The 97,748-nt window shown below is 35.8% G+C and carries 88 protein-coding genes, 1 tRNA gene and 3 pseudogenes; 52 read left to right on the forward strand and 40 right to left on the reverse strand.

The genetic code is table 11. The annotated features are described in order from the left end of the window. From J3U36_RS09625 to J3U36_RS09640, 4 genes and pseudogenes are all read right to left on the reverse strand, one after another. Positions 1-1,579: pseudogene (locus J3U36_RS09625) on the reverse strand (hypothetical protein); the annotation flags it as partial. 241 nt (positions 1,580-1,820) lie between these two features. After that, positions 1,821-2,366 (reverse strand): hypothetical protein, encoded by a 546-nt coding sequence (locus tag J3U36_RS09630; RefSeq protein ID WP_267379091.1) that lies wholly within the window; start codon positions 2,364-2,366, stop codon positions 1,821-1,823. A 365-nt stretch (positions 2,367-2,731) separates the two neighbouring features. Further along, positions 2,732-3,802, reverse strand: a complete 1,071-nt coding sequence (mltC, locus tag J3U36_RS09635) for a membrane-bound lytic murein transglycosylase MltC (protein WP_267351928.1) — start codon at positions 3,800-3,802, stop codon at positions 2,732-2,734. Between the two features lie 8 nt (positions 3,803-3,810). Next, positions 3,811-4,080: an oxidative damage protection protein gene (locus J3U36_RS09640; RefSeq protein WP_065559651.1), complete on the reverse strand. Its 270-nt coding sequence runs from the start codon at positions 4,078-4,080 to the stop codon at positions 3,811-3,813. 208 nt (positions 4,081-4,288) lie between these two features. On the opposite strand from J3U36_RS09640, the gene J3U36_RS09645 reads away from it, so the two are divergent. The 3 genes from J3U36_RS09645 to J3U36_RS09655 all read left to right on the forward strand — a co-directional run bounded on the left by J3U36_RS09645 (position 4,289) and on the right by J3U36_RS09655 (position 7,179). Then, complete coding sequence (locus J3U36_RS09645; protein ID WP_267379088.1) at positions 4,289-5,500, forward strand: aspartate aminotransferase family protein; 1,212 nt, start codon at positions 4,289-4,291, stop codon at positions 5,498-5,500. A gap of 68 nt (positions 5,501-5,568) precedes the next feature. Continuing rightward, positions 5,569-6,180, forward strand: coding sequence for a ribosome biogenesis GTP-binding protein YihA/YsxC (yihA, locus tag J3U36_RS09650; RefSeq protein WP_065559653.1), 612 nt, complete (start codon positions 5,569-5,571; stop codon positions 6,178-6,180). A 12-nt stretch (positions 6,181-6,192) separates the two neighbouring features. Continuing rightward, entirely contained in the window at positions 6,193-7,179 is a 987-nt protein-coding gene (locus J3U36_RS09655; RefSeq protein ID WP_267379085.1) for a serine/threonine protein kinase, read from the forward strand. A 24-nt stretch (positions 7,180-7,203) separates the two neighbouring features. Here the strand turns inward: J3U36_RS09655 and J3U36_RS09660 are convergent, their stop codons facing one another. Beyond that, positions 7,204-7,503 carry a GIY-YIG nuclease family protein gene (locus tag J3U36_RS09660; protein WP_267379082.1) on the reverse strand — a complete coding sequence of 100 codons (300 nt, stop codon included), beginning with the start codon at positions 7,501-7,503 and terminating at the stop codon, positions 7,204-7,206. A gap of 188 nt (positions 7,504-7,691) precedes the next feature. Here J3U36_RS09660 and J3U36_RS09665 point away from each other — a divergent pair, with 188 nt between their 5' ends. The 7 genes from J3U36_RS09665 to rpmE all read left to right on the forward strand — a co-directional run bounded on the left by J3U36_RS09665 (position 7,692) and on the right by rpmE (position 13,788). Next, a complete protein-coding gene (locus J3U36_RS09665) occupies positions 7,692-8,396 on the forward strand; it encodes a lipopolysaccharide core heptose(II) kinase RfaY (protein WP_267351935.1) in 705 nt (234 codons plus the stop codon). A gap of 182 nt (positions 8,397-8,578) precedes the next feature. Next, positions 8,579-9,163, forward strand: a complete 585-nt coding sequence (locus J3U36_RS09670) for a hypothetical protein (protein ID WP_267351936.1) — start codon at positions 8,579-8,581, stop codon at positions 9,161-9,163. A 730-nt stretch (positions 9,164-9,893) separates the two neighbouring features. Then, entirely contained in the window at positions 9,894-10,355 is a 462-nt protein-coding gene (locus J3U36_RS09675; RefSeq protein WP_267351938.1) for a DUF721 domain-containing protein, read from the forward strand. A gap of 61 nt (positions 10,356-10,416) precedes the next feature. Further along, the gene (locus tag J3U36_RS09680; RefSeq protein ID WP_065559659.1) at positions 10,417-10,818 is read left to right on the forward strand and encodes a ZapG family protein; all 402 of its coding nucleotides are present in this window, start codon (positions 10,417-10,419) and stop codon (positions 10,816-10,818) included. Positions 10,819-10,890: 72 nt separating this feature from the next. Further along, positions 10,891-12,264 (forward strand): Do family serine endopeptidase, encoded by a 1,374-nt coding sequence (locus tag J3U36_RS09685; RefSeq protein WP_324101220.1) that lies wholly within the window; start codon positions 10,891-10,893, stop codon positions 12,262-12,264. 112 nt (positions 12,265-12,376) lie between these two features. Next, complete coding sequence (degS, locus tag J3U36_RS09690) at positions 12,377-13,429, forward strand: outer membrane-stress sensor serine endopeptidase DegS (RefSeq protein WP_267351941.1); 1,053 nt, start codon at positions 12,377-12,379, stop codon at positions 13,427-13,429. Between the two features lie 143 nt (positions 13,430-13,572). Beyond that, complete coding sequence (rpmE, locus tag J3U36_RS09695) at positions 13,573-13,788, forward strand: 50S ribosomal protein L31 (RefSeq protein ID WP_065559662.1); 216 nt, start codon at positions 13,573-13,575, stop codon at positions 13,786-13,788. A 106-nt stretch (positions 13,789-13,894) separates the two neighbouring features. On the opposite strand, the gene metJ is transcribed toward rpmE, so the two are convergent. Further along, positions 13,895-14,212 carry a met regulon transcriptional regulator MetJ gene (gene metJ, locus J3U36_RS09700; protein WP_065559663.1) on the reverse strand — a complete coding sequence of 106 codons (318 nt, stop codon included), beginning with the start codon at positions 14,210-14,212 and terminating at the stop codon, positions 13,895-13,897. A 174-nt stretch (positions 14,213-14,386) separates the two neighbouring features. On the opposite strand from metJ, the gene metB reads away from it, so the two are divergent. After that, positions 14,387-15,571, forward strand: a complete 1,185-nt coding sequence (gene metB, locus J3U36_RS09705; RefSeq protein ID WP_267379078.1) for a cystathionine gamma-synthase — start codon at positions 14,387-14,389, stop codon at positions 15,569-15,571. A 107-nt stretch (positions 15,572-15,678) separates the two neighbouring features. Here metB and citX read toward each other — a convergent pair whose 3' ends face one another. From citX to J3U36_RS09740, 7 genes and pseudogenes are all read right to left on the reverse strand, one after another. Continuing rightward, positions 15,679-16,215: a citrate lyase holo-[acyl-carrier protein] synthase gene (citX, locus tag J3U36_RS09710; RefSeq protein WP_267379076.1), complete on the reverse strand. Its 537-nt coding sequence runs from the start codon at positions 16,213-16,215 to the stop codon at positions 15,679-15,681. A gap of 70 nt (positions 16,216-16,285) precedes the next feature. After that, a complete protein-coding gene (gene citF / locus J3U36_RS09715) occupies positions 16,286-17,815 on the reverse strand; it encodes a citrate lyase subunit alpha (RefSeq protein ID WP_267379073.1) in 1,530 nt (509 codons plus the stop codon). Positions 17,816-17,827: 12 nt separating this feature from the next. After that, positions 17,828-18,715: a citrate (pro-3S)-lyase subunit beta gene (gene citE, locus J3U36_RS09720; RefSeq protein WP_065559667.1), complete on the reverse strand. Its 888-nt coding sequence runs from the start codon at positions 18,713-18,715 to the stop codon at positions 17,828-17,830. Then, entirely contained in the window at positions 18,712-19,002 is a 291-nt protein-coding gene (gene citD, locus J3U36_RS09725) for a citrate lyase acyl carrier protein (protein ID WP_267379070.1), read from the reverse strand. Before citD ends, citE begins: the two co-directional genes overlap by 4 nt. Further along, on the reverse strand, positions 19,003-20,058 hold the full coding sequence (gene citC / locus J3U36_RS09730) for a [citrate (pro-3S)-lyase] ligase (RefSeq protein WP_220215745.1): 1,056 nt from the start codon (positions 20,056-20,058) through the stop codon (positions 19,003-19,005). A gap of 8 nt (positions 20,059-20,066) precedes the next feature. Next, a complete protein-coding gene (locus J3U36_RS09735; RefSeq protein WP_267379067.1) occupies positions 20,067-20,909 on the reverse strand; it encodes a fumarylacetoacetate hydrolase family protein in 843 nt (280 codons plus the stop codon). Positions 20,910-21,003: 94 nt separating this feature from the next. Beyond that, positions 21,004-22,296: pseudogene (locus J3U36_RS09740) on the reverse strand (2-hydroxycarboxylate transporter family protein); the annotation flags it as partial. A gap of 279 nt (positions 22,297-22,575) precedes the next feature. On the opposite strand from J3U36_RS09740, the gene J3U36_RS09745 reads away from it, so the two are divergent. The 7 genes from J3U36_RS09745 to J3U36_RS09775 all read left to right on the forward strand — a co-directional run bounded on the left by J3U36_RS09745 (position 22,576) and on the right by J3U36_RS09775 (position 28,866). Then, positions 22,576-24,165, forward strand: a complete 1,590-nt coding sequence (locus tag J3U36_RS09745) for an ATP-binding protein (protein ID WP_267379065.1) — start codon at positions 22,576-22,578, stop codon at positions 24,163-24,165. A gap of 18 nt (positions 24,166-24,183) precedes the next feature. Beyond that, a complete protein-coding gene (locus J3U36_RS09750; protein ID WP_065559672.1) occupies positions 24,184-24,885 on the forward strand; it encodes a response regulator in 702 nt (233 codons plus the stop codon). A gap of 173 nt (positions 24,886-25,058) precedes the next feature. Continuing rightward, positions 25,059-26,030 (forward strand): glutathione S-transferase family protein, encoded by a 972-nt coding sequence (locus J3U36_RS09755; RefSeq protein ID WP_267379062.1) that lies wholly within the window; start codon positions 25,059-25,061, stop codon positions 26,028-26,030. A gap of 17 nt (positions 26,031-26,047) precedes the next feature. Next, positions 26,048-26,788: an amino acid ABC transporter permease gene (locus J3U36_RS09760; RefSeq protein ID WP_267379059.1), complete on the forward strand. Its 741-nt coding sequence runs from the start codon at positions 26,048-26,050 to the stop codon at positions 26,786-26,788. Continuing rightward, entirely contained in the window at positions 26,785-27,543 is a 759-nt protein-coding gene (locus tag J3U36_RS09765; RefSeq protein ID WP_267379056.1) for an amino acid ABC transporter ATP-binding protein, read from the forward strand. The genes J3U36_RS09760 and J3U36_RS09765 overlap by 4 nt, the downstream gene beginning before the upstream one ends. 18 nt (positions 27,544-27,561) lie before the next feature. After that, positions 27,562-27,987 (forward strand): GNAT family N-acetyltransferase, encoded by a 426-nt coding sequence (locus tag J3U36_RS09770; RefSeq protein WP_267379054.1) that lies wholly within the window; start codon positions 27,562-27,564, stop codon positions 27,985-27,987. A gap of 42 nt (positions 27,988-28,029) precedes the next feature. Next, on the forward strand, positions 28,030-28,866 hold the full coding sequence (locus J3U36_RS09775; protein WP_267379051.1) for a transporter substrate-binding domain-containing protein: 837 nt from the start codon (positions 28,030-28,032) through the stop codon (positions 28,864-28,866). Positions 28,867-29,135: 269 nt separating this feature from the next. Here the strand turns inward: J3U36_RS09775 and J3U36_RS09780 are convergent, their stop codons facing one another. After that, the gene (locus J3U36_RS09780) at positions 29,136-29,876 is read right to left on the reverse strand and encodes a carbonic anhydrase (protein WP_267379049.1); all 741 of its coding nucleotides are present in this window, start codon (positions 29,874-29,876) and stop codon (positions 29,136-29,138) included. A 337-nt stretch (positions 29,877-30,213) separates the two neighbouring features. Between J3U36_RS09780 and J3U36_RS09785 the strand changes: the two genes are divergently transcribed. From J3U36_RS09785 to J3U36_RS09840, 12 genes are all read left to right on the forward strand, one after another. Further along, entirely contained in the window at positions 30,214-32,640 is a 2,427-nt protein-coding gene (locus J3U36_RS09785; protein WP_267379046.1) for an excinuclease ABC subunit UvrA, read from the forward strand. Positions 32,641-32,780: 140 nt separating this feature from the next. After that, positions 32,781-33,668: a serine hydrolase domain-containing protein gene (locus tag J3U36_RS09790; protein WP_267385900.1), complete on the forward strand. Its 888-nt coding sequence runs from the start codon at positions 32,781-32,783 to the stop codon at positions 33,666-33,668. A 241-nt stretch (positions 33,669-33,909) separates the two neighbouring features. After that, the gene (locus J3U36_RS09795; protein WP_267379040.1) at positions 33,910-35,292 is read left to right on the forward strand and encodes an MATE family efflux transporter; all 1,383 of its coding nucleotides are present in this window, start codon (positions 33,910-33,912) and stop codon (positions 35,290-35,292) included. Positions 35,293-35,524: 232 nt separating this feature from the next. Beyond that, complete coding sequence (locus tag J3U36_RS09800) at positions 35,525-35,827, forward strand: hypothetical protein (protein ID WP_267332122.1); 303 nt, start codon at positions 35,525-35,527, stop codon at positions 35,825-35,827. Between the two features lie 90 nt (positions 35,828-35,917). Further along, entirely contained in the window at positions 35,918-36,508 is a 591-nt protein-coding gene (locus tag J3U36_RS09805; RefSeq protein WP_267379037.1) for a hypothetical protein, read from the forward strand. Positions 36,509-36,559: 51 nt separating this feature from the next. Next, positions 36,560-37,234 carry a hypothetical protein gene (locus J3U36_RS09810; protein ID WP_065563791.1) on the forward strand — a complete coding sequence of 225 codons (675 nt, stop codon included), beginning with the start codon at positions 36,560-36,562 and terminating at the stop codon, positions 37,232-37,234. A gap of 76 nt (positions 37,235-37,310) precedes the next feature. Then, positions 37,311-37,895, forward strand: coding sequence for a hypothetical protein (locus tag J3U36_RS09815; protein WP_141673979.1), 585 nt, complete (start codon positions 37,311-37,313; stop codon positions 37,893-37,895). A 367-nt stretch (positions 37,896-38,262) separates the two neighbouring features. Beyond that, positions 38,263-39,291, forward strand: coding sequence for a hypothetical protein (locus tag J3U36_RS09820; RefSeq protein WP_267332121.1), 1,029 nt, complete (start codon positions 38,263-38,265; stop codon positions 39,289-39,291). Positions 39,292-39,297: 6 nt separating this feature from the next. Then, the gene (locus tag J3U36_RS09825) at positions 39,298-40,329 is read left to right on the forward strand and encodes a hypothetical protein (RefSeq protein WP_267332120.1); all 1,032 of its coding nucleotides are present in this window, start codon (positions 39,298-39,300) and stop codon (positions 40,327-40,329) included. Positions 40,330-40,438: 109 nt separating this feature from the next. Beyond that, the gene (locus tag J3U36_RS09830) at positions 40,439-41,683 is read left to right on the forward strand and encodes a M23 family metallopeptidase (protein ID WP_267379031.1); all 1,245 of its coding nucleotides are present in this window, start codon (positions 40,439-40,441) and stop codon (positions 41,681-41,683) included. Continuing rightward, complete coding sequence (locus tag J3U36_RS09835; RefSeq protein ID WP_267379028.1) at positions 41,680-42,603, forward strand: hypothetical protein; 924 nt, start codon at positions 41,680-41,682, stop codon at positions 42,601-42,603. The genes J3U36_RS09830 and J3U36_RS09835 overlap by 4 nt, the downstream gene beginning before the upstream one ends. A gap of 273 nt (positions 42,604-42,876) precedes the next feature. After that, on the forward strand, positions 42,877-43,233 hold the full coding sequence (locus J3U36_RS09840; protein WP_267379026.1) for a hypothetical protein: 357 nt from the start codon (positions 42,877-42,879) through the stop codon (positions 43,231-43,233). Between the two features lie 126 nt (positions 43,234-43,359). On the opposite strand, the gene J3U36_RS09845 is transcribed toward J3U36_RS09840, so the two are convergent. The 4 genes from J3U36_RS09845 to J3U36_RS09860 form a co-directional block, all read right to left on the reverse strand. After that, complete coding sequence (locus tag J3U36_RS09845; RefSeq protein WP_267379024.1) at positions 43,360-43,554, reverse strand: AlpA family transcriptional regulator; 195 nt, start codon at positions 43,552-43,554, stop codon at positions 43,360-43,362. Between the two features lie 60 nt (positions 43,555-43,614). Beyond that, complete coding sequence (locus J3U36_RS09850) at positions 43,615-44,397, reverse strand: tyrosine-type recombinase/integrase (protein ID WP_267379022.1); 783 nt, start codon at positions 44,395-44,397, stop codon at positions 43,615-43,617. A 20-nt stretch (positions 44,398-44,417) separates the two neighbouring features. Beyond that, positions 44,418-44,942, reverse strand: a complete 525-nt coding sequence (locus tag J3U36_RS09855; protein ID WP_267379019.1) for a tyrosine-type recombinase/integrase — start codon at positions 44,940-44,942, stop codon at positions 44,418-44,420. 178 nt (positions 44,943-45,120) lie between these two features. Beyond that, a tRNA-Asn gene (locus J3U36_RS09860) sits at positions 45,121-45,196 on the reverse strand. 148 nt (positions 45,197-45,344) lie between these two features. Here J3U36_RS09860 and J3U36_RS09865 point away from each other — a divergent pair. Next, on the forward strand, positions 45,345-45,920 hold the full coding sequence (locus J3U36_RS09865) for a TIGR00730 family Rossman fold protein (RefSeq protein WP_267380121.1): 576 nt from the start codon (positions 45,345-45,347) through the stop codon (positions 45,918-45,920). 52 nt (positions 45,921-45,972) lie between these two features. On the opposite strand, the gene fruA is transcribed toward J3U36_RS09865, so the two are convergent. The 11 genes from fruA to glnA form a co-directional block, all read right to left on the reverse strand. Continuing rightward, entirely contained in the window at positions 45,973-47,670 is a 1,698-nt protein-coding gene (fruA, locus tag J3U36_RS09870) for a PTS fructose transporter subunit IIBC (RefSeq protein WP_267380122.1), read from the reverse strand. 8 nt (positions 47,671-47,678) lie between these two features. Next, complete coding sequence (gene fruK, locus J3U36_RS09875; RefSeq protein WP_267380123.1) at positions 47,679-48,614, reverse strand: 1-phosphofructokinase; 936 nt, start codon at positions 48,612-48,614, stop codon at positions 47,679-47,681. Continuing rightward, the gene (gene fruB / locus J3U36_RS09880; protein ID WP_267380124.1) at positions 48,614-49,816 is read right to left on the reverse strand and encodes a fused PTS fructose transporter subunit IIA/HPr protein; all 1,203 of its coding nucleotides are present in this window, start codon (positions 49,814-49,816) and stop codon (positions 48,614-48,616) included. Before fruB ends, fruK begins: the two co-directional genes overlap by 1 nt. A gap of 389 nt (positions 49,817-50,205) precedes the next feature. Continuing rightward, a complete protein-coding gene (gene cra, locus J3U36_RS09885) occupies positions 50,206-51,234 on the reverse strand; it encodes a catabolite repressor/activator (protein WP_267380125.1) in 1,029 nt (342 codons plus the stop codon). Positions 51,235-51,362: 128 nt separating this feature from the next. Continuing rightward, the gene (locus tag J3U36_RS09890; RefSeq protein WP_267380126.1) at positions 51,363-52,118 is read right to left on the reverse strand and encodes an ABC transporter ATP-binding protein; all 756 of its coding nucleotides are present in this window, start codon (positions 52,116-52,118) and stop codon (positions 51,363-51,365) included. Then, positions 52,115-53,086 carry an iron chelate uptake ABC transporter family permease subunit gene (locus J3U36_RS09895; RefSeq protein WP_267385901.1) on the reverse strand — a complete coding sequence of 324 codons (972 nt, stop codon included), beginning with the start codon at positions 53,084-53,086 and terminating at the stop codon, positions 52,115-52,117. Before J3U36_RS09895 ends, J3U36_RS09890 begins: the two co-directional genes overlap by 4 nt. Further along, a complete protein-coding gene (locus tag J3U36_RS09900; protein WP_267380128.1) occupies positions 53,076-54,035 on the reverse strand; it encodes an ABC transporter permease in 960 nt (319 codons plus the stop codon). The genes J3U36_RS09895 and J3U36_RS09900 overlap by 11 nt, the downstream gene beginning before the upstream one ends. 5 nt (positions 54,036-54,040) lie before the next feature. Next, positions 54,041-55,015: a siderophore ABC transporter substrate-binding protein gene (locus tag J3U36_RS09905; protein ID WP_267380129.1), complete on the reverse strand. Its 975-nt coding sequence runs from the start codon at positions 55,013-55,015 to the stop codon at positions 54,041-54,043. Between the two features lie 179 nt (positions 55,016-55,194). Next, a complete protein-coding gene (glnG, locus tag J3U36_RS09910) occupies positions 55,195-56,661 on the reverse strand; it encodes a nitrogen regulation protein NR(I) (RefSeq protein WP_267380130.1) in 1,467 nt (488 codons plus the stop codon). Positions 56,662-56,672: 11 nt separating this feature from the next. Beyond that, a complete protein-coding gene (gene glnL, locus J3U36_RS09915; protein ID WP_267380131.1) occupies positions 56,673-57,722 on the reverse strand; it encodes a nitrogen regulation protein NR(II) in 1,050 nt (349 codons plus the stop codon). Positions 57,723-57,793: 71 nt separating this feature from the next. Next, complete coding sequence (glnA, locus tag J3U36_RS09920) at positions 57,794-59,203, reverse strand: glutamate--ammonia ligase (protein ID WP_267360734.1); 1,410 nt, start codon at positions 59,201-59,203, stop codon at positions 57,794-57,796. Positions 59,204-59,595: 392 nt separating this feature from the next. Between glnA and J3U36_RS09925 the strand changes: the two genes are divergently transcribed. Genes J3U36_RS09925 through gpsA form a run of 3 tightly spaced genes read left to right on the forward strand, consistent with a single transcriptional unit; the run spans position 59,596 to position 61,601 of the window. Then, the gene (locus J3U36_RS09925) at positions 59,596-60,036 is read left to right on the forward strand and encodes a rhodanese-like domain-containing protein (protein ID WP_416379842.1); all 441 of its coding nucleotides are present in this window, start codon (positions 59,596-59,598) and stop codon (positions 60,034-60,036) included. A gap of 26 nt (positions 60,037-60,062) precedes the next feature. Then, entirely contained in the window at positions 60,063-60,545 is a 483-nt protein-coding gene (gene secB, locus J3U36_RS09930; RefSeq protein WP_065559694.1) for a protein-export chaperone SecB, read from the forward strand. A 39-nt stretch (positions 60,546-60,584) separates the two neighbouring features. Next, positions 60,585-61,601 (forward strand): NAD(P)H-dependent glycerol-3-phosphate dehydrogenase, encoded by a 1,017-nt coding sequence (gpsA, locus tag J3U36_RS09935; protein WP_370632180.1) that lies wholly within the window; start codon positions 60,585-60,587, stop codon positions 61,599-61,601. 86 nt (positions 61,602-61,687) lie between these two features. Here gpsA and J3U36_RS09940 read toward each other — a convergent pair whose 3' ends face one another. Then, a complete protein-coding gene (locus J3U36_RS09940; RefSeq protein WP_267380133.1) occupies positions 61,688-62,662 on the reverse strand; it encodes a hypothetical protein in 975 nt (324 codons plus the stop codon). A 200-nt stretch (positions 62,663-62,862) separates the two neighbouring features. On the opposite strand from J3U36_RS09940, the gene aas reads away from it, so the two are divergent. From aas to J3U36_RS10005, 13 genes are all read left to right on the forward strand, one after another. Beyond that, positions 62,863-65,004, forward strand: coding sequence for a bifunctional acyl-ACP--phospholipid O-acyltransferase/long-chain-fatty-acid--ACP ligase (gene aas / locus J3U36_RS09945; protein WP_267380134.1), 2,142 nt, complete (start codon positions 62,863-62,865; stop codon positions 65,002-65,004). A 14-nt stretch (positions 65,005-65,018) separates the two neighbouring features. Continuing rightward, positions 65,019-66,227 (forward strand): lysophospholipid transporter LplT, encoded by a 1,209-nt coding sequence (lplT, locus tag J3U36_RS09950; RefSeq protein WP_267380135.1) that lies wholly within the window; start codon positions 65,019-65,021, stop codon positions 66,225-66,227. Beyond that, positions 66,193-67,098 carry an N-acetylmuramic acid 6-phosphate etherase gene (gene murQ / locus J3U36_RS09955; RefSeq protein ID WP_267380136.1) on the forward strand — a complete coding sequence of 302 codons (906 nt, stop codon included), beginning with the start codon at positions 66,193-66,195 and terminating at the stop codon, positions 67,096-67,098. The genes lplT and murQ overlap by 35 nt, the downstream gene beginning before the upstream one ends. 284 nt (positions 67,099-67,382) lie before the next feature. Beyond that, on the forward strand, positions 67,383-68,921 hold the full coding sequence (locus J3U36_RS09960) for a carboxylesterase family protein (RefSeq protein ID WP_267380137.1): 1,539 nt from the start codon (positions 67,383-67,385) through the stop codon (positions 68,919-68,921). A 572-nt stretch (positions 68,922-69,493) separates the two neighbouring features. Beyond that, positions 69,494-70,468, forward strand: a complete 975-nt coding sequence (locus tag J3U36_RS09965; RefSeq protein ID WP_220215867.1) for a mannose/fructose/sorbose PTS transporter subunit IIA — start codon at positions 69,494-69,496, stop codon at positions 70,466-70,468. Positions 70,469-70,490: 22 nt separating this feature from the next. Further along, on the forward strand, positions 70,491-71,291 hold the full coding sequence (locus tag J3U36_RS09970; protein WP_065559702.1) for a PTS mannose/fructose/sorbose transporter subunit IIC: 801 nt from the start codon (positions 70,491-70,493) through the stop codon (positions 71,289-71,291). A 17-nt stretch (positions 71,292-71,308) separates the two neighbouring features. After that, positions 71,309-72,220 (forward strand): PTS system mannose/fructose/sorbose family transporter subunit IID, encoded by a 912-nt coding sequence (locus J3U36_RS09975; protein ID WP_267380138.1) that lies wholly within the window; start codon positions 71,309-71,311, stop codon positions 72,218-72,220. A gap of 163 nt (positions 72,221-72,383) precedes the next feature. Beyond that, positions 72,384-72,758, forward strand: coding sequence for a DUF956 family protein (locus J3U36_RS09980; protein ID WP_267380140.1), 375 nt, complete (start codon positions 72,384-72,386; stop codon positions 72,756-72,758). Between the two features lie 238 nt (positions 72,759-72,996). Continuing rightward, positions 72,997-73,245 (forward strand): 30S ribosomal protein S16, encoded by a 249-nt coding sequence (gene rpsP, locus J3U36_RS09985; protein ID WP_065559705.1) that lies wholly within the window; start codon positions 72,997-72,999, stop codon positions 73,243-73,245. Positions 73,246-73,270: 25 nt separating this feature from the next. Next, entirely contained in the window at positions 73,271-73,798 is a 528-nt protein-coding gene (rimM, locus tag J3U36_RS09990; protein WP_267380141.1) for a ribosome maturation factor RimM, read from the forward strand. 16 nt (positions 73,799-73,814) lie between these two features. Next, on the forward strand, positions 73,815-74,567 hold the full coding sequence (trmD, locus tag J3U36_RS09995) for a tRNA (guanosine(37)-N1)-methyltransferase TrmD (protein WP_220215872.1): 753 nt from the start codon (positions 73,815-73,817) through the stop codon (positions 74,565-74,567). A 31-nt stretch (positions 74,568-74,598) separates the two neighbouring features. Continuing rightward, positions 74,599-74,949: a 50S ribosomal protein L19 gene (rplS, locus tag J3U36_RS10000; protein ID WP_034900792.1), complete on the forward strand. Its 351-nt coding sequence runs from the start codon at positions 74,599-74,601 to the stop codon at positions 74,947-74,949. Positions 74,950-75,103: 154 nt separating this feature from the next. Further along, positions 75,104-75,712 carry a MarC family protein gene (locus J3U36_RS10005; protein WP_267360749.1) on the forward strand — a complete coding sequence of 203 codons (609 nt, stop codon included), beginning with the start codon at positions 75,104-75,106 and terminating at the stop codon, positions 75,710-75,712. Between the two features lie 112 nt (positions 75,713-75,824). On the opposite strand, the gene J3U36_RS10010 is transcribed toward J3U36_RS10005, so the two are convergent. Genes J3U36_RS10010 through lysA form a run of 4 tightly spaced genes read right to left on the reverse strand, consistent with a single transcriptional unit; the run spans position 75,825 to position 81,276 of the window. Further along, complete coding sequence (locus tag J3U36_RS10010) at positions 75,825-77,234, reverse strand: amino acid permease (RefSeq protein ID WP_220215874.1); 1,410 nt, start codon at positions 77,232-77,234, stop codon at positions 75,825-75,827. A 53-nt stretch (positions 77,235-77,287) separates the two neighbouring features. Further along, positions 77,288-78,394, reverse strand: coding sequence for an alanine/ornithine racemase family PLP-dependent enzyme (locus tag J3U36_RS10015; protein WP_267380142.1), 1,107 nt, complete (start codon positions 78,392-78,394; stop codon positions 77,288-77,290). Between the two features lie 18 nt (positions 78,395-78,412). Next, positions 78,413-79,825 carry an APC family permease gene (locus tag J3U36_RS10020; RefSeq protein ID WP_065559712.1) on the reverse strand — a complete coding sequence of 471 codons (1,413 nt, stop codon included), beginning with the start codon at positions 79,823-79,825 and terminating at the stop codon, positions 78,413-78,415. A gap of 53 nt (positions 79,826-79,878) precedes the next feature. After that, complete coding sequence (gene lysA, locus J3U36_RS10025) at positions 79,879-81,276, reverse strand: diaminopimelate decarboxylase (RefSeq protein WP_065559713.1); 1,398 nt, start codon at positions 81,274-81,276, stop codon at positions 79,879-79,881. Positions 81,277-81,534: 258 nt separating this feature from the next. On the opposite strand from lysA, the gene J3U36_RS10030 reads away from it, so the two are divergent. Then, complete coding sequence (locus J3U36_RS10030) at positions 81,535-82,971, forward strand: sigma-54 interaction domain-containing protein (RefSeq protein ID WP_416379843.1); 1,437 nt, start codon at positions 81,535-81,537, stop codon at positions 82,969-82,971. On the opposite strand, the gene J3U36_RS10035 is transcribed toward J3U36_RS10030, so the two are convergent. Further along, complete coding sequence (locus J3U36_RS10035; protein WP_267380145.1) at positions 82,968-84,173, reverse strand: NAD(P)/FAD-dependent oxidoreductase; 1,206 nt, start codon at positions 84,171-84,173, stop codon at positions 82,968-82,970. The two genes, J3U36_RS10030 and J3U36_RS10035, sit on opposite strands and share 4 nt — an antisense overlap. 368 nt (positions 84,174-84,541) lie before the next feature. Here J3U36_RS10035 and gltB point away from each other — a divergent pair, with 368 nt between their 5' ends. Continuing rightward, the gene (gene gltB, locus J3U36_RS10040; RefSeq protein ID WP_267380146.1) at positions 84,542-88,999 is read left to right on the forward strand and encodes a glutamate synthase large subunit; all 4,458 of its coding nucleotides are present in this window, start codon (positions 84,542-84,544) and stop codon (positions 88,997-88,999) included. 13 nt (positions 89,000-89,012) lie between these two features. Then, positions 89,013-90,425 (forward strand): FAD-dependent oxidoreductase, encoded by a 1,413-nt coding sequence (locus tag J3U36_RS10045; RefSeq protein ID WP_267380147.1) that lies wholly within the window; start codon positions 89,013-89,015, stop codon positions 90,423-90,425. Positions 90,426-90,660: 235 nt separating this feature from the next. Here J3U36_RS10045 and J3U36_RS10050 read toward each other — a convergent pair whose 3' ends face one another. Together J3U36_RS10050 and mazG are read right to left on the reverse strand one after the other, a co-directional pair. Then, positions 90,661-91,098 (reverse strand): hypothetical protein, encoded by a 438-nt coding sequence (locus J3U36_RS10050; RefSeq protein WP_065559718.1) that lies wholly within the window; start codon positions 91,096-91,098, stop codon positions 90,661-90,663. Beyond that, the gene (mazG, locus tag J3U36_RS10055) at positions 91,091-91,888 is read right to left on the reverse strand and encodes a nucleoside triphosphate pyrophosphohydrolase (protein WP_267380149.1); all 798 of its coding nucleotides are present in this window, start codon (positions 91,886-91,888) and stop codon (positions 91,091-91,093) included. The genes J3U36_RS10050 and mazG overlap by 8 nt, the downstream gene beginning before the upstream one ends. 228 nt (positions 91,889-92,116) lie before the next feature. Here mazG and J3U36_RS10060 point away from each other — a divergent pair, with 228 nt between their 5' ends. Beyond that, the gene (locus J3U36_RS10060) at positions 92,117-94,129 is read left to right on the forward strand and encodes an OPT family oligopeptide transporter (RefSeq protein WP_267380150.1); all 2,013 of its coding nucleotides are present in this window, start codon (positions 92,117-92,119) and stop codon (positions 94,127-94,129) included. Between the two features lie 277 nt (positions 94,130-94,406). Next, entirely contained in the window at positions 94,407-96,329 is a 1,923-nt protein-coding gene (locus J3U36_RS10065; protein ID WP_267380151.1) for an ABC transporter ATP-binding protein, read from the forward strand. 179 nt (positions 96,330-96,508) lie between these two features. On the opposite strand, the gene nusG is transcribed toward J3U36_RS10065, so the two are convergent. From nusG to J3U36_RS10080, 3 genes and pseudogenes are all read right to left on the reverse strand, one after another. Beyond that, positions 96,509-97,054: a transcription termination/antitermination protein NusG gene (gene nusG / locus J3U36_RS10070; RefSeq protein ID WP_065559722.1), complete on the reverse strand. Its 546-nt coding sequence runs from the start codon at positions 97,052-97,054 to the stop codon at positions 96,509-96,511. Between the two features lies 1 nt (position 97,055). Next, complete coding sequence (gene secE, locus J3U36_RS10075) at positions 97,056-97,457, reverse strand: preprotein translocase subunit SecE (protein WP_065559723.1); 402 nt, start codon at positions 97,455-97,457, stop codon at positions 97,056-97,058. Between the two features lie 136 nt (positions 97,458-97,593). Beyond that, positions 97,594-97,748: pseudogene (locus tag J3U36_RS10080) on the reverse strand (elongation factor Tu); the annotation flags it as partial.

The following is a 97,748-nucleotide window of genomic DNA, read 5'->3' on the forward strand; positions in this document are numbered from 1 at the left end:
CCGTCATCGGCAGTGGCCTGGTTAAAAGTACCCGACCCTGAAACTGATTGACTTCATAGTCCACACCTTCCGTCAACGTCCCGGTACTCAGTACCCGACCCGTATTACGGTCACGTACCTCCATCGACAGCTTTAAACTCCCTTCAGTAATACGCTGATGTTTTAAAAAATACAAACTACCACCGGTCGAGGCTAACTCAACATGACTGCCCCGTGTTTCACCGTTCGATAAAAACACCGTCCCGTACGTGCGGGTATCACCATATCCGGTCACACCTTCACTTTCATGAGATAATTGTGCACCGTATAAACTGCGGTTAAAGTTAGCAAACTCATTGCCGGTAATCTGCGTGTTATAGTTACCCCATAACCCGTAACTTTTCCCTTTCTCTATTTTGAGATAAAACTTCCCTTCCGTATCCACATCCCGCTCAGTGGTCGAACCATCCCCATGAGTAGGGTAGTAAGCTTGCGGGTCGATTTCACGGATAAAACGGGTCGGGTCTTTTTCACCTAAATGACCGAACGCATTTTTCAGCCGGGTTTCCGTTGTGTCTAAATGGGCGGTAATGCGATAATCACCTTTGTTCGCTTTTAAGTAAAAAGCAACCCGTCCATCCCAGCTCCCTTTGCCGCTGTAGTGATGACTGTCTGCCTCTTCCAGTATGGATTGTCCGTCGCCACTGACATTGTTTTGCGCATACGTCACATCCACTATGCCCACATAGAAAAGGTCATCTTCCTGCTCCACCACCAGCTTTTCCTGCTGTGTGTGGGTCTGACCCTGCTCATCCTGCCAGCTTAAATCAAACTGATAATCACCCGGGGATAAAATTATCTCGCGCATGGCTCGACCATTGTCATCCACCACTAAGCGCTCACCATTGAGCATCACTGCTTTTTTATCTTCCAGTCCCGCCATTTGAATGACCACTTTACGGTCTTGTGCACTGGTGACGATGCCCTGATGGTTTATTCGGCTTTCACCAAAGCCCGGTATGGTGCTGTCTGATTTTAATTGGCCAAATAATAAATTCGACGAGGTAGATTGAAGGTTAGATTTGCTATAGGAAATAAAATCACTGTCGGTTTGTGCACTGCCATAACCTAATGTCTTAAAAAATGTCGCATAAACGTTATCTTTCAAACCGTCATAACTGGTGGTGGTTAAAATCGCTTTATACTCGCTGTCAATCGATAATGGCTCACCATTATCCGTATCGCCATTCCATAATACCGCTTCATAAGGGCTGATATCACTAAAACGTAACGTCTTTAAGGGATATTGGTTATCTAAATCAGATTGTCGGTAAATGGTGATTTGATATTCCGCAATTTTGGTTGGATAGTTGGTATAAACATAAAGCCCCATTGGTGTTGTAAATAATCCTTGTGAAGTTAACTTCACTTTAGGATTAAAGATACTTAAATTAAGCTTTTCTTTTGCATTAAACTCATCCCGGATAATGTTCAATTTGGGCACGTTATCCGTACCGGCATAAACACCATTTGAGCCGAGTAAAAAAGCAACACTTATCCCCAAACAAAGCGGATGTCGGGTCCAGTTATGTTTTTTCATCTAATTTATTTCCTTTCTTTTAATAGCTATTATTTTTATTTATTGTTAGTTCAGTTAAATGTCTTTTATTAACATCTATACCGATTATCGTTTTAAGTTAACATTTAATTAATAATTAATGATTTAAATAACATTTTAGTTTGAGACTTTTTGAGCTGACATAACATATTGATCGAATAAAACGATCAATAAATAATAAATTTTTGTCTTAAACTATCAAGATATCATCAAGTTAATATCTTTATGTGTATTTTTTATACGCTCTATCTTTTCGTTGAAATAAATTAGTTAGCAAATTGCTATCTTGCACAACACATTGACCTAAAATCTGAAAGGATGCCGCATTAACATTGTTTTTGAAAAGTCCGTATTGAGCAGCCGAGATTACACTGTATTTATTGTCTATTGATAATAGTTCTTTTATAACAGTAACAGTCTTTTCAAATAGCGCTGTAACAAAATGGCTATGACTGAAAAACAATGTTTCTAATTGACGGTGATTATCTAAATTAGGTTGCTGATATATCTCATTGTGAGATCCGACATTTTTAACCGGATAATTTGTATCTTTATAAAATCCCAAAGAAGCAAGAAATAACTTTTGTAAGGAGAGTCCAGAATGGTAGATGCCTGAGTTCAATTTTTCTGTTGTATTTAATTCATCATCAATAGATCTAAGCATGATTAAATTAGTCATTGTTTTAGCGAAAGCAAAAATTGATCCAAGCAAAATCAACAAACCTATTACCAGATCAGAAAAAATACGGAACCGTTTACATTTATTCATGAATTAGAATTTCCTTTCATTTTATTGCAACTCTGTTATTAAATTTAGGTTGATGACCTTAAACGATATAAAGAAAAGATAAAATTTACTAAAAATTTAATAGCTAAAACTTTACTATTATTTTCACTTATTCTAAGTTTAGGTTGAAACCGCATCAACTCCTTATTTGCTAAGAGTTGTAAGCGGTTAAACAGCAAATAAAACAGATTATTATCAATTTCAATTACCTTCACGGTAAGCTTTTTTTAAGAAGTGAAATTTAAAATTAACAAATCGGGATTAATTAAATAACTATTGTTTCTTTAATAAAGACCATCATAATATAAATAAATCAATATAATATGATGGCACGACTATTTTATATCCTACCTATTGTCTAATATACTACTGACTTTGATAAGATAGTTGCGAGACTCTTGTGAAACATGGGAAGTAACCAATTTTCGATATACTTGCTGTGGGGTCATAGAATTGATAATGTTAATCGCTTCGTTACGATCACTAGAGAAGGTACGAAGTACACTACCTGCACCACCATTATAAGATGTTATCATTGCGTATCTCAAAGAAATAGGATTATTAATCCCTGCTAGATATTTTGTTTTTAATAGTGATAAATAAGCGGTACCCATATCAACATTATTTTTAGGATCGAGTAAAAATTGCCTGCTAGGTTCCCCTGATTTTCCCCTTAATGAAAAAATATCGCGTCCAGCAGTATGTTGTTGAACTTGCATTAATCCAAGTGCATCACTACGGCTCACAGCATAGGGGTTAAATGCCGATTCAACTTCCATAATCGCTAAAATTAATCGTTCATCTATAAGGTAACGATTTGATGCTTCAATCACTAACGGTAAAAATTTTCTGGCGCGCTGATTGATATGATTAGGAACAAGTTTAATTTCAACATAAGTAATTTGATGAGAACCCGATGTGCGAACTTGCATATTATGAGCAAGAACATAGTCAGCAAAGTTATTGGCTCTACCACTCCAACGAATAGGTTGCATTTCTTGGTCAAGCACCTGATTATACAAAAAAGGCTCTTGTGACTGATCCTGCCCCATTTTACCATGACGAATAATATCATCTGGTTCTGGCATTAGTAGCGTTGAAACAATAGCATCTTTTAAACTGATTATGGGCATATCAGACAATGTTTCTATCGTAATCACCCCAGAAACAAAGTTAATATGAACTCGCGTTTCTAAATTATCCTCATATTGAACATAATCTTTAGGTCCCGCAATAAGCACCTCTTTGGGCCCCCATATTTGTTCAATATTATTAGCATATTGGCTGATTAAAATATTAAATGCATTGGTATCTTTAACATAATAATCTTCATTATCGAAATTTGCATTTTTACTAGGACAACCCGCTAAAAAACTTGCAGTAACAAATAATGTAATAATTTTTATGTTATTTTTCATGTGATTTCTCAATTTTGTGGTTTATAGCCATCAATAATGATATCTTCACCATCAAATAAAAATTTAACCATTTCATCTTCAATTTTTTTTCGATGTTCAGGATTCATCATATTGAGTTTATTTTCGTTGATTAACATGGTTTGTTTTTTAAGCCATTCTTGCCAAGCTAGTTTTGAAATTTCGTTATATATACGCTTGCCAAGCTCTCCCGGATATAGCTGAAAATCCAAACCTTCCGATTCTTCTTGTAAATAATGGCAAAATATAATGCGGCTCATATTAATCTTTTTCCAAATACAATTAAAAATAGTGTCCAATTATAACTGAAAACAATTATGTAAAAGAAGAAAATTATTCGGTCGCTATCCTGCGCAAAACTTTCAAACTGAATTTTAATTCAAATTAAATGAATAATTATTTACTTTACTAAACCTCTATTTGGCATAAAATAGATTGCAACATGTCAATATAGGTAAGGATGTAACAATGCAACATAACGTTTCTCGAGAATTGTTTGATAAAGTTATTTTACCCGTTTATTCACCCGCACAATTTATCCCCGTTAAAGGTGAAGGTAGCCGGATTTGGGATCAAAATGGCGTAGAGTACATCGATTTTGCTGGTGGCATTGCAGTCAACGCTTTAGGGCATTGCCACCCAAGATTAATCAAAGCATTACAAGAACAAAGTCAAAAATTGTGGCATGTCAGCAATGTGTTTACTAATGAACCGGCATTAATGCTTGCTCAAAAACTGATTGACCATACTTTTGCTGATCGCGTATTTTTTGCCAATTCAGGGGCGGAAGCCAATGAAGCAGCGTTCAAACTTGCTCGCTATTATGCCACAAAAAAGTTTCATCCTTATAAAACTAAAATTATTTCTTTTTACCAATCTTTTCATGGACGCACTTTTTTCACGGTTTCTGTTGGAGGTCAAGCAAAATATTCCGATGGATTTGGCCCTAAGCCAGCTGATATCGTTCATGTTCCGTTTAATGATCTTAATGCTGTTAAAGCGGTCATGGATGATCATACTTGTGCGGTCGTCCTTGAACCGGTACAAGGGGAAGGCGGCTTAGCATCGGCTACACCTGAATTTTTGAATGGTGTTAGGTTGCTTTGTGATGAATATAATGCCTTGCTAATATTTGATGAAGTTCAATGTGGCATGGGACGAACAGGCAGTTTATACACCTATCAACAATACAATGTGATACCGGATATTTTAACCTCCGCTAAAGCATTGGGTGGCGGATTCCCGATTAGTGCAATGTTAACCACCGATCAAGTATCCTCTGTGATGCATGTTGGTGTACATGGTACCACTTATGGTGGTAATCCTCTTGCTTGTGCAGTAGGCTGTGAAGCGTTTGATATTATCAATTCACCAGACGTGCTTTCAGGGATCGAAAAGCGTCGAGCAATATTTATTGCTAAACTGGAAGAAATTAATGACAAATTCAATGTGTTTAGAGAATATCGAGGAAAAGGGTTACTTATTGGCGCTGAATTACAACCTGAGTTTCATGACAAAGCTCGCGATTTTTTGAACGTCGCAACAGAATATAAAGTAATGATTTTAAATGCCGGTTCAAATGTATTACGTTTTACACCTTCACTGATTATATCAGAAGATGAAATCCAAGAAGGGATGAACCGATTTGCAAAAGCCGTTGAAAAAGTTGTCAATGCATAAGTTTTTCTATACAGTAACAGCATTTTAATCGATTAAATGCTGTCTACGCATTTATAGGATACTTATTTATGTACGATATTCGACCATTAAATTATGCAAAAACTAAATTTATATTAAGTGCACCAGATATTTCACATTTGCCCTTTGACGGTGGTGTAGAAGTCGCATTTGCCGGTCGCTCAAATGCAGGAAAATCGAGTGCGCTTAATACGCTGACTAACCAAAAAGGGTTGGCCAGAACCAGTAAAACACCGGGGCGGACTCAGCTTATTAATCTTTTTGAAGTCGAGCCTAATTGTCGGTTGGTTGACTTGCCAGGATATGGTTATGCGCAAGTGCCAGAAACAATCAAGCGAAAATGGCAGAAGTCATTAGGGGAATACCTACAAAAACGTGAAAGCCTTAAAGGTTTAGTGATATTAATGGATATAAGACATCCTTTAAAAGATTTAGATCAACAGATGATTGAATGGGCGGTATCGGTGAACATTCCCGTCATGTTGTTATTGACCAAAGCAGATAAGCTGGCGTCTGGAGCGCTCAAAAAACAAGTTAATATGGTCAAAGAAGCCATCTTACCTTTTCAAGGTGATATTACAGTATCCCCTTTCTCATCACCAAAACGTATTGGTCTTGAACCATTAAAATGGCAATTAAACGAATGGTTTAACCAACAATAAAAGAGAAAATTAATGAATCATCCTGCTTTTTCATTCCAGACGCTATCCCCTGAATTTATTCTTGATTGTTTGTTGTCTCTCGGGATACGTGTTGATTCGGGTTTAATAGCATTAAATAGCTATGAAAATCGTGTCTACCAATTTATGGATGAAGAGCGAATACGTTATGTTGTTAAGTTTTACCGTCCACATCGCTGGAATCGAGAGCAAATTCTTGAGGAGCATCAATTTACCCAAGCATTATTTGATGCTGAAATCCCTGTTGTTACGCCTATAATAGTCAATAACAACACTCTGCATGAATATCAAGGTTATTTGTTCTCGCTTTTTCCAAGTATAGGCGGCAGACAATACGAATCTGATAACATTGAACAAATGGAGTCAGTCTCACTGTTATTAGGACGAATGCATCAAATTGGCGCTCAAAAAAACTTTATACACCGACCGACAATCGGTCTTGAGGAGTACCTTTATCAGCCTCAAGAGGTACTTTTATCTTGTCAGTTTATTCCTAAAAATATTCATTCAGTGCTTAGAACAAACCTGACACACCTAATTAAAGCCGTTGAACAACATTGGCACAATGATTGGCAATGCATCCGTTTACATGGTGATTGTCATATTGGTAATATATTATGGCGAGACCAAGCCATACTTGTCGATTTTGATGATGCACGTAATGGCCCTGCAATTCAAGATTTATGGATGTTACTAAATGGTAATCGTCAAGAACAACGTCTACAACTTGATACGTTAATAGAAATGTATCAAGAGTTTAACGATTTTGATAGTCAACAAATTAAATTAATTGAGCCATTAAGAGCAATGAGAATGGTTCATTATCTGGCTTGGATTATTACACGTTGGCAAGACCCGGCTTTTACTGCTGCTTTTCCTTGGATCACAGATGTTGATTTTTGGTATCAACAACTCAAGGAATTTGAACAGCAAACTAAAGCAATTTACTCACCACCTTTAGCATTGATGTCGGCATTTTGAATTATAAACTCATCTAAAAATAAATTATTTAGCAATGAATCTTGCCAATAATTCCGTTAAGTTAGGAGATTGTGCAATGAGTTTTTCTTTATGAGTCTTAGAAAGTTGTTTGATACGATACTCAAGCTTTAAAGCTGTGGATTTATCCCCAACATAAACTTGATAGACAAGCGTAAGATCTTGATGACCTTTCAAATATTTAGCTCCTTGACCAGTTTGATGTTGATGTAAACGTCGACTTATATCTGTAGTAATACCGGTATAGAATGTTTGATTAGCCGTTTTAATAATATAGAGAAACCAAACTGATGACTTATTTAGCATAGTAAACAATAGCAGTTAACGTATTTATCAATAATTTTCAATTATAAGAAAACATTTTAATCAGCGCAAAATTTTGATGATTATAATTAGGTTATGTAAACGTTATAATTATCATCGTTTCATTTACTTTAAGATAGATAGTGTTTAAGATAAACCAATTGTGTTGTTGTATGTTGGAGCCAAGTAATTTGAATAACTTTGCAAATATAATTGAAACTGAACGTGGTGATATGAAGTTCGCTTACGTCCAAAATGATGAAATTGACTATCTTGAACTGTTTGATCACTTTCTGGCAGAGGAAGGTCACCATGAATTACTGGATCCTAGTGATCGTATTGAAAGATATACTTATTTAATTAATCATAATCAAAGCAAATTTATTTTTAAAATTGATGGTGGCGTTGAAAATCGTTTGGAACGTCGACTGATTGCCAAAATAACCGGTGATTTTTATTTCAATTTAATCCATAAATTAGCTAAAATTTCGCAGGATAAATGCGACATAGCTTATGAGCTTTATTTAGTCGCATTCGATAAAAAAACTAAACGCCACTATATGATTTTTAATTTTATCGAAGGTCGTTCATTAACAAGGGACGAAATGAAATTACATGGCGAACAAGTCAAAAATTGTATCGAAAAACTTCATCATTATAATTTAGTCTCTAACGATGTGCATGGCGGTAATTTCATTTTAACGCCAGATGGCAAAATTAAAGCCATCGACTTAACAAATTCAGGGTTTATTTGGCTAACCAAAGCTAACGATGCCATAGAACTGCAAGAACGATTTAATATTAAGATTAAAGTTCCGGCTATGGCTATGGCAATTAAAAAATTCACCCATGGATTTAAACGATTATCACGAAAAATTCGTGGTAAAAAGGTTTAATATTATCTTAATGATGTGAGGTAATTATTTACCTCACTCGCATAACCTCTAAAATTGTTATTAATTTCCACATTTTTAACATTGGTTCTTTTCATTCAATTTTAAATATCAATTTATGGTTAATGTTTATCAATATGAGTAAACTAATCAATAAACCATTTAACACCTATGAGGAGCTAGCCATGAAAGCGTTTATAATTTTATTCACTCTTGTTGCTGTGCTAACGGGCTGTACATCGCCCAAAATGGCGTCGATTTATCAAACCCAAGGCGTCGAAATATCACAAAACGCATCGGGCGATGATATTCTCAATAAATATAGCAAAACAATACCAACCCAAAATCTTCATTCTTCCTTGTCGCTGTGTATTGCACAAGAACTCAATAATGGACCAGTTGTGCTAACAAACGAAAGTTATTTTGGATCACCTTGGTGGTATTCATACAACATCCCTAATCAACAATCGATCACAATAAATGGGGGTCAAACGATTAAGCTAGTTGAAGGAAATCATGTTGTTGCCAATGCCATAACCGACTATCATTATAACGCTAAATATTTTGTCAGTTATACTTTAACGGCTACTCACCATCAAAACAATATTCATTATCTATTTAGCAACATTAAACAGGCTCAACAATATACGGGTTCGACAGTAAATGATGGTTTTGAAAACGTTAAAACTTTACAACGATCACATCCTGACTTAGTTATCGATGCACTAAATAAAGAAATCAATAAAATTCAATCATGTTTATTAAAATAATAACACGTTTTATTTGAATTAAATTTTTCTAAACTTATTAAGTATTAAACCAAAATCACCGTATTTAATATTTTAGTGTCATTGAACAGAAATCATTAATATACGGTTTGAAATACAGGTTTTAGATCAGGACATAATTTAAAGCGAATATTTTAACAAACACAATTAAGATGCAAAAAACCAAAACAGTGACATAATACGATAACCCAATCGCTTCATACTATTTATACTTTTTCTGTTTAATTAAATTTTTTTAAGTTTTGTTATTAATTTTTATAATCGGCAATGATAATCTTATTTAAATTACAATCCACGTCATTTATTTACAATTTTCAACAATTTTTTATGTTTTAATTTGAAATATATCAAATTAAATTAGCGACATAAGTAATCTGTATCAATTATTTCTTTTAGTCATTTACTGCTTGGATATCTTTGTTAAAATAATAGTTATAAATGATGATTTCCTTTTTTATAAAACGATAATTATGCTATTACTTGAAATAAACGTTTTTAAACGGTGCTATTCCTTTAAAGTATCGACTTCAAAAACAAGTTGTTTATTTTCAGTATACTAGATTAACAATTTGAAAAAGATTTTTTAACTATCTGTAAATGTTTTTTTTTAGTAAGATATTTTTTATTAGATGCGCTAAATTATTTTAGTCATATATTGCGTATGTTTTTTAAACAGAGCAAAAGATCATAATGGAGAGCATGAGGTTAGCCTATGCGTGATAATGAACCACAAATACTTTCGTCAATTTTGACGCAAGATTCTTCTTTATTGCATATTCAAGAAAGAATATATGCGTTAAAGAAATTAGCTAATGTTGTATTTGATCTACTGCCTCCTCCGTTAAATGTTCAATGTCGGGTATCTAATTTTAGGCAAGGTATTCTCATTCTTGAAGTCAGTTCAGCGAGTTGGCTTACTCGGCTAAAATATGAACAAAGCAATTTATTAACCGGTATTCGCAAAAACCTATTGCCATCTTTAGCATCAATTCAATATCGTATTAATCCTGATATTGCTGCACCTTCATCCCAAAGGGTTAATCATTCGTCAAATGATGCTACAATGAACAGTACCATGACACAAATTAGTGCAACTTATTTATATGCATTAGCAGAAAATGCACCAAATAAACTAAAAAAACAATTGATTAAACTTGCTAACCATGCAAAATGATAACGAGCAAGTTTATATTAATTTTATATAATCAGACTATATAAAGTACAAGGAGTAATTTATGGAAAAAGACATCATCATTTATATTTTAATTGGATTAGTGATAGGCTTGATTGTTGGCGCTATTTTAATGAATGTGGTTAGTCCTAAAGCTCGTCAATATGCAAATACCAAACGAGAGCTTGATAAAGCACAAGAAGAGTTGAAAACTCAAAAACAAATGATTGCTCAACATTTTTCCCACAGTGCTGAAATCTTAGATAATATGGCTAAAGAGTTTAGACGTCTTTATCAACATATGGCAGAAAATTCGCAACAGATTATTGGTAGCGAAAATATGCCTAATCTTAGTCTTGATGAAAATAATTCTGACAGTAGCCCAAAACTAGTTTTAGAAAAGCAACCTAAAGATTATTCTGATAATCCTTCAAATTTATTTAAAACGGATGATCAACGGTCTTAATACGAATTCACTAGTAAACGCTAGTACAAGTTTCTATTATTTTTAAATTATTCGAAAAGCGAGAGTTGTAAAATGAACAATTCAGTAAAAAAACAAAAAAAACTATTAAGTGTTATTGCTTTAAGTATAAGTATAAGTTTATCGATGTTTTCAAATGCTTATGCTGCTTTTCCATCGATACCTACCGATAATAATACTGAAAAACCGAGTTTGGCTCCAATGCTAGAAACAGTATTACCGTCTGTTGTTAGCATTAAAGTTGAAGGTGTTGCTCAGATGCAAAATAACATGCCAGAGGAATTTAGACGTTTCTTTGGTTATCCTGACAGTCAATCGAGAGCGTTTACTGGTCAAGGTTCTGGTGTCATTATTGATGCTGAAAAAGGCTACGTAGTAACCAATAATCATGTTATTGAAAATGCAGATAAAATCATTATTTCTTTAAATGATGGTCATGAGTATCAAGCCAAATTAATTGGTAAAGATCAACAAAGTGATATTGCATTACTGCAAATTCAAGATGGTAAAAAATTAACCGCACTGAAACTCGCTGATTCGGATAAATTACGTGTTGGTGATTATGTTGTGGCAATTGGTAATCCTTTTGGAATTGGTCAAACGGTTACTTCGGGTATTATTTCCGCGCTTGCTCGTAGTGGACTTAGTATGAATGGTTTTGAGAATTTTATTCAAACAGATGCGTCAATTAATCGAGGCAATTCTGGTGGAGCCTTGGTCAATTTAAATGGTGAATTAGTTGGAATTAATACCGCCATTATTGCACCTAGTGGTGGAAATGTAGGTATCGGTTTTGCGATTCCAAGTAATATGGTGAAAAATTTAACTTCGCAATTAATTGAATTTGGCGAAGTCAAACGGGGTGTATTAGGTATAAAAGGGAATGAATTAACTTCTGATATTGCAAAGGCGTTTGATCTCGAAATTCAAAAAGGCGCATTTGTTAGTGAAGTTATCGATGACTCGGCCGCAAAGGAAGCCGGTATTAAATCTGGCGATGTGATTGTGTCAATGGATGGAAAACCCGTTGATAGTTTTGCCGAATTACGAGCTAAAATTGCTACCGCTGGTGTTGGACGAACTGTTGAATTAGGTTTAATTCGTGACGGCAAAAATCTAACCGTTAGTGTAAAATTAAAAAATAGCGACGAATCGACGACCGAAGCAAAATCTTTACACGCTTCCCTTGACGGCGCTATATTAACTAATGGTGAAATTAAAGGACAAAAAGGTGTAATTATTGAGAGCATTGCTAAAAATTCACCTGCATCAAGTTTAAGCCTGCAAGAAGGCGACCTTATCACGGGTGTAAATAAAACACGTGTCAACAATATTGCGGATCTTCGCAAAATTATTGACAGCAAACCATCTGCAATTGCGCTAAATATTGTTCGGGGTGATAGCCGTTTATATTTAATTTTACGCTAATTCCTGAATAAATTTTTTTTCGTCGATGCTTTTGTATCGACGAAAATCATTAATTTCAACATCTAGTCAGATGTGCTAAAATCTTCTTATCACCCTTTACAATCAAATCATTATGCTTAAGAAAATTTTATGGCCTATATTGATTGGTACTGTTTTAGCGATAGTGCTATTGATTATATTTCCGACCTTGCGCAATGGAACACAATCAAACTTTTCAAGATCAATCTTTGATAACGAACCCATAAGTTATTCTGATGCTGTCAAAATTGCTGCACCCGCGGTTGTGAATATCTACAGCCGTTCAGTGAATGCAATGTCTCAACAATCGACAGATAACCCAATTACACCACTAGGTTCTGGGGTAATTATGAGTAAGCAGGGTTACATTATTACTAATTATCATGTTGTTGATGGTGCAGAACAAATTATCGTTGCTTTACAAGACGGACGAATTTTTGAAGCGCTAACTGTTGGTTCTGATAAACTGGTTGATATTGCAGTTCTTAAAATTGAAGCTACCAATATACCAACAATTCACATCAATCCTAACCGAGAACCAAAGATTGGAGACGTTGTTTTAGCTATTGGTAATCCATATAATATTGGGCAAACCATTACGCAAGGTATTATCAGTGCAACAGGACGTGATGGTTTAAGTCCTTATCGTCGACAAAACTTTATTCAAACTGATGCATCAATTAACCATGGTAATTCTGGAGGGGCACTCGTCAATACTAAAGGTGAATTAGTCGGAATTAACACCCTAACCTTTGCTAAAAATTTAGGAAATGAAGTACCCGAAGGTATCGGTTTTGCCATTCCAACGGCCTTAGCGGTAAAGATAATGAATAAATTGATTCAAGATGGCAAAATAATACGCGGTTATATTGGTATTGATGGATTAGAATTTACGCCTACTCGAAATCCAAGCGATATGCCGGTTGTTTTAGGTATTTTGGTTACTAATGCCGAAGGCCCCTCTTTACAAGCTGGGGTACAAACAGATGATATTTTAATTATGGTTGATAACAAGCCTGTAAAATCCATTATTCAAACAATGGATCAAATAGCCGAGTTGAAACCAGGCACAACCGTCCCCATAGTAGTATTGCGAAACGGTGAAAAGGTTGAGTTACAAGTAACTATTGGTCAGTTACCTGTTTAAACAAGGCTTTTATTGCTTGATTACCAGCAGTTTAAAGCGTATAATTCGCAACCTTAATCATGTTTTTTAACACTCGTATGGTGTATAGACTTTGCTTTCACAGCCGTTTATATAGCGATACGAACCAACTTTAGAGGTTTATTATGAAAGAAGGTATTCACCCAGAATATAAAGCAATTACAGCAACGTGTTCTTGCGGTAATGTTATCAAAACTCATTCAACTATTGGTCATGATATTCATCTTGACGTATGTGGTGAGTGTCACCCATTCTATACTGGTAAACAACGTGATGTTGCAACTGGTGGACGTGTGGATAAATTCAAACAACGTTTTTCAATGGTTGGCGGTAAAAAATAGTTTTTGTTGTAACGATTTTTTCGTTATTATCATAAAAAAAGGCGCTTTATGCGCCTTTTTTATATCCCTTCTCTAATGATACTGAACGATGATAACCATTTAATTTTTATTCATCAATCAGATCAGGATCAATACCTAAATCCCTCATCATTTTTTGAGCTTGCTGTGGAATACCATCTTCTCGATCCTTTTGTAAGTCTTCATCACATGGTAAAGGCTGCCCTGTATAAGCATGCAAAAAAGCTTCACAAAGAAGTTCACTATTGGTTGCATGACGCAAATTATTCACTTGTCGACGAGTACGTTCATCAGTCAATATCTTTAAGACTTTTAACGGAATTGAAACAGTAATTTTTTTTACTTGCTCACTTTTTTTACCGTGCTCTGCATAAGGGCTGATATAGTCGCCATTCCATTTCATCATTTTTCCACCAAATTACATCACAAATAATGTGGATAATTTTAACGTTTTTTTTGTTTTACTGCAATCTACACACCAAGATACTTAGACGTCTAGACATGTTGACGTCTTTATTAATTGTGTTATTCTTATACAACTGATATCTAAGAATAAATCAAGAGGTTTAGGAAGGTTATTATGGCTAATCAATCTAACAATCAAAGCCAATGTGCTAATTTAAATCAAGGGACGATTGCTGTCCGGGGTGGCTTAAATACTGATGATCAATACGGTAGTGTCGTTCCAGTGATTACACCTTCAACATGTTACCGCTATGAAGAGTTTGCAAAACCCAGAGAATTTGATTATGGTCGAAAATCAAATCCTAGCCGACGATTAGTTGAACAAACCGTCGCAAAATTGGAAGGTGGAGCCGATGCTATATTAACGAATTGTGGAATGTCAGCCATTCATTTAGTTAGCGTTGCATTATTATCCCCTAATGATTTAGTGGTTGCGCCTCATGATTGCTATGGTGGCAGTTATCGGTTATTTAACAGTTTAAGTGAACGAGGTCATTTTAAAGCAAAATTTGTTGATCAGTCCGATCCTGTTGCATTGAAAGAAGCGTTAAATCTGCGTCCTAAATTAGTCTTAATTGAATCACCAAGTAATCCTCTTTTGCGTGTTGTCGATATTCAAGCGATCACTCGCCAAGCACATGAAGTGGGTGCAATTGTACTTGTAGATAATACTTTTATGACACCTATTCTACAAAAGCCATTAGAACTTGGAGCCGATATTGTCACCCATTCTTGTACCAAATTTTTAAATGGTCATTCCGATTTATTGGCTGGTATTTTAGTCTTCAAAGATCAAAAATTAGCAACAGATGTCTTATGGTGGGCAAACAACATTGGAACGTTAACATCATCGTTTGATAGCTACTTATTATTGCGTGGATTACGTACTTTAGCTGCTCGAGTCAAACTACAACAAGACAATGCTAAACAGGTAGTTGAGTTTTTAGTGAATCATCCTAAAATTGCTAAAGTTTTCCATCCATCTTTACCGTCTAATCTTGGTCACGATATTGCTAAAAAACAGCAAAAAGGATTTGGCTCTCTTTTAAGTTTTGAATTGGTCGGCAATGCTGATGTTATGCCTAAATTTTTAAAAGCGCTGAATATATTTACCTTGGCACAATCATTAGGTGGAGTTGAAAGCTTAGTCTGTCACCCTGCAACGATGACCCATTCAGGAATTAGTGCCGAAGCTCGTAAGACGGCTGGCATTTCCGATCAACTATTACGCATTTCAGTTGGATTAGAAGATATCGATGATTTAATCGGTGATTTAGAACAAGCATTAGCGACTATTTAGCTTTAATTATTCAATTAAATTATGGGTTGATGATTTCCACTATTATAATCTTTTTCATCAATCCTTTTAAGATTTAATTAATTGATTTTGATAATGAATTTTAAATCTTATTTGCCGTAATGGATAATTTTATTTTGAATTGCGGTAAATATCTCATCAAGTGAGTGTCGTTTAGCTCGTCCGCAAATTTTTGCTACTTCATCACACACTAGACATTGCCTTGGATGTTGTTCAAATTGAGCTCGAGAAAGGCTCTGTTGGGTAGTGGGATCAATAACATCAATATCCCATAATCGTCCTAAAGGATGATTATCTTCAATATCAATACAAAATTGTTTTAACTTTGCTGTTTGGCAAGCTACCGAAATAATCGCTTCAAACCCTGTGATTTGATGATAATGCTGTTCATTCACGATAGTAATATTGTTTGTACTCAAACAGTGATGTAATGCTTGGATCGCTTGATTAAATAGATAATGTGCTCCACTACTATTTTTAATAGCCCCTGGAATAACCAAACAAAGTGAGATGATTGGTTGTTGATAGTGTGTGATTGCAAAAAGTTGATTGGCAACTCGTTTTTCTTTCGCAAGTAACATCTGTTCAAGCGTGATTGGTGTACCATCATCAAATTTTACTATCATTGTGGTCTTGTCTGCTATTTAGATAAAAGAAGGCAATAGCATGTCATCATGTCATGCTATTGCAAGTTAGTTAGTCTTTAACTTCGCGTACTACATCAATCACCGAACCATCTCGGTAATGAACAATACCAACAATTTTATCCTTAAATTCAATTGGTTTTGGTTCACCAGTCAATGACACCGCACGTTGGTAAAGCTCTTCAATGCTCATTACCGGTAAGTTTGCTGCTTTTAAACGTTCAGCGATTTCTGGACGATTAGGGTTAACAGCAATACCATGATCAGTTACAAGCACATCAACGCTCTCACCTGGTGTTACAACGGTTGTCACTTTCTTAATCACAGTTGGAATACGGCTACGAATTAATGGCGCAACAATAATGGTTAAGTTTGCACCGGCCGCGGTATCACAGTGACCGCCAGACGCACCCCGCATAACACCATCCGATCCTGTTAATACATTAACGTTATAATCAAGATCGATTTCTAATGCACTAAGGATAACAATATCTAACTCATCCACACTCGCCCCTTTCGATGCAGGGTTTGCATAGACATTGGTTGAAACTTCGATATGATCTCGGTTTTTACCTAAAGATTGTCCTGCGGTACCATCAAAACTTTGCGTATCAAGTAAACGTTTAACTAACCCTTTTTCATGTAAATCAACAATACTTGCTGTAATACCACCTAATGCAAATGAGGCAGTAATATTTTTAGCTCGCATACGATTTTCTAAGAATCGGGTGGCTGCCGTTGAAGACGCACCTGAACCGGTTTGAATTGAGAAACCGTCTTTAAAATAGCCAGAATACTCAATGACATCCGCAGCATAGCGAGCAATCATTAGCTCACGTGGATTGCTGGTAATTCGCGCTGCACCGACACTGATTTTAGTCGGATCACCAACTTCATCGACTTTAACAATATAATCGACTTGATCCTGACGAATACTTGCCGGATGATTTGGATAACCAACGATATCTTCAGTCAACAAGACTACTTTTTTCGCAAATTGCGCATCAACCATCGCATAACCCAATGCACCACATTGAGATTTACCCGATACACCATTGGCATTACCTTGCTCATCCGCTGTTGAAACAGCTAAAAATGCGATATCAATGTTAATTTCACCACTTTGAATAAGTTTTACTCGTCCACCGTGAGAGTGAATATGAACAGGATTATCCATTAATCCATGTGAAATAGCATCAGCCAATTTACCTCGTAAACCAGAGGTATAAATTTTGGTAATCACACCTGCTTCAATATGTGGAATCAAGGCAGAGTTACAACTTAACAATGAGCTTGATGCTAACGTTAAGTTTTTAATACCAAGTCTGCTGATCGTTTCAACAACTTTGTTAATGACCTTATCACCTTCACGAAAAGCATGGTGGAAAGAGATCGTCATTCCATCACGTAATTCACATTTATGAATTGCTTGTTCGATAGAATCACATAATTTACGTGTGTATTTTGACTCATCTTTTAAATAAGGCGTTGTTGCATTAGCATCAACAAACGGTGCAATATTTTTTAGATCGGGATGCTGTTTTAGCAAATCATCAATTTTTTTGTCTATAGAAGTCGTCATTTTTTAATCCTATCAAATTTCTTTACGTACACCAGAATATTTGGCTAGCTCAATAATTTTTTGAGCACGTGCAATAATCGGTGCATCAATCATTTTGCCATTTAATGAAACCACACCAAGCCCTTTTCTTTCACCTTCTTCAGCAGCTTCAACCACTTTTTGTGCGTTTTCAACTTCTGCAGCTGTTGGCGCATAAGCATTATGTAGTAATTCAATTTGTCTTGGATTAATCAGTGATTTACCGTTATAACCTAATTTTTTGATTAAGCTAACTTCTTTCAAGAAGCCTTCATCATCATTAACGTTAGAATAAACCACGTCAAATGCATCAATACCCGCCACTCGCGCTGCATGTAAAACAGCACAACGTGCATAAAATAGTTCGGTACCGTCTCCACGTTCAGTTTGCATATCAACTAAATAATCGAACGCAGCTAACGCTATACCAATTAAACGTGGTGAAGATTTTGCAATTGAAACAGCATTTACTACACCTAGCGCAGATTCTATAGCTGCCATTAATTTAGTACTACCAACCTCACGACCACACTCTTTTTCAATTCGTTCAACATGAGCTTCAAGTTCATGGATATCTTCAGCACTATTTGTCATCGGTAGACGTACAACGTCAACACCTGCTCTCACAACAGCTTCAAGATCTTTTAAGCCAAATGGAGTATTGAGCGCATTGATTCGAACAACAGTTTCAATTCCATGTTCTTTATAAACCGGAAGACGTAATGTTTGTGCAACCAATAAACGAGCAGAATCTTTTTCTTTTAATGATACTGCATCTTCAAGATCGAACATGATTGAATCAGGCTTATAGACAAACGAAGTGGATAACATCGCTGCATTCGCACCCGGCAGAAATAACATACTTCGACGCAATTTTTTCATAGTAATTTACTCCAATCTAAGTTCTCTTCTTCTGCACCACGCAATACTGCACATTGTACTCGAGCTTTAATCGCACAATCTAAAGCGCCTTTATCATCAATAATAATTAAACCGTCAGTCACATTAAGACTTGTTAAGGTTTGCTCAACAACGGCGCGTATTTGATCGCCAAATTGCTTATTAACATCACTATTAATAACAATTTCAATTCCTGTATTAGGAATGACTTTCACTAACAAATCGCTTGATTCGAGAGTGCCAGCCATGGCTTCTTTCTTGATTTTCATTTAGTTACCTTTTGAACGAATTAAATTTTTGACTGAATCTAAATTAGCCTCTAGATAGTTCCATGTTGTTTCAGGAACTAATCGTTTTACCTCTTCATATTGCTCATCAGCCAGTAATTTTCTAACCAACGAAGCGGATATGATATCTTCCCCTTCAAGAATACGTTGAATTTCAACTAACGTCACAACTGGGAAAGGACTAACGTCTTTATCCTGTAACCAATAACGCATTGAAGTATTATAAGCATTAGTTATTTGACTGTAGGGCTCGGTTCCAACAAAACGATAGGTAATATTCAGTGCTGGGGCAATATAATTACGGAAAATTAATAAATCGATCCCCATGTAAGCGTAATCAATTTTATCATTATCCTTTAAAAAATAAGTAGGAAATGTTGCTCTAGATATAATATAGGCAGAACTGGCATGTACCGTGACATTTTTTAAGTGTTTCGATCCCTCTTTCACCAGTTGTAAACGTACATCAAATGGGAACAGTGAAACATTTTCATTGACGACAAAAACATGAAGCCAATCACATTGACTGGCAGCATACTGTAAAAGATGTTGGTGACCTTTTGTAAATGGATTAGCATTCATCACTACACTGCCAATCTTGTTCCCTTCTTTACGGTGTTCACTTAAATATTTACAGTATTGCTTAATTCCAACGGGGGTATTTTCCATTAATACGACAAGATTATTTACCTCGACGATAGGATAAAATCCACACCCTTTGAAAAAGTCGATATTTTCAGGTTTAGTATATAAAAAGAGATGAAAATGCCCCTGCTCATTAGCATATTTGATAACATTATCCAACAAAGTCAAATTAAGCTGATTTCCACGATAATCCGGGTCAATCGCAACACATTTAATAATATTGTCATCAATGCCAGCACAAGCCACCATTTTACCGTCCATGTAAGCAACGATAAATATATGGACTTGAGGGTCTAAGTTTAGATCCGATAGCGTTAACAAACGAATAATTTGTTCTCGTTCAGTTAATGATTTTGAGATATCTACCACTGAAAAATCGACTAAACTATACATAATATCACCTATTTTTCTGCTACCACATAGTTCGTTAAACGACCAATTCCAGAGATTTCAACTTCAATTTTGTCACCATCTTTCATAAATACTGGAGGATTGCGTTTTTTACCTACACCACCCGGTGAACCAGTAAGAATAACATCGCCAGGAGATAAACGGGTAAAAGTACTGATATAAGAAATAAGTTCAGGCACAGTATGAACTAAGTTCTTGACATAATCGTGTTGCATTTCCTGATCGTTTAAATAGGTCGTTAAAGATAATACGGTAGGATCAGGAATCTCATCAGTCGTGGTTAAACAAGGGCCAAATGCACCTGTACTTGGCCAGTTTTTACCTGCCGTAAACCAAGTATATTGCCAATCGCGGATTGAACCGTCCATATAACAGCTGTAACCTGCTACATGTGATAATGCATCTTCTTGCTTAATACGAAAACCACCTTTACCAATGATAATGGCAAGTTCACCTTCATAATCTAGTTCATTCGTAATAGCTGGTTTGAGAATATTTGTTTTATGCCCTGTTTGTGAATCAGGGAAACGAACAAATAATGTTGGTGCCGAACTGGTTTCATTAAATTCTGCTCTTTTTTCAGCATAGTTCATGCCAACACATAAAATTTTATTTGGATTCGGTATAACCGGTAAATAAGTGATATCTTGCTCATTAATGTCACTTGGAGCATTAACATAGGTTTTCGCTAGCGACAAGCCTTCTTCATCAGCAAGTAATGATTTCAAATCAGCATATTTATCACCAAATTTTTGTTTTAAATCAACAATACCATGATTAGTGAGAAGACCAAAACTTGCTCTACCAGAGACAAGATAACTGACAAGCTTCATGAGTACTCCTTAAAAGCTGTTTGTATTAATTATTACTATAAAATAAAAACAAACAACCCTAGTCTAGGCTAAGGTTGTTGTTAAAAAAATTTAACTATACTAAGAAATTGCCGAGAATAAGTAACGATACCGATACATTAATCGCACCACCAATACGGGTTGCAATTTGTGCAAATGGCATTAACTCCATTCGTTCCGCTGCGGTTAATATTGCAACGTCACCTGTTCCGCCTTGACCACTTTGACAACATGAAATAACAGCCGCATCTACTGGATACATACCTAATTTTTTCGCTACAAAGAAGCCTGTTGTTACTAAGCTAACCACGGTACAAACAATAACTGCTAAGTTAGTTAACGTAAATGCAGAAACAATTTTATCCCATGGAGTGATTGCCACACCTACCGCAAATAAAATTGGATAAGTGACAGACGTTTGGAAGAATTTGTAAACGACTTGTGAACCACTCAATACTTTTGGTGAAACACCTGATATTAATTTAACAAATACAGCTGCAAATAACATTCCTACTGGCGCTGGAATACCTGTCACTTTATGACCAATCATACCAACCATATAAAGGATAGCGGCTAATAATACACCTGAAGCAAATGTTGTCACATCGATAACAGAATCTGCTTTAGTTGCTTTTTTATCTGTAATTTCGTCTTCTTCTGACGCTGGTAATAATCGTCCATTACCCGTTAAATGTGGATAAGCTTTACCAATACGGTTAAGGACACCACCACAAATAATACCCGTTAATCCACCTAACATAACGATCGGTAATACACGACCTAGGGCTTCACCTTGTTCCATACCTAAAATTGCAGCATAGCCAATTGAAAGTGGAATTGCACCTTCACCAACACCACCAGCCATGATAGGTAATACCAAGAAGAAGAATGTTTCAAACGGTGTTAAACCTAGTAGATAACCGACACCGACACCAACAAGCATCCCGACAATCTCACCACATACCATCGGTCCAAAGATTTTTAAGAAACCTTGAATAAGTGTTTTCTTATCCATGTTCATAATACTACCAACGATGATACAACAAATGTATAAATAAAGAATATGCGTATCTTTATAGAACTTAGTTGTTGCTTCAACAACTGGCGTAGGAAGAATTCCATAATAAACTAAAGCAGATGGAATGAAGGTTGCACAGATTGCTGCTGCACCCATTTTACCAACGATCGGTAAACGTTTACCAATTTCACCACACAAAAAGCCAAAAAATGCACAAGTGACAACCATAACAACGATTTCACTCGGTAACTTACCTGTTACTAACACTTCGGTGAAAATAAGAATACCAGCAATAATAAATAATGGAAGTGGAATTACACCAATTTTATAATTGTCCATGAGTCGCCACCAATTATAAGGCCACCCTTTTAAATTTTGCTCAACGGGCTTACTCGTTGATTCTTTTTGATTATGCGTTTTTCCAATTGAATTGAAATCCACCATATGTATTTTTTCTCCAAAATGATTTGATTTGTTCGAATTAATTGGCGCGTATAGTGACAAAATATGAATCTCATTTTTGTGATATAAATCATATTTTAACTGTGGTTTTTATGGTTTTAATGGCTCAAAGTTTTTTTATGCTGTGTTACACTCACCTCTACTTTAATTTGAAAAGTAAATGTAAAAATGCGAAAGAAAGTACAATTATCATTTACTACGAAATTATTTTTATCTCTTTTGATCTTTTCATTGATTATTTTAGCTCTATTACAAAGTTATATTTGGAATGCGACAGAAACAAATTTATACCGAAGTTTAGGTGAAAAAGCGCAAATTCAAGCAAGAGAATTAGCAGTAATACCCAGTTTAATAAAATATGTTAGAGAAAAAGATACTAATAAAATAGCTGAATTAGTAATTGATATTTTTCAACAAAGTGACGCAAGTTATATTGTTATTGGTGATGAAAATGCCCATCGTCTTTTTCATACTGCCAATAATGCCCTATTTTCACCCATGATTGGTGACGATAATCAGCAAGTACTCAATGGCAATAGCAGTGTTACCATTAGTAAAGGTTCACTTGGGTTAGCATTAAGAGGCAAAGCACCAATAATTGATCAAGGTAAAATTGTTGGCATTGTTTCAATTGGTTATATGATTGATGATATTTATGCACTACATATCAAACAAGTAATCCCTTTTATCTTTTTTTGTTCATTACTATTTTTAGCATTGTTTATCTTTTCTTATTGTTTTTCTAAGGCAATCAAAAGACAAATGTTTAATTTGGAGCCGAAAGAAATTGCATTACTGGTAAAAAGTCAAAAATCAATTATGGAATCCATTTTTGAGGGTGTCATTGCCATTGATCTTGAATACAAAATTATGAATATCAATCAATCAGCAAGATCGATGTTAAAAATTAAAGTCAAAGATAACGAATTGATTCATCATACCTTATGGGATTTTATTGAATCAACAGAATTTATATGTGGAAATGATAACAAGATCCGAGATATACATGATCATATTTGTTATTTTAATAATATTATTGTCATTGCTAATCGAATTCGAATTATGGTTGATAATAAGATTAAAGGTTGGGTTATTACGTTCCGTAATTACAATGATATTAACTTATTAAGCATGCAATTAACTCAGGTAAATCAATATGTGGATAATTTGCGCACATTAAGACACGAGCATCTTAATTGGATGGCAACACTATCTGGCTTAATTTATATGAAGCGTTACCAAGAAGCAGAATCTTTTATTGCGTTGCACTCTGCCGATAATCAAGCTAGCTTAGATTTTATAACTGAACATTTTAAAGTACCTGCTGTATGTGGTCTGTTAATAGGTAAATATTCTAAATCACATGAAATTGGTTTAAAACTGATGTTTGATCCTGCATGCCAGTTAAATACATTGCCCGATTCAATTACCGAAACAGAATTTATGTCTATTTTAGGTAATTTACTTGATAACGCATTCAATGCTAGTTTGAAAAACGATCGTGGCAATAAAACAATCTATTTATATCTTAGTGATGCAACCGATGAAATTGTTTTAGAAATTAGTGATCAAGGTTGTGGTATAGATGAGAAAATTCGTGATTCAATTTTTAAACCCGGCGTCACATCACAAAATACTAAAGAACATGGGATTGGTTTGCATCTCGTTTTGACTTACATTAAAAAAGCTAATGGCTATATTACATTTGAAGATAATGAACCTTACGGTGCAATTTTTTCCGTTTTCATACCCAAATAACATGAGGGATAAGAAAGTATGAATCAATCAAAAGATGATATAATTAAAGCACTTATAGTTGAAGATGAGCCAATTTTAGCTGAGCTAAATGCTGATTTTATTCAACGTGATACCAAAGTAAACGTTATCGGTATTGCCTCCAATTTAGCTGAAGCAAAAATAATGATCGATAAATTAAAACCAACTTTAATTTTATTAGACAACTATTTACCAGATGGAAAAGGTATCGATCTTTTTGAATATATCATTAATAATCATCTAGATTGTTATGTTATCTTCATTACTGCAGCCAGTGATATGGATACGTGTAGCAAAGCAATACGCTTGGGTGCATTTGATTATTTAATAAAACCACTGTCCTATCAACGTTTAAAACATTCGTTAGAGCGCTTTGAGCTGTTCTTATATCGGCAAAGCCTACAAAAGCATGTCAATCAACGAAGAATTGATGAACTTTTTAATTTGCAAACGAAAGATTTTGTCGGCATTAATCGTCATTCAAAAGGTATCGAAGAAATCACTCTACAAAAAGTTAAAGATCTATTTATGAAAACAGACAAACCGTTAACGGTAGATGATATAGTCGAAAATGCCCAAATCAGTAAAACGACCGCCAGACGATATTTAGAACACTGTGTTCAAACAAAATTATTAACCGTTGAACTTAACCATGGAAAAATCGGGCGTCCTGAAAGACTGTATAAACGATTAGGTAAATAGTTCCAATTACCAAACACGAGTTAAGTACCACTAAAACCAGCTATCCATATAATTGATAATTATATAAATATGCTTATTTATTATTTTATCCTCTAAATATTTGATGCTAGATTGAATTTATCCAATCCTGAAACAGGATTGATTCTGCCGTATCAAATAAGAGGAGTAAGCATATGTCTATAGCGATAGGAAAGGTAGTCACTACCGAAAATAATGAAATTAACCAAGATGGCGCTTTTGTTCGTCAATCTAATCGATTTGATACTCCCTTCGGCAACGAGCCAGACATGCTGCAGGTTGAATCAGGTCGTTATCGTTTAATTTGGGCGGCAATTTGTCCTTGGGCACACCGCCAGATGATAGCGATTAAGTTATTGGGGTTAGAGCATGTGATCAGTGTTGGTAAAGTATCACCCGTTCGTACCAGCCATGGTTGGGAGTTTTCGCTTGATCCCAAGGGTGTCGATCCGGTGCTCGGTATTCGATACTTACCTGAAATTTATGCCTCGACAGATCCCAATTACCATGGTCGAGCAACCGTACCAACCATAGTGGATGTAAAAACCGGCAAAGTGGTTAACAATGACTATTTTAATTTAACCTACTACTGGGAAACCGTTTTTAAACCCTTTCATAAATCAGGTGCGCCTGATCTGTATCCTCTACATTTACGTAAGGAAATTGATGAACTTAACCATGTGATTTTTCATGAAGTGAATAATGGCGTTTATAAGGCAGGGTTTGCACGCTCACAAAAAGCTTACGAAGAAGCTTATCATCTTGTATTCAATCAATTAGATAAACTGGAGCAACGTTTAGACAAATCACGCTATCTATTTGGTGATAATATTACTGATTCCGATATTCGTCTGTATGTTACATTAGCACGCTTTGATGTTGCCTATTATTCTGCATTCAAAACTAACCGTAATCGAATTATTGATTACCCTAATTTATGGGCTTATGCCAGAGATCTGTATCAAATCCCGGCTTTTGGTGAAACCACCGATTTTGAAGCAATAAAAAAGGGCTATTTTTTGAGTAATAATTCGCATAATCCTTATGATATTTTGCCTTTAGGCCCTGATGTTAGCAATTGGCATACTCCCCATAATCGAGATAAACGGTTTAGTACAAGTCACTAATTATTGGGATAATACGAATGCCAAATATAGTAGATATTGGATTGATTTTCAGCCAAATTCCGACATTACTTGCTTATTTGCCGGTCACATTGTTTATTACCTTTTTTTCGATGTTACTGGGGGTAATGTTAGGACTCATCATCGCTATCATTAAAATGAACAAGATACCTGTTTTTTCTCAGATGGCGATGATATTTGTTTCATTTATTAGAGGAACGCCATTGATAGTGCAACTCTATTTAAGCTTCTATGGTATTCCTATTATATTACGTTATATCAATTATTATTATCATACCGATTTTAATATTAACAGTGTTTCGCCAATGCTGTTTGTTTTGATTGCGTTTTCTTTTAATGAAGCGGCATATAATTCAGAAACAATACGTGCCGCCTTGCAATCGGTAAATAAAGGACAAATTGAAGCAGCCCAATCTCTTGGTATGACCTATAGCCAGTTATTACGTCGAATCATCATTCCTGAAGCCTTTATTGTCGCCTTACCCAACCTTGGTAACGCACTAATAGGCTTACTTAAGGGAACCTCCCTCGCCTTCGTTTGTTCTGTAACTGAAATGACGGGCAGAGGTAAAACCTTAGCTGGACATAGTTATCGCTATTTTGAAGTCTATATTTCATTGGCACTCATCTACTGGGCATTAACCATTATTATTGAATTAATCGTTAGATATTTGGAAAATCGCCTTACGATATCTGACACGGTGAATACACCAAGTTATCGCCGAGGGAAGCTATTATGATAAATGTGCAAAATTTAACTTTATCTTTTCAAGATAATTCAATACTTAATAATCTTAATTTTTATATTAAACCTCATGATATTGTGGCAATTATCGGTGCGTCAGGAGCAGGCAAATCAACATTGCTACGATGCTTAAATTTATTAGAAAGACCACAATTCGGTAAAATTACTATTGACGATATTGAGTTGGATGTCAGCCGTGTAAAGCGATCGCAATTAGTCAGATTTCGCCAACAAACTGCAATGGTATTTCAACAATTTAATTTATTCCAACAAAAAAATGCATTAGAAAATGTAATGGAAGGATTAGTTGTTGTAAAAAAATATCCCAAAGATAAAGCACAACAAATAGCTTATGACAAATTAGTTGAAGTTGGACTGGGTGAACGAATCTATCATTACCCTAAACAGCTATCGGGTGGACAACAGCAACGAGTAGCCATTGCCAGAGCGTTAGCCATGGATCCTAAAGTATTATTACTTGATGAACCCACTTCCGCCTTAGATCCTGAATTAGTCGGAGAAGTGTTAGCTACGATAAAATTAGCAGCAAAGTCGGGTATAACTATGCTCCTCGTCTCTCACGAAATGAGTTTTGTACACGAAATCGCAACTCGAGTCTTTTTCTTGGATAAAGGGCAAATAATAGAAGACGGCACACCAAAACAAGTTTTTACCAATCCAACTCAGCAAAGAACCCGTGATTTTTTAACGCGCTATTACAATACCATGCAAATGGATTATGAAATCTAATGAATAAAAGAGGTCGTAATGAGTATTGTTTTACAACAACATTGTCAAAATATTAACTGGCAAGATGTCGCTGACTTACTTGCCTTTTATGGACTCAGTTCGCTTGATGCCAAAACCCAAGAACAAGTCTTTAAACAGAGTTATGGCGTCGTTTTTTTACTGGAAAAAAAACGAGTAGTGGGTGTGGGACGCACATTATCAGATGGTATTTGTCAGGCAGCCATTTATAACATTGCGCTGGCAAACCATTTACATGGTCAGCAATTTGGACGGTTAATTGTGGAAAAACTGGTAGAACAGGTCAAACACTGCAATATCATTCTTTATACTCATCCCCAAACCATCGAATTTTATAAAAATATGGGGTTCGATTTAATGAAAACGGGAATGGCTCGTTATCAGGTCGATCATCGAACAGAAATGAAAAATATGGGTTTTATCTAAAACTGTTTTAGCTTTATTCCGTAAAAAAAGGAGAGTAGCATTATGAATATCCCCACAAATTATTTTATTTCAGCTTTAAGCGTACTAACTTTAACTGTTTTATTATCTGGCTGTGATAACGCAAAAAAAAACTCACCAACAACCCAAAAGGAAAAAATTACTATTGCTACCTCTGGCGCACCTAGCCCTTTTACGACAGTAAATGATAAAGGAGAATTAATTGGCTACGATATTGAGGTGGTCAAAGCGGTATTTGCCCAATTACCACAATATGAAATCAACTTTGAAGTTACCGAGTTTCCTTCGGTTTTAGCAGGACTTGATTCTCAACGTTATCAAGTCGGAGCCAATAATTATGCGATGAATGAAAAACGTAAAGAAAAATATTTTTATTCTTCGCCAATTTTCATGAACCAATATGTGATAGCAGTAGCTGAAAATAATGACAATATTAACCGTTTTAGTGATTTAAAAGGCAAATCGACTGAAGTTTCACCGGGGCTTAATTATGCTACAGCCTTAGAGTTATACAATGAACAACATCCCGATAACCCCGTCAACATTATTTACAGTGAAGCAGACTTACTGCCAGTGTTACAGCATGTTGAAACAGGACAATATGATTTTCAGTTAATTGATAAAGTCATGTTGTCGCAATATATCAGCGAACATAACTTGAAACTCAAAAGTATCGATTTAAGCAACGAAGATGCTGAACGTATTGCTTCCCCCTATAGTTACTTATTGATCAGCAAAGGAAAGAAAGGTGAACAATTAACCAAAGATATCAATCAAGGCATCCAAAAGATCATCAATAATGGAAAATTATCAGAAATTAGTATTCATTATTTTGGTGCTGATTATTCACCCAAACAGTGAACTAACATAATCAAAATAACCAATTGGTTTATAGCTAAAACATGGGGTTAAATAGCGTTGCCTACCATAATGAAATAGATATATAAAGCACTTATTCACAATGCTTTAAAATGCTGAATATTATGGGGAAGGCTTAGTATGGATTTATACTCAAATGGTATCAAGGTCTTTACTTTTACAAGTATCTTTAAGCTATAAAATGTAAGACTAGAAGATTTTCTTATTGATAATTAATGGCTCTTGGAAAGATGATTCCAGAGCCAAACTAATTAATCAACAATGATTCGTCCATTTAACGGTTGAATTGGTCGGTTATTATCATGCTGCATAATTGAATGAAATTTTTCGATTTGTGCTTTTGATGCATAACTTTCATGTTTTAACACAATCCACCTTACCCCTTCTGTACAAGGCGGCGTAGTCAGTGAACCACTAAAGCGGTAGTAGTCCAATACATTGGGTAATAACGCTTTTATATTAATGGCATTATCTAATATCAGGCTTTTATTCACCGCTGTTGGCATTTGATGCCATGCTTTTTCTAATTCTAGATTAGTTTTTCCTTCATTGAACATTAAGGCCATTACCGCTAAATCGCCATTTTGATTTTTATAAACAAAATGCGCCTCCATCGGATAATGCTTACCGTTAATTTCATTTTCGCTAGGCGTATGAAAGTGGAATTGCTGCAATGTAAAAACTTCATCATCCAACGTTAAACTATTTTCACCCGATACATTGATTTGTATAGTATGACCATTATTAATCATTTCTTGCTTAGAAGAATTGAAAATAAGACTAAGCTCAGGATGATTTGTTTTAAACGCATGTTCAATATTGATTGGTGATTGATTCTTGCCATTTTCACAAGTTGAATATTCCGGTGAAAGCTTTCCCCAGTTTTCAGGCTTTTCTTGCCCATCATATCCCCAATGAGTGGTATGTTCATTTGCAAAACAGGGGAAGCTAAATGTTGCAATTAAAGCAACAATCCTAATGTTCAATTTCATAACTTATCAACTTAATAATGTAATTTGTGACGAAATTATAGACTTATTAAACTAGTCTGACTATCTAATATTAGTTAATTAAACAATTATCACAAAAAACCTCATTAAGGCCTCTTAAAAAAATTTGAACTGTTTTTTAAACAAACAATATAGTTAACCAAATATCGGTACAATTCCAGCTTATGCACAAAATTACAATTTTGTCAATAAATTTTAAAAAATATATATATTTCATTTCACTAATAAAAAATAATGCTCTATATTTCCTCAATAGTTTGATCTTAACGATAAATAAATAAGCTGGAATTTCTTAATTAAAAAGACAAGGTTTGATTAGATGAAAAGTATAAAAATAACAGGAGCTCGCATTCACAATCTTAAAGACGTTGATATTACTATTCCCAAAAACAAATTAACCGTTGCTACCGGTATAAGTGGATCAGGAAAGTCTAGTCTGATGTTTGATATTGTGTTTGAAGAAGGACGTAAAGGGTATCTTCAATCATTAGGAATCTTTCCGGGACTTGAAAATGAGAGAAAATTTGCAAGCATAGAGGGTATCGGCCCGACAATTGCAGTTAAACAAAGCGTTGTACGTCAGAATAACCCAAGATCAACAGTCGGTTCTAAAACAAACATATTCAACCTTCTTGCCCTACTGTATTCAAGTGAAGGGCAGGTTAAATGTTCAGAGTGCAACGAAACTATTGGACAAGATAAGGTCTGCGCTAAGTGTGGACATGAGGAAGAGCGCCTTGAATTAGGCTATTTTTCCTATAATAACCCTAACGGAATGTGTATGAAATGCGCTGGCAGAGGCGCATATTATCACGTTAATATGGAAAAGCTTATTGCAAATAAAAATCCCACCGTTCGAGAGTTATTTAATTTTATCGGGGTCACCCCCGGTATACTTCGCGTCTTGGAAAGGAATTTCAAAGACTATATGGATCAGCCTTATTTAGAAATACCGGATGAAATAAAAGAAGAAGTGGTAAACGGGCATTATGTCAGCAATAACAGTGCAAATCAAAGCTTCTGCTTATCAAGAATTTTGCAAGCTAAACACAAAAGAGGCGAATATTTAAATGGTCTGTACGAAATAACCCTCTGCTCAGAATGTCATGGATATCGCATTGGTGAAGAAGCTCGCAACATATTAATTAATGATAAACATATTGGTCAAGTCGGCAAAATGACTTTAGACGAGGCTAAAACGTTTTTTGAATCGGCATTAGAACTAAACGAAATAACGCAATTTGGGAAAAATCTTCTTAAAGATATTTTGGGTAAAACAAACTCATTAATTGCTTCTCGTTTAGGGCATTTATCACTTTATAGAGAAATGTCCTCACTAAGTGGCGGAGAAATACAACGACTCTTCCTTAATTCGCATTTGGAATCGAAACTGGAGTCACTTATCTATATTCTTGATGAACCCACAGTGGGTCTACATGAATCAGAAAAAATTGAACTTTTACAATCCATAAAAGCGCTTAAAGATTTGGGCAACACGGTTATTGTCGTGGAACATGACAGAAGTACGATAGAAATAGCTGAACATATCATTGATATTGGCCCAAAAGCGGGGATTGAAGGCGGAGAAGTTATTTATGAAGGTGATTATGCTGGTCTGTTAAAATGCGATAAATCATTGACAGGACAATATCTTTCCGGTAAAGCAAAAATGCCGGTAAGGATGTTAAAACAAAATATCGATGATTCTGCTATTCCCCGTTTAGTCATTCGACACGCCAAAACCAACAATTTAAAAGATATTTCAGTCGCATTTCCATTAGGCATTCTTATTGGGGTTTCGGGCGTTTCCGGAAGTGGTAAAAGCTCCTTGATATCGAGCACGCTAACGCCCCTGTTAAAAAGTTATTTTCGCTTAGACGCCAATAAGAACAATACCAATGGAGAAGAAGTAGATTTTGAAGATGAATCACTATTAATCGAAACAATAGCCGAAAGGCTTGATGGTGCAGAAAATATTTCTGGCTTTGCTGAAGTATCGCAGGCACCAATAGGAAGAAATATAAATTCGAATCCTGTTACTTTTACCAAAATATGGGACAAGATACGCAGGTTATTTGCAGAACAACCCGAAGCAAAACGGTTAAATTTAACGGCTGGACACTTTTCCTTCAATTCCGAGGGCGCTTGCCGAGAGTGTAATGGTAGTGGACGTAAAGCTATTTTTCCTGAGGGTAGCTTAAAAATGTACGCAACGTGCGAAAAATGTAAAGGTAAAAGATATAACAACGAAGTTTTAACTGTCACGTATAAAGGGAAAAATATTTCAGAAATTCTTGATATGCAGATTTCTGAAGCGATAGCCCTATTTAGTGATAATGATTTCATCGTTCGTCCGTTACAGATAATGGAACGGATTGGTATGGGATATATAAAGCTTGGGCAACCCACTTCAACAATGAGCGGAGGGGAAACCCAAAGACTAAAACTCGCGAAGGAATTAGGACGGCAACGAAAAGGTCATATCTTGTATATCATGGATGAACCCACTACCGGTTTAAGTCTTTATGATACAGCTCAGCTGATAAAACTGTTGGATGAATTAATCAAAAGCGGAAACTCTGTGATTGTTATTGAACATAATCATGAAGTTCTTGAATCGTGCGATTGGATCGTGGAGCTTGGCCCTGAAGGAGGATTAAAAGGCGGTGAAATCATTGCCGAAGGAACGCCTAAAGACTTGGTAAAAAATCCAAAATCACTAATCGGAAAATACCTTACGATTTGAAAAGTGGATACTTGATTATGGCTAATATAAAAGAATTGAAAACCATTGATGCAGAATCAGTGAACATGAATCCAGATAAATTGAGAGAGCTGGATGTCGCCTTGAATTTTCAACTAGGCATTATTAAAGGAATCGCTATTTTGAGAAAAGGCGGCATTGTGTTTGAAAAATATTTCAAAGGTTACCATGCTGAAAATACTCATCATCTCACTTCAGTAACACAAAGCGTTACTTCCGCTTTAGTGGGAATAGCCATTGATAAAGGATATATAAAAAGCGTCGATCAACCAATACTGGATTTCTTTCCAGAAGCGGAATCCAAAGCCAGTGATATGTTAAAGCGACATCTGACAATCAAGCACTTACTTACCATGACTGCACCCTATTCTTGGAAAAAGAGTGAGCCATTAGATAGGTTGAGAAGGCAAAAGAATTGGACGATGTTTATGCTTGAAATGTTGGGACAAAAAGGTCAGCTTGGGGAGTTTCAATTCAATATGTCTAATGCCCACCTTCTTTCAGCGATTATTACGCGGAGTACGGGGCTATCAACCCGAGAATTTGCCAATAAATCATTATTTAGTTATTTAGGGGTGAAAGAGATGGTTGACCAGCAGATGAAATCCTTTTCTAAAGAAGAGGTCTATGGTGAAAATATTACCGGTTGGATAAAAGATCCTCAAAATATCAATACTGGAGGCTGGGGACTGTCTTTAACTCTGCGTGATATGCTTCGTTTGGGATATTTGTATTTGAATAAAGGCCATTGCAATGACAAGCCAATCATTTCAGAAAACTGGATAAATGAATCGCTAAAACAGCATACGGAAGATTGTGGCTATATGTGGTGGCTTAGAGAAGATAAGGGGATTAACACTTTTCTTGCGGCAGGCATAGGCGGAACTTATCTCTATTGTGTTCCCGAAAAGGATCTGATAGTGGCAATCGTATCGAAAGTCGACAAGATGATAATCGACAGGTGGGAACTCATGGCGGATTATATCATTCCATCGATAACAGACAGTTAATTTTAAGTCGTTAACAAAATTTTGTTTCTGCAATTCATTCCACCAAAAGGCAAGAAGGTTTTACCGCCATGAACTGTCTAACAAAACGTTTTAGGTTGGGATAGGTGCTGTTCGGGCAGGTGCTATAAAGTGAAAAATATAATAGATATTTTGCTCTCGATAACATGTCGATTAGACGCTTTTTTGCGCTAGAGAAAAATAACATCACTATTTATTAAAAAATAAACTTAAAGAGAAATCTATGTCAAATTTTCAAGAAAAATTGCAAAAAGGCATGTTTGAAGGTCCAATCATGCCAATAATTATAAAAATAGGGATTCCCATTCTTATTGGTCACTTATTAAATTATGCTTACTTAATAATCAATACCTATTTTATTTCATTGATCAATCCGACTTCTTCAGCCCCGTTGTCGGGAACCGGTCTTTTATTTCCATTATTTTTTGTCTTTGAAGCTATCGCCTCAGGTTTAGCCGTTGGACTCAGTACCACAACGGGGCGATTGATCGGTGAAAAACGATTTAATCATTATCAAAATCTGGGTGTTACAGGTGTCGTCATAGCTTTACTGCTAACCGTGCCATTTATGATTATGTGTTATGCTTTTGGCCCACAAATTATTGATTTATTATCAGGTGATAAATTAAGCTTAGAAGCAACAGTTTATAGTCTACAGTTTTTATATTCATTAGCCCCAGGTTTACTGTTCATAATATTATTACAGGTTTATGGCGGTATTCTTATTGGCGAAGGCCTGACATATGTTACTGCAATATCATTTATGATTATGGTAACGCTCAATATCGTACTTGATCCGATATTGATATTTGTACTCGATATGGGGGTGGCTGGTGCAGGTTTAGCTACAACAATATCGTTATTTATGGCTTTTATTTATTTAATCCGCTTTATACACAAAGGAAAATCAAGAATTCCGTTAACATTTAACTTTGCTCACTTTAACGGAAAAATTGCCAGAGAAATCATTCGGATTGGATTGCCTCAGTTTTTAATGACAGCCTCAACTTATATCATTATCGTTGCATATAACAAAATGATCACCAATACCTTTGATGAAAATGCAATGAATGCATGGACATTGGTTGGGAGAATTGATCAGATTTTAGTTATTCCGATGATTGCTATTGCTGGTGCAATGACGGTATTTATTTCGCAAAATTATGGACGTAATCAACTTGATCGGATTAAAGAAGCTTTTAATCTAAGCTTAAGGGCAATAATGATACTATGTAGCATCATTGCAGCAGTGTATGTATTACTTTCTCCTTGGTTATTTTCAATATTTACTTCAATACCAGAAGTGATTGATCTTGCCACAAAACAAGTGCTAATCGTATCATTTACCTTTTGCTTTATGGCAATATCATGGATGATCGCATCATTCTTTCAAGCGACAGGAAAACCCCTACCTGCGGTAATTATCCTTTATGTTAGGATGATCATGATTTTTTCTATAGGACTATATTTAGTCTTTGTTCAAAAAATGGGAATGAATGGCATTTTTATCTCTATGGCACTCGGAAACCTACTTTCATGTTTATTGTCATTTTTGTGGGTAAAGAAAAGTCTGAAATCATTAAAATTCAAGTCGATATTGGAATAAGTTGTTCTCGTCTATTGCTACGCTGTTATCACAAACAATATTAAGCAAATAAGCTAAGTACAAAAGTTAATCAAGTAGAAAAAAGACATATTGTAAAAAATAATTGGGTAGATATTGAATATCATTATATTATTGGAAGAAAAGAATAGGGAAAAAGTAATATTTATGAAGGATATCCCCGAATTAAAGTCGAAATTCAATCAGTTCAATAAGATTATAAATGGATGACAATATGAAATTATTAAAGATCTTAATAATACTATTACTATTAATTAAAGGTTTTACCCAAATTCTTATTTGCAACGATGATCCTACTGTCTTTTTGGCGCTAAAATTGAATCCTCTTTCTGAAAATTATAATTATATTAATTATTTAAGTCACAATAGTTATTATGTTTTGTTTTCTGATGAAAATGAAATGATAGGACAAAATATCATTGATATGATTTATAAGATTCCTTTAATTCTTTATATTTCAGTTTTACTTATACTGTTTTTTTTAAAACGTAAAAATACAAAAGAGAAAACCCTATGAAGCAATTTTTACCACATATTACTTTTTGGGGTTTAAATTTTTTTGCTTTTCCTGTCAGTCGACTTAATAGTAAAAGGAAACAATTTTAAAATGAGAATATTATTACTGATTCTATTGTCTTTGGCTAACATAGCGTGTAGTCAAAAAATTGAGAGTCAACAAGCTGATGATCATGTCACTCCCATTGAATATGATTACGTAGTTACTGAGGTTTTTTTAGAGTCTCCTTCTTCTTCTACTCCTAAGGTTTCTCCTAAGATAGATTTGCAGTCTGATACGCATTTATCTGGTCAATCAGGCTATGCCTATAAACTAAAAATCAGCGATCAAGAAGAATTAATCTTCTTAAATTATATTAAAGATTACAAACTTTATTCAGAACCAAGACTAAGTAGAAATGGTGTTATATCTAAAATCGAAGGATATGAAGGATACGATGACGTATATGCAGGTATTTATTCAATTGATTTTAAAATATCTGAAAATAAACATTATGTTGAAATGGATACTATTAGCAAAGGTTATGTTGGAACATCAGAGGAACTAAACGGAAACTATCAATGTATCATTATCGATATCAAAAACTCAAAAGTTATTAGGTCAGGGGTAGATATGTGTGACGGCGAGTGGAAAGATAATCAATGGATAAGTCAAGGAAAAGTTGAATTTGATGGCAAATGAAGTTTAAGTTCGAAAGAAAGATAAACAACTAAAAAACATGGGAATTTTAAAATGAGAATATTATTACTGATTCTATTGTCTTTGGTTAACATAGCATGTAGTCAAAAAATAGAAAATCAATCAGCAGTGACTCAAACAACCCCACATTTTGATGCTACGGTTTATCAACTTATTGACCTTTTTAATAAAAAGAATTTTAAAGAAATTAACCAATATATTGATAAAGATATAGGTCTTTTCATTGTATATAATGCGAGTACCAGTCCCACAATGAGAAGAATTGAACAATTTAAATCGAATAATAAAATAACTGAAAATACAATACCATCTTGGGTAGACGATGAATTGCTAGGGTTTTCAATATCTGGCAATCCTAAAATACAATATGAACAATATCCTACATTTGATCCATGTAGTGAAAAAGTCACTAAACTAGGTCTGTATGCCAATTCAAAAGAAAAAAATATTGAGGCTTTAAAAATAGCGCTTGATTATTATCATTGGGAACTAAAACACTATCAATTTGAAAAAAATCCTGTTTGGGAGGAATATCAAGCCATTGCCGATAAAATAGCCCCTAAAACAGTTAAAGTTGTCTATATAGAAAACTTTCCAGGTATAATACCGAATCATGAAAAAAATATTTTTATATTTTATCTAACCCGATTAGATAATAAATGGTATTTAACCATTCTAGATTTTTATACTATGGATTGCAGTGCATAAAATGCGTGGTAATAAAAAAATATATCGGCAAAAATTAGACTAAATTCCTATAATACCAAAGATGAAGATGATGAAAATGAAAATAAACCGCACTAAAATTAAAAACTATTTGATTAGTTTATTTTTAGCAATTTTTTTACCATTCAGTTGTAATGCCTACGAAAATCAATATATAGATACAAAATTTGTCTATGAAGAATATGATCGAAATAATGATTATTTTAAATCAAAAGAGTTAGACAAGCTTTTTAATCTTAATAATGAAGACTATTTGCTTCCAGATACTTTTGGTCTTGATACAGAGTTTTATTATGTTCGACCCATTGAAATTAAAGATAATCATAAAAATTATTATATTCTCTTATATGATAAAAATGACATTTTAAGAGATGTGCTCCCCGTTGCTAATAAATATGTATATTCTATTGATGTTCGATTAGAAAATAATAAAAATGGAATTTGTTTGGGGACATTTGATGAAGAAAATGTTTTTTTTGAGATTGAAAAAATTTATGAAGTCACTAAGGAAATAAAATTAAAACCTTTACCAATTGAGACCAAAATATTGGACTGCCCTATACCTGCTGATTATAATACTGAGGATAATATAGGTATGGAAGATTACTTCAAATATGGCGTATTAGGCAATAGAAAATTATAGTTTTAAAAAAGAATTAGTTTTAAATAGTTTTATAGAAAATCAACATAAAAATCCTGAATAATGATATACCAATTTATTGCGACTAAATGATATATAATTATTCAGGATTTTTTTACTATGGATTGCCGTGCATAATATGCGTGATAATAAAAAAATATTCTGGCAAAAATTGTTAATATTCATAGTAAGTTATCAATTAAAAATCCACCTAAAATAAAGCGGAAATAAATTCACTATTATCTGAAATTAGGTATATACTCTCCATAAATTCTGAAAACCGCACTCATATACTGCACCCGTTATTCTATACAAGCGTTTTTTAAAGTACGGGGGAAACATTGTAAAAAATAAACAAGGAATATTGGCAATGAGATTGATAATAGCATGTATAACCCTCTTATTTATGAGTAATCAAATAGCGAATAGCCAACCGATTAATAAAAATAAAAAAGACGATCTTATTACCCAAATTATGCAAGCTCCACTTGCCAGCCCGCCAATTGGTGATAAACATGTTTTATATCCTTTTGCCACACATTGGCAAGATGCAGAAACAGAAAATGAACGTTCGGGGAGTGAAAAAGCTTTTGATGAATTGGCCAGAAATTTATATAAGCAGTCCCAATCAGAACAATCCTATAAGATTACTTTAACCCAAGAAAATTTAAAGCAGATTGTTCAGGATTCCTATGATATCCCATTTAATATCAACGATATTTTAAACCAGAAGATTACAGTTCATGTGGAAAAAATAGCCGGCTTTCCTCAGTTTGATCTGTTTCTACTCACCACCGAGAACCTTGAGTTAGAATGCAACCATTGCGAGTATGGAAATCATCTTGTTTTTCAATCCATTATATCTATCAGCTCTCATCAAATTGTGGATAGATTAGTAGCCACTTACGAATATGGAAATGATCTGAGTAGAGGCTATCGATTTTTCTATTATGATAATGGGAAAATAATTATTAGGAGATTTGGCAGTAATGAGACAGACAGTGCTGCTAAAGAAAAAAGAACATATCAACTCACCCCCCAAGGCAAATTCATCCGTTATTATGATACTAATGGTTCTTTTCAAAATACAGATCTTAATGTTACAGAGGAAGGTTTAGTTCAAAACCATACTCGCGAGGGGGTATGGATAGAGATAACAGGCAGTAAATATGCGCCTCTAGATATCGGTTATATTTATCTCGAATCGGAATATAAAAATGGTTTACTTGATGGTGTCCGGAAATGTTATCAATTAGACTATCAAAAGAAATTAGATGGTTCTAAGGATCTATCTTCTGCTAAAAAAGGCAAACTTTTGTACACAGAAACCTATAAAGACGGTGAGCTTGTGAATCGGGTGTTTATAGATGATGAAGTGGCTAAAATTAAAAAGAGGTAATATAGTATGAAAACGATAGTTATACCCTTTATCATCATCTTCTTGATGATAGGTTGTAATCAAATGGCGAATAGCCAACCGATTAATAAAAATAAAAAAGACGATCTTATTACCCAAATTATGCAAGCTCCGCTTGCCAGCCCGCCAATTGGTGATAAACATGTTTTATATCCCTTTGCAACACATTGGCAACATGCAGAAACAGAAAGTGAACGTTCGGGGAATGAAAAGGCTTTTGATGAATTAGCCAGGAATTTATATAAGCAGTCCCAATCAGAACAATCCTATAAGATTACTTTAACCCAAGAAAATTTAAAGCAGATTGTTCAGGATTCCTATGATATCCCATTTAATATCAACGATATTTTAAACCAGAAGATTACAGTTCATGTGGAAAAAATAGCCGGCTTTCCTCAGTTTGATCTGTTTCTACTCACCACCGAGAACCTTGAGTTAGAATGCAACCATTGCGAGTATGGAAGACACCTTATTTTTCAATCCATTATCTCTATCAGCTCTGATCAAATTGTGGATAAATTAGCAGCCACTTACGAATATGGAAATGATCTGGGTAGAAGCTATCGATTTTTCTATTATGATAATGGGAAAATAATTATTAGGGATTTTGGTAGTGATGAGACAGACAGTGCTGCTAATGAAAAAAGAACATACCAACTGACACCCCAAGGCAAATTCATCCGCTATTATGATACTAATGGTTCTTTTCAAAATACAGATCTTAATGATACAGAGGAAGGTTTAGTTCAAAACCATACTCGCGAGGGGGTATGGATAGAGATAACAGGCAGTAAATATGCGCCTTTAGGTATCGGTTATATTTATCTCGAATCGGAATACAAAAATGGCCTGCCTGTTGGTATTTGGAAATGTCATCAATTAGAACAACAATATAATGAACTGTATGAACCCATTTTATCCACTCGCAAAAAAGGCAAACTTTTGTACACAGAAACCTATAAAGACGGTGAGCTTATCGAACGCAAATTTGTGGATAAAGAAATTGATGAATTGAAGTAACGATAATATATTAAACAAACAATTATTATGCTTATCACCCTCATAAATATGAACGGTGGTAAGTAAACAATAAATAAAAAAATAAACATAACAACTTAAACATCCTATAATGGAAAACGAAAGCCTTCCGACAGAAAATATAAAATCCTCTAACGATCAATCCGAAATAGTGGATTCTTATTCAGCCAATCCTAACCAAATTGTTTATGATTTGCTACATCAATCTGATTTTGATATTAATGTAACGGATGCCTATTTTGCAAAAAAAGTAAATGCTCCGAATAAACCAAATGAATATACCTATTTAAAATTAAATCAAGCCTGTTTGGGTGACAAAATTTATCTTGTAGTTAAATGTTACGGTAAGCCCCCTAAAGGATCTTTGGTTATTAGCATTCGTGAACTTGAAAAAAAAGGTAATGAGCAAAACTTATATCCACAAAAATCTATTCCCTTTTTAGTGAATGGAGTTGAAAAAACCGAACTACAATTTACCATTGATGAGAAAATTGAGTATATCCAAGAGATTGAAATTCGTCCTAAAGATGATAAAGAGTATCAGGAATTACAAAACAAATTAAATAATCTTGAAAATAAAAGTACCCGTTTAACCATAAGAACAGAAATAAAAAATACCAACGCAACTAAGGTAAATTTTAAAGGTATTCTTACAGGTGAATTCGATACGGTTAAGGGTTCAAGATATTATGATTTTTTAATCGGTGAAAATGAAAGTTTTCAAATTACCCCCATTATATGGCATGATCCAATCGATAACCCTCAAAGAACATATTATAATTCCTCAGGTGTTCATAAGGAACAAAATGGAGCATTTGGTATGGTACGAAAATACGCTGATGGTTCAGATAAAGCTCATCAAGGATTAGATATTTTTGCTAATATAAATACACCATGTAAAGCATGTTTAGATGGTGAAATAGTGAGTTATTCAAATGAAGGTCAAAAAGGTTATGGTAATGTTCTTGTTTTAAAAGTTAAAGGAAAAGATTTAAGAGCGTCTAAAAGAGACTATCAACTAGAATTTACTAAAGAAATAGAATCTGGACCAGAATTTGATATTAATGCTGATTATATTTATTTAAGATATGCTCATTTAAACTCTGCTGTATTAACATCTGGTGAAGTAAAAAGTGGAAGTATCATAGCTTATTCTGGAGATACAGGAAATGCAGAAGGTGTAATAAATCCTTATTTACATTTTGAAATCGCAAAAAAACCTTTGGGTAATGGTAAGGGTTTAATAAATAGATATAATCCTGCTTTTTTCGTAAGATTAAAAACTATAAATGAAGAAGAACAAACTAAAGTAAAAAAGGAAAGACAAAGAAAATGAATAAATTAATTATATTTCTTTATATTTTATTATTATTTGGGTGTAAAGGAAATTCTACATCCAACCAAATATCTAAAATAAATAATGACAAGCAAAAATATAGTCAGACAACTAGAATTGATTTTAATCAATTCAAAGTGTTAGATTCTGATGAGTCCGGAAATTTATTTAAAAGTAAAAAATATAGGTTTACCTACAGTGATACAAGCGAAACCTTTAACCTGTTTACAAATAACAAAAAGATAGGGGTGATCGATTATGCTCCCCTAAAATATGACGGTCCTGGTTTCAAGATCTATCAATATTCATCTTCACAACAATCTCCTTATATAGTTTTTGTCATTGAAGCAACAGCAGATATAGGTACTGAATGGTATAAGGTTATCATAATTAAAAATGAGAAAATCATATCAGATTTTTTAATTAATGAACCAAGAAGTGACTCAAATAGATATTTATTAAAAGAATTTATGTCTATTTCATTTCAAAAAGATACATTTACCTTTAAGTTAAAGAAAAAATTAATAGTAAGTTATTCATATATACCTCAAGATTATCAGCAAGATAAAAATTACATTTATATAGATAAAGATATTAGCTTGATACAATTATCACCAACTATATCCATTGATAGTACTCCATGTCAAAAACCTATAACAGAGTATTTTCCAAATGGAAAATTAAAATTATCAGGTTGCCAAGGGATTTTTAATGGAACAGGAATCCAAGTTGGGTTATGGAAAAAATACGATGAAAAAGGCGAATTGATCGAAACGACGTATTACCACCCCGACGAGTTCGGTAAAGACTACAAAATCATTACTCAATATGAAAAAAATAAAATAATATCTAAAAAAATATACAACTTTAATGATTTGTACGAAGTCGAGTTAAAAGAACTTTCAACTATACCTAAATAATAATTCAATGCATGGATATTAGTCCAATCAATAGGTTAATCTTAATATAAAATGATAAAAAAATAACAATGTAGATTGGAAATAATGAATAAATTTTTAATACTTTTAATTAGGTTTCGTAACTTCTCCAAAAGAACTAATGGAAGTTATTTATTCCGTTTCCATATCCCCGAAGGCTCTGACGAGTTAGAAGTCATAAGATAGGTTAGTGATGAAAAAATTTTTAAACTAATTAATGTTACTATTAAAACTAAAACATAAAAATAAATTGTTATGAAAGATATATTTAGCTACACTTATTCCCATGAAGTACAGCTTATTATATTAGACACGATTAAAATAATTTCAACTTTAGATATGAATTACTTTGAAGTTTATAAAAACAATACAGACAATGTAGAATCATATTACTACAATGAACTTAATTTAGAAAAAAAGAAATTTTTTTACAGCATGATAGATTTTACCATAAATGGAGTAACTTTAGTTCCAAAAGGGGGCTATCTGATGCTAACAGACGAAAATAAACTTTGTCCACTAGCAGATCTAACCCCTGAGTATATTATGGAACTTGCTTATGATCATTTTTCCCCCTTCCAAATTTTAAATATAGATCTTTATCTTAACTAATTTTTTGATTGAATAAATAAGTTAAAAAGGAAATTTTAAAAATTCCCTTTTTGTTTAATAAATTAATAATGCGAACATTTTAATTATTAATAGCGTCACCATAAAATGGTAACATTTTTTTTATAACTAATTATTACTGTTACGTGTTGAAATGCGTGATTCAATCCATTCATCTATTTCACTTTCAATCCATCCAACAGCAATAGATGTAAGCTTAACATTCTTAGGAAATCTGTTTTCTGCCATTTCTTTATAAATTGAAGCACGGCACATGCCTGTTTTATGTATAACGTCTGCCAGTCTAAGTATCCTTTTGTTCATATTTTCCCTCAGTTAATGATTGTTTAACTATACAATGAAATACGTGAAAGAATGTATAAATTAAAGAGTAAGGTTCATTGAGTAAGAAATTGCACTCGTATTGCTTGTCTTGCTAAAGTTTGATGTAAAGTTAACTATAGTTTTATGATTTGTAGTTTTTTGCTTATTAAACTGTAAGACTTTACCTATTTTAGCAAATCGTACAAACTCAGCCCAACAATTTAACATTTCGGTCCTTTGCTCTAGGTATAGCGACCTGTTATACGCCCTACGAACTGTATTTTTATCAATATGTGAAAGTGCTATTTCAATGATTTCTTTATCAAAATTTTGCTCATTTAAATACGTTGATGCAACGGATCGTAAGCCATGAGAAATCAATTTACCACTATATCCCATACGTTTAATAGCTACATTAGCTGTTTGAGAACTCATATGTTTATTAAGGTGCTTCTTAACCTGTGAATTAAAAACATATTTTCTATTTCCATTAATTTTTTTCATCTCCAACAATATATCTATTGCTCGTTGACTTAGCGGTACAAGGTGTTCTCGATTTTTTTTAATTTTTTTTTCTGGAACTGTCCAAATACGCTTAACAAAGTCAATTTCGCTCCACTCCACTTGTACGGCTTCAATAGGACGAGCTAGGGTGAGTAGTTGAAACTCAATAAGCAATTTAGTACAAGGTTTAATTTGTGCTTTTGAAAGTGCTTTCATAAACTCAGGTAATTCTTCTGGACGAATAGATAACAGATGTTTTGTTTGTTGCGATTCAAAAATCATATGTACTTTATTTAACTTATTTATATCCATATATCCAACATTTATGGAATAGTTCATGATTTCATTAATCCGTTGTATTAATCTGTGTAATGTTTCGAATTTTTTTTCTGCTCCAACGGTTTTAACAGCTCAATAACCATGATTGGCGTGATCTCTTGAATCGGTACATTTCCAATAAACGGGACAATATGCTTTTCTAAGGATTGCCTTTTTTTCAATAGTGTTCTTGGTTTTAGTTTTTTACAATAACTGCTGTTATACCACTCGTTCATCACATATTTAAAAGTGGTACGTTGTTTATCAAGTTGTTTTTGTTGCTCCGAATTTCTATAAATTTGAGGATCTATTTTTTGCTTAAGGAGTTTGATATATTCATCTCTCTTTGAACGTGCTTCATCTAAGCTTACCGATGGATAGCTACCTAGTGACATCGAGTTTTCTCGATTCGTGATTGGGGATGTATATTTAAAAGCCCAGTTTTTAATGTTGTTTTTTCGAACAATAAGAACTAAACCATTTCCGTCTCTTAGATACAAATTTTTATCCTTTGCTCGGCTATATTTGATTTGATTATCAGTCAATCTTTTTATTATTTTTGGCATAAATTTCTTTCCCTTTGGGAAAAAATGAGCATTTTTGTTTACCCTCATTTGAACCCGAAAAAATATTAAATTGATAGAAAAATTGATAGATGTATATGGATAAGCGGTATACTAAAAAATATAAAATATTGATTTATAATCAAATAGAGACGTATAGATACGAGATGAAGTGGAAAGTTGGCTCCTCCAACTGGACTTGAACCAGTGACATACGGATTAACAGTCCGCCGTTCTACCGACTGAACTATGGAGGAACACTCGACGGTCAGAATATTAACGATCTATAACGATTATGTCAATCGTTAAAACACGAAATAAAACTAACTGCTCAGTGAGTAAACAAATAATACATCGCCTATGCTAAAATAAAGGGCTACGGTAAGAATAGCTAGAGTATGATTTATGAAAAAAAATATTTGTGTATTTTGTGGTGCCAGTGAAGGCAATCGTTTGGAATATCGAACAGCTGCCGAGCAACTCGGTAAAATTATAGCAAAACAAAATCGGCGATTAATTTATGGCGGAGGTAATAAAGGGCTGATGGGAATGATTGCTAATGCTGTTTTAGCTCATGGCGGTGAAGTCATCGGCATCATCCCTGAACGTTTAGTTAAAGCTGAAACTGCTCACCATGGCATTACCCGATTAGAAGTGGTTGACAATATGCATCAACGTAAAGCAAGGCTTGCAGAACTGGCTGACGGTTTTATCGCTATGCCAGGCGGTACCGGCACATTAGAAGAGTTTTTTGAGGTTTGGACTGGTATGCAAATTGGTTATCATGAAAAACCGGTGGCATTATTTGATATTGCAAACTTTTGGCAACCTATGTTGAGTTTTTTAAAGCATGCTGTGCAAGAAGGGTTTATTCGGGAAAATTTTTATAACACATTAATTGTTAGTGATAACGCCGAATTTGTGTTGAAACAAATGGACGATTTCGTTCCGAAAGATTTACAACGCTGGGTAAAAAAATAAGTGAATATAAGAAAAAAACGCCATCATCAGATGGCGTTTTAATTTATGCTTATTAAGCTGTCGTCGCTACAGCTTCTTTTTCTGGCGCTTTAATAGCTGCATAAGCAAGCCCTGCAATAACCGATCCAACAACAATGGATAACAGATAACCACCCACAGGTTTAACGACACCTGGAATGGCTAGAGCAAATAATCCACCGTGTGGTGTCATTAATGTTGAACCAAATGCTAATGCCATACCACCAGTAATTGCGCCACCTAGAATACAACATGGAATAACACGTAACGGATCACGCGCAGCGAAAGGAATTGCCCCTTCAGAGATAAAGCATAAGCCTAATACTAATGACGCCTTACCACTTTCTTGCTCAGCTTTAGCAAACTTTTTGCGAGCGATTAGCGTTGCAATACCCATTGCCAATGGAGGTACCATACCACCAGCCATCACAGCAGCCATTGGTGCATAAACATGCGCAGAAATTAATCCCGTACCAAAAGCATAAGCAACTTTATTAATTGGTCCGCCCATATCTGTACACATCATACCGCCTAACACTGCACCTAAAATAACCGCATTAGCCGTGCCCATTGAATTTAACCAGTCTGTTACCTCACCCATTAACCAAGCAATAGGTGTACCAACAATAAACTGCATGACAAGCCCTGTCGCTAATGTTGCCAATAGTGGCACAATTAAAATGGGTTTTAAGGCTTCCATACTTTTTGGTAGGGGAAGGTATTTAGCGATTAATAATGCAAAATATCCAGCAAAGTAACCAATGATAATACCACCTAAAAATCCTGCACCTGTTGAGACCGCAAGCAATCCTCCGACCAGGCCAGGCGCAAGCCCTGGTCTATCCGCAATTGAATAAGCAATATAGCCCGCTAGTAATGGCACCATAAGCGAAAATGCCAAGCCTCCAATTTGCGCTAAATGTGGTTCGCCAACTAATTTTTGTACACCGTCAATGTTTTCAAATGAACCCAAAGCAAAGGAAAGTGCGATGATTAATCCACCAGCAACCACCATAGGTAACATATAAGAAACACCAGTTAGAAGATGTTTATAAAAACTTTTCTTCTCATTGCTTGATTTAGCCGATACTGAAGTTGATGAAGGTTGATAAACCGTTGCCTCTTCGAATGCTTTATCAAACTCTTGCGCAGTCTTTTTGAGCGCTGGGCCGGTTTTAGTTCGATATAATTTTTTACCCGCAAATTTACTTAAATCCACATCGATATCACAAGCGGCAATCACAATGTCTGCTGAGGCGACTTCTTCTGGCGTGAGTTCGTTACCAACCCCAACTGATCCACGCGTTTCAACTTTACACCACCAACCACGTTTTTTAGCTTCTTCTTCAATCGCTTCGGCAGCCATAAAAGTATGTGCCACTCCAGTTGGACACGCTGTTACTGCAACAATACGTTTTACAGCCGTATTAGTGGTAGGAGCTGAAACACGTTGAGCTGATTGTTCAAAAACAACCGCTTTACTTTGTGCTTCTGTTAGAATTTGTTTTGGGTTGGCGAATAACGCATTAATATCTTCTACCACATAAACTTTTTTACCGATAACGGATTTATCACTAATTTCACCAGTCCCGATAGCAATAATCGCATCAGCAGAATCTGAATTATCGGTTACGTTAAAATTCAACGAATTGGCAGCCAATGCGAGTTCCGCTCTGGCTAAACGTCCATTTACAGGACCTATATTACTACCTTCAACAATATAAATATTCATGCTAACTCCTAACCAGCATTTATTTCAATTTTGCCTAGCATATCAGTTACAGCTTGGCGATCCGAAATCCCCACACCCGCTTGTCCAACAGACAAAGCAGCAACACTTGATGCAAATACCAGGGTATCTTTAATCGATTGATTTGTTATTAATCCATACATGATTCCAGCAACCATTGAGTCACCAGCACCGACCGTACTCACTACTTGACATTTTGGTGGTTTAGCCAACCATGCTTCATGTTGAGTCACCCACAAAGCGCCTTTACTTCCTAGTGAAATCACAACATTTTCAACGCCACCTTTTACTAATTCCATCGCCGCTGTTTTAATTTCATCTAATGTCGTTAATTTACGTCCGACCCACATTTCAAGCTCTTTATCATTTGGTTTGATTAACCATGGCTTAGCTTTCAATCCAGCGACTAACGCATCTCGGCTACTGTCAAACACCACTTTTGGGCAGATCTGTTTAACTCGCTCCATCCATTGTGTAAATTTATCAAGTGATACGCCGGCAGGTAAACTGCCACTTATCGCGACCATATCGATATCTTTTAACCATTCAAGAGAACTTGTCACAAAACGTTGCCAATCATGCTCAGTAATTGTAAAACCTGAAAAGTTTAGATCCGTCACTTCGCTATTTTCTTCAGTCAATTTGACATTAATACGTGTACGACCTTCGACAGTTTGGAATTTGTCGACTACATTTAATGAATGAAATAATAGATTAAAACCATCTCGGTTTTCTTGACCTAAAAAACCACCAACAGTTAATTTTATATCTAGATCAGACAATACTTTAGCAACATTAATCCCTTTGCCTGCGGCAAGTAAAGCATTCGTTTGAACTAAATTTACATCACCCAACTCGACTTTTGGACAAAATCCTAATAAATCATAAGCAGGATTTAAGGTGATTGTTGCAACACGATAATTCATTATTCTGTTCCCTCACCAAGTCCGCTTTCAATTGCTTTACCGATAGCATCAAGTGCTTGCTCAGCATCATCACCGACCGCAGTAAATTGCAAACGGCTGCCTTTTTTGGCTCCAAGTGCAACGATTTTCATTAAGCTGGTAGCACTTACTGGCTCCCCTTTTCCATCAAGATTCGCAACAGTTACTTTGCTATTAAACTCTTTAACCAATTTAACTAATACTGAAGATGGACGAGTATGTAAACCATTTTCGTTAGGCACGATAAATTCACGAGTTAAAGCTTGGCTTGAATCCGATGCTAATAGCGCTGCTGAGTTAGCTTGTTCAGTTTGAGAATTATCGATAGTTGAAGGCAAGTCATCTGTCATCAGTAAATTGATTAATTTATCCGCGCTTGCCGATAACATTAAATCTAACTTTTCATAAAATGCTAAACGTGCAATACGATCAATAACCTCAGACATTGAATTATCAACAACCGACATCGTGATAAGTAATTTTACCGGTTTATTATCTTCATTTACGTTGCTTATTGTACGACTAATCACAATCGCATTTTTTAGATTGCCTTCTTTGCTATCGTTCAACCAAACCCCACTACCTAGATAAGTTGGTTTATTATCCAGCACATGAGTGATAAAAGCCGTATTTACAGCATTTTGTTGTTTTAAGCGTGATGCATTTAACGCTTGTAAAGTGGCTAAACTATCAGCATTGATATCCAATAAAAGTGATGATTCATTCATTGAAAATTGGCTGTCTTCTTGTTCTGTTTTTCCGGTTAAAATAGCAAGTGCTTCATCTGCTGTTTTAATATTTTTGATTCGTTCCTCAACACCGTCAGCACCTAAAACATGCGTCAATTGACGAAGTAACTCTAAATGCTCGTCAGAACTAGCGGCGATACCAATAGCGACATAAGCTTTTTCACCATCATCACCCCATTCAACACCTTCAGGAAAACAAAAAACTTGAACACCCGTCTTTTTAACTAAATGACGAGTGGTGGTAGTGCCATGTGGAATAGCAAGGCCAATACCCAGATAAGTGGCAGCTTGCGCTTCACGTTCAAGCATTCCATTTACATATCCTTCTTCGACAAAACCGGCACTAGTTAATGCTGCCGCTACTTTTTTTATCGCTTCTGTTTTATTAGTAGCGTGTTCATTTAAATGTATATCTTCTTTAACTAAATGAAACATAGAATAAATACCTCTGGGTTAAAAATATTGGGTCGACTAAAATGACTCATCTATAAATCCATTTAATGATTTTTATTGAATCGTTTCAGCAATAATGAATAAATTAAAATTATTTATCCAATAAATTATAACTATCAATAACAAATATGTGATCGAGATCTAATTTTTTGATCTTAATTTATTTATTATAAATGCAAAATAGATTTTAGACATTTTTTGTTATTTAGTTACATCATTTTGCTACCTTTAGTGTAAGGTATTTTTCATTAATTTCTAAGTCAAGTATTTCAGCCTTCATAAAACGTTAAACATGTCCAAGCAATAATATTATAGCGTTTTTAATAATACATCATGCAACAACCTAGCCAGTGACAAGCTTCCAAGTTTTTTTATTTTTCGTATTTACTCATACGTTGACGGCTCAAACTGCCACGGTAAATTAATTGTCTTGGGATCATAGTAGTACCTGATTGATAACTTTGCTGATTCAAACAATTTTGGAGTAATGTGATAGTCAACTCCACTATTTCTTTATGATCCTGAGAAAGTGAAATCACTTTACAGGGCAAAAAATCGAGTAATTCATTATCGCCAAACGTTGCAATAGTTAATGATTCAGGTAAATGACCAAATTTTCTTAATATGGCATCAATTGTACCTTGAAGAAGTGAAAATGAAGTTGCAAAAATACCATTTGGTAATTCATGATTGTTTAACCAATGACTAAAAGCCGTATCAGCATCTTGTCGGCTATAATTATTAGCATATAAAAAATCAACATCGTTACAATTTTTTAATGTTACTGCGTTAAACCCTTCAAGACGATGCTGACTTACCGATAAATTAGGTAGAGCACCAATATAAATGACTTTGCCTTGAACAAAATGATTAAATGTTTGGGCAAGTGCTTTCGCATCTTGTTTATCTGCACCAACAATATTTCTAAATTTTTTACTCGATAATGTTCTGTCTAATGCAAATAGAGGAATCTTAAAATTTTCCCAATCATCATAAAACGCATAGTCTGAATCCGTAACAAAAGACGATGACAGAATTAAAGCGTCCACCCTTCTTTGTTTTAAATGTGCAATGCATTCTTTTTCAATTTCTGGATTATCGTCAGAACAGGATAAAAGTAGTTGGTATCCTTCTTTTCTGACGAGTTGCTCTAAATAACTGGCAATGCGGGTATAACTACTGTTTTCTAAATCAGGGATAATAATACCAATAGTTCTTGTTTTACCTGCTCGAAGTCCTGCAGCAACAGCATTAGGCTGATATTTGTGCTTTTTAACAATTGCCATCACTTTAGCAATAGTTTGATCACTTACTCGATATTTTTTCGCTTTTCCGTTTATTACGTAGCTTGCAGTCGTTCTTGACACACCAGCTAAAAGTGCAATTTCCTCTAACTTCATCACTGTTATCTCGGCAAATGGCGTGTCTTTTTTTTAGCATGGAAAGAAGGAATTAGCAAATATTAATTTACTTTAACTTGTTTATTATTTGCAATATTTTACGCTTAAATAACATACGACAATCTACATTAATAATATACAGCGATATGTTGTCCTTGGATGGTTTCAATGCTAACCGGCGTATCAAAAATATCTTCTAAAATAGCTGAATTCATAATCTGTGTTGGAGTTCCTTGATAGACCAGTTCCCCATTTTTCATCGCTAAAATATAGTCCGAATAGACTGATGCAAAATTGATATCGTGAATAACAATGACAATGGTTTTACCAAGTTCATTCGCAGCACGTCGTAACTGTTTCATCATCGAAACTGCATGCTTCATATCCAAATTATTTAACGGTTCATCAAGTAACACATATTCAGTATCTTGACAAAGCACCATCGCGACATATGCTCGTTGTCGCTGTCCGCCAGATAACTCATCTAAAAAACGATCTTTAAACTCAGTTAAATTTAAAAAATCCAATGCTCGATGAATATGCTGATAATCATCAGGATTTAAACGCCCTTTTGTATGAGGATAACGCCCGAATCCGACCAGTTCAAATACGGTAAGCCTACTGGTAAAGCGATTTTCTTGTCTTAATACCGAAAGATGAGTAGCTAATTTATCACTCGGCGTTTCAAACACATCCATGTCTTGAATTTTAACGTTTCCTTCATCAGCGTTCAAAAGTCGACTTATAATCGAAAGTAAAGTTGATTTTCCAGCGCCATTAGGTCCAATGATTGCCGTTACTCCTCCTTGTGGAATAGTGGCGGTAACATTTTTTAAAACCGAAAGGGTTTGATATTTTTTATTAATATTATCAATTTGTATCACATCGGTACCTTTTTCAATAATAAGAAGATAAACAAACAACCACCAATAAACTCTATGACGACCGTAATGGCGCCAACCATATTCAAAACATGCTCTAAAAACATTTGACCACCCACCAGAAAAATCACGCCAAGTAAAAAGGCCGTGGGAAGTAAAAATCGATGTTGGCTTGAGCGACTTATGCTATAAGCTAAATTTGCTATCATTAGACCAAAGAAGGTAAACGGCCCAACCAATGCGGTTGAAATTGCAACTAATATCGAGACTAAAAGTAAAATAATGGTCACGCTTTGATGATAATTAACGCCAAGATTAATAGCGTTATCACGTCCTAAAGCCAAAACATCAAATTGAAAACGCATTCTCCATAAAAATAGTCCGATACATATTGCAATAATGAATGAAAAAATAATTAAGATGGGATCAGCCCGAGTGAACGTAGCAAAAATTCGACTTTGCAAAACAGCAAATTCAGTTGGTGTCATTAACCGTTGTAATAAGTTTGCAAAACTGCGGAAAAGTGTGCCCAGAATAATCCCAATTAATAATACTAAATGAAGATTTTGCTTAAATTTTGTGAATAAACCTTTATATAACAATAGAGAAAATAAGATCAGTAAAAGCGATTCAACGATAAATTTGCCCATAATACCGATGTAAGGAATACCTTGCACATCGATAAAGAAAATGACAATTGTTTGAATTAAGACAAATAAAGATTCAAACCCCATTATCGACGGCGTTAATATGCGATTATGGGTCACGGTTTGAAAAAGGAGTGTGGATGTTGCAGCCGAAAAAGCAACTAATATCATCGTCAATACTATCCACATACGATGAGTCAAAATATACCTAATATTCCCTTTTAGATTAAAGGTCATAAAAAAGATGATACAAATAAGCGCTATACTCAATAATAGCCAAACTCTTTTTTGACTGGAAAGATAGTGTTTTGAACTAACTAGCATGTTTTTTTCGACTTAATAATATTAAAAAGATTACGGCACCGACAATACCAAGAATAACACTGACAGGGATTTCAAATGGATAGCGAATTAAACGTCCAATAATATCGCAAATTAATACCAATCCCCCACCAAATAAACAGACCCAAGGAATGGTTTTACGCACATTATCACCGAATAACAAGCTGACAATGTTGGGGACGATTAATCCTAAAAAAGGTAATACACCAACCACCACAACTACAATACCGCCAATCAATGCTATGACAATTAGTCCAATTATCATGACTCGACGATAATTAAGTCCCACATTAACCGAAAAATCTCGACCTAACCCCACGACTGTAAACTGATCTGCACTCCAGCATGCTACCAATGTCAAACCACAAACTAGCCACAATAGTTCATAACGACCTTGTAAAATCCCAGAAAAATCACCTGATTGCCATCCATAAAGCGATTGCAATAGATCATAATACATGGCAAAAAATGTGGTTACAGCACTGATTATCGCACCTAGCATAATCCCAATAAGTGGAACCATTAGTGCTGATTTGAGAACAATTTTATGGGATATTATCATAAAAAGAATCGTACCCATCATCGCAAATAAACTTGCAACCACCATTTTGATCATGACACTTTGTTCGGGCGCTAATACCATCATGATGAGTAAACCAAGACTAGCTGATTGGGTGGTGCCAACAAGGGTAGGCTCCACAAAGCGGTTTTGTGTTAATAACTGCATCACTAAGCCAGCAACGCTCATTGCACTACCCGCTAACAATAACGCTAACGTTCTTGGCAAACGACTGACAAAAAAGATCTGCTGCATATTAGCGTTGGTAAAAAGTTCATGTAAATTGACATGACCTGCACCAATAAACAAACTTATTGCAGTCAAAATTAATAAAATAATGATGCCTGCAATAAAATATAACGACAACTTCATGTTTTTTATTGATTAGCCGATGATTCTTGTAGTACTTTTTCTATTTGATCCATTAAACGACTATACGTTTGAATCCCGCCTGCAATATACATCGATGTTGAATCAAGATAAACAATATGATTGTGCTGCCATGCTGCCGTTTTTTGAATTAATTCATTATTTAATACTTGTTGTGCTGATTGGGCTTCTTTATTACCAATGGCATTATCTCTATCTAACACAAATATCCATTCGGGATTAGTACTTAAAATGAATTCAGAAGTAACACTATTCCCATGACGACCGGCTTCTTGGAAAGTGGTTGCTGGCTGGAAACCTAACACATCAAAAACAAATCCAAAACGTGATTTAGAACCATATGCAGACATTTTCCCACCGTTAATCATAATCACTAATGCTGAACCGGCTGTACTGGTTTTAGGTTTAAGTTGATCTATTTTTTGATTAAAGTCTTCAATCAATTTAGATGCTTCTTTCTCTTTTTCAAAAATCTCACCTAATTGACGAGTTCGCTCAGTTAAACTCGCTAAGAAGTTATTGGAATCAATATCTAAGGAGATTGTTTTTGCTAATTCTTTCAACTTGGGATAGGCATCAGTTGCTCGTCCACCTGCTATAATTAAGTCAGGGTTGATAGAGCTAAGTACTTCGTAATTTGGCTCAAACAAAGTCCCAATGTTAGTATAGGACTTATCACTATATTTAGATAAGAAATCAGGTAAATGGACATTTGATTGTGGTACAGCTGAGACTGGAATATTCAATGCATCAATAATATCAAGAGTTGCAATGTTAAAAACAGCTACTTTTTTGGGAACAGACTCAAAAAGTGCTTCGCCTTGAGCGTGTTTAATTACCAGAGCATCTTTCTTAATATCAGAATAATCTGGTTTTTGGTTATTCTTATTATTATCACACCCAACAACTAACAGCAATACAGCAAACAGCACTGTAATTTTAACTTTGATAAATGAATACATATGAACTCCTAATTATTGTTCAGATAAAAATAACACAAATATAAATAATTCTCATTTGCATTAAATTGTATCTAAAAACAACTCAGTGTTCAATAAACTTTAAAGAATATCTAAAGTCAGTGTTAAATGATTAGAAAATGTTTCTTTACATAGCGTTATGTCAAAATTTTATAGATTAATTAGTGAATATCACTGTCATTTTCATTTGAAAACTCTTTTAACTTTCTGGTTAAAGTATTACGCCCCCAACCTAATAAATTTGCTGCTTCTTGCTTATGTCCTCGGGTAAAATTAAGTGCGCAATTTAATAAAATACGCTCTACTTCTGTCACTGCCTCAGTTAAAATGCCCGATTTTCCTGCGACAAGCGATTGTTTAGCCCATTTTTCCAGTAAAAATTGCCAATCCATTGCAACTTGGGAGTCGTTTAATGTCAAACTTATATCATTACGACCAACCGAAATTTTAGGCATCGGAAATTGTAATAGCTCTGGTGGTAGATCTTGCACTAAAATTTCTTTACTAGAAGACATGACTGTCACCCAACGACAGGTATTTTCAAGCTGTCTTACATTGCCCGGCCAATTAAATTTACATAGAACAGTCATCGCTTCGGGACTAAAAACTTTACTTTCAACGCCTAACTCTTTAGCCGTGGTATATAAAAAATGTTCTGCAAGTTTCGGAATATCTTGAGCACGATCACGTAATGGAGGCAATAAAATACGGATTACATTTAAGCGATGAAACAAATCATCCCGAAATTTGCCTTCACGCACTCTTGCTTCTAAATCTTGATGCGTTGCGGCAATAATTCTGACATCAACTTTTACGGGGGAATAACCACCAATACGATAAAATTGTCCATCGGCAAGGACTCGAAGTAACCGTGTTTGAACATCAAGAGGCATATCACCGATTTCATCTAAAAATAAGGTTCCACCATTAGCCTGTTCAAATCGTCCGTGCCTGATTTTTGCAGCCCCAGTAAACGCTCCTTTTTCGTGTCCAAAAAGTTCAGATTCAATCAGATCTTTGGGAATCGCTGCCATATTAAGTGCGATAAAAGGTGAATGTGATCGAGGGCTATGAGTATGCAACGCTTTTGCGACTAACTCTTTACCTGTACCTGATTCACCATTAATCAGCACACTAATAGAAGATTTCGATAAGCGTCCAATAATCCGAAATACCTCTTGCATTGAAGGTGCTTCACCTATTATGCCTGTTGATGCTTTTGCCGTAACATGAGTACGCTGATGATTTGGTACTTGTAAATGTTGAGACTGTGCAATAGCACGTTCAACAAGTTGAATCATTTCATCCACATCAAAGGGTTTGGGAATATAATCAAAAGCCCCTTTTTGGTAAGCGTTGACAGCAGCATCTAGATCAGAATGCGCTGTCATAATAATGACAGGCAAATGGGGGAATTGTGCTTTGATATAATTAAGTAATGATAGACCATCGATGCCAGGCATTTTGATATCAGAAATTAGTACAGCTGGTTTGGGTAGTTGATTAGTCAAAGCTTCGATCACATCTTGACCGTTTGCAAAACTAATACAATTAAAATGCGCATTGGTAAGTGCTTTTTCTAATACCCAACGAATTGAACTATCATCATCAACAACCCAAACATTCATTTTAAATTACCTCATTGTTTGATTGGCAAATAGACTGAAAATTCAGTGTGTCCAGGCCAACTATTAAATTCAATTTTACCATGATGTTGATCAACAATATTATGTGCAATAGAAAGACCGATTCCTGTCCCACCTTCATAACCGCTTACCATAGGATAAAAAAGTGTATCTTGAATATGAACAGGTACCCCCGGTCCATTATCTTCAATATCAATACGTGCACATAGTCGATAACGTTGTCCATGCAATGTAACTTGAAAGGCAGTTCTCGTTCTGATTGTTATCGTACCTGTTTTCGTACCAATAGCCTGTAAAGCATTTCGCACAATATTTAAAATAACTTGTTCGATCTGCTCTGAATCATGGATAAATTCTGGCAAACTTGGATCATAATCCCGTAAAATAGTCACATTTAATGGTTTTTCGATGCATAATAACGCATAAGTTCGCTCAATCGCTTGATGAATATTTTGTACTTTTTGGTGCAAGCGTTGCTGTGGTCCTAATAACCTATCTACTAGATTTCTTAATCTATCTGCTTGTTCAATAATAATTTGCGTATAATCTTGCAACTCATTTTTTGGTAATTCTCGTGATAATAATTGAGCGGCACCTCGAAGCCCACCTAATGGGTTTTTAATTTCATGTGCTAGCCCTCGCACAAGTTCACGAGCAGCACTTTGTTGAGCTTGTTGTAACTGTTCTTGGCTTAACCGTTTATGATTATTTAAAGGCGCCATTTCAATTAAGATCTGTTCATTACTTAAGGGTTGTGCCGTTAACGATAAGATATGCAATTCATTATTCACCACCATATTCACTTCAGTATCCGTAAAACCTTGATTTTTGGATAATGAACTTTGCATTAACTCGAAATCTAAAGAATGGTAACTCAATAAATCAGGAAGATAACTATCTAATAACTTTTTGGGACTTTGTGCTAATAGCTGTTGGGCAGCGGTATTGGCGTAAACAATATTGAGATTTTTATCAAGTAATAAAATACTTGTAATCATCGAGTTGAGAACAAGATCAGCATCAGATTCACTATCAAATGTCATCGTCGGTATTCCGTCCTCATTAAAATCCACCGCTTTAGACGGTGGATTAACTGTTTTAATTTTAGATAAATCTATAAACTATAGTAAAGTTCAAATTCAACTGGATGTGGTGTCATACGTACACGATCAACGTCTTGACGTTTTAAATCAATATACGCATCAATCGTATCATTAGTGAAGACATTACCACGCGTTAAAAAGTCACGATCAGCATCTAATGCATTAAGCGCTTCTTCAAGTGAACCCGCCACTTGTGGAATTAATTTAGATTCTTCCGGTGGTAAATCATATAAGTTTTTATCCATTGCATCGCCAGGATGAATTTTGTTAATAATACCATCTAAACCAGCCATTAACTGCGCAGCAAATGATAAATATGGATTACCTGCTGGATCAGGGAAACGAACTTCAATACGGCGTGCTTTCGGGCTAGTCACAACCGGAATACGAATTGAAGCAGAACGGTTACGAGCAGAATACGCAAGCATAACAGGCGCTTCATAACCCGGTACTAAACGTTTATATGAGTTAGTTGCAGGGTTAGTAAATGCATTGATAGCTTTAGCATGTTTAATAATACCGCCGATATAGAATAATGCCATTTCAGAAAGCCCTGCATATTTATCACCGGCAAATAAGTTAACTCCATCTTTAGCTAAAGATTGATGGCAGTGCATGCCTGAACCATTATCGCCAAACATCGGTTTCGGCATAAATGTCGCTGTTTTACCATAAATATGCGCTACATTTTGCACAACATATTTATAAATTTGAACTTCATCCGCTTTTTTAGTTAATGTATTGAAACGACAAGCAATTTCATTTTGTCCTGCAGTTGCCACTTCATGGTGATGAGCTTCAACCACTAAACCAAGTTGTTCCATAATTAAACACATCTCTGAGCGGATATCTTGCGATGAATCAACCGGAGGAAGTGGGAAGTAACCGCCTTTTACGCCTGGGCGATGACCTTTGTTACCTTCTTCATATTTTGTGCCTGAATTCCAAGCGGCTTCAATATCATCAATATGAACAAAACTACCTGACATCGGTGAACCAAAACGAACATCATCAAATAAAAAGAATTCGGGTTCTGGTCCAAAAATAACGGTATCAGCAATGCCTGAAGATTTTAAAAACTCTTCAGCACGTTTTGCGATTGAACGTGGATCACGATCATAACCTTGTAATGTTGCAGGTTCGAGTACATCACAACGGAGATTTAATGTTACATCTTCAAAAAATGGATCAATAACGGCACTTGAAGCATCAGGCATTAATACCATATCCGATTCATTAATCCCTTTCCAACCAGCAATTGATGAACCGTCAAACATTTTACCGTCTTCAAAAAAGTCAGCATCAATTTGACTAACGGGTATCGTAACGTGTTGCTCTTTACCTTTGGTATCAGTAAAACGCAAATCAACAAATTTAACATCATTTTCTTTAATTAGTGTTAATACTTTTTGTATAGACATGTATCTTCTCCGTTGAGGACAAATAATTGTTCAGTTCGTAAGGCATTCTTGCCAAGTTATTTTCTTTAATGCAAATATGATGCCAAGTTTTAAGTCACGTTATTCTAGTGAATTTACGGGTTAAATAGTAACACAAATAGCATTGATGCACCAAAATAATGCATAAAAACACTTAGAATGCACCAATAAAAGGCGTTGCACATTTATTTTGCTAAAAAGAAGTCGTTCACGCATTCAATCATCCTTGTAATAATTAAAATCTCAATAAGAATCTTCTCAATTTAACGCTCGATAATTAGGGGAACACAAGATTTTCTTATAGGTACTGTATTTCAGTGCATAATATCGCTATAATCTCTTCTTATATTGAAAAACTAGGTAATTATAAAAGTATGGACTTTATTACACTCGAAATTATACCTTTTGTTAAAAATCATATTTTACTTTCTTTAGGTTGGATTGTACTTTTTATTGCAATCATTGTATTAACCATCAAAAGTAAGTTATCAAAAGTTAAAATCATTAATAATGCTCAAGCAATCAATCTGATTAATAAACAGAATGCTAAAATCATTGATTTGCGATCAGCTGATAGTTTCAAAAAGGGGCATATTACCGATTCCCTGAATATACTCCCCATTGATATCAAAAATGCGAGTGCAAATTCTATTGAAAAACACAAGGAAAATTTTGTTATCTTGATTGATGATAATGGTCTGTCATCAGTCGGTATCGGTGAAATACTTGTTAAACAAGGTTTCTTGAATGTTTTTGCATTAAAAGATGGCATTGCAGGATGGAATGGCGAAAATTTACCATTAGTTAGAAAATAAAACTATATTTAAAATAAGGTTAGATCATGACAGAACAAAACAATACACAACAACCAGAAACACAATTTGCAATTCAACGTATTTATACAAAAGATGTTTCATTTGAAACCAATAATGTACCCGAAGTTTTTACCAAACAATTTCAACCTGCCATGAATGTTGAATTGAATTCATCATCTCAATCCTTAAATGATGATGTTTATGAAGTCGCATTACGCATTACAGTAACAATGAAATCACAAGACGAAGTTGCCTATATTTGTGAAGTAACACAAGCAGGTATTTTTTCACTCGTTGGATTCAATGACGCACAGTTACAACACTGTTTAGGTGCTTACTGTCCGAATATTTTATTCCCGTATGCACGAGAAACAATTTCTAACTTAGTCATTAAAGGTTCTTTCCCACCAGTTAATTTAGAACCGGTTAACTTTGACGTGTTATTTATGAACTATCTTCAACAGCAACAACAATCAGTTGAAGAAGAATCAACAGAAACATTACAATAATCATTGTGATTTAATCTAGAACGATAAATCTAACGGTTAATTATGGAAAAACATGCTGTTGTCACAGTAATCGGTGCAGGTTCTTACGGAACCTCTTTAGCTATTTTACTTGCACGTAATGGTCATCAAACATTATTGTGGGGACATAATTCACACAAAATGATGGCTTTACAGCATGACAGGCAAAATAAACAATTTTTGCCTGATATTCCTTTTCCTGAATTACTGCACATTGAAAGTGATCTGCAAACAGCTGTTTCAGCGTCACCAATCTTACTCATAGTGGTACCTAGCCATGCTTTTGGTACTATTTTAAAACAAATAAAACCCTATTTACGCAAAGATAGTAAAATTGTTTGGGCAACCAAAGGACTTGAGGTCAATACCGGACGTTTATTGCAAGATGTCGCCAGAGAAATTTTAGGCAATCAAATCCCCCTAGCTGTCATTTCAGGCCCTACTTTTGCTAAAGAAGTTGCCTCAGGTTTGCCAACGGCGGTAACAGTTGCTTCAACGGATGATGATTTTTTAACTGAGTTACAAAATTTATTTCATTGCAGTAAAAGTTTTCGGGTCTATAGCAGTAAAGATTTTATTGGGGTGCAACTTGGCGGCGCCATTAAAAATGTGATTGCGATAGGAGCAGGATTGTCTGATGGACTGGGTTTTGGTGCAAATGCAAGGACAGCGTTAATTACACGTGGACTGGCTGAAATGATGCGATTAGGTGAAGCGCTTGGTGCAGATCCTGCAACGTTTATGGGCATGGCTGGACTTGGTGATCTTGTATTAACCTGTACGGATAATCAATCACGAAATCGACGTTTCGGTATTTTGCTGGGGCAAAATAAATCGATTCAAGAAGCACAAGATATTATCGCACAAGTTGTCGAAGGATTTAAAAATACTAAAGAAGTTTGGACACTTGCAAAACAATATCATGTGGATATGCCAATCACTGAACAAATTTATAAAGTACTATACGAGCATAAAGATCCTAAACAAGCGGCAATGACCTTACTCGGACGATCACAGAAAGAAGAACTAAAAAGTTAATTTTTAATACCGTTATATCATCACTTTGTATTAACGCTATTAAATAACGTTGTAATTAAAATGAGCTATTCTTTCTAATCTTTAGCTTATATATTTGTTCCAATACCCTTTTCTTTTGCTTTTAGATAAATATCATATCCAACATAAACATCGAGAACGGCTGTTCCCACCGTTTTAAATAATGTGATTTGCTCATCGTTTTGGCGACATTTTTGCGAATCAGTAACTAATTCACCCAACTCAAAAAAATCATTTTTTGATACACGTTTCTGGTTAATTGGATCAATAATATCCCCTGCTTCGGCAAAAACGCCCTCTTTAGTATCAAGTACACGAATGTCCGCTTTTTCAACAATATTACTTGGTATTTCATGCATTTCAGGGGTATATGCACCCACACCATTAATATGAGTACCAGGCTTAACGATATCACCATTAAATGTGACCACTTTAGATGTTGTCACTGAGGTGATAATATCTGCTTGACCAATGTCTTCATCAAAATTTTGCGAAAAATAGAGATTGGCTGAAAAATGTGAAAAGTGTTTTTTCATCGCTTCCGTAAATTGTTTCGCTTTTTGTTCATCGATATCGTAAATAGCTATATCAGTCAGATCCCGAACGGTTAACATGGCTTCTAATTGTGATACTGCCTGACCTCCTGTTCCAATTAATACTGCTCGTCGAGCATTTTTTCTTGCTAACAGATCGGTTGCCGCACCTTGTACCGCCCCTGTACGAAGTTGAGTTACAAAAGTACCATCTAAAATGGCACAAACTTCCCCAGTTAAAGGATCTAACATCATCACTTGCGCTGGTACGGAGGGTTTACCCAATTTAGGATTATCCGGAAATACAGACACAATTTTAATGCCAACGATATCCTTACCTTTTATATGCGCGGGCATAAATAAACTTTGCCCTTTCTGCATATCAAAATTGATACGTAAAGGCACTTCACTATCTCCTTGGGTATAGATTTTTAAAGCTTGTTTATCTGCCTCAATGGCATCTTTCATACTATAAACATGTTGAATATCATTTGCGGATAAAATTAACATTTTCACTCCAGACCTTTTTTTATGATTTATTTTACGTTTTTTATAGGCATTGTCTAACTTTTAGATAACTAACCAAAGAAAATCATTAATCATGTTCAGATTATTCATAATAAATTCAAAATAAACAACATATCTTGTGTATTTCCTCTATTTTCACTATTATGACAAGGTGCAATTTTGCACGGAAATTGAGAATTAAGATGTTATTCAATATATTAAGGGTTATTTTAAAGTTTCTTTTTCATGTCAAAATTTATGGTAACCTAAAAAACTTAAAGCAAGAAAGATTGCTTATCACTCCTAACCATGTTTCCTTTCTTGATGGTCTTCTAATCGGTGTTTTCTTACCTGTTAGACCCGTGTTTGCCATTTATTCAGGTTATATTGATCACTGGTTAGTTCGTTTAGCAAAACGGTACGTGGATTTTGTGCCGATGGATCCGATCAATCCTATGGCGATTAAACGCTTAGTACGCGAAATTGAAAAAGGACGTCCGATAGTCATATTCCCTGAAGGAAGAATCACCGTAACAGGGTCATTAATGAAAATTTATGATGGAGCGGCTTTTGTAGCGGCTCGATCGAAAGCAACGATTGTACCAGTCTGGATTGAAGGAGCAGAGTTCACATTAACTAGCCGCCTAAAAGGACTGTTTAAACGCCGCTTATTCCCGAAAATAACGATTCATGTACTTGAACCGACCACAATTCCAATGCCAAATGTGCCTAAAGCAAAAGACAAACGCTATATAGCGGGTGAAAAATTGCATCAAATCATGATGAATGCTCGTTTGGCAAGCCGTCCTAAATTAACACTATTTGAAGCATTACTTGAAGCACAAGTTCGCTACGGGACAAAATCAAGAACAGTACAAGACCCGACAACGTCCGAATTATCTTATCGTAATTTACTTAAGCAAATTATTGGTGTAAGTTGCATTATCGAAAAAATTACCGAAAAAAAAGAACGAGTGGGTGTTTTACTCCCCAATGCCACAATCACCGTTGCGACTATTTTCGGTTTATTAGTGAAAAACCGAGTACCTGCCATGCTTAATTATACTGCTGGTACAAAGGGATTAACGTGTGCAATTACTGCCGCCGAAATTAAATCCATTGTCACGTCGCGTAAATTTATTCAAAAAGGTAAACTCGATTATCTCTTAGATGAGATCAAAGGCATTAAATGGTATTTTCTGGAAGATTTACGTAGTAGTTTGACCTTAAAAGATAAGCTCTATGTGGCAGTGAATCAATATATTCCACGTTTTGTTGAATGTAATCAAACGAGTGATGATGAAGCACTTGTTCTTTTTACATCAGGCTCTGAGGGTAACCCTAAAGGGGTTGTGCATACGCATGGTAGTCTACTTGCTAATGTTGAACAAATTCGATCGGTCATTGATCCTACTCCAGCCGATCGATTTATGTCTGCGTTACCGTTGTTCCATGCTTTTGGTATCACAGCTGGTTTGTTTTTACCGCTTTTTTCAGGTAGTCGTACATTTTTATATCCAAACCCATTACACTATCGAATGGTACCAGAAATTATTTATGACCAAAATTGTACCGTTCTATTTGGTACACCAACTTTTTTAGCTAACTATGCTCGCTATGCCCACCCATTTGATTTTATGCGTTTACGCTATGTGGTAGCTGGCGCTGAAAAATTATCAGAACCAGTACGAGAACTATGGAAAGATAAATATGGCATTCGTATTTTAGAAGGTTATGGCGTCACCGAATGTGCACCGGTCGTTGCCCTCAATGTACCTATGGCATTTAAAAATGGCACAGTTGGTCGTTTATTGCCGGGGATGACTTCACGGTTAATTCATATACCTGGCATTAGTTCGGGAGGAGAGTTACAAGTTAAAGGGCCAAACGTGATGAAAGGTTATTTGCGCGTTGAAAATCCAGGCACCCTTGAACCACCTGTCGCCATAGATGAAAACGGTGAAGCTGAACAGGGTTGGTACGATACCGGTGATATCGTTTCAATTGATGATGAAGGTTTTATCACCATTAAAGGACGACTAAAACGATTTGCCAAAATAGCAGGTGAAATGGTCTCTTTAGAGAGTGTAGAGGCACTCGCTAAAAAAGTGGATCCCGATGCAATGCATGGTGCAACAGTAAAAGCTGATGCAGCAAAAGGAGAAGCAATTGTACTTTTCACAACTTCAACCAAGTTAGATCGTGAACAACTAAGTCAAACAGCACAAGAACTTGGTATTCCTGCTTTAGCCGTTCCTCGTGATATTCGTGTTGTTAAAGAACTTCCACTTCTTGGAACAGGAAAAATAGACTTTATCACACTTCGAAAAATGGCTGACGAATAGCATAAGGATATCACATGAACCACAATTCACTATTAAGCAAAGGCATGGTGGCAACCATGCTGGCGCAATTCTTTTCGGCATTTGCAGATAATGCAATATTCTTTGCTATTCTTGCCTATATCAGAAAACTTCAGTACCCAGAATGGAGTGAGTCAGCACTACAAATCGGTTTTGTGATTCCTTTTATCATCCTTTCTCCTTTTGTTGGTCAATTTGCAGACTGTATGTCTAAAGGAAAAGTCATGATGATTTCAAATGGTATGAAGCTATTAGGCGCAGCCTGTATCTGTCTTAATTTCAACCCTTTTATTGGCTATTTTTTAGTAGGTGTTGGTGCAGCGGGTTATTCGCCTGCTAAATATGGCATTTTAGGCGAACTGACTTCAGGTAATAATTTAGTCAAAGCGAATGGATTGATAGAAGCATCCACTATTGCGGCTATTTTACTGGGTTCACTTGCTGGTGGACATCTTGCCGATATGAATGTCAGTGCGTCCTTACTTGCATGTGTATTAATGTATAGTTTTGCTGTTATTGCTAATATTTTTATTCCTAAACTCCCTGCTGCCAGAAAAGATATTCAATGGAATATAAAGGGTATGATAAAAGATTTTAGTAAAACCGTTCACATTATTCTCAATAATAAACTTGTTTTATATACTTTATTAGGCACAAGTCTATTCTGGGGGGCGGGAGTTACCTTACGATTTTTATTAATCCTTTGGGTACCAGCTGTTTTAAATATTAATGATATCGCAACACCAACAAATCTAAATGCAGTCGTTGCTATCGGCATTGTTATTGGAGCAGGATTAGCCAGCTTACTGATCTCAATCAATAATACGTTACGTTGCATTCCGGCAGGTATTATGATGGGCATTGCCGTTATCGCATTCACTTTACAAAGCAACCTTATTGCTTGTTATGTATTATTAATTGTTATTGGTGCGTTAGGCGGATTCTTTTTAGTACCCTTAAATGCATTAATTCAAAAAACGGGTAAAGATCTCGTTGGTGCAGGCAGTGTCATTTCCGTACAAAATTTAAGTGAATATACTACAATGATGGTTATGTTGGGTCTTTATACTGTTGCTGTATCTTTTAAGATCTCGATAATAACAATTGGCGTTAGTTTCGGCGCTTTATTTGCAATTGTCATTTTTTTACTGTGGTTAGGATTAAAAAAGTATGCAACCAATAAATCTATCAAAAATGTTAACTGAAAGTCGTAATCCATACAGCGAAAAAATTGATAGCTGTTCGACGATCGATATACTCAAAATCATCAATAATGAAGATAAGCATGTTGCCGTTGCTGTTGAAAAAGAGTTAGCAAATATCGCTAAAGCAGTGGATGTGATTAGTCAAACTTTTTTAAATCACGGTCGTTTAATTTATCTCGGTGCCGGCACTTCAGGTCGGCTTGGTATTTTAGATGCAAGTGAATGCCCACCCACCTATGGCACCCCTCCTCAACAAGTCATCGGATTGATTGCTGGTGGTCAAACGGCAATTTTTAAAGCAGTTGAAAATGCCGAAGATAATCCTGAATTAGCAATAACTGATTTGAAAAATATTCACTTTTCAGCCAATGATATTTTAGTTGGTATTGCCGCAAGTGGTCGCACTCCCTACGTTATAGGTGGTATGCAATTTGCTAAATCAATTGGCGCAACAGTGATAAGTTTATGCTGTAACCCCAATGCCCCTATGATTGATCTGGCAGACGTCTCCATCACACCAATTGTAGGAGCTGAAGTGATAACGGGTTCATCAAGAATGAAAGCCGGAACAGCACAAAAACTTGTCCTTAATATGTTAACCACCGCTAGCATGATCAAAATTGGTAAAGTTTACGGTAATTTAATGGTCGATGTCGAAGCCACTAATGCTAAATTAATTGAGCGACAAATATCTATTGTCATGCAAGCAACTGAATGTGACCGACAAACGGCAATGTTAGCGCTTAAGCAGAGTGATAGACACTGTAAAACAGCTATTTTAATGATTCTCGGTCATCTTGATGTTAATCAAGCAAAAAAATTATTATCAGAAAATAATGGTTTTATCAGAAAAGCACTATCGGCGAGTTGATAAGATAATTATAAAAAAATAAACATAAATGGTCTGTTTTTATGATCTATGTCTAATTTTCAAATTAGGATTATTGACAATCTATTACATAATAGAGAAATATAAAAACTGTACCATTTATTTAAACAGAATATTACAGGCATAAAAGTGCACTGAGATAATTATAATATGATTTAGTAAGATTAAGCGTAAATTCATCACTTCTTTCATGGATGTATACACTTCTCGCTAATTTCTGATATTAATTTTTTATTCAATTTTTGAAAGACACACAAGGACATTGTATGAGGAGATCACTATTTCATATCGCTATACTTGGTATTTTCATCCTATCAACGCCAATGGTTGTCTATAGTCAAAATCATCAGCTTTTAACAAATTCCAATTTATCAACGGTATCCACTATCTCGGATCCTACTTTGATAAAAACCCAATTTGGATTAGTTAAAGGTCAACTCGACAACATCAACAACGTTCTCATGTGGACAGGCATACCTTATGCGAAAGCACCCTCAGGGGAGTTAAGATGGAAAAAACCGATTGACCCTGAACCATGGGAAGGTATATTTGATGCAACTCAAGCAAGTCCTATCGCATTTCAGCTCAATGAAAATAACATCATTGGTTCAGATAATAGTTTAAATCTCAATATCTATCGACCGAATAATAATAAAAAAAATTTACCAGTTCTCGTTTATATTCACGGTGGCAACAACCAAATCGGAAAAGCAGAAGAGATGACAGGCAACGGCATGGTAACCGATCTGGATGCAATTTTTATCTCAATTAATTATCGTTTGGGGCCACTCGGATTTAATCCGCTTCCTGCCTTGCAAACGGGTGATAGACTCGAAGATTCGGGTAACTATGCGTTATTGGATATGGCAAAATCATTAGATTGGATTAAAGACAATATTACCTATTTTGGTGGAAATCCTCACAATATCACTGTCTCTGGCTTTTCAGCGGGTGGACGAGATGTAATGGCGATGTTAATCTCACCTATTTTTAAAGATAAATTTCAAAAAGCGATCTCTTTTAGTGGCGGTATGACCATAGCAAATAAGGAAGATAGCATTAAAGTCTTTGCCAAAGCTATTGCCCCACTTGCTGTTGAAGATAAAATAAAGCCGACCGAAGAACAAGCTTATCATTGGCTGTTAACCGATCATCCCGATGTCAAAGCATATTTGTATAGCCTATCTTCCGAAAGATTGGTATCACTGATGAATAATGCCGGAATCAGAATGAGTGTCTTTCCGCATTTATATAACGACGGCTATGTGATCCCCAAAGAAGGGTTTAATACGCATCAATATCATTCTGTGCCATTGATCATGCTGACCGGTACGGGTGAATTTTCATTATTCGCAAAATCTTCAGCTTATTTTAGCTCATCCTTCAATCATGGTATACCAAGTGGACAAACACTAACAGCATTTCAATTCGCCAATAAATATGGCGGAAAATTATATGATTTATTTAATGTTTCAGACTCAGCCCAAAAAATGGCACCTTTCTATAAAGCAAAAATTTATGGTATGGAAATACAATATGGCGAAGATCAAAATGTTGTAGGCTTACCAATGGGATTATATGGTGCTTTTCATGGTGTTTTTTTACCACTGATGGATCCGTATTCAGAAAATTATAATGGGTTAATAGCAAATGCTTATAAAACTCAAGGCGCTAAACAACTCAGCAAGATTTATAAAAAATATATTCATAATTTTATCTATAACGGCGATCCTAATGGCAACGATTTAGTCTATTGGAATAATTGGTCTATAACAAATAATAACGCGAATAAAGTACTACTCTAATATCAATGCCGACAAAGAAAAAGCTATAGTTTATATGGGAAGACAACATTTTTCTTACCGTGATGTGCTTGATGAAATGGATAAAGACCAATCTATCCCACCAGAAATAAAAAAACGCTTATTTCTGAGGTATTAAATGGTCGGTGGTTTAGTCATGAACTTGATCTTAGATATCATAATAAGTCATTATGGTTAAAATAACTAATCTTAATGAATAAGATTATCGATCTTATTGTTCTGTCAAGAAGTTGAAATTTGTCAATGAGTAAACTTTAATACCCAATGACACAACTCAATTATCAGATAAAAGACTTTAACTTTTTTATGATTAAACATTTTGTATTTTATGAAGGACAACAGATTATTTATACAAAAAGCTATTTACAAAATGGGGATTTATTTCAATAATTCTATTCGAAATAAAACTTATATTGGTTCGTTAATATCACGAATTTCAGCCCTGTTTAAAGTTACAGACTATATTATTTATAGTTAATTTTTAATATTAATTTTTGATAAAAATTTATGACATTTATATTATGAATATAATATAAAAATTGGGAGGTAGTTGTATGGTAGGAATTATTCTAGCAACTCATGGTGAGTTTGCAGAAGGGATTCTACAATCTGGGTCAATGATTTTTGGAGAGCAAGAAAACGTGCAAGCCGTAACCTTGCATCCGAGTGATAGCCCTGAAAGTTTAAAAGAACGAATGTTAGCCGCAATAGCAACTTTCGACGATCAAAATGAAGTACTTTTTTTAGTTGATTTATGGGGTGGCACGCCATTTAATCAAGCCAATAACCTATGTGGTGAACACCCTAATTGGGCAATTGTTGCAGGTTTAAATCTACCGATGCTTATTGAAGCTTATTCATCTCGTTTTTCAATGGAAACTGCTAAAGAAATTGCCGTTGCAATCTTAGAATCAGCGAAAGAAGGAATTAAAGCAACAGTTGAAGCACCGGCTGCAAGCACCACAGCTACTCAACAAACGAATACCATACCTGAAGGCACCGTTCTAGGTGATGGTAAAATGAAAATTGTCTTGGCTCGGGTTGACTCTCGTTTATTACATGGTCAAGTCGCCACCGCTTGGACAAAATCAACCAATCCTAATCGTATTATCGTGGTATCGGATTCAGTATCGAAAGATGAATTAAGAAAAAAACTGATCGAAGAAGCCGCTCCTCCGGGGGTAAAAGCAAATGTCGTGCCGATTAAAAAAATCATCGAAGTTTCGCGCGATCCACGATTTGGCAATACTAAGGCATTATTACTATTCGAAAACCCACAAGATGTATTACGAACTATTGAAGGCGGGGTCGACATTGATACCCTTAATATTGGCTCAATGGCGCACTCTGTCGGTAAAGTAATGGTAAATAAAGTGCTGTCAATGAATGCGGATGATGTAGAAACATTTGAAAAATTAAAAGAAAAACACGTGAAATTTGATGTTCGCAAAGTACCTAATGATTCTAATAGTAATATGGATGAATTGTTGAAAAAAGCGAAAGAAGAATTAGCAGCACAAAAGAATTAGGACTTATACAAGAGGTTATATTATGACATTATCAATTGTTGCTATCATTTTAGTGATAGTTATTGCCTTTCTGGCAGGAATGGAAGGTATTTTAGATCAGTTTCAATTTCATCAACCATTAGTTGCCTGTTCATTAATTGGTTTGGTGACCGGTAATCTTGAAGCGGGTGTTGTTCTGGGTGGATCATTACAAATGATAGCCCTAGGTTGGGCTAACATCGGTGCAGCTGTTGCACCCGATGCGGCTTTAGCCTCTGTTGCTTCGTCCATTATTTTGGTTTTAGGTGGACAAGGTGCTGCAGGCGTATCAACAGCTATTGCTATTGCCATTCCTTTAGCAGTTGCAGGATTATTTTTAACAATGATTGTCCGAACGATTGCTGTACCATTAGTACATATGATGGATGCAGCGGCAGAAGAAGGTAATATCCGTAAAATTGAACTATTACAAATATTAGGTATCTGCTTACAAGGTTTAAGAATTGCCATTCCGGCAGCTGCGCTATTATTTATTCCAGCCGAAACAGTAAAAGGCGCATTAGAATCTATGCCTGAATGGTTAACAACAGGTATGGCAATTGGTGGTGGTATGGTCGTTGCTGTGGGTTATGCCATGGTAATTAATATGATGGCAAATCGTGAAGTTTGGCCATTCTTCATCATTGGTTTTGTGGTTGCAGCTATCTCACAATTAACCCTTATTGCGTTAGGTGCATTAGGTATTGCATTAGCAATGATTTATCTTAGCCTTTCAGAACGTGGCAATTCATCAAATGGTGGAAGCAAAGGTGATCCACTTGACGATATTTTAAATGATTACTAAGTACTTGGAGTAAAAAAATGACTGATAAAATTCAATTAAGCAAAAAAGATCGTTTAGCGGTTGCTTGGCGCTCAACCTTTCTCCAAGGTTCTTGGAATTATGAACGTATGCAAAATGGTGGTTGGGTCTATTCAATGATCCCTGCAATAAAAAAACTTTATACCACCAAAGAAGATCGTTCAGCAGCACTTAAACGCCATTTAGAATTCTTTAACACTCACCCTTATTTAGCTTCACCGGTTCTTGGTGTAACGCTTGCTCTCGAAGAAGAACGTGCTAATGGTGCTGCTGTTGATGATGTTGCCATCCAAGGTGTAAAAGTTGGAATGATGGGACCTTTAGCCGGAGTTGGTGATCCCGTGTTCTGGTTTACGGTAAGACCAATGCTTGGTGCGCTTGGCGCATCACTTGCACTTAGTGGCAATGTTATGGGACCAATTTTATTCTTTTTACTTTGGAATATTATCCGTTGGAGTTTTATGTGGTACACCCAAGAGTTTGGTTACCGTACAGGTTCTAAAATCACCGATAATTTATCGGGTGGCTTATTGCAAAAAATTACCAAAGGTGCTTCCATTTTAGGGATGTTTATTCTGGCGGCCTTGGTGCAAAGGTGGGTATCAATTAATTTTCAACCTGTTGTTTCAAAAGTTAAATTAGGCGACGGTGCTTTTATTGATTGGAATCACTTACCAGCTGGTTCAGAAGGCATTCAAACCGCATTACAACAAATGCAAGCGGGGTTATCCCTTACTCAAGAAAAGGTCACCACCCTACAAAATAACTTAGACCAACTGATACCAGGACTGGTTCCGTTACTTTTAACCTTTTTATGCATGTGGTTATTACGTAAAAAAGTATCACCTATCTTAATAATCCTCGGACTCTTTGTTGTCGGGATTGCAGGACATGTGATTGGTCTTTTATAAGTTCAAACTTTAAGTAATCGATAAAAAGCATAATTTACTGTTTAAATTATGCTTTTTTATCTTTTATCAATAAATATTTGAATAATTGAGTCCAAAGGTTTTGGCTGTTCACATCATAAAAAAACAATAAATTAACTTTAGTATTAATATGGAAGTCATATAAATGGTTCAATCATTAAACTCCAAAATAGACCTAACCGTTAAAGCTACCGCATTTACAGCTTTTACCGAGTATGGACAAATTATGATTGGAAATAAAGCGTTGGAATTTTATCATCAGCGAGATGCACGTAAATACATCCAAATCCCATGGCAAGAAGTCGAATATGTTTCTGCATCCGTCTTATTTGGGGGAAAATGGATACCACGTTATACTATCCACACGAAACAAAATGGCTCCTTTACCTTTGCCTCAAAAAATCCTAAAGACGTATTAAGAGCAATCCGAGTTTATATTGGTGGTGACAAAATGATAAAATCATTAGGTTTTTTTGGTGTTTTAAAGCGAGCATTTATTCGCAAACCAAGTCAAAAATAATCGATGCTAATATCCAAAATATTATAAATTATTCTAGCGTTATTCATGGTGAGGGTGACAACGGATAATGAATGCTATTTTGTCTATTCATTTTTTAATTGAATCTATTATATACTATCTTGTCTCTATCAATCATAATCAGTCATTGCACTTTTTGCCAGAAGGAGTATAATTCTGGGGCTTTGATTCTGTCCATGTTGGGCAGGAAAAAGATTATTTTTTAATTTAAGAGGATGTTATGGTAACTATTCGTTTAGCTCGTGGTGGCTCTAAAAAGCGCCCTTTTTATCAAGTAGTTGTCACTGATAGCCGTAACCCACGTGATGGTCGTTTTATCGAACGCATTGGTTTCTTTAATCCAATTGCACAAGGTAAAGCAGAAGAATTACGTTTAGATCTTGATCGCGTAAATCATTGGGTTGGTTTAGGTGCAACTGTTTCTGATCGTGTTAATTCATTGATCAAACAAGCACAAAAAGCTGCTTAATTAAGTAATAGATAGTCACTGTAAAATGAATACTGAGAATTTCATTGTTGTTGGTAAACTTGGTTCAAGCTACGGCATTCGTGGATGGCTCAGAATTTTTTCGTTTACAGAATTTCCAGATAGTATTTTTGATTACACACCTTGGTATATCCAGCGAGCTGGAAAATGGCAAGAGGTAATCGTAGAAAGCTTTAAACCCCATAATCAAGATATGATTGTGAAACTCAAAGGTGTTGACGATCGTGATCAAGCCAATGCATTAACCAACATTGAAGTGTTTGTCGATGCTGAAAATTTGCCTGAACTGAATCATGGTGATTTTTATTGGAAAGATCTGATTGGGTGCCGAGTAAAAACAGTCAACGGTTACGATTTAGGTCAGGTCACTGATTTAATGGAGACCGGCTCTAATGATGTATTGGTGGTAAAAGCAAATCTAAAAGATGCATTTGGAGCAACAGAACGTTTAATCCCTTTTGTTGAAGAACAATTTATTAAACAAGTTGATTTAACAACAAAAATGATTGTGATCGATTGGGATCCTGCTTTTTAATTGGTAAGGTAACACTATGTGGATTGGCGTAATTAGCCTTTTTCCCGAAATGTTTCAAGCTATTACCTGTTATGGCGTAACTGGTCGAGCTGTAAAAAATGGGCTGTTAACAGTAAATTATTGGAATCCGCGCGACTTTGCGCATGATAAGCATAAGACTGTCGATGACAGACCTTATGGTGGTGGGCCGGGTATGTTAATGATGGTACAACCCCTTAGGGATGCAATTCATGCAGCGAAAGCTGTGGCAGGTGACAATACAAAAGTAATCTATCTTTCCCCACAAGGGCGCAAATTGAACCAACAAGGCGTTTGCGAATTGTCACAAAATCAAAAATTAATTTTGATTTGTGGACGTTACGAAGGTATTGATGAACGCGTGATCCAAACCGAGATTGACGAAGAATGGTCAATTGGAGATTACGTATTGAGTGGTGGTGAATTACCGGCAATGACGATGATTGATGCACTGGCAAGATTTATTCCCGGCGTGTTAAATCATGAATCATCAGCAGAAGAAGACTCTTTTGCTAACGGTTTACTTGATTGTCCTCACTATACCAGACCTGAGGTGTTAGATGGAATGGCGGTGCCTGACGTGTTAATGTCTGGTCACCATGAAGCGATTCGTCGTTGGCGATTAAAACAATCCCTTGGACGAACTTGGTTAAGAAGAGAAGATCTTCTTGAAAATCTAGCTCTGACTGATGAAGAGCAATGTTTACTCGCTGAGTTTCAACGTGAATATCAGGATAAACATAGCCATTAAGATTTCAGTATAACTAGTAAGAGATAATATTATGAAAAATGCAATTATTCAGCAATTAGAACAAGAACAAATGAAAAAAGACATCCCGTCTTTTCGCCCGGGTGATACGGTTGAAGTAAAAGTATGGGTTGTTGAAGGTAACAAAAAACGTCTTCAAGCATATGAAGGTGTGGTTATTGCAATTCGCAATCGTGGTTTACATTCTGCATTTACAGTACGTAAAATTTCGAACGGCGAAGGTGTTGAACGAGTATTCCAAACTCACTCACCGATTGTTGATTCAATTACTGTGAAACGTCGTGGTCAAGTACGTCAAGCTAAACTTTACTACTTACGCGAACTTCGTGGTAAAGCGGCTCGTATTAAAGAGCGCCTAAACTAGTTTTTATTGATTAACAATAAAAAACGATTAAAATAGATTAAATTAAATATGGTCACCATTAAGGTGACCGTTTTTATGTGTAACCAATATTTTTTCCCACCAGCTATCGTTGACACAATTCAAGCAATATCTTGGTCGAATAAAAGGTAATACTATGGCTAACTATCTTGTTGAGATTCTTGCCACAACAATAAAATTATTTGCATTAATGACACCACCTGCTGTATTAAGTGCATTTTTGAGTGGTACAAAACTATATGATGAACAAGCACGTCGAAAAACCGCACGTAAGACGTCTTGTGCCGTGTTTATTATTGGCATTGTGCTATTCTTTTTCGGTAATGCGATGTTTAGTATTTTTGGCTTTACTCTCGATGCATTTCGAATTGGATCGGGTGCATTACTCTTTGTAACGGCAGTGGCATTAATGAACGATTCGCCTGACAAAAATAAAATTAATAGCGATGATGATATTAGTGTTGTTCCTTTGGCTATCCCGCTTTGTATGGGGCCAGCATCAATTGGTACGATTATTGTGTTAGGGACAAGTTCAGATGGTTTAGTTCAAAATTTAATTGGTGCGTTATCACTATTCATTGCATCAAGTGGTATTTATGTCATGTTATTATGCTCTAAAACCATCGCTAAAGTTTTAAAAAATACCGGAATTGCAATTTTATCAAAATTAACTGGATTATTGATTTCAGCAATTGCTGCCCAAGTCGTATTTACTGGCGTCGCCGGAATTTTAAATCTTAATTAGTCAGATCATTGAATATATTAGATAATGACAAAGGTCAGATGTTATCTTCTCGGTAATCACTACTACGTTTACGGTAGTGAGTGATTACACCAATCTTATTTAACCAAATAGTTTAGTCATTTGCATGGGGCATAATTAATTTTCTTTTTTTGAAGAAAAAATACGAACTGATAATAATCATAATTAATACCAATTCCGATATAAAAATAAAATAACCGGATTCACCAAACCAAACTCCAATAATGATAATCGTATTAATCACCATCGAAATGATCGCAAGCCATGGATAAAATGGTGATTTAAATTTAATGGTCTCTTGCGGATATTTCCCCTTATTGACCCCTTGACGAAACTGAAATTGACACCAAGCGATAATAATCCAAGCAAAACATCCAACCTGCCCTGTCGCTGCAACCAAATAAAGATAAAGTTTTTCCGCAGCAATGTACTTTGAAAATAATGATACCAGCGCAATAATGGATATAAACAATATTCCTTTGGTTGGCACACCCCGCCTATTTACCTCTGCAAAATATTTTGGTGCTAAATTATCCTGAGACATTGACCATAACATTCTAGAACTGGCATAAATTGCAGAATTAGCTGCCGATATAGCGGCGCAAAAAATCACAAATAACATGACATAAGATGCAAAATTGATGCCTGCTTGCGTAAATACCCAAACAAAAGGGCTTATCTCTTCTTGTGCATTACCATAGGGATAAACAAGTGCCAAAACTGCAATTGCTAAAACATAAAATAGGATGATTCTAAAAGCGACACCTGTAATTATTTTAGGTAAAACGGTTTGTGGTGATTGGGCTTCCCCTGCTGCACTTCCTATCAATTCAACGCCTTGAAAAGAGTAAGTGACAATCGTCATACAGACAAAAATCGCTGAAAAACCGTTAGGAAACCATCCGTTTTCTGTTTTCAATGTTGGTAGCACATGGGTGTCAGCATATTGATGATATAGCAAGTAAATACCTGTCCCGATAAAAGCAATAATTGCCAGAACTTTTATTGTTGAAAACCAGTATTCACTTTCGCCGTAAGCTCGTACCGATGTTAGATGAACAAAGGTTAAAACAATTAAAATAATTAGACTAAACAGATAAATAGGAATAGAAGTGATAAATTGGTGAGCAATAATTGATGCCGCCGTTAAATCAGCCGCCATCGACAGCACCCAACTTAACCAATATAACCAACCTATAGTATAGCTCCAAATGGGATTAGGTATAAACATTAACGCATAGTGCTGGAAAGAACCGGCATGAGGAAATGCGCATGAAAGCTCACCTAAACAGAGCATGGTGGAGAGCATAATACAACCAGCCATCAAATAAGCAATAATCGTCCCTAGCGGACCAACCGTGCTAAGTGGTGCTGCAATACCAATAAATAATCCGGTACCAATCGAACCACCCAAAGAGATCATCAACAGATGCCGATTTTTTAAATTCTTTTTTAAACTAGTGGTACTCGGATAGGAACTTCCTTGATATTCAGATGTTGCCATGTAAACCGCCTAGTAAGGTAAAAAAGCTGCTGGAAACCAGCAGCTAACACGAATTAATAAATAAACCGTTTTTCTACACCATTCGTTTGACATGCCATAAGTAAGGCTGTGTAATCGAGTTCAAAACCAATCATATCACCTACTTTCAGTGTTTCTAACACATCTTCAATATCAACGATGGTATGATCACTGGTTTGCCCCAAAACCGTAATACTATCATCGATAGGTACACAGTTTTCAGCCGGCACATCTTGACGACCAAAAGCAAGTAGTGCACGTTTACGAGTACCATGATCGACAAAGGTTTTACTATTTAAAAAGGCATCGACTCCAAGCTCCCCTACAGGCACGGTTGGCTTACTATTGAGTTCAATAATTTGTGCGTATAGCTTATAGATATCGCTACAGGCTTTATCGACAGGTTTATTGGAATGATGAAATTCATCCAGATATTTCATATCGACATATTCAATACCAAACTCATGTAGACCACCTATTCTGATGTGATTCAATCCTTTAGGCCAAACACCTTTATCTAACAAATGGTAACTAGTACAATTACCCGCAGATAAATATTTGATTTTAATGCCACAAGTTTCCTCTACTTTGCGTGCTATGTGTAAAAAATCAACACCATTTTTAACCGTAGGCAAAACGGTTCCATAGCAGTTAAAGTTGGTGCCAAGCCCATAAAGCTCAACACCCGGTAATGAAAGAATGAGATTGACGGTATCAATAATGTCATCAAGATGCTCAAACCAGATACCTTCTCGTAAATCCCCCATATCCACCATGAGCAACACTTGGTGAATCTTTCGCTGTTTAACGGCTTCATCAGATAAAGCCGTTATGACTTGCTTTTCACTATTTAAGCTAATATCCGCATATTTCACCACGTCGCTGATTTCACTTAAACAAGGACTACGTAATAAACACGTTTTACAATTTAAAGCCTCTTTGAGTTTTTTTAAATTGTAAGTTCTTGATTCAGCAATAACATCAATACCACCCTCTAATACAGCTTTCGCTGTTTCGACACAGCCATCAAATACTTTATTGACAGCCATGACTTCAATGCCGTGTTTAGCTAAAATGTCTTTCTCAACACGAGCATTTTCTTTTAATTTGCGTAAATCAATTTCCAATATGGGTTTGTACATGCTTTACTCCTCTATACCTTACTGTTCGAGCAAACGATTGCGTTTTTGAGCACGATGATATATCCATTCTGCTAATACAATCGCAAGTACAGCGCCACCAACTATCTTAGCAATATACTCAACGTATCCACCCATATCGATTTGAGCTGGTGGTATAAAGACTAAAATCACAGCAAATAGTGTAGATAAGAACCCTAAAGCGGGTAATACCACTGGTAACACTTTACCCGGAATTTTAAAGCTACGTGGTACATCAGGTTGAGTCACTCGTAGTCGATAGTAAGCGATAAACATCACTAAGTAAGGAATGAAATAGCAAATTGTTGTCAACGCCGTCAACATCCAATAAGCTGCAGCAATACTTGGTGATACAAATGTTGAGAAGCAAAGTACAGTAACGATGATTGCTTGAACAACCAGTGCAAATGTCGGTGTTTGATAAACCGGATGTAAACGACCTACACGTTCTCCCAACAAATTATCCTCTTTAGAGGCTTCTTGTAGCATATAGATCGGCCCAACTAACCATGAGTTAATTTGTCCTAAGGCACCAAAGAATAAACATATTGCCATAACAGGTAACAACCAAGGCATATGTAATACATTGGCAGCAGATTGCATCGCTTGCATAACGCCAGCAACAATATCGGTATCTTCGGCTGGTAATAATGTATTGATAGCCCAAGAGCCAATCATATAAATACCAACAATAACAATTGCTGACACAGCCATCGCTTTTGGAAAATCACGTTGTGGATCACGTGTACGCCCGGCAATCATTGGTGCCACTTCAAGCCCAGCAAACGCAAACATCATACTGGATAAAAACACAATCGTATCCCAACTGCCTAAATCAGGAATCCAATCACTTAAATGCGTATAATCGGTTGCCATTGGATGACCAGTCAATAACCAAACAATCGCGAGTAAGACAATAATCGCTGCGGGAATAAATACACCAAGCCAAGCACTCACGCTATTAATAATCTTAGTCCATTTTAATCCCCGAATATTCATCAGTGTTAAAATCCAGAAGACCACCATGGATCCCACCCCAATAAATACTTCATTTTGGGCTAATTCGGGACTAAACATATAACCAATAGCAGTAAAACCAAATTGCAACATCAATGGGAAGAAGAGTACACAGGAAAATAAAAAACAAACCACTACAATCCAAGCGATACGCTTACCAAATGCCTCTTTAACCCAAACAAATATCCCGCCATCTTTTGGCCAACCTGTTGAAAGTTCACCACACACCATGGCTAATGGAAAAAACAAACAAAATGCCGCAATGAGCCAAAGCACCATTGCTGATGCGCCATAAGGAGCAACGTTAGGAATTTGTCGTAAACTCAGTATCGCAATGACATTCATAAATACAATGTCTTTGATACCAAGCAAACTTGAATCTTTAGAATCACTCATAATAACCTCACATTGTAGTATCTGGGGCAACGTGTGCCCCAGATAGATCATGATTAATAGATGTCGTATCCAACCATATCTTCGTAAGTGTCCTCACGGCGAATCAAGCGATCTTTGCCTTTTTTGTCTATCATCACAACCGACGTACGAGGGCGATTGTTATAGACTGTCTGACTTTCAATGGTGTAAGCTCCAGCATCAAGGAAAGCAATAATATCGCCAATGTCGGTATCTTTAGGTAATAAGAACTCTTCACCTTTAACACCAACATGATAATAGTCACCACCATCACACAAAGGACCGGCTAATTTAATATATTCATCATGTGATTCATTAATTCGAGATGCATTATAAACATAGAAGAACCAATCGAAATGTTGACTATCAGATAACACGCTATAACCTGCATCAACAAATTTCCATTCAACATGTTCTTCAATGTTACCGTCTAAATCATAATTCGTTTTACGTTTTTCACAGGCAACTTCTGTTAATAGCACCCCAGCTGAACCGGTAACTTTTCGACCAGGTTCAATACAGATTTCAACATCGGTACGCCATTTATGTACTTCACGAATGACTGCATCAGCAAAATCTTGGGCAGTAATACCGGCATACATATTGTCTTGTAATGGGTTACCGTTTTCGTCATCGTATTTATAAGGAACAGGAATACCACCTCCTACATTAATTAAATCAAACTTAATTCCTAACACCTCTTCTAAACGGCGAGATTCATCAACAAGTACTTTGGTTGCTTTCGCAAAAGGTTCAGCTTCCGGTACTTGATCCCCAACGTGCATATGTAGACCACGTAAATGGACATAAGGCATTTCAAGAATACGGCGACAAGTCTCTTCTGCTTGTTCTAAATCGATACCTGACTTAGCATGATAAGCAGTAACTAATTCAGCGTGTGTTGCTGATGGTACATTCGGTTCAACACGTACACACACATTCGCCACTTTTTTCAATTTTTTTGATATTTCATCGATAATATCAAGTTCATATAAACTATCGACGTTAATAATATACAGATCATTTTTAATGGCATATTCAAGATCAACTGGTTTTTTTACCACACCATTAAACACGATTTGGCTACCCGGAAAACCAATCTCTAAACATTTACGTACTTCAAACATTGAGTTTGCTTCAGCGTAAATACCCGCATCTTTAATGGCTTTGAGTACGCCCATAACCGAACAAGTTTTAGAAGCATAGAAAATTTTTGTTTTTGGATGCGCTTTGAATGCTTGTTTAATTTCTTGAACATTACGATCAATTTCTTTTTCAGAAAACACATAAAAAGGCGTTGGATATTTTCTTGCTAACTCTTCTAAATTAACGCCATCAAAACATAATTTACCGTTTTCAGCACTAAAACGACGATCTTTAGTTATAAGATCGTGACGTAATTTGTTATAATTTGACATAATTTTGTCGGACATATGACCTCCAGTTAATGAGTACTCAAAAAGTACATAAGAAAATAAGTAAAATGGCTTTTCTCTTGTAATGCAATCAGCATGCCAACTTAATAATACAAATAATCAATAAGTTAAACTAAACAATCTAGCAACAATTTTTGTCATTAAGTTAAAAACATGTCTTTATGACAAAAATTTGTCATTTTTTAGTGATAGTCGAAAGGTATTTAAATAAAAGTATGCTATTAAGCAATAATCCAAATTTTATAAGGTACTAATATCATGACAGTTGATCCTGAATTATTACAATCATTGGAAATATTTAAACATTTTTTTGATCTAATACATCAGCCAATGGCCATTATTGATAAAGAAGGTAAATATATTTACTACAATCAGGAAAGTGCAGAACTCGATGGCTATCCTCAAGATAAAGCTATAGGAAAACCATTGCTTAAAGTTTATCCTAATTTACAAAAAGAAGATAGTACTATGTTAAAAGCCTTGCTAGAAGGTAAGGAATATCTGGATAATTATCAATGCTATTATAATCATGTTGGTAAAGTTGTCGATTATTTGCATACCACGGTTCCACTTTACAATCATAACAAACAGATCATTGGCGCAATCGAAATCGGTCGAAATTTATCTAATGTAAGACAATTACAAGATCAAGTTTTTAAACTCAACAGCCGTTTATATCACAGTAAAGAACAATCACTTCCCGAAATCGTATTTGTATCTCAAAAAATGCAATCGGTCATTGATCAGACGAATATTTTAGGCGCTAATGATGTGCCAGTACTCATTGTTGGTGAGACAGGTACCGGTAAAGAACTCTTCGCCCATTTAATTCATCAAACTAGCGACCGCCGAGATAAAGCCTTTATATCACTCAATTGTAGTGCACTGCCTACTACGCTAATTGAAAGTACATTATTTGGTACTGTCAAAGGCGCCTTTACGGGAGCTGAAAATCGCCAAGGTTATCTAGAACTGGCCAACGGTGGCACACTATTTCTTGATGAACTAAACGCCATGCCACTTGAAATGCAAAGCAAGTTATTGCGATTTCTACAAGAAAAAACCTACTGGCGACTAGGTGGCAATAAAGAACTGCATTCTGATGTTCGCATTGTGGCCGCCATGAACGAATCACCCGCAGATCTTTTAAAAAACGGTAAAATGCGCAGTGATCTGTTTTATCGATTAAATGTGGGATTAATAAAACTTCCTGCACTACGTGAACGGACAGAAGATATTCCTGTTTTAGCTCGCTATTTTATTGATAAACACCAAGATGAGATAAAAGTAACCATCAGTGGTATAAGTAAGCATGCTTTGAAACAATTGATGTCAGCACCATGGCCAGGCAATGTACGTATGCTTGAAAATGCAATTGTCCGAAGTATGGTTTTACAAAATGAACCCGGAGAATTACAACATATCGTTCTTGATGAAGAGCTATTTGAAATTGAAAGCCCTCATCAGCAAGCAGATGTCATGACAAAAATCGATGATTCTGCCACAAATTTTTCTCGATTTAGGGATTTAACAACCCAAGTGGAAAACTATGAGCGACAATTGATTATCGATGCGTTAAATCAAGCTAACGGAAAAATTATCAATGCCGCTAAATTATTAAATGTTTCGCGTACTACATTACAATATAAGGTCAAAAAGTACCATATTCAAATGGGTGTAATGAATCATTAACATTGATGGCTAACAGTTTTTTCATCCAATGCCTTCGCACATGCAAAGGCACTGCTCCAAGCCCACTGAAAATTATAACCACCTAACCAACCCGTTACATCAACCACTTCGCCAATAAAATAAAGATTCGGCTGTGACTTGGTCGCCATTGTTTTTGATGATAATGCATCGGTACTCACCCCGCCTAATGTGACTTCAGCCGTTCGATACCCTTCGGTTCCGTTTGGTACAATATGCCACTTGGTTAATGTGTCAAAAAGACGCTGTTGTTGATGCAAATTGAGTTGTTTCACAGTGATATCTGTAATCATATCCAGTTGTATCAATGCTTCTACTACTCTTTTAGGTAAAATTTGTGCTAAACAATTTTTCAAAGTCTGGTTACGATTTTTTTCTAATAACGGTTTAAATGATGATTCAAATGTCATATCTGGTAATAAGTTGATCGTAATGGGTTCACCCACTCGCCAATAGTTGGATATCTGTAAAATGGCGGGGCCTGAAAGCCCTCGATGAGTAAATAATAAATTTTCTTTAAAATGCATTTGCTCATAAGTCACTTCAACCGGAATAGAAATACCGGATAGTTGCGATAACACATCTAATAAGGATTTATGTAAGGTAAAAGGCACCAGCCCAGCTTTGACCGGTACAATTGGAATGGAAAATTTTTCTGCCACTTTATAACCTATTGAAGTCATACCGAGTGCTGGCATCGATAACCCGCCTGTAGCAATAATCAGGTTTTGACAACTCAGCATACCTTGCGAAGTCTGCAATTTAAATCCATCTTCAACCGCTTCGACGTCATCTAATTGCGTTTGCATCATTAGGTTAACTTTTCCTTTTTGACACTCGCTAAGCAGCATATCGACAATATCTTTGGCTGAATTATCACAAAACAACTGACCATGATCTTTTTCATGATAAGCAATATTATATTGATTAACTAATTGGATAAAATCCCATTGGTTAAATCGTTTCAAGGCTGATTTACAAAAATGACGATTTTCAGAAATGTAATGGTGCGCATCCACATCAAGATTAGTAAAATTACATTTTCCGCCACCCGACATTAAGATCTTTCGTCCCGGTTTTTTTCCGTTATCAATAACGGTCACACGATGCCCTTTTTGCCCTAATAATCCAGCACAAAATAGACCCGCAGCCCCTGCTCCAACAATTGTAATATTAGTTTGCATAATTAATAGTTAAAAATAAGTGTTAATAAATTATAACAGCATCAGTTCTGGATGTGACATTCTCTATGAGTTTATAGATTTAAACATACACTAAAAATGAAAGTTTTTTACAAATAAGAAAAAGAATTTATGATTATTATACAATTTATTTTAAAAATGACGCATTAATAAAGAATAAATAGTTTAATAATCAATGAAATAAAATTAATTATTAGCTTCATTAATAACTCCAGTACAACTTATTAAAAGATTGACTTATAAGTAATATTTATTTGACCAAAATAGCATTTTTCTTTAATTTCTTAGCCAATATGGGATTAATGCCTATACCTTCACAAATTATAAAGCGATGAATTAGAGGCAATGATATGTTATATAACCAGCATCATGAAAAAGATAACTGCGGATTTGGTCTGATTGCTCATATTGAAGGGCAACCAAGTCATAAAGTGGTGCGCACCGCTATTCACGGATTAGCAAGAATGCAGCATCGAGGCGCAATCTTATCTGACGGTAAAACCGGCGATGGCTGTGGACTTTTATTACAAAAACCAGATCGATTTTTTAGATTAGTAGCGCAAGACGCAGGTTGGCGTTTAGCAACTAATTATGCGGTAGGCATGCTGTTTCTTAGCCAAGATGAGCAAGAAGCACAAGCAAGCCGTCAGATTGTAGAAGAGGAATTAGCTGACGAAACGCTATCAATATTAGGTTGGCGAGAAGTGCCTATTGATAAAAGTGTTTTAGGTGAAATTGCATTATCTTCACTTCCTAAAATTGAACAAGTCTTTGTCAATGCGCCAGCAGGATGGACGAAAATTGATTTAGAACGCCGTTTATATATGGTTCGCCGTCGCATTGAAAAACGCGTACAAGACGACACCTTTTATGTTTGTAGCTTTTCGAATCAGGTTAATATCTACAAAGGCTTATGTATGCCTAAAGATTTGCCTCGATTCTATTTAGATTTAGCCGATATTCGAATGGAAACGGCGATTTGTTTATTCCATCAACGTTTTTCAACCAATACCGTTCCACGTTGGCCACTTGCTCAACCGTTTAGACATTTAGCGCATAATGGTGAAATCAATACCATTGAAGGCAATCGTCAATGGGCAAAAGCCCGTTCCTATAAATTTAAAACACCACTGATTCCTGATTTACAAAATGCGGCTCCGTTTGTGAATGTCACAGGGTCTGATTCCAGTTCACTGGATAACATGTTAGAACTGTTCCTTGTCGGTGGGATGGATATTGTCAGGGCGATGCGCTTATTAGTACCACCGGCATGGCAAAATAATCCCGATATGAATGAAGATCTTCGTGCCTTCTTTGACTTTAATTCGATGCATATGGAACCGTGGGATGGCCCAGCAGGTATTGTTATGTCAGACGGTCGCTATGCCGCATGTAATTTAGATCGAAATGGCTTACGTCCTGCTCGTTATGTTATTACCACCGATAAACTCATTACCTGTGCTTCTGAAATTGGTATTTGGGATTATCAACCTGACGAAGTCGTCAGCAAAGGACGAGTTGGGCCGGGTGAGTTATTAGTTATCGATACCGAAGAAGGTCGTATCTTACAATCGTCCGAAACTGATAACGATTTACAAAAACGTCACCCATACAAAGAGTGGATGGCCAAGAATGTAAAACGTCTGATTCCAGTTGAAGATCTTCCTGATGATGATATTGGCTCTCGTGATTATGATGATACGTTACTAGCTACTTACCAAAAACAGTTTGGTTATAGTGCAGAAGAAATTGATCAATGTATTCGTGTCTTAGGTGAAAATGGGCAAGAAGCAACAGGTTCAATGGGCGATGATACGCCATTTGCTGTCTTATCAAGTAAACCTCGATTAATCTATGATTATTTTCGTCAAAAATTTGCGCAGGTAACCAATCCACCTATTGATCCATTACGTGAAGCTCACGTCATGTCTCTATCAACTAGCATTGGTCGCGAGATGAATGTCTTTGCTGAAGCCGAAGGTCAAGCACATCGAGTCGCGTTTAAATACCCTGTTTTGGTTTACTCTGATTTCCAACAATTAACTGCATTGGAATCACGTTACTATCAATCAGAAACACTAGATATTACTTACGAAATCGATGGTAGCTTGCGTGATGCCATTGAACAATTATGCGGTGATGCCGAAGCCAAAGTACGTAATGGTACCGTATTAATCATTTTGTCCGATAAAAATATCGCAGCCGATCGATTACCGATTCCTGCCCCAATGGCTGTAGGTGCAGTACAGCAACGTCTAGTTGAAAAAAACTTACGCTGTGATGCCAATATTATTGTTGAAACCGCAAGCTGTCGCGATCCACACCAATTTGCCGTGCTGCTTGGTTTTGGTGCAACGGCTATCTATCCTTATTTAGCTTACGAAACCCTAGCCCAAATGGTCGACAATGGCACGATAAATAAGTCTTACCGTGAAGCCATTATCAACTACCGCAATGGTATTAATAAAGGCTTGTACAAAATCATGTCTAAAATGGGGATATCCACTGTCGCCTCGTACCGCTGCTCAAAACTTTTTGAAGCGGTTGGTCTGCATAAAGATGTGGTAGAACTTTGTTTCCAAGGTGTGACTAGCCGTATTAGTGGTGCAAATTTTGATGATTTTGCTCAAGATCAGTTCAATTTATCGAAAAAAGCATGGTTACGCCGTAAACCATTAGACCAAGGTGGTTTACTCAAATTTGTCCATGGCGGCGAATATCACGCTTATAATCCCGATGTAGTTCAATCGTTACAAAAAGCGGTTAACAATGGGCGTTACGAAGATTATAAGCTTTATACCGATATCGTTAATAATCGCCCGCCAGCGACATTACGGGATTTATTAAAACTTAATCCCCCTGAAAATGCAGCAATTTCGTTAGATCAGGTTGAACCTGAAGAGTCACTATTCAAACGTTTTGATTCGGCGGCGATGTCAATTGGTGCATTAAGTCCTGAAGCTCATGAATCGCTTGCTGAAGCAATGAACACATTAGGTGGCTATTCTAATTCAGGCGAAGGAGGTGAAGATCCTGCTCGGTATAACAGTATAAAAGTGTCACGCATAAAACAAGTCGCATCAGGTCGATTTGGTGTAACGCCGGGCTATTTAATGAGTGCTGATGTGATTCAGATCAAAGTAGCGCAAGGTGCAAAACCGGGTGAAGGCGGTCAATTACCTGGTGACAAAGTAACCCCTTACATAGCTAAATTGCGTTTTTCCGTACCCGGGGTGACATTAATCTCGCCACCACCGCATCACGATATTTATTCAATCGAAGATTTGGCACAATTGATCTTTGATCTTAAACAAATTAACCCTCAAGCAATGATTTCGGTGAAATTAGTGTCCGAACCTGGCGTAGGAACTATTGCAACTGGGGTCGCAAAAGCTTATGCCGATTTGATCACGATTTCGGGATATGATGGCGGTACCGGTGCTAGCCCATTAACGTCAGTCAAATATGCTGGCTCACCATGGGAACTGGGTTTAGTTGAAACACAGCAATCATTGGTTGCTAATGGTTTACGTCACAAAATTCGTTTACAAGTTGACGGTGGGTTAAAAACCGGTACAGACATTGTAAAAGCGGCAATTTTAGGTGCTGAAAGTTTCGGCTTTGGTACGGGGCCAATGGTGGCTTTAGGTTGTAAATATCTACGTATTTGCCATCTAAATAACTGTGCCACAGGTGTTGCGACACAAGATGAAAAATTACGTAGTGACCATTACCATGGTTTACCTGAAAAAGCGATGAACTATTTCCGTTTTATTGCACGTAACACAAGGGAAGTCATGGCAGAACTTGGCGTAAGTCGAATTGTTGATTTAATTGGACGTACCGATTTACTGTTAGAGCTTGATGGTATTACGGCTAAACAACAAAAACTGGATTTATCAGGATTACTTGAAACTGCGACACCAGTAGAAGGCAAACCCGTCTACTGTATTGAAGATAATAAACCGTTTGATAAAGGTGTATTGAATAAAGAAATTATTACTCAAGCACAACAATTTGTGGATCATCGTCAAAGTAAAAGTTTCTACTTTGATATTCAAAATACTGATCGTTCGGTGGGAACTAGCTTATCAGGTTATATTGCCAAAAAATATGGTGATCAAGGTTTAATTGCCGATCCAATTTCACTCAATTTCACCGGTACTGCCGGGCAAAGCTTTGGTGTTTGGAATGCTGGTGGCGTAAATTTAACCCTAACAGGTGATGCCAATGACTACGTTGGTAAAGGCATGGCTGGGGGTCGCATCGTCATTCGACCACCTCAAGGCTCGGCATTTTTAAGTCATGAAGCAACCATTGCCGGTAACACCTGTCTATATGGTGCAACAGGCGGTAAATTGTTTGCAGCAGGACGTGCTGGTGAACGTTTTGCCGTACGTAACTCTGGTGCAATTAGCGTGGTTGAAGGTATCGGCGATAACGGCTGTGAATATATGACAGGTGGCATTGTCTGTGTCTTAGGTAAAACTGGTGTTAACTTTGGTGCTGGCATGACTGGTGGATTTGCTTATATTTTAGATGCCGATGGTGATTTCCATAAACGGATTAACCAAGAACTTGTTGAAATGTTAAACGTTGCTGATTATTCGATTCATGAAGAGCATCTACGAGGCTTAATCATGGAACATGCTCAACTAACCCACTCTTCACGTGCTGAAGAAATTTTAGCTAACTGGGAAGATTTCGCTAAACAATTTGTATTAGTTAAACCTAAATCCAGTGATGTAAAAGCGCTGCTCGGTCATCGAAGCCGATCATCAGCAGAACTTCATGTTCAAGCACAATAAGGAGAGCACGGAAATGAGTCAAAATGTTTATCAGTTCATCGATTTACAACGTGTTGATCCACCTAAAAAATCGTTGAATATTCGAAAAATAGAGTTTGTTGAAATTTATGAGGGATTCTCGGCTTCACAATCACAAGCCCAAGCCGATCGCTGCTTAGCGTGTGGGAATCCTTATTGTGAATGGCGTTGTCCTGTTCATAACTATATACCTAATTGGCTAAAACTGGTGAATGAAGGCAAAATTTTAGAAGCGGTTGAGCTTTCCCATCAAACAAACAGTCTACCAGAAGTGTGTGGTCGGGTTTGCCCTCAAGATCGGCTTTGTGAAGGCTCATGTACTTTAAATGCTGAGTTCGGTGCAGTAACTATTGGTAACATTGAACGTTATATTACCGATGAAGCCTTTAAACTGGGTTGGAAGCCTAACTTGTCTAATGTTGAAAAAACAGGGTTAAAAGTTGCAATCATTGGTGCAGGGCCTGCAGGACTTGCATGTGCTGATGTGTTAGTCCGTAATGGTGTGACGCCCGTTGTTTTTGACCGTCATCCTGAAATAGGTGGACTATTAACCTTTGGTATTCCTGCCTTTAAATTAGATAAAGAAGTGTTGATTAATCGTCGACGTATCTTTACCGACATGGGTATTGAATTTCGGCTGAATACCGAAGTGGGGAAAACGGTACAATTAACGGACTTACTCAATGAATTCGATGCTATTTTTGTTGGAACCGGTACTTATCAATCAATGCGAGCCGGTCTAATGAATGAAGATGCGGATGGTGTTTATGATGCCCTTCCATTTTTAATTGCCAATACCAAACATATTATGAAGCATAATCAAAGCGATGATACGCCTTACATTGACATGAAAAATAAGCGTGTTGTGGTTTTAGGCGGTGGTGATACAGCCATGGACTGTGTACGGACGTCAATTCGTCAAGGTGCAATTGAAGTCATCTGTGCTTATCGTCGAGATGAAGCCAATATGCCCGGCTCTAAACGAGAAGTAAAAAATGCGAAAGAAGAAGGTGCACAATTCCAATTTAATGTGCAACCCCTCAGTATTGAAATTAACAATACAGGTCAAGTTACTGGTGTCAAAATGGTTAGAACAGAACTCGGTCAACCCGATGCAAATGGTCGCCGTTCGCCAGTGATTATCGAAGGATCTGAATTCATACTTCCTGCCGATGCTGTTATTATGGCATTTGGTTTTAAACCTCATGCCATGCCTTGGTTATCAGAACATGGTGTCAATTTTGATACTCAAGGTCGTATTGTTGCCCCAGAAATTAAAGGCTACCAAACCAGCCATCCAAAAATCTTTGCTGGTGGTGATGCAGTAAGAGGATCGGATTTAGTGGTGACTGCCATTAGCGAAGGTCGCAAAGCGGCAGATGGGATTTTAGATTATTTAGAAGTATAAAGCGATTGACTAAGTTAACCTTATGCCCATACCCTACTGAGCGGGAGTAAGGTTTACTACTCAATATTTATTGATCTGTCTAAACCATAACGTTTATTGATTACAACCTAAATATCGTTATTTATCGGATTGAAATTGCCAATGAATATTTACTTTGATAATTGGCATTAAATTACCATTAGCTGATACCATGAATTTGTATCAGCTAATAACCTTTGATTATTGGATTACTTGGCTATAAATAGACAACCTGAGAACCATTTTCAGGATTTTTAGTCGCCTCAGCAAACCCTTCTAAGAAAAAGGCAAGATGATCTGCTTCATCCCCTAAAAGGCGCCCTTTGACTTTATTCCAAGTTAATAACACGATAGCCGCTTGTGGTTCACAACTAATTAACATCGGTTGTTCAAGTTCTTCATTCCAATAAAACTCACCGCCGTATAATTTTTGGGCTGTCAGTAATAAATAACATCCATACTCTTGAGCAATCATATTAAGCTGTTCTTCAGGAATACTAAAATTTTTCTCAGCTAATTCACCAATAATCATTTCAACGACAGAAATACTTTTTTCGGAATAATCGAGTTGATTGATACTCCACGTTGGACTATGTAAAATGGCATTTTGAGCCCATGCTTCGATTTCTTGATATAATTCATTTTTTTCAGTCATATTTATTTACTTCGCTAGTTGATATTTCCAATTGTTTAACAAGTTGCCATGCGGCTTCCATTTCTTCAAGTGTTGCATCCGTTAAACGACGATTATTTTGTTTCAGTATTGCTTCAACTTGTTTAAATCGACGTTCAAATTTATGATTTGCCCGTTGTAAACAGAGCTCCGATTTAACTTTTAGATGTCTGGCTAAATTGACGGTCGCAAAAAACAGATCCCCCAGTTCTTCCTCGATTTTTGATTGATCTTGTACCGTTTTATTAAGCTCATGTTCTACTTCGTCGAGCTCTTCCTTAACTTTATCTAAAACAGGTGTTAACTCCTGCCAATCAAACCCAACCGATGCACAACGTTTTTGGATTTTTTCGGCTTTCATTAAAGCAGGAATGGCGTTAGGTATGTCATCTAACAATGAATATTGTGCGCGCTCGTCACGCTCTTTTTGTTTTAATTGTTCCCAATTCGGTTTTTCAGTTGTCTTCTCATCAAAAATATGCGGATGACGACTAACTAATTTATCAGCAACAGCTTGACAGATATCCTCAAAATCAAACTGACCTTGTTCACTGGCAAGATCGGCGTAAAAAACAATTTGAAACAATAAATCGCCCAATTCTTTTTTGAGTTCATTCATATCCTGTTTATCTATCGCATCAAGAACTTCATAAGTTTCTTCTAGTGTATAAGATTTTAATGAATCAAAAGTCTGCATGCGATCCCATTCACAACCGTCAATAGGGTCACGTAATTGTTTAGTAATTGCAAGTAAACGCTTGAGTGGGTTCACAATCTATCTCACCAATCGTAACGGAACATTAATCTAATCAGTGTATCATAAATTTAAACTGTTTTTATTTTCAATAGTGAATTTATACTATTGTAAATATAATTGTCTATTATTTATCCTGAAACACGCACAAAAAAGATTAAATTAGTTGAGTTATCATAACTTCTAGCCCATAAAGCTGAATTAAGTATATAATAACCGCATATTGAATTAACTTTACGATAATATATGAATAATTTACGAGAACTTACACTTCGAGGCACAATTCTTGGTGCTTTTATTACAATTATTTTTACTGCATCAAATGTGTACCTTGGTTTAAAAGTCGGATTAACCTTTTCTTCGGCTATTCCTGCCGCTGTCATCTCAATGGCAATCTTAAGACTATTTTCAGGATCAACCATATTAGAAAATAACATGGTACAAACTCAAGCTTCTGCTGCCGGAACGCTATCATCTATTATATTCGTTCTACCTGGATTATTGATGATTGGTTACTGGCAAGATTTTCCATTTTGGTTAACTTTTGCCATTTGTGCCGCTGGGGGAATGCTTGGGGTACTATTCTCAATTCCATTGCGTCATGTGATGGTAGTCAAAAGTACATTACCTTACCCTGAAGGTGTTGCTGCCGCTGAGATTTTAAAAGCAGGCTCGAAAACAGACAGTAATGATGCTTCTGCCAACGAAGGATTGAAAGATATTTTAGTGGGAGGCGTTATCGCTTCTACTGTCAGTTTATTGACCAATGGTTTTCGGGTTTTATCTGAAAGCGCTTCATACTGGTTTACCGGTGGAAAATCGATTTTTCAATTGCCTATGGGGTTTTCATTAGCACTTCTTAGTGCAGGTTACTTGATTGGAATTGTATCTGGGATTGCCGTTTTAATAGGAACCATTATTGCCTGGGGATTTGGAATTCCAATTTTAAGTGCAATGACAGATTATGATACAACGCAACCTCTGGCAAATATTGCAATGGGACTTTGGGCTAAAGATATCCGTTTTATTGGTGCAGGAACGATTGCTATTGCGGCAATTTGGACATTATTAACCTTAATCAAACCAGTTATTGAAGGTTTAAAAACATCATTCAAAACGTTACGTTCAGATGTATCTGTGAATGATATTGCACCGACAGAACGTGATCTATCACCTAAATCAATCTTTTTGATTATGGCAGGTATGGTTATTATTTTAGTCGTTACGTTTTACTCATTTATTTCAGATAGTGGTTTATCGACGGGCGTTGCATGGATACTGGTTATTTGTGCTGTTTTATTTGCTTTTATTATGGGCTTTCTTGTTGCAGCTGCTTGCGGATATATGGCAGGATTAGTCGGATCGTCAGCTAGCCCTATTTCAGGTATTGCAATTGTTGCCGCTATCGTGATATCACTTATCTTACTTGGATTAGGTGAAGCAAATAATATACTTTCCACGACTGAAGGCACAAACTTTGCGACAGCCTTAGCGCTATTTACAACCAGCGCAGTATTAGCCGTTGCTTGTATCTCAAATGATAACTTGCAAGATCTTAAAACGGGTTACTTGGTTAATGCCACACCTTGGAAACAACAAGTTGCATTACTAATAGGTTGTGTTGTTGGTGCCATTGTTATCGCACCTATTTTAGAAATCCTCTATAACGCATATGGTTTCACGGGCGCATTACCACGACCAGATATGGATCAATCACAAGTTTTAGCTGCACCTCAAGCAACACTGATGACAACCATTGCCAAAGGAATCTTTTCACATAAACTTGATTGGACAATGATTCTAATTGGATTAGTCGTTGGAACCGTGATTATTATCATTGATCTTCTTTTGGCGAAAGCAAAATGTAAATTTCGCTTACCCGCACTAGCTGTCGGTTTAGGTATCTATTTACCACCAACGATTACTGCCCCAATTTTTGTCGGTACATTGCTATCATGGATAATTAAACGTAATGCTTATGCTAAAGCTCAAAAATACAATTTAAATCCTGAAGAACAATTTAAAAAAGTGGATCGTAAAGCGGCATTAATTTCTTCGGGATTAATAGTTGGTGAAAGCTTAGTTGGTGTCTTATTAGCGATCGTTATTGTTATTAGTATCACGCAAGGTAAAGGTGAAGCACCATTAGCAATAGACGCTGATTTAGGCTTCTTACCACAATATTTAGGTTTAGCTGTCTTTGTGGGTATTTGCTTGTATATTATTCGTCGAGCATTATCCGCAATTAAAAAACAGTAATAATTTATATTTAAGCCCTTTATTGCTTAAAATAGAGGGCTTGATAAAATTTAAACCCTCACTATATATAAATTATTATCCTACTTTTGTGACTAGATTAAATGATAACCTTTTCACTATCTGGAAATATTTAATAGCACGCTCAACCAATTATTACCACAAGTTAAAGTCTAAAATAATAAAACTTTCACTTTGCCCATTAAACTTTTTCATTTTGCATAACTTTCAATATTTGTTAGCATAACCCAATTTATTTTACATATTAAACAGCAAAATCATGATAGTATTTGATTCCATTCAAGTTCGCTTAGGCATTAATCTACTTTTAGATAATGCATCTGCTACCATTAATCCTAAACAAAAAGTAGGGTTAGTTGGGAAAAATGGTTGCGGAAAGTCCACCCTATTCTCATTAATAAAAGGCGAAATTCAAACGGATGCAGGCAGCTTAAGTTTTCCATCACAATGGCAATTAGCTTGGGTTAACCAAGAAACCCCCGCGCTAGATATACCCGCTATTGACTATGCTATTGATGGTGATCGTGAATATCGACAGCTAGAACAAAAGCTAGCTATCGCCAACCAACACAATAATGGTGAGCAAATTGCTAATATTCATGAAAAACTGGATAACATTGATGCATGGACGATACGAGCAAGAGCCGCCACATTATTACATGGTTTAGGATTTTCTAACGAGCAACTACAATTACCAGTTAAATCCTATTCAGGTGGTTGGCGTATGCGTTTAAATCTAGCTCAAGCACTCATGTGTCGTTCAGATCTACTACTACTTGATGAACCAACCAATCACCTTGACTTAGATGCGGTTATTTGGCTAGAAAAATGGCTGAGTAATTATCAAGGTACATTAATTTTAATCTCACATGATCGTGATTTTTTAGATCCATTAGTCAATAAAATTATTCATATTGAACAAAAAAGTTTGTTTGAATATACCGGTAACTATTCATCATTTGAAGTTCAACGTGCAACTAAATTAGCGCAGCAACAATCTCTTTATGAAAGCCAACAACAAAAAGTCGCACATTTACAAAGTTACATAGACCGCTTTAGAGCAAAAGCGACCAAAGCCAAACAAGCTCAAAGTAGAATAAAAATGCTAGAAAAAATGGAACTCATTGCCCCTGCACATGTAGACAATCCTTTTCATTTTAATTTTAAACCTTCTGAATTTTTGCCAAGTCCATTACTGATGATGGACAAAGTTGTGGCAGGCTACGATGATAAAATCGTGCTTGAAAAAATTAAATTAAATCTTGTTCCGGGTTCACGCATAGGCTTACTGGGTCGTAATGGTGCTGGTAAATCAACCTTAATAAAATTATTAGCGGGCGAACTTCAACCTAAAGAGGGGCATATTAATCTCGCTAAAGGTGTTCAATTAGGCTATTTTGCTCAACATCAATTGGAATATTTACGTGCCGATGAATCACCACTTTGGCATTTAACTCAGCTTGCTGATCCAAAAATAACTGAACAAGAATTGCGTAACTATCTGGGTGGATTTGATTTTCATGGTGATAAAGTGAATGAACCAGTTAAAACATTTTCTGGCGGTGAAAAAGCTCGATTGGTTTTAGCGCTAATTGTGTGGCAAAAACCGAATCTATTATTACTTGATGAACCCACTAACCATTTGGATTTAGATATGCGTCAGGCATTAACTGAAGCACTTATAGGCTTTGAAGGTGCTTTAGTCGTTGTATCACATGATCGCCATTTATTGCGCTCGACAACGGATGAATTTTATTTAGTGCATGATCACAAAGTCGAACCATTTGATGGCGATCTTGATGATTACCAAAAATGGCTTGCCGAAGAACAAAAAGCAGAAAATAAACCGGAAACCGTTAACGTAGCCAGTAAAAATGATAGCATTCAAAATGTTTCCGCCACCGATCGCAAAGAACAAAAACGCCGTGAAGCAGAATTAAGAGCACAAATGCAACCCATTAAAAAAGAGCTACAAAAAATGGAGCAAAAACTTGAGCTATTAACTGAGCAATTACAAAATATTGAACAGTTACTAGCAGATCCTGCTATTTATGAAAACGATAAAAAAACAGCGTTGACCGAATTACTACTTAAACAAAGTAAAATTAAAAGCGAACAAGAAGACACTGAAATGAACTGGTTAGATTTACAACAACAACTTGAAGATTTTCAATTAAACTAACTTTGTATTTAAGATACAAAAAGAGAAGCACACAAAATATTAAGAGCATGAGTCTTAATTCAATCGCAATAAGTTTCAGGTTGTTAATCGTATTTTAACTATTTATTTTGTGCAAAAAAAATCACAGCCTTTGCTGTGATTTTTTTATTCTTAATTGAACTAAACTTATTCAATTAAAATTAACTTTTTTCAACTTGACTAAAATCAAGCTCAACAGGTGTTGAACGTCCAAAAATTGAAACTGAAACTTTCAGGCGACTTTTTTCATAATCGACTTCTTCAACCACACCATTAAAGTCTGCAAATGGACCATCATTAACACGTACCAATTCGCCTGGCTCAAATAACGTTTTAGGACGAGGTTTATCACCAACTTGTTGTAAACGATTCATAATAGCATCAACTTCACGTTGGCTTATTGGGGCTGGTCTGTCAGAAGTACCGCCAATAAATCCCATGGTTCTTGGTACACTTTTAACTAAGTGCCAAGTTGCATCATTCATCATCATTTCAACTAAAACATAACCGGGAAAGAATTTACGCTCACTTTTACGACGTTGACCACTTTTCATTTCAACAACTTCTTCGGTAGGCACAAGCACTTCACCAAAAGAATCTTCCATATTATGTAACTTGATATATTCACGTAGTGATTGTGCAACACGTGCTTCATAGCCAGAATAAGCTTGAATAACATACCATCGTTTTTGTTGTATTTCACTCATATTAACGTCCTATTGATGTTAAATAAAAGACGACCCAACGGAATAAAGTATCCATTCCCCAAAGGGCTAAACCAACGACTACTGTAACAGCCACAACGAGCATAGTTGTCTGTGTAGCGTCTTTACGAGAAGGCCATACCACCTTTCTTAACTCTTTTCTTGAATCCTGTAAAAATGCAAGAAATGACTTACCTTTAGTGGTTGTAAGAGCAATAAATAAAGTGAAAAGTGAAATTACACTAACCGTAATAATGCGGACGATTGTATTAGGTTGATATATATCATTTGCTTGAGCAAAATAGGAATTTCCCCAAACAATAATTGCAATCAATACTAAAACTAAACCCCATTTGAGTTTATCTAGAACCGAGTTTGTAGCTTGACTTTCGTTACTTACTTGCATATAAAACCTATGAGTATGTTATTTATAATAATATCTATTTTCCAAAATGCTCTTTTTAAAATAAAAACATTTTGCTAAACAGACCAGATAAGAAAGGGCATCGCATGATACCCTTTCAACAGTTATTAAATATAAATTATTTAATAACCTTAGCAACAACACCCGCACCAACTGTACGACCACCTTCACGAATCGCAAAACGTAAGCCTTCTGCCATCGCGATTGGGTGAATTAATGATACTGACATTTTGATGTTATCGCCTGGCATTACCATTTCTACGCCTTCCGGTA

Origin of the sequence: Gilliamella sp. B3817, assembly GCF_026536705.1 — a bacterium.
Taxonomy (GTDB): Bacteria; Pseudomonadota; Gammaproteobacteria; order Enterobacterales; family Orbaceae; genus Gilliamella; species Gilliamella apicola_I.

Excerpts from the sequence above, each read along its gene's own strand:
- J3U36_RS09750 (WP_065559672.1), top strand. The coding sequence starts at position 24,184 with ATGAATCAATCAAAAGATGATATAATTAAAGCACTTATAGTTGAAGAT.
- J3U36_RS10060 (WP_267380150.1), top strand. The coding sequence starts at position 92,117 with ATGAATAATTTACGAGAACTTACACTTCGAGGCACAATTCTTGGTGCT.
- metB (WP_267379078.1), top strand. The coding sequence starts at position 14,387 with ATGGCTAATCAATCTAACAATCAAAGCCAATGTGCTAATTTAAATCAA.
- lysA (WP_065559713.1), bottom strand. The coding sequence starts at position 81,276 with ATGTCCGACAAAATTATGTCAAATTATAACAAATTACGTCACGATCTT.
- J3U36_RS09775 (WP_267379051.1), top strand. The coding sequence starts at position 28,030 with ATGAATATCCCCACAAATTATTTTATTTCAGCTTTAAGCGTACTAACT.
- J3U36_RS09805 (WP_267379037.1), top strand. The coding sequence starts at position 35,918 with ATGAGAATATTATTACTGATTCTATTGTCTTTGGCTAACATAGCGTGT.
- glnL (WP_267380131.1), bottom strand. The coding sequence starts at position 57,722 with ATGACATTTGATAGTGAATCTGATGCTGATCTTGTTCTCAACTCGATG.
- glnA (WP_267360734.1), bottom strand. The coding sequence starts at position 59,203 with ATGTCTATACAAAAAGTATTAACACTAATTAAAGAAAATGATGTTAAA.
- J3U36_RS09895 (WP_267385901.1), bottom strand. The coding sequence starts at position 53,086 with ATGCTAGTTAGTTCAAAACACTATCTTTCCAGTCAAAAAAGAGTTTGG.
- J3U36_RS09760 (WP_267379059.1), top strand. The coding sequence starts at position 26,048 with ATGCCAAATATAGTAGATATTGGATTGATTTTCAGCCAAATTCCGACA.
- J3U36_RS09800 (WP_267332122.1), top strand. The coding sequence starts at position 35,525 with ATGAAATTATTAAAGATCTTAATAATACTATTACTATTAATTAAAGGT.
- J3U36_RS09965 (WP_220215867.1), top strand. The coding sequence starts at position 69,494 with ATGGTAGGAATTATTCTAGCAACTCATGGTGAGTTTGCAGAAGGGATT.
- J3U36_RS09630 (WP_267379091.1), bottom strand. The coding sequence starts at position 2,366 with ATGAATAAATGTAAACGGTTCCGTATTTTTTCTGATCTGGTAATAGGT.
- trmD (WP_220215872.1), top strand. The coding sequence starts at position 73,815 with ATGTGGATTGGCGTAATTAGCCTTTTTCCCGAAATGTTTCAAGCTATT.
- J3U36_RS10010 (WP_220215874.1), bottom strand. The coding sequence starts at position 77,234 with ATGGCAACATCTGAATATCAAGGAAGTTCCTATCCGAGTACCACTAGT.
- J3U36_RS09745 (WP_267379065.1), top strand. The coding sequence starts at position 22,576 with ATGCGAAAGAAAGTACAATTATCATTTACTACGAAATTATTTTTATCT.
- J3U36_RS09835 (WP_267379028.1), top strand. The coding sequence starts at position 41,680 with ATGAATAAATTAATTATATTTCTTTATATTTTATTATTATTTGGGTGT.
- J3U36_RS09795 (WP_267379040.1), top strand. The coding sequence starts at position 33,910 with ATGTCAAATTTTCAAGAAAAATTGCAAAAAGGCATGTTTGAAGGTCCA.
- J3U36_RS09975 (WP_267380138.1), top strand. The coding sequence starts at position 71,309 with ATGACTGATAAAATTCAATTAAGCAAAAAAGATCGTTTAGCGGTTGCT.
- J3U36_RS09660 (WP_267379082.1), bottom strand. The coding sequence starts at position 7,503 with ATGCTAAATAAGTCATCAGTTTGGTTTCTCTATATTATTAAAACGGCT.
- J3U36_RS09680 (WP_065559659.1), top strand. The coding sequence starts at position 10,417 with ATGGAAAAAGACATCATCATTTATATTTTAATTGGATTAGTGATAGGC.
- citE (WP_065559667.1), bottom strand. The coding sequence starts at position 18,715 with ATGAAAAAATTGCGTCGAAGTATGTTATTTCTGCCGGGTGCGAATGCA.
- J3U36_RS09850 (WP_267379022.1), bottom strand. The coding sequence starts at position 44,397 with ATGAACTATTCCATAAATGTTGGATATATGGATATAAATAAGTTAAAT.
- citD (WP_267379070.1), bottom strand. The coding sequence starts at position 19,002 with ATGAAAATCAAGAAAGAAGCCATGGCTGGCACTCTCGAATCAAGCGAT.
- citF (WP_267379073.1), bottom strand. The coding sequence starts at position 17,815 with ATGACGACTTCTATAGACAAAAAAATTGATGATTTGCTAAAACAGCAT.
- J3U36_RS09970 (WP_065559702.1), top strand. The coding sequence starts at position 70,491 with ATGACATTATCAATTGTTGCTATCATTTTAGTGATAGTTATTGCCTTT.
- J3U36_RS09980 (WP_267380140.1), top strand. The coding sequence starts at position 72,384 with ATGGTTCAATCATTAAACTCCAAAATAGACCTAACCGTTAAAGCTACC.
- fruB (WP_267380124.1), bottom strand. The coding sequence starts at position 49,816 with ATGTTTCATTTAGTTAAAGAAGATATACATTTAAATGAACACGCTACT.
- J3U36_RS09770 (WP_267379054.1), top strand. The coding sequence starts at position 27,562 with ATGAGTATTGTTTTACAACAACATTGTCAAAATATTAACTGGCAAGAT.
- J3U36_RS09765 (WP_267379056.1), top strand. The coding sequence starts at position 26,785 with ATGATAAATGTGCAAAATTTAACTTTATCTTTTCAAGATAATTCAATA.
- metJ (WP_065559663.1), bottom strand. The coding sequence starts at position 14,212 with ATGATGAAATGGAATGGCGACTATATCAGCCCTTATGCAGAGCACGGT.
- rplS (WP_034900792.1), top strand. The coding sequence starts at position 74,599 with ATGAAAAATGCAATTATTCAGCAATTAGAACAAGAACAAATGAAAAAA.
- glnG (WP_267380130.1), bottom strand. The coding sequence starts at position 56,661 with ATGAATGTTTGGGTTGTTGATGATGATAGTTCAATTCGTTGGGTATTA.
- J3U36_RS10020 (WP_065559712.1), bottom strand. The coding sequence starts at position 79,825 with ATGAGTGATTCTAAAGATTCAAGTTTGCTTGGTATCAAAGACATTGTA.
- J3U36_RS09675 (WP_267351938.1), top strand. The coding sequence starts at position 9,894 with ATGCGTGATAATGAACCACAAATACTTTCGTCAATTTTGACGCAAGAT.
- J3U36_RS09815 (WP_141673979.1), top strand. The coding sequence starts at position 37,311 with ATGAAAATAAACCGCACTAAAATTAAAAACTATTTGATTAGTTTATTT.
- citC (WP_220215745.1), bottom strand. The coding sequence starts at position 20,058 with ATGTATAGTTTAGTCGATTTTTCAGTGGTAGATATCTCAAAATCATTA.
- J3U36_RS10015 (WP_267380142.1), bottom strand. The coding sequence starts at position 78,394 with ATGTACAAACCCATATTGGAAATTGATTTACGCAAATTAAAAGAAAAT.
- J3U36_RS09735 (WP_267379067.1), bottom strand. The coding sequence starts at position 20,909 with ATGAAGCTTGTCAGTTATCTTGTCTCTGGTAGAGCAAGTTTTGGTCTT.
- nusG (WP_065559722.1), bottom strand. The coding sequence starts at position 97,054 with ATGAGTGAAATACAACAAAAACGATGGTATGTTATTCAAGCTTATTCT.
- cra (WP_267380125.1), bottom strand. The coding sequence starts at position 51,234 with ATGAAGTTAGAGGAAATTGCACTTTTAGCTGGTGTGTCAAGAACGACT.
- degS (WP_267351941.1), top strand. The coding sequence starts at position 12,377 with ATGCTTAAGAAAATTTTATGGCCTATATTGATTGGTACTGTTTTAGCG.
- J3U36_RS09855 (WP_267379019.1), bottom strand. The coding sequence starts at position 44,942 with ATGCCAAAAATAATAAAAAGATTGACTGATAATCAAATCAAATATAGC.
- J3U36_RS09780 (WP_267379049.1), bottom strand. The coding sequence starts at position 29,876 with ATGAAATTGAACATTAGGATTGTTGCTTTAATTGCAACATTTAGCTTC.
- J3U36_RS09925 (WP_416379842.1), top strand. The coding sequence starts at position 59,596 with ATGGACTTTATTACACTCGAAATTATACCTTTTGTTAAAAATCATATT.
- J3U36_RS09685 (WP_324101220.1), top strand. The coding sequence starts at position 10,891 with ATGAACAATTCAGTAAAAAAACAAAAAAAACTATTAAGTGTTATTGCT.
- J3U36_RS09655 (WP_267379085.1), top strand. The coding sequence starts at position 6,193 with ATGAATCATCCTGCTTTTTCATTCCAGACGCTATCCCCTGAATTTATT.
- J3U36_RS09755 (WP_267379062.1), top strand. The coding sequence starts at position 25,059 with ATGTCTATAGCGATAGGAAAGGTAGTCACTACCGAAAATAATGAAATT.
- aas (WP_267380134.1), top strand. The coding sequence starts at position 62,863 with ATGTTATTCAATATATTAAGGGTTATTTTAAAGTTTCTTTTTCATGTC.
- secE (WP_065559723.1), bottom strand. The coding sequence starts at position 97,457 with ATGCAAGTAAGTAACGAAAGTCAAGCTACAAACTCGGTTCTAGATAAA.
- J3U36_RS09940 (WP_267380133.1), bottom strand. The coding sequence starts at position 62,662 with ATGTTAATTTTATCCGCAAATGATATTCAACATGTTTATAGTATGAAA.
- J3U36_RS09785 (WP_267379046.1), top strand. The coding sequence starts at position 30,214 with ATGAAAAGTATAAAAATAACAGGAGCTCGCATTCACAATCTTAAAGAC.
- J3U36_RS09865 (WP_267380121.1), top strand. The coding sequence starts at position 45,345 with ATGAAAAAAAATATTTGTGTATTTTGTGGTGCCAGTGAAGGCAATCGT.
- J3U36_RS09840 (WP_267379026.1), top strand. The coding sequence starts at position 42,877 with ATGAAAGATATATTTAGCTACACTTATTCCCATGAAGTACAGCTTATT.
- J3U36_RS09960 (WP_267380137.1), top strand. The coding sequence starts at position 67,383 with ATGAGGAGATCACTATTTCATATCGCTATACTTGGTATTTTCATCCTA.
- yihA (WP_065559653.1), top strand. The coding sequence starts at position 5,569 with ATGTACGATATTCGACCATTAAATTATGCAAAAACTAAATTTATATTA.
- J3U36_RS09905 (WP_267380129.1), bottom strand. The coding sequence starts at position 55,015 with ATGTATTCATTTATCAAAGTTAAAATTACAGTGCTGTTTGCTGTATTG.
- J3U36_RS10065 (WP_267380151.1), top strand. The coding sequence starts at position 94,407 with ATGATAGTATTTGATTCCATTCAAGTTCGCTTAGGCATTAATCTACTT.
- J3U36_RS09670 (WP_267351936.1), top strand. The coding sequence starts at position 8,579 with ATGAAAGCGTTTATAATTTTATTCACTCTTGTTGCTGTGCTAACGGGC.
- J3U36_RS09900 (WP_267380128.1), bottom strand. The coding sequence starts at position 54,035 with ATGAAGTTGTCGTTATATTTTATTGCAGGCATCATTATTTTATTAATT.
- citX (WP_267379076.1), bottom strand. The coding sequence starts at position 16,215 with ATGATAGTAAAATTTGATGATGGTACACCAATCACGCTTGAACAGATG.
- J3U36_RS09810 (WP_065563791.1), top strand. The coding sequence starts at position 36,560 with ATGAGAATATTATTACTGATTCTATTGTCTTTGGTTAACATAGCATGT.
- rpsP (WP_065559705.1), top strand. The coding sequence starts at position 72,997 with ATGGTAACTATTCGTTTAGCTCGTGGTGGCTCTAAAAAGCGCCCTTTT.
- J3U36_RS09825 (WP_267332120.1), top strand. The coding sequence starts at position 39,298 with ATGAAAACGATAGTTATACCCTTTATCATCATCTTCTTGATGATAGGT.
- J3U36_RS09820 (WP_267332121.1), top strand. The coding sequence starts at position 38,263 with ATGAGATTGATAATAGCATGTATAACCCTCTTATTTATGAGTAATCAA.
- J3U36_RS10045 (WP_267380147.1), top strand. The coding sequence starts at position 89,013 with ATGAGTCAAAATGTTTATCAGTTCATCGATTTACAACGTGTTGATCCA.
- J3U36_RS09845 (WP_267379024.1), bottom strand. The coding sequence starts at position 43,554 with ATGAACAAAAGGATACTTAGACTGGCAGACGTTATACATAAAACAGGC.
- fruK (WP_267380123.1), bottom strand. The coding sequence starts at position 48,614 with ATGAATTATCGTGTTGCAACAATCACCTTAAATCCTGCTTATGATTTA.
- fruA (WP_267380122.1), bottom strand. The coding sequence starts at position 47,670 with ATGAATATTTATATTGTTGAAGGTAGTAATATAGGTCCTGTAAATGGA.
- J3U36_RS10005 (WP_267360749.1), top strand. The coding sequence starts at position 75,104 with ATGGCTAACTATCTTGTTGAGATTCTTGCCACAACAATAAAATTATTT.
- J3U36_RS09830 (WP_267379031.1), top strand. The coding sequence starts at position 40,439 with ATGGAAAACGAAAGCCTTCCGACAGAAAATATAAAATCCTCTAACGAT.
- mltC (WP_267351928.1), bottom strand. The coding sequence starts at position 3,802 with ATGAAAAATAACATAAAAATTATTACATTATTTGTTACTGCAAGTTTT.
- J3U36_RS09645 (WP_267379088.1), top strand. The coding sequence starts at position 4,289 with ATGCAACATAACGTTTCTCGAGAATTGTTTGATAAAGTTATTTTACCC.
- murQ (WP_267380136.1), top strand. The coding sequence starts at position 66,193 with ATGCAACCAATAAATCTATCAAAAATGTTAACTGAAAGTCGTAATCCA.
- secB (WP_065559694.1), top strand. The coding sequence starts at position 60,063 with ATGACAGAACAAAACAATACACAACAACCAGAAACACAATTTGCAATT.
- rimM (WP_267380141.1), top strand. The coding sequence starts at position 73,271 with ATGAATACTGAGAATTTCATTGTTGTTGGTAAACTTGGTTCAAGCTAC.
- lplT (WP_267380135.1), top strand. The coding sequence starts at position 65,019 with ATGAACCACAATTCACTATTAAGCAAAGGCATGGTGGCAACCATGCTG.
- J3U36_RS09640 (WP_065559651.1), bottom strand. The coding sequence starts at position 4,080 with ATGAGCCGCATTATATTTTGCCATTATTTACAAGAAGAATCGGAAGGT.
- J3U36_RS10035 (WP_267380145.1), bottom strand. The coding sequence starts at position 84,173 with ATGCAAACTAATATTACAATTGTTGGAGCAGGGGCTGCGGGTCTATTT.
- rpmE (WP_065559662.1), top strand. The coding sequence starts at position 13,573 with ATGAAAGAAGGTATTCACCCAGAATATAAAGCAATTACAGCAACGTGT.
- J3U36_RS10050 (WP_065559718.1), bottom strand. The coding sequence starts at position 91,098 with ATGACTGAAAAAAATGAATTATATCAAGAAATCGAAGCATGGGCTCAA.
- gltB (WP_267380146.1), top strand. The coding sequence starts at position 84,542 with ATGTTATATAACCAGCATCATGAAAAAGATAACTGCGGATTTGGTCTG.